Here is a 95,338-nt window from a genome sequence, read left to right on the forward strand (position 1 = left end):
GTTCGCCTTGGGCCGATTGCTCGGCGTGCAGGCTTTGCAGCTCGGCGACTTTGGCCTGTAATTGTGTCAATCCCTGCGGTGTGACGTAATTGGGCTGCGCACTGACCTGCCGTTCGACGGGTTGATCGGCTTGCGCGGCGGCGTTGTCTTCGTTGACGAAAGCGCGGCTCATGGTGTCCTCCTGTTATAGGAATTGGGCCATGGTCGCCGGCATTTGGTTTCACTGGATGTCTGGAAACGACCTATTGCGAGCGATAAGCCCGCCCGGCGTCCTGGTCTTTCTGCTGCTGCCAGGCGCGCTCGCGTTCGTCCCAGTGCTCGTTGCGATACTCTTCGCGGTCCTTGTTTTCCAGCATCGCCTGACATTGGCGAAAGCCGTCGGTCCAGCCTTCGGCGTATTGCTTGTCCTTGAGATAGCGCGGCACGTTCTTGCGAAACTCGCCACTGATCGAACCGGCGGCTTGCCGGCCACTGACGCAGCCATCGTCAAAACCGTCGGCGAAGGCCGGTGGATAACCTTTGGCGATCAAATCTTCGTGGGTGGTCTGGCAACCGCCCAGTAACAGCACAACACCCAACAGCCCCGCACACCGCCACATCGCACTCTCCCGCGCCGATTTTCGGCTTATGGGGAAAGTCTAGAAGCGGATTCGTCGGACGTTGGTGAAAGGCATGTGAGTAATTCGTTAAACACCGGAGAACCCTGTGGGAGCGGGCTTGCTCGCGAAAGCGCTGGGTCAGTCGAGATTTGAATCGCCTGACACGACGCCTTCGCGAGCAAGCCCGCTCCCACAGGGGTTATGGATTAGGCTTTAGGTCAGTAGTGATACCACTTCACCTCAAGCATGACTTCGGTCTCCGGTGTGGCAACGTGGCTGAACTCACGCTGTGCCGTCAGGCGCAAACCGAGGTTGCGCGACAGTTCCCACTGCTGGTTCAGGCTCAGGCTGCGGCGTACCTCGCCGTTGGTGAAGTAATCGCCCTTGGCCTCGACGCTCAGATTGCCCAACGGGTTTTTCCACAGCACGCCGCTGTTGAAACCGGCGGCCGGCGTGACGAACCCGGCGAAGTCATTGTTGTGTTCGATCCGCACCGTACCGAGGGCAAAGCCGAGCGTGTCTTCGCCCAGTTGCCAGGTGCCGCCACCACCGCCGTTGACGTGGCTGACCAGGTTTTCGTCATCATGCTTGCCGGGTACGCGCTCGAGGCCGCCGGTCACCTGCCACGACAGTGGCTGCAGCAACTCATTGCGCGGGGTCAGCGAGCGGATGGTTGCGAGATCCAGTTGCTGGAACTGCCATTGATTACCTTCGTATTGACGCAGCTTCATCTGCAGGATTTCGATCTGCGCGCCAAGGGGGAAGCTTTCGGCGTTGTCGTTGAGATCGTGATAGGCCATGCGCAAGCCGTATTCGCCGAAGGCACGATCGCCCCGGGTGCCGATGCCGGCCTGCCAGGTACGCGATTCATGGCCGTCTTCGGGCAGGCCCGGTTGTGGAATCTGCAAGTCCGGCGGCGGGTTCTTGTTGATCGCCCGCAGCAGTTCGAAGCTGCGCTGCGCCCGTTGCGGATCACGTTCCTGACCGTTGGCGCGGTAGCGTTCCAGACGATACGCGGCGTCGATGATCAGCGCCTGACGATCCCTGGGCAGGGCCTTGAACGTCGGGTCCTGCAACACCTGTTGATCGGCGCTGACTTTCAGCACCCATTGCTGTTCTTCCTTGTTCAACGGCTCGGCGCGGCTGAGCAGTTCACGCTCGCGTGACGGGCGATATTCGATACTTTCCACCAGCCCGGCCTCTTTCACCGCTTTGACCGTGTCGGTAGGGATGGCGGTCAGCGGGAATTGCTCGGTCAGGCGCAGGCTTGGGCGCGCCACCTGCAGCAGTTCGAGCAGGCGATAGGAGCAGTTTTCGTCGAAGAAGAAATAGTCGAACTGGATCTGCTTCAGCTCCCACACGTGCTCGACCATGCGTGCGGTTTCTTCTTGTGTCAGGTTCAGCCGGTATTCCCACAGGTCGCGGTTTTCCAGGCTGCGGTACTCGGAGAGTTTTTCCTGATACGGCACCAGCGCGAACAGCCCCGGGTAGCCACCCATCAAGCCTTTCCAGGCGTAGAGGATGCTGTTGTCCGAGCCTTCGATGTAGGCGCCGAAGTTGATTGCGTAACTCAGCAGCGACGTCTTGTCGGCCTGCACGTCTGCCTGGTCGATGCGCAACAGGGTATGGCCGAACATCGACGAAGGGCTGTTGAGGTAGGCCGCTGGAAAAATCATCACCGCGCTGTGCGGCGAGACGTCCTTGAACCACTTCTTGAATTCGGCGCAATCGGGGGCGGGCAGGTCGGTCAGATTGAGCTGTGCTTTCAGCCAGCGCGTACGCGCCGGGTAGACGCATTGGGCATGTTGCTCGCCGAGACTGGCCGGGGCGTATAGCGCTTGCACGGTAGCGGCCAGTTCATGGTCGGGGTGTTCGTTGCCATCGGGCGCGAGAAAGAACTTCTTGTCGCTGACATAGCTGCGCCAGCCGCCGAGCTTGGCGGTTTCGTAGTGACCGAGGGAAATCCAGAAGCGGTCGTTGGCCAGTTGCTGCAAACGTTGAGGGTCGACGTGAGGCGCGGCGGACAGCGGGGCGCAGACACAGAGCGCCAGCCAGGCAAGGCGTTTGAGCATAGGTGGCAACTTAAGTCGAAAGAAAAACAAAGACCCCGGGCGTTAATACAGACAATTCAAACTGCACCAACCCTGTGGCGAGGGAGCTTGCTCCCGCTGGAGTGCGCAGCGCTCCCTCTTCTTGAAGATTGGGGCCGCTTCGCGCCCCAGCGGGAGCAAGCTCCCTCGCCACAGGGTTCAGCGCATGTCACAACTGACCTGCATCGCTCAAAAAGGGCGGGCCATAAAAAACAAAACCCGCTTCCCGAAAGAAGCGGGTGGGGTCGAGCTTAAGCTTGAGTCGCGTACTTGGCCAGACGAGGGTCGTTTTTCAGTACGGCCAGAGTGTTGGTATGCACGTCTTCTGCGGTCACGTCAGCTTTGCTGAAGATCTGCTGGAAGTGCTCGTGAGTGACAGCCGCGAAGTGCGCACGGTCTTCCGGCGCCACGCCCAGTACCACGGCGTAGGTCGTCAGCGCTTCGCCGTTGCCCTTGGCCATGTCTTCGGACAGCTCGTTCATCATGCCATTCATGGCGAACCAGGATTTACCGCCGTAGGTCAGCGACGCGTTGGTCGAGCAACCGTTGGTGCCGGAAGTCATACCGAACGTTGCGTTACCGGAGGTGCCGTTGGTGGTGGATGCCAGGAAGTGTGCCGGGGTGCCACGCTGACCTTCGAACAGCATGTTGCCCCAACCGCAATCCGGACCGCCTGGCGCCTGAGCCATGGCGTTGAGGGAAACAACGGTGAAGAGAGTACCGAGAAGAATCCGTTTCATAGCTTTGTTCTCTTTGTGTGCATACCAATGGACAGGGTTCTGGCCCCCCAAGCGCTGTCTAGACAGACTCTTTTGAAGCCAGTGGGCCGGTTATTGTTCCAGCCGCGCAGTTTGGAGTTTAGGCACGTTCCTGTGGTTCCGTGATTTTTTGCTGATTATTCGTTGATGTCCCCGGTTTCACGGGGCCGGCTGCGGAGCAGGGCGCTTGTCTATGCTTTGTCGTGTGGCGCGCCTTGCCAGTGGGGTACGGGCAGCGCCAGAATGCCGCTATCTGCCCCGCCTGATTGTTAAGGAAGCCCGATGCCTGATCCTGTTGCTGCCAGCTTGCGTCTAGCGCCCGAAGCGCTGACCCGTCCGTTTTCCGCTGAACAGTTCAGCTTCACTACCACCAATGATCTGGAGCCCTTTCGCGGTGTGCTTGGCCAGGAACGTGCGGTCGAAGCCTTGCAGTTCGGTGTGGCCATGCCACGCCCCGGTTACAACGTCTTTGTCATGGGCGAACCCGGCACCGGCCGTTTCTCGTTCGTCAAACGCTACCTGAAGGCCGAAGGCAAACGCCTGCAGACCCCGGCGGACTGGGTCTACGTCAACAATTTCGATGAACCGCGTGAACCTCGTGCACTGGAATTGCCTTCGGGCACCGCCAGCGCATTCATCGGCGACATCAACGGTCTGATCGACAACCTGCTGGCGACTTTCCCGGCGGTGTTCGAACACCCGTCCTACCAGCAAAAGAAAAGCGCCATCGACCGCGCCTTCAACCAGCGCTACGACAAGGCGCTGGACGTCATCGAGCGTCTGGCCCTGGAAAAAGACGTCGCCCTGTATCGCGACAGCAGCAACATCGCGTTCACCCCGATGCTTGAAGGCAAGGCGCTGGACGAGGCCGAGTTTTCGCAACTGCCGGAAGCCGAGCGCGAACGCTTTCACGAGGACATTTCCGGTCTCGAAGAACGCCTGAACGAAGAACTCGCGAGCCTGCCGCAATGGAAGCGCGAGTCGAACAATCAGCTGCGTCAGCTCAATGAAGAAACCATCACCCTGGCCTTGCAGCCCTTGCTCTCGCCGTTGTCCGAGAAGTACGCGGAGAACGCCGCGGTCTGCGGTTACCTGCAAGCGATGCAGGTGTATCTGCTGAAAACCGTGGTCGAGCAACTGGTTGACGACAGCAAGACCGACGCTGTCGCGCGCAAGCTGCTGGAGGAGCAATACGCGCCGAGCCTGGTGGTGGGTCATCCGCACAGTGGCGGTGCGCCGGTGGTGTTCGAGCCGCATCCGACCTACGAAAACCTGTTTGGCCGTATCGAATACACCACCGATCAGGGCGCGCTCTACACCACTTATCGTCAGTTGCGCCCGGGTGCGTTGCATCGCGCCAACGGCGGCTTCCTGATCCTGGAAGCGGAAAAAATGCTCAGCGAGCCGTTCGTGTGGGACGCGCTGAAGCGCGCCCTGCAATCGCGCAAACTGAAGATGGAATCGCCGCTGGGCGAGATGGGCCGTTTCGCCACCGTGACCCTCAATCCGCAGCACATTCCGTTGCAGGTCAAAGTGGTGATCATCGGTGCGCGCCAGTTGTATTACACGTTGCAGGATCTGGATCCGGACTTCCAGGAGATGTTCCGGGTGCTGGTCGACTTCGACGAAGACATCCCGATGGTCGACGAAAGCCTGGAGCAATTCGCCCAGTTGCTGAAGACCCGTACCTCGGAAGAAGGCATGGCGCCGCTGACTGCCGATGCGGTCGCGCGTCTGGCGACCTACAGCGCACGGCTGGCCGAGCATCAGGGGCGGTTGTCGGCACGGATCGGCGACCTGTTCCAGTTGGTCAGCGAAGCGGACTTCATCCGCCATCTGGCCGGCGATGAAATGACCGACGCCGGGCACATCGAACGTGCGCTGAAAGCCAAGGCAACCCGCACCGGTCGTGTCTCGGCGCGGATTCTCGACGATATGCTCGCCGGTATCATCCTGATTGACACCGATGGTGCGGCGGTCGGCAAGTGCAACGGGCTGACCGTGCTGGAAGTCGGTGATTCGGCGTTCGGTGTGCCAGCGCGGATTTCCGCCACGGTGTATCCGGGCGGCAGCGGCATCGTCGACATCGAGCGTGAGGTCAATCTCGGCCAGCCGATTCACTCCAAGGGCGTGATGATCCTCACCGGGTATCTGGGCAGTCGTTACGCCCAGGAATTCCCGTTGGCGATTTCAGCGAGCATCGCGCTGGAACAATCCTACGGTTACGTCGATGGCGACAGCGCATCGCTGGGCGAGGCTTGCACGCTGATTTCGGCGCTGTCGAAAACCCCGCTCAAGCAGTGTTTTGCGATCACCGGTTCGATCAACCAGTTCGGCGAAGTGCAGGCGGTTGGCGGGGTCAACGAGAAGATCGAGGGCTTCTTCCGGCTCTGCGAGGCACGCGGGCTGACGGGCGAGCAGGGCGCGATCATTCCGCAGGCCAACGTCGCTACGCTGATGCTCGACGAGAAGGTGCTGGCGGCGGTGCGCGCCGGGCAGTTCCACGTGTACGCGGTGCGTCAGGCTGACGAAGCGCTGAGCCTGTTGGTCGGCGAGCCGGCCGGTGAGCCGGATGCCGAAGGCCAGTTCCCGGAGGGCAGCGTCAACGCCCGCGTGGTCGAGCGTCTGCGGGTGATTGCCGAGATGATCAGTGAAGATGACCTGAAAGAGGCCGAGAAGGAACTGGCGCAGGAGGCGTTGGCAGAGGCCAAACCAGCCTGAACGCTGACCTGGTAAACATTGTGGGAGGGGGCTTGCTCCCGAAGGCGGTGTATCAATCAACTAATGTGTCGATTGATACACCGCCTTCGGGAGCAAGCCCCCTCCCACAGTTGTTTTCAAATTGGATTTTGCGGTGATCATCGGGAAAAGTGCCACTACTCTGACGTCAGAATTCACACAATGACCATTCGGCGCCTTCTGGTTCTATCCGGCTTGCTGGGCGGACTTTTCTTCTATTCTCAGCTCAAGGACATCGACAGTATCACTGGATCGAAACAGCCTTCGCGTGAAGGCTGAATACAGGCTTTACCGAGGGTCGCCGCCATGTCGCGCAACCTCTGCCTCACCCGTCAATGCCTGGGTCTCGTGACCCGCATCGAATGCGTCATCAAGCCGTTGGCCGGCGATACCGGCATGTGGACGCTGCTCTTCGCTGCCGGCATGGCCGGCGAACAACCTTCCGCCATCAAGGCCCAAGGTCCGTTTCACGGGCCGGTCGCCGCCGAGTCGATTCTCGACACCATTGTTGAAAGCCTGACGATGCACGGCTATGAACTGGCCGACGATCCGCAGATCTGGAGCCTGCACCTGCAAGCACAGCTGCGCCAGATCAACGGTGGGCGTGGGCGTACGGTCGGCGTGTTCGACCATTAGGCGCCATCATGGCGCAGTGTCGGGCAACTGCGCCTTGTCGAGCTTGACCTCAAAGCCGTATTGCACGGTATTGAGTTCGGTTCGCTGGTAGGTCTCCACGTGCGTTGGACGGCCATAGAAGTAATGCACGCCGAACAGCGCCGGACCTTGTGCGCTCGCGTCGTGACTGACCGACAGAATCTGTTTCAGGTAGTTGCCACTGTCATCTTTGACGAAGAATCGCCAGGCGTTGGCCGGGAACAGTTTCAGGTCCACCACCAGCATGTTGTTCTTGATCTCCAGGCCTTTGGGCAAGGACTTGGCGTCGTAGGTTTTTTTGTCCACGCTGGCGAGAAACAATGGCATCGAGCCCACGGCAATCGCCGGGGTTTCCGGAAACAGATTCAAGTCGTAAGTAATGGTCGCTTGCAGCGGATCGACCTGGTACGCCTCGGGCGGCAGTTCGATCGGTTCATCGAGTTTGCCGCTGCGTTTCTCGGTGAAGAACGTCACCGGGCTGTCGCCCGGGCTGAAGTCATCGCCGAGCAATTCATCGTTAAAGGTGCGTCGGTGGGAGAACTCGATGCGTGCAGCGCTCGGGTCTTCCGTGGACTGATGGATGCGGATGCCGGCCTTCAGCGCTTCCTCGGTGAGGCTCGCGCCCTTGAGCCAGTTCGGCGCCAGATCGTCATACACCACCACCCCCGGGTCCAGCGGCTGGATGGCCTTTTCCGTGGTGTGCTGACTGAAGGTGCGCACCGGTAGATCCAGGGCTTTGCGAGTCACGGTCGCCGATGAGAAATCGAGCACGCTGATTTCCAGAGTGTCGATAGGGCCGTTGAAGTAGATCTTGTTGTAACGCCGTGGGTGTTGCTGCTCGAAGGCATGCTGTTCGTTCTCGAGCTGTTTTTCCAGACCTTCGCTCCAGGTTTTATGTTGTTGCAGGTACGCCAGTTGTTTTTCGTAGAAGGCTACCTGTGCCGGACTTTCATTGATTGAGCCGGCGCGCTCCAGGTATTGCCCGCTGGTGTCGCGAGCCTGAACGATTACTGGATTGAGCTGTGCCCCCTCAACCTCGGGAGCCAGTGGCAGGCTGTTGCTGACTTCGATTTCGGCGTAGTTCTTTTCCAGCTTCAGCAGGGTGACGCTGAGGTTGTCGTCGGTGCGGGTCTGGCCGACATCCTTCTGGTTCAGGTTGAAGCTGAACAAGCGTCGCGGCGCAATCACTTCCACTTTACCTTGCAGGCTCACCGGCTGCGGCTGGCTCTTCCTGTCCACGTCCAGACCCTCGATGAACGGGTAGGTCACGGTCAGGTCTTCGGGGTTGGTGACGTTGGAGCTGGACGGGCTCAGCTGAATGCCTGGATCGGTTTCCGACCACTCCTGCTGATAGGCAATCACGCGTTTGTTGCTCAGCGTGACTGACTGCCATTCCACACCATGCGGGAACAGGAAGCCGCCGGGAATGTTCAGGTTGAAGGGGAACACCGGTTGCAGGTCGGTGAGGTAGTCGGAGCTGGCGTCCTTGTGCAGCACGAACAGGCCATTGATGAAGGTGTCGACCAGCGCCTGCGGTGAAGGGTAATGCTTGAGGACGCCGAGAATGTCTTCGCCGTAGACGGTTTTCAGCGGTGCGCCGTCAAGTTTGAGCTGCGCGCGTTCGAGCAACAGCAACGATCCGCCGAGCTCGGTCACGGCCTCCTTGAGCTTCGGGTCGGCGATGGCGTCCAGTGAATGTTCGAACGTTGCCGTCTTTGCTTCGAGGCTGACCGATGGTTTTTTCTCATCACCCGGAGAGCAGCCTCCCAGCAGCAGAGCGAGGCAAATCCCGGCAGTCTTAAACGGCAATCGCACATCCATTTCCAGTCGTCCTGTCCACTTTCGCTAGGTGTTCAATGGTTTGGACAGTAGCAGAAAAAAAATCACATACACACGCAGGTGGCGGTGATTGGAGGTGCGAGCCGGGCGGTTTCTGGCTGTCACAGGGGGCTGGTATACTCGCCTCCGATTACAACCCCCCCCTTGTGTGAGATTCAATGGAACGCTTTTTCGAAAACGCAATGTACACCTCGCGCTGGCTGCTGGCGCCGATCTATTTCGGCCTGTCCCTCGGGCTGCTGGCGCTGGCACTGAAATTTTTCCAGGAAGTCTTCCACGTCATCCCCAACGTGTTCTCGATGGCCGAATCGGATCTGATCCTGGTGCTGCTGTCGCTGATCGACATGGCGCTGGTTGGCGGCCTGCTGGTGATGGTGATGATTTCCGGCTATGAAAACTTCGTCTCGCAGCTGGACATCGACGACAACAAGGAAAAGCTCAACTGGCTGGGCACCATGGACTCTTCGTCGCTGAAGATGAAAGTGGCGGCATCGATCGTGGCGATTTCTTCGATCCATCTGCTGCGCATCTTCATGGACGCCAAGAACGTCGATCCCGAGCACCTGATGTGGTACGTGATCATCCACATGACCTTCGTGATCTCGGCGTTCGCCATGGGTTACCTGGACAAGGTCACCAAGCACTGATCATTGATTGATCGCTGCAAAAACACCGCCCGTCTGTTGCGAAACAGACGGGCGGTGTCGTTTGTGGCTTGTGCTTTGGTGCGTGCGGGCATATCCCTGTAGAGGTCTTGGCTCGCCACCGTGTGAGGTGCGTTCATGAACCTGCAAGAGTTGAATGCGTTTGCCATCGCCAGGAAGGTCGATGAGCTGAACCTGATCTCCATGGAGGGCGGGCTTTATCTGCTCGAGGCGCGGATGCATGGGGCGGCGTATCCGCTGAGTGATCCCAAGGGCAACATGCTGATGCTGCGTTCGGTGGAGCATGCGCGGGATGTGTTGCACAACTTTCCGGTGCTGCCGTTCAACCTCGTACACACCTTGGTGCACGATGAAATGTGCGGACTGGTCGTCAGTGCCGATGAAAGCCTGAAAGTACCGCTGGCCTGGCGCTCGGCCCTGTAGGCCTTGCGCGCCATCGCTGGGCATCTGTGCTAGTCTGCTCGCCCTTTTGGTTCCGGGCGCGCCGGGACGCGCTGTGCACGCACGGCAAGTCTGATGGCCGTCCGCACAGCGGAGCAGTGTCATGTCCGAAGTAAATCTGTCCACCGACGAAACTCGCGTCAGCTACGGCATCGGCCGTCAACTGGGTGACCAGCTGCGCGACAACCCGCCACCGGGTGTCAGCCTGGACGCCATCCTGGCCGGTCTGACCGACGCATTCGCCGGCAAGCCAAGCCGTGTCGATCAGGAAGCCATGTCCGCCAGCTTCAAGGTGATCCGCGAGATCATGCAAGCCGAAGCCGCCGCCAAAGCTGAAGCCGCTGCCGGCGAAGGCCGTGCTTTCCTGGCTGAAAACGCCAAGAAAGAAGGCATCACCACGCTGGCTTCCGGTCTGCAATTCGAAGTGCTGACCCAGGGTGAAGGCGCCAAGCCATCCCGTGAAGACACCGTGCGTACTCACTACCACGGCATGCTGATCGACGGCACCGTGTTTGACAGCTCCTACGATCGTGGCCAGCCAGCAGAATTCCCGGTTGGCGGCGTGATCGCTGGCTGGACCGAAGCTCTGCAACTGATGAATGCCGGCAGCAAATGGCGCCTGTACGTGCCGAGCGAACTGGCTTACGGCGCTCAAGGCGTTGGCAGCATCCCGCCGCACAGCGTTCTGGTATTCGACGTCGAGCTGCTGGACGTTCTGTAAGACCTGCCCTGCCTTTATGGTGGGCTAATGTAGGAGTGAGCCTGCTCGCGATGGCGTCTGTTCAGTCGACTACTCAGTTGCCTGATATCCCGCTATCGCGAGCAGGCTCACTCCTACAGTTTTTTGGGGCTTCATATTTCGATCTTGTGATGCAGCTCATTGGTCGGGCGCAACGCCCGGGCATAGCAGAACAGGAACAGATTGCGCACCAGCTCCTTGAGCACCAGCGGTTCGCTGGAATTCAGGCTGCTGACGTCCAGATCACCCTGATCCTGCAGCTCATGCAGGGCTTCTTCTTCCAGTACCGCACAGACTTCTCCGGTTTCCCGATGCAGGATCCTGAGGTATGGGTGTGGGCGATCCAGCCAGGCGTCGATCAAATAAGTCATGGGTCTCATCTCCTTGAAAGGTTTCAATGAGAATAATTCTTATTCGTCAAATAGCAAGTGCCTATTGGCGGAATGCGATTTTTTCCGGGTAAAGATTGCGTAAGGTCAACACGGCTGGCGTCTGGCTATCACGCGAGAATGCAGGAGGGGAGAGCGGGGAGGGCGATTCACCATCCCGCGGCGGGCGCGGGATGGCTGACAGAAGGATCAGACCTTTCTGACGAACTCGGACTTGAGCTTCATCGGGCCGATGCCGTCGATCTTGCAGTCGATGTCATGGTCGCCATCGCACAGGCGGATGTTCTTGACCTTGGTGCCGACCTTGACCACCAGCGAAGTGCCTTTGACCTTGAGGTCCTTGATCACGGTGATGGTGTCGCCGTCCTGCAGCACGTTGCCCACCGAATCTTTCTTCACGGCATCATCGGACGCCACTTCGGCTTCGCCATTGGCCGACCACTCGTGGGCGCACTCGGGGCAGATCAGTTGGGCACCGTCTTCGTAGGTGTATTCGGAATTGCATTTCGGGCAGGGTGGCAACGTGCTCACTAAGGCTCCTTGATAGGGGATCGCTAAAAGTCGCACATTGTATAGGGTTTTATGCGCAGGAGGGCATAGCGCAGAAACAACTGTGGGAGCAGGCTTGCTCGCGAATGCGCTGTTTCATTGAACATTAATGTTGAATGACAGGTTGCTTTCGCGAGCGAGCCCGCTCCCACAGAAGGCAGATCAGTGCGTGCGGGCGACCGCGAACTCGCTCAGCTCTACCAGTGCATCGCGGTATTCGCTGGCTGGCAGCGCGTCGAGGCATTTGATCGCACGGGCCACGTAGTCGCGGGCCAGTTGCGCGGTGTATTCCAGCGAACCCGAGGCTTCCACGGCGATGCGGATGCTTTCGAGGTCTTCGATTCCGCCTTTCTGGATTGCCTGGCGTACCAGTGCAGCCTGCTCAGGTGTGCCTTCACGCATGGTGTAGATCAGCGGCAGGGTCGGCTTGCCTTCGGCCAGATCGTCACCGACGTTCTTGCCCAGGGTCTCGGCGTCGCCCTTGTAGTCCAGCAGGTCGTCGACCAGTTGGAACGCCACGCCCAGGTGATCACCGAAGGTGCGCAGGGCTTCGCTCTGTTCGGCGGTGGCACCGGCCAGTGCGGCAGCGCTGTGGGTCGAGGCTTCGAAGAGCATCGCGGTCTTGCCGCGGATGACTTCCATGTAGGTTTCTTCGGTGGTGCTGGCGTCGCGTACCTTGGACAGCTGCAACACTTCGCCTTCGGCGATGATGCGCGTGGCCTGGGACAGGATCTTCATCACCGGCATCGAACCCAGCTCGACCATCATTTCGAACGAGCGCGAGTACAGGAAGTCGCCGACCAGCACGCTTGGGGCGTTGCCCCACATGGCGTTGGCGGTCGAGCGGCCACGGCGCATGCCGGACATGTCGACCACGTCGTCATGCAGCAGGGTCGCGGTGTGCAGAAATTCGATGGTGGCGGCCAGCAGACGCATGTCGTCGCCTTCGCGACCCAGGGCCTTGCCACACAGCAGCACCAGTAACGGACGCAGGCGTTTGCCGCCGGCCGAGGTGATGTAATCGCCGATTTTCGATACCAGCGGCACTCGGGAAGTCAGCTGCTTCTTGATGATGCCGTCGACGGCGTTAAAATCGTCCGCCACCGCGCGGTAGAAAGCTTGGGGTTGCATCAGCGACAGTTGCTCCAGAAGGGTTGCGCGGCATGCTAGGACCCACACCGGGGCCTGTCAAGGCGCGATGGACGGCCACTTGCGTGACTCTCGCGGCTTGCGTACAATCGCGCACCCTGAACTTCCTGGGCAGCACCTGCCTTACGCAATTGCACTTGGGCCGTTCCAGCCCCATGCAGCCATGCCAGCCAATACCTCTTCTTATAAAGAGCTGGGTGAGCAGGATTATCGGAGAAATACCATGTACGCAGTAATCGTTACCGGCGGTAAGCAATACAAGGTCGCTGAAGGTGAATACCTGAAGATCGAAAAACTGGAAGTCGCTACTGGCGAATCCGTGACTTTTGACCGCGTTCTGCTGGTCGCCAATGGCGACGACGTGAACATCGGCGCACCTGTTGTTGCTGGCGCAACCGTCAAGGCTGAAGTGATCTCCCAAGGTCGTCACGATAAAGTCCGCATCATCAAGTTCCGTCGCCGTAAGCACCACATGAAGCGTATGGGCCACCGCCAGTGGTTCACCGAGATCAAAATCACCGGTATTCAGGCTTAATTACAGCCTAATTCCTCACTAGGAGAATTGAACTCATGGCACACAAAAAAGCTGGTGGTAGTACCCGTAACGGTCGCGACTCAGAAGCCAAACGCCTTGGCGTGAAGATGTATGGCGGCCAGGTCATCAAGGCCGGCAACATCATCGTGCGTCAGCGCGGCACCCAATTCCACGCTGGCTACGGCGTTGGCATGGGTAAAGATCACACCCTCTTCGCGAAAATCGAAGGCGTGATCAAGTTTGAAGTAAAAGGCGCCTTCGGTCGTCGTTACGTGAGCGTTGTCGCGGCTTAATCGCGAGATCGCTGGAAGAGCCCTGTCTTGCGACGGGGCTTTTTCGTTTGTGGGGTGAGTCTCTTGCAAAACTGTTTGTATGGGCTGTCGGCGTGCGATGCAGGTCGTGGTTTGGGGTCGCTGCGCTCATTTTTGCAAGAGTCTTATGTCTTGATTGTTTTTCGGCTCGTCCGTATGGCGAGAGGCGTTGAGTTATGAAGTTTGTAGACGAAGTATCGATCCGCGTAAAAGCTGGCGACGGCGGCAATGGCTGCATGAGTTTCCGTCGGGAAAAATTCATTGAAAACGGCGGCCCGAACGGCGGTGATGGCGGTGACGGCGGTTCCATCTACATGATGGCCGACGAAAACCTCAACACCCTGGTCGACTACCGTTACACCCGGCACTTCGATGCCGAGCGTGGCTCCAACGGCGGCAGCACCGATTGCACCGGCAAGAAGGGTGAAGACCTGATCCTGCGTGTGCCGGTCGGTACCACCGTGATCGACTCGGCCACCCAGGAAGTGATTGGTGACCTGACCAAGGCCGGCCAGAAACTGATGGTGGTGCAGGGCGGTTGGCACGGTCTGGGCAATACCCGTTTCAAATCCAGTACCAACCGTGCGCCGCGCCAGACCACTCCGGGTAAGCCGGGTGAGCAGCGCGACCTGAAACTGGAAATGAAAGTGCTGGCTGACGTCGGTCTGCTGGGCTTGCCGAATGCCGGTAAAAGTACCTTTATCCGTTCGGTGTCGGCGGCCAAGCCGAAAGTCGCCGACTACCCGTTCACCACGCTGGTGCCGAACCTGGGTGTGGTCAGCGTTGATCGCTGGAAAAGCTTCGTCATCGCCGACATTCCGGGGCTGATCGAAGGTGCTTCCGACGGTGCCGGCCTGGGCATTCGCTTCCTCAAGCACTTGGCGCGTACGCGTCTGTTGCTGCACCTCGTCGACATGGCGCCGCTGGATGACACCAGTGCACCGGACGCGGCTGAAGTGATCGTCAACGAACTGGTCAAATTCAGTCCGTCGCTGGCCGAGCGTGATCGCTGGCTGGTGCTGAACAAATGCGACCAGATCCTTGAAGAAGAGCACGAAGAGCGCGTCAAGGAAATCGTTGATCGCCTGCAGTGGGAAGGTCCGGTCTACGTGATCTCGGCCATCGCCAAAGAAGGTACCGAGCGCCTGACGCGCGACATCATGCGTTATTTGGAAGATCGTGCTGATCGTCTGGCCAACGACCCTGCGTACAAGGAAGAACTGGCCGATCTCGATCAGCGCATCGAAGACGAAGCCCGTGCGCAGTTGCAGGCCCTGGATGACAAGCGTGCCCTGCGTCGCAGCGGCGTGAAGTCGGTCCATGACATCGGCGACGATGACTGGGACGAAGAAGATGTGGATGATGAAGACGGTCCGGAAATCATTTACGTGCGCGACTGATTCGTTGCAGTAAACTTAAGCGCCGCTCAATCGAGCGGCGTTTTAGTATCTGGAAATCGATCGTTGGTCACCAATAGCCACGATTAACGTCACGGGCAGCGCTGGGTCGCGCGGCCCTCAAGCTAAGGTTGAAGATGATGCGGAGCAAAGTGACAGGTGCGCAGCGTTGGGTCGTGAAGATCGGCAGCGCTTTGCTGACGGCGGACGGCAAGGGGCTGGATCGCAAGGCAATGGGTGTCTGGGTCGAACAGATGGTCGCCCTGCATGAGGCGGGTGTCGAGCTGGTGCTGGTGTCCTCCGGCGCAGTGGCTGCCGGCATGAGCCGCCTGGGCTGGACCGCACGACCCAGTGCGATGCACGAGCTCCAGGCCGCTGCTGCAATCGGCCAGATGGGCTTGGTGCAGGCCTGGGAGTCGAGCTTTGCCGAGCATGGCCGGCACACCGCGCAGATTCTCCTGACTCACGACGATCTGTCCGACCGCAAGCGCTACCTGAACGCCCGCAGCACCTTGCGCGCACTGGTCGAGCTGAAAGTCATCCCGGTGATCAACGAAAACGACACGGTGGTCACCGACGAAATCCGTTTCGGCGACAACGATACGCTGGCGGCGCTGGTGGCTAATCTGGTCGAGGCCGATCTGCTGGTGATCCTCACCGATCGCGACGGCATGTTCGACGCCGATCCGCGCAACAACCCCGATGCGCAGCTGATTTACGAAGCGCGCGCCGATGATCCGACGCTTGATGCGGTGGCGGGCGGTACCGGCGGTGCGCTGGGGCGTGGCGGCATGCAGACCAAGCTGCGTGCGGCGCGGCTGGCGGCGCGTTCCGGGGCGCACACGATCATCGTCGGTGGGCGTCTGGAGCGAGTGCTCGATCGCCTGAAGGCTGGCGAGCGCATCGGTACGCTGCTGTCGCCTGAGCGCGGCATGCTGGCGGCGCGCAAGCAGTGGCTGGCCGGGCATTTGCAGACTCGCGGCACGCTGGTGCTGGACGAAGGTGCGGTGTCGGCCTTGTCGCAGGGTAACAAGAGTCTGCTGCCGGTCGGCGTGAAACTGGTTCAGGGTAGTTTCCGTCGCGGCGAGATGGTGGTTTGCGTGGCGCCGGACGGTCGTGAAATTGCCCGTGGTTTGGCCAACTATAGTGCTCTAGAGGCGCAAAAAATCATTGGTCAGTCGTCGGACGCGATTGTCGGCGTGCTGGGCTACATGGCTGAGCCGGAACTGGTTCACCGTGACAACCTGATTCTGGTCTGAGGAAAAGCGCGATGCGTATGGCAAAAGGATTGTTGGGTCTGCTGATGGCGTTGCCACTGCTGGCCTCGGCCGAGGAAATCGGTCAGGTGTCGACGGTATTCAAGTTTGTCGGTCCGAATGACCGGATTGTGGTCGAGGCTTTCGATGATCCGAAAGTCGATGGCGTGACCTGCTACCTGTCCCGCGCCAAGACGGGTGGGGTAAAGGGTGGTTTGGGCCTGGCCGAGGATCGTGCTGAGGCGTCGATTGCCTGTCGCCAGGTTGGCCCGATCAAGTTCAAGGGTGAGTTGAAGGATGGCGACGAGGTATTCAAGGAGCGCACGTCGCTGGTATTCAAAACCATGCAGGTGGTGCGTTTCCTCGACAAGAAGCGCAATACGCTGGTGTACCTGGTCTACAGCGATCGCGTGATCGAAGGTAGTCCGCAGAATGCGGTGACGGCGATTCCGATCGTGCCGTGGGTGCCCGTTCAGCAATAACACCGCAGAAACAACTGTAGGAGTGAGCCTGCTCGCGATGGCGTTGTATCAGTCAATATATGCATCGACTGATACAACGCCATCGCGAGCAGGCTCACTCCTACATTTTTTTGTGCTGCATTCGCTAAATCGCAGGCAATAAAAAACCGACCCTAAGGTCGGTTTTTTAATGACTACGTCGATTAAGCAGCTTCTTTCAGTGCCTTGACGTGGCCATTCAGACGGCTCTTATGACGAGCAGCCTTGTTCTTGTGGATGATGCCTTTATCGGCCATACGGTCGATAACTGGCACAGCCAGAACGTATGCAGCTTGAGCTTTTTCAGCGTCTTTTGCGTCGATGGCCTTAACTACATTCTTGATGTAGGTACGAACCATGGAACGCAGGCTGGCGTTGTGGCTGCGACGCTTCTCAGCCTGTTTTGCACGTTTTTTGGCGGAAGGTGAGTTGGCCACCGTCGAGCTCCTCGAAAGACTTTTTAGGAAATAGCAAACAAAATAGGCCGCGAATCATGCCGATGAGTTGAAGTCTTGTCAAGGGCGCTTGAAACGTTCCGCTAAGTGGTAGGTGTAAAGAGGCGGGATATTTATTTCCGGCGCTTGACCTGTAAACTCGCGAGCTTTGGCTCTGTGCTGTTGCGGCGCGGAGTATCGCACAAGTGGGCGCATTGTTCGCCTGCTGTTTATCGACAGGCACTAATTCCCTCAATGAATCTGCTCAAATCGTTGGCCGCTGTCAGCTCTATCACGATGCTTTCCCGGATTCTGGGGTTCGTCCGTGACACGCTCATCGCTCGCACATTCGGCGCCGGAATGGCGACGGACGCCTTCTTCATCGCCTTCAAATTGCCCAACCTGCTGCGGCGAATCTTCGCCGAGGGCGCGTTTTCCCAAGCCTTCGTGCCAATTCTGGCGGAATACAAAAGTCAGCAGGGCGAAGAGGCGACCCGCACCTTCATTGCTTATGTCTCGGGCCTGCTGACCCTGGTGCTGGCGCTGGTCACAGCGCTGGGCATGATTGCCGCGCCGTGGGTGATCTGGGCCACCGCGCCAGGGTTTGCCGATACGCCAGAAAAATTCCAGCTCACCTCCGATCTGCTGCGGGTGACGTTCCCTTATATATTGCTGATCTCCCTGTCCTCGCTGGCCGGGGCAATCCTCAATACCTGGAACCGCTTTTCGGTGCCGGCCTTCGTGCCGACCCTGCTCAACGTCAGCATGATCGTGTTTTCGCTGTTCCTGACGCCGTATTTCGATCCGCCGGTCATGGCTCTGGGCTGGGCGGTGCTGGTCGGTGGTCTCGCGCAGTTGCTCTATCAACTGCCGCACCTGAAGAAGATCGGCATGCTGGTGCTGCCGCGCTTGAATCTGCGTGATACCGGCGTCTGGCGCGTAATGAAGCAGATGCTACCGGCGATCATCGGTGTCTCGGTCAGCCAGATTTCGCTGATCATCAACACCATTTTCGCCTCGTTCCTGGTGGCCGGTTCGGTGTCGTGGATGTATTACGCCGACCGTTTGATGGAATTGCCGTCCGGCGTGCTCGGCGTGGCATTGGGCACCATTTTGCTGCCGACGCTGGCCAAGACCTATGCGAGCAAGGATCGTCACGAATACTCGCGGATCCTCGACTGGGGCCTGCGCCTGTGCTTCGTGCTGGTGCTGCCGTGTGCGCTGGCGCTGGGGATTCTTGCCGAGCCACTGACCGTGTCGCTGTTCCAGTACGGCCAGTTCAGTGCGTTTGATGCGTCCATGACCCAGCGTGCGCTGATTGCCTATTCTGTCGGTCTGCTCGGGATTATCGTGATCAAAGTGCTGGCGCCGGGCTTTTACGCGCAACAGAACATCCGCACGCCGGTAAAAATCGCAATCTTCACCCTGATCGTCACTCAACTGTTCAACCTGGTGTTGATCGGCCCGCTGGCTCACGCCGGTCTGGCGCTGGCGATCAGTGCCGGTGCCTGCCTCAATGCCGGGCTGCTGTTCTATCAACTGCGCAAGCAAAAGATGTATCAGCCGCAACCGGGCTGGTACCTGTTCGGCTTCAAACTGGTGGTGGCGGTGGCGGTGATGTCGGCGGTGTTGCTGCTCGGTATGCATTTCATGCCGGCCTGGGATCAGGGGCACATGCTGGAGCGCTTCCTGCGACTGGGTGCGCTGGTGATTGCCGGTGTGGTGGCGTATTTCGGTATGTTGCTGCTGCTCGGTTTCCGCCTGCGTGACTTCAATCGCAAGGCTTTGAGCTGAGGTTTCAGCCTTTATCAACGGGCGCGGGCCGGCAGTTTTGTCGGCTCGATCACTTTGCGTTACGGTGTTGCCTGTCGTCGACCGTCGGGTGTGGTTATAATCGACCACTTTATGAGCAAGAAGCGCGTTATGCAGCTGGTTCGAGGCCTCCACAACTTGCGCCCCCAGCATCGGGGCTGCGTCGCCACTATTGGCAACTTTGACGGTGTTCACCGTGGTCACCAGGCTATCCTGGCCCGTCTGCGTGAGCGTGCGCTGGAGTTGGGCGTACCCAGCTGCGTGGTGATTTTCGAGCCGCAGCCACGGGAATTCTTTGCCCCGGAGACCGCGCCGGCCCGTCTGGCCCGCTTGCGTGACAAGCTGCAACTGCTGGCCGCCGAAGGCGTCGACCGGGTGCTGTGCCTGGCGTTCAACCAGCGCCTGAGCAAGCTCAGCGCCAGTGAATTCGTCGATACCATCCTGGTGGACGGTCTCGGCGTGCAGCATCTGGAGGTCGGTGACGATTTCCGCTTCGGCTGCGACCGCCTCGGCGATTTCGATTTCCTGCTGCAGGCCGGGCAGGTTCACGGTTTTACCGTGGAAGCCGCGCAAACCGTCGAGCTGGACGGCATTCGCGTCAGCAGCACCCAAGTGCGCAACGCGTTGGCCGCCGCCGATTTTGCCTTGGCCGAGCGCTTGCTTGGCCGCCCGTACCGGATCGCCGGTCGCGTGCTGCACGGTCAGAAACTGGCCCGGCAACTGGGTACGCCCACTGCCAATATTCAACTCAAGCGTCGTCGCGTGCCATTCACCGGGGTTTATCTGGTGGATGTGGACATCGACGGCAAGACCTGGCCCGGCGTCGCCAACATCGGCGTACGGCCTACGGTCCAAGGTGATGGCAAAGCCCACCTTGAAGTTCATCTACTGGATTTTGCCGGCGATCTGTATGACCGGCGTCTGACGGTGGTTTTCCACCAAAAGCTGCGTGAAGAGCAGCGTTTTGCCTCTCTGGAGGCACTGAAAACGGCGATCAACGCGGATGTCGCCGCCGCCCGTGCACTAGCCGCACCTAGCGCCCATCGCTAATGAAGAGCCTTAAATGACCGACTATAAAGCCACGCTAAACCTTCCGGACACCGCCTTCCCAATGAAGGCCGGCCTGCCACAGCGCGAACCGCAGATCCTGCAGCGCTGGGACAGTATTGGCCTGTACGGAAAGTTGCGCGAGATTGGCAAGGATCGTCCGAAGTTCGTCCTGCACGACGGCCCTCCGTACGCCAACGGCACGATCCACATCGGTCATGCGCTGAACAAGATTCTCAAGGACATGATCATCCGCTCGAAAACCCTGTCGGGTTTCGACGCGCCGTATGTTCCGGGTTGGGACTGCCACGGCCTGCCGATCGAGCACAAGGTTGAAGTGACCCACGGCAAGAACCTGGGCGCGGACAAGACCCGCGAGCTGTGCCGTGCCTACGCCACCGAGCAGATCGAAGGGCAGAAGACCGAGTTCATCCGCCTCGGCGTGCTGGGCGACTTCGCCAACCCGTACAAGACCATGAACTTCAAGAACGAGGCCGGTGAAATCCGCGCCCTCGCCGAAATCGTCAAGGGCGGTTTCGTGTTCAAGGGCCTCAAGCCGGTGAACTGGTGCTTCGATTGCGGTTCGGCGCTGGCCGAAGCCGAGGTCGAGTACGAGAACAAAAAGTCCTCGACCATCGACGTGGCCTTCCCGATCGCCGACGAAGCCAAACTGGCTGCCGCGTTCGGTCTGCCGTCGCTGAGCAAGCCTGCCTCGATCGTGATCTGGACCACCACCCCGTGGACCATCCCGGCCAACCAGGCACTGAACGTGCACCCGGAATTCAACTACGCCCTGGTCGATATCGGCGACAAGCTGCTGGTCCTGGCTGAAGAGCTGGTTGAATCCTGCCTGTCGCGTTACGGCGTTGAAGGCACCGTACTGGCCACCGCGCCGGGTTCGGCGCTGGAACTGATCAACTTCCGTCACCCGTTCTACGACCGTCTGTCGCCGGTGTACCTGGCCGACTACGTTGAACTGGGCGCCGGCACCGGTGTGGTTCACTCCGCCCCGGCCTACGGCGTGGACGACTTCGTGACCTGTAAGAAATACGGCATGGTCAACGACGAGATCCTCAACCCGGTGCAAAGCAACGGCGTCTACGTGCCGTCGCTGGAGTTCTTCGGCGGCCAGTTCATCTGGAAGGCCAACCCGGCCATCGTCGAAAAACTGACCGAAGTCGGTGCGCTGATGCACACCACCGTCATCGAACACAGCTACATGCACTGCTGGCGCCACAAGACCCCGCTGATCTACCGCGCCACCGCGCAGTGGTTCATCGGCATGGACAAAGAGCCGGTCAGCGGCGACACCTTGCGCGTGCGCTCGCTCAAAGCCATCGAAGAGACCAAGTTCGTTCCGGCCTGGGGCCAGGCGCGCCTGCACTCGATGATCGCCAACCGTCCGGACTGGTGCATCTCCCGTCAGCGTAACTGGGGCGTGCCGATCCCGTTCTTCCTCAACAAGGAAAGCGGCGAGCTGCACCCACGCACCGTCGAACTGATGGAAGAAGTCGCCAAGCGCGTTGAAGTCGAAGGCATCGAAGCCTGGTTCAAACTCGACGCCGCCGAACTGCTGGGCGATGAAGCGCCGCTGTACGACAAGATCAGCGACACCCTCGACGTCTGGTTCGACTCGGGCACCACTCACTGGCACGTATTGCGTGGTTCGCACCCGATGGGTCACGAGACCGGCCCACGCGCCGACCTGTACCTGGAAGGTTCCGACCAGCACCGCGGCTGGTTCCATTCGTCGCTGTTGACCGGTTGCGCCATCGACAACCACGCGCCGTACCGCGAACTGCTGACCCACGGCTTCACCGTCGACGAGTCCGGCCGCAAGATGTCCAAGTCGCTGGGCAACGTGATCGCGCCGCAGAAGGTCAACGACACTCTGGGCGCCGACATCATGCGTCTGTGGGTCGCGTCGACCGACTACTCTGGCGAAATGGCCGTGTCCGAGCAGATCCTGCAACGCAGCGCGGACGCCTATCGTCGCATCCGTAACACCGCGCGTTTCCTGCTTTCCAACCTGACCGGTTTCAACCCGGCCACCGACCTGCTGCCGGCTGAAGACATGCTCGCACTGGATCGCTGGGCGGTGGACCGTACTTTGCTGCTGCAACGCGAACTGCAAGAGCACTACGGCGAATACCGTTTCTGGAACGTTTACTCGAAGATCCACAACTTCTGCGTGCAGGAGCTGGGTGGTTTCTACCTCGACATCATCAAGGACCGCCAGTACACCACCGGCGCCGACAGCAAGGCACGTCGCTCGTGCCAGACCGCGCTGTTCCACATCTCCGAAGCGCTGGTGCGCTGGATCGCACCGATCCTCGCGTTTACTGCCGACGAGCTGTGGCAGTACCTGCCGGGCGAGCGCAACGAATCCGTCATGCTCAACACCTGGTACGAAGGTCTGACCGAGCTGCCGGAAGGCTTCGAGCTGGGTCGCGCCTACTGGGATCGCATCATGGAAGTGAAGGTGGCGGTCAACAAAGAGATGGAAATCCAGCGCGCGGCCAAAGCCGTCGGTGGCAACCTGCAAGCCGAAGTGACGCTGTTCGCCGAAGACGCGCTGAGCGCCGACCTGGCCAAGCTGAGCAACGAGCTGCGCTTTGTCCTGATCACCTCGACTGCCAGCGTGGCGCCTTTTGTTCAGGCACCTGCGGACGCGGTAGCCACCGAAGTCAGCGGCCTGAAACTGAAGATCGTCAAATCGGCCTTCCCGAAGTGCGCCCGTTGCTGGCACTGCCGTGAAGACGTCGGCGTGAACCCGGAGCATCCGGAAATCTGCGGTCGTTGCGTCGACAACATCAGCGGCGCCGGCGAGGTTCGTCACTATGCCTAATGCCGTTGGCCGTTTCGGACGGTTGAGCTGGCTCTGGTTGAGTTTGCTGGTTCTGGTCATCGACCAGGCCAGCAAGTTCTACTTCGAAAACAAGCTCGAAATGTTCCAGCAGATCGTGATCATTCCCGATTACTTCAGCTGGACGCTGGCCTACAACACCGGCGCTGCCTTCAGCTTCCTGGCCGACAGCTCCGGCTGGCAGCGCTGGCTGTTCGCCCTGATCGCGATTGTGGTCAGTGCGGTGCTGGTGGTCTGGCTCAAACGCCTGGGTCGCAACGAAACCTGGCTCGCCGTCGCTTTGGCGCTGGTGCTGGGCGGCGCGCTGGGCAATCTGTATGACCGCATCGCCCTGGGCCATGTGATCGACTTCATTCTGGTGCACTGGCAGAACCGCTGGTACTTCCCGGCGTTCAACTTCGCCGACAGCGCCATCACCGTCGGTGCGGTGATGCTGGCACTGGACATGTTCAAAAGTAAGAAAACCGGAGAAGCCGTTCATGACTGAACAGGTATTGGCTGAGCAACGCATCGGCCAGAACACGGAAGTCACTTTGCACTTTGCATTGCGCCTGGAGAACGGCGATACGGTCGACAGCACGTTCGACAAGGCCCCGGCGACCTTCAAGGTCGGCGACGGCAACCTGCTGCCGGGTTTCGAAGCGGCATTGTTCGGCTTCAAGGCCGGCGACAAGCGTACGCTGACCGTCGAGCCGGAAAACGCTTTCGGCCAGCCGAACCCGCAAAACGTACAGATCATCCCGCGCGCGCAGTTTGCCGACATGGAACTGTCGCCGGGTCTGCTGGTGATCTTCAACGATGCGGCCAATACTGAGCTGCCGGGTGTGGTGAAAGAATTCGACGACGCGCAAGTGACCGTCGACTTCAACCACCCGCTGGCGGGCAAAACGCTGACCTTTGACGTAGAGATCATCAACGTCAAAGCGATCTGAGTAACACCTCAGAACATTGTGGGAGCGGGCTTGCTCGCGAATGCTGACTGACATTCAACATAGAAGTTGTCTGACACACTGCTTTCGCGAGCAAGCCCGCTCCCACATTGGATTTTTGCTGGATTTGAGCAATGTGCTCGATCAGCAGGACGTAAATTTATTTCGCGCGCAAGACACGAGGCACAGCATGCAAATCAAACTCGCCAACCCCCGTGGCTTCTGCGCCGGCGTGGACCGGGCGATCGAAATCGTCAACCGCGCCCTGGAAGTCTTCGGGCCGCCGATCTACGTGCGTCATGAAGTGGTGCACAACAAGTTCGTGGTCGAAGACCTGCGCAGTCGTGGCGCGATCTTCGTCGAGGAACTGGATCAGGTGCCGGACGACGTCATCGTGATCTTCAGTGCCCACGGCGTTTCTCAGGCCGTGCGTAGCGAAGCCGCCGGTCGTGGCCTGAAAGTATTCGACGCCACCTGTCCGCTGGTTACCAAGGTACACATCGAAGTCGCCAAATACAGCCGCGACGGCCGTGAGTGCATCCTGATCGGCCACGCCGGTCACCCGGAAGTCGAAGGCACCATGGGCCAGTACGACGGCAGCAATGGCGGCGCGATCTACCTCGTCGAAGACGAAAAAGACGTGGCCGAACTGCAGGTGCGTAATCCGGAAAAACTGGCGTTCGTGACCCAGACCACCCTGTCGATGGACGATACCAGCCGCGTGATCGATGCCCTGCGCACACGTTTCCCGGCCATCGGTGGCCCGCGCAAGGACGACATCTGCTACGCCACGCAAAACCGTCAGGATGCGGTCAAGCAACTGGCCGACGAGTGCGACGTAGTGTTGGTGGTGGGCAGCCCGAACAGCTCCAACTCCAACCGTCTGCGTGAACTGGCCGAACGCATGGCCACGCCGGCCTACCTGATCGACGGCGCCGAAGACCTGCAGAAGAGCTGGTTCGAGGGGGTCGAGCGCATCGGCATCACCGCTGGTGCCTCCGCACCGGAAGTGTTGGTTCGCGGCGTGATCCAGCAGTTGCAAGCCTGGGGCGCGACGGGTGCCGATGAACTGGCCGGTCGCGAAGAGAACATCACCTTCTCGATGCCGAAAGAGCTGCGCGTCCGTTCGATCTGACGCTCTTCGCCTTCAGGCACAGCGCCTGCTCAGCCTTTGCGCTGGTCAGGCGCACCCGACCGGTTGCCGCCAGCACCACCTGGAGCCGGCTGACCGGCTCCTGTGCCGAGCAGAGATGTAACGTCCCTGCCTGAAATGCCCGCCCGGGCATCAGCGGTTGTCCCAGACTGCTGAAGCGCACATAACGACTGACCAGCCAATTGCCGACGATCGGTATTCGCCCGTCACTCGCGTGCTCCAGCAGCAGTGGGTTGCTGCTGTCCAGCGGCCCCTTGCCACTGATATCCAGAATGATCCGCCAGCCCTGACTCCAGTCGCCATTGATGCCATGGATCACCACGCTCTGATTGCGGGTGATGGCCTGTGTGCGGGCGTTGCGAATGCCCTCGAGCAGCGACCGGGCCGCCAGGTCGCGATGAGTCGATTCAGTGAAGGCCGCGAAGGCCGGACTGACCAGCGACAGAACAATTGCGCCAATCGCCAGTCCCATAAGCAATTCAATCAAACTGAAACCCTGTTGCGGCATGACGACTCCCTCCGTGGAGCATGAAGCCCGACGTGATCCATTTCTCCGGGCAGGGCAAATCAACCGACGCGGGCCGGTTGAATGTTCTAGCTTGTAGAAGCAGGTATAGCCGACGGCAACGGAGGGCATCGATGGATCATCGTACAAAAGGTTTCACGCTGCCCGAACTGTTGGCCGCGGTCGCCGTGCTGGTGATCCTCATCACCCTGGCGGTGCCGGGCTTCACCCGCTCGATCCAGAGCAGCAAGGCCGACACCGAAATGGGTGATCTGCAGCGCGCCATCAACTATGCACGGCTGGAGGCGATTGATCGCGGCGTGACCACACGCTTGCGCCCGAGCGCCGGCGGCAGCGTGTGGACCGGCGAATTGTCGGTCTACGACAGTACTGGCACTCCGGCCAATGTATTACGGGTTGTTCCAGCGATGAGCAGCGGCGCGACTCTGACGCTACCCTCAGGAGTGACCGCACTGGATTTCAATAATCTGGGCGGCCTGGCGGCGCCGTCGACGGCGGTGGCCATCAGTTATGTGCTGGGAACACAAAGCAGGACGCTGAACGTGTGTCTGAACGGACGAATTCAACTGGGTGGAAGTTGCGGATGAGGGCAGGGAGCACACAGACACAGGAGGGCATGTCGCTGATCGAGGTACTGGTCGCGTTGCTGATTCTGACCGTCGGCATATTGGGCGCGGCCGCCGTTCAAGTGAATGCGCTGAAGTACACCGACAGTTCCCGGATGACCAGTCAGGCGAGCTTCATCGCCTACGACATGATGGACCGCATCCGCGCCAATTCCGCTGCCGATTACACGGTCACGCCGCCGACCGCAGGCAACCTCAGCGTCGCCCGCGATCAGGATCTCTACGATTTCACCACCAACATCGTCAATTTCGGCGGGCCGACCGCCACCGGTACGATCACCCTCAATCAGCGGGTGTACACCATCACCATCAACTGGAATGACTCACGGGCGGCGAATGCCACCGGTACCACCCGCAGCTTCGTCCTGACCAGCCGTGCCACGGTCGATCCGGTGGCCGGCCCATGAAGCACGCCAACCGGGGTTTCGGCCTGATCGAAATGCTCATCGCCCTGGCGCTCGGGCTGATCATCGTGCTGGGTGTGGTGCAGACGTTCCTCGCGGCCAAGAACACTTACGTCAGCCAGAACACCGCTGCCGCCATGCAGGAAGACGCACGTTTTGTCCTGAGCAAGATGATTCAGGAACTGCGTATGGTCGGCATGTTCGGCTGCCTGGGCACGATTACTGACGCGAGCTCGGCAGGGGATTTCAACGCGGCGCAGATCACCCCGATCAGTTGGGACAACAGCAACCTCAAGCTGACCCTGGTCACTGCCGATGTCGGTGGCAATGGTGGTACGCCAACCTGGACGGTGGTCTCCGATTGCCGCAACAGCGCCACGGCCTATACCGGGTTGCGGGCGGCGGCGAGCGGGCAGATCGCCTTTCCGATCCGCCGCTTGATCTACAGCTTCAGCAACAACCAGATTCTCATGGGCACCGGCAGCGGCACCCCGACCCAGCAGGTGCTGGTGAACAATGTCAGTGCGTTCAACGTCATGTTCGGTCTGGCGACGTCCGCCACCGATGTCGCGGCGTCCTCCTACAGCGCCAACCCCAGTGACCCGGCGCGCATCCGCAGTGTGCGTCTGAGTCTGACCCTCACCGACCCGAACAACCGGGTGGCCAATCAAACCTTCAACGTGGTTGCCGCTTTGCGCAACCGCTTGCAGTGAGGCCGGAATGATGAGGATCACGTTCAACCAGAGGCAAACCCAGCGCGGCATGGTGTTGCTGGTCAGTCTGGTGTTTCTGTTGCTGCTGACCTTGATCGGGCTGTCCTCGATGCAGAGTGCCAACCTGCAGGAGAAAATGGCCGGCAGTGTCAGCCTGCGCAATCAGTCGTTCCAGACCGCTGAGGCGGCGTTGCGCATCGGCGAGAGTGCGGTACAACTCGACAGTTATTCGCTGGCGGTGTGTGCCAGCGCCACGCAATGTGCGCCGCCAGCGGAGTCCTCGGTGGTCAGCGCGGCGGGGCTCAACTCGACCTCGGGGGTGACGTGGGTCGCCGCAGGTAACGGCTTCTATGGTGTGCAGAACATCGGTACCACGCTGACGGCGGTGAACGTGCCTAGCAACACCTCGGCGACCTTGTACCGAGTGACCGCAGTCGGCATCGCCGGTACTTCGCGCAGTGTGGTGGAGAGTGTCTATGCGAAGTATTGAGCGCTGCCGGACGTTGCTGGCCGGCATGCTGCTGAGCTTTTATCTGGCAGCGCCGGCTTATGCGTTCACGCCTTCCGACTCGCCGCTGCTGAGTGCCGCTGCGGTACCGCCCAACGTGATGTTGCTGATCGACGATTCCGGCAGCATGAACAGCATCATTTACGCGGCGGGATTCGATCCGACCGTCACGCGTACACCGGCGCGGCAATGCAATGCCTTTCTTGGGCTGTGCTCGGCACTGAATGCGCCAGCGATTACCGGTGATCCGGTGTTTTTATCGAGTCTGCCGACCTCTGGCTGTTCCGGCGGCGCCTTTGCCTTCTACAACAACAGCATTGCGCCGCTGTGCCTGAAGCTGCCTGACCCGGTGGGCGGTGGTAACACCCGCTACACGGGGGATTACATCGCCTACGTGGTCGGGCTGGCGATCAACAATGGCACGCGCGACTTCACCACCGGGGCGATTCCCAACGACTATCGGATCAACGTCGCGCGCAACGTGTCCACCGCACTGGTCACCAGCAACCGTAACTTGCGCATGGGCCTGTCGACCTTCAACCCGGTGACCAGCAACAACCCCGGGAACGGCGGATACATCGCTCGTTCCATCAGTGATCTGTCGCCGGTCTCCGGCAGCGTGACCCAGGCGCAGGCCGACGCCAACTACAATGCGTTGATTTCGGCGATCGGTGGTTTGGGGGCCGTGGCCAACACGCCATTGGCGGAAACCTATTACGAAATCACCCGGTACATGCGCGGCATGACGCCGTACTACAACAGCACACCCACCACTTACACCAGTCCGATCCAGTACCGCTGCCAGAAGAACTATGGCGTAGTGATCACCGACGGCCTTCCGACGTATGACCGCACGTTTCCCACCAATGACCCGTTGGGCGGAAGTCGCTTGCCGAACTGGGACGGCATCAACAATGACGGCAACAACCTCAATGGAGACAATGAAGGCGACACGCTGTATCTGGATGACATCGCCAAGTTCGCCTACGACATCGACATGCGTTCGACCGGCGTCGATGCGGCGGGCAAGAGCTGGAGTTCGGCGGATTTTCCCAAGCAGAACATGAACACCTACACCGTGGGGTTCACCGCGACCAACACGATGCTGTCGGACGCCGCCAGTTACGGGCAGGGCAAGTATTACCTGGCGAACGACAGTACCGGCCTCAACGCCGCACTGTCGTCGGCGTTGAGTGAAATCACGTCCAAGGCCGGCTCCGGCGGCAGCGGTGTCACCAGCGGCACCACGCTGGCCAGTGGCACCAGTTATTTCCAGACCAGTTACGACCCCAAGGACTGGCGCGGCACGATCAAATCCTTTGGCTTCACTTCGGCTGGCGCGGTGAACACCTCGGCAGTGTTGTGGACCACCGATACCACCATCGTGCCGGGCGCGACCGCACCGACCTATCAATCGTGGAACACCAGCAGCAATGCCGCCGTGGCTCTGGCCTACGGCAACTTTTCCGCGACCCAACAGACGACGCTCAGCCAGAGCCTGCCCACCGGCATCAGCGGCAGTGATCTGGTGGAGTGGAGCAAGGGCACCAACAAGACCGGGCTCAAGGTGCGCAGCGTGTTGCTCGGCGACATCATCAACTCGCCGCTGGTGCTGGCCTCGCCCAGCGACAAAACCGCCTCCGACCTGTCGGGCGACACCACCTACACCACTTACCTGACCACCAAAGCGGCGAACATGAATGCCAATCTGGTGGTGAACGCCAATGACGGTTTCGTCAACGTGATCAACTCGGCCAACGGCACTCGACGCTATGCCTACATGCCGTCCAGCGTGTTGCCGTCGCTGCGGCTGATTGCCGATCCGGCGTACATCAATGGCGTCAGCCACAAGTTTCTGGTGGACGGCCAGGTCGGGGTCTACGATCTTCAGTTCAACAGTGCCTGGAAAACCGTGGCCATCGGCGGCACCGGTGCCGGCGGCAAGACCTTCTACGCGCTGCAGCTGTTCGACGCGTCCGCGGGCAATGTGCTCAATGCCCTGTGGGAAGTCAGTGCACCTGCCACGGCGAACACTGCCAACGTATTCAATGATCTGGGTTACGCCTATGCCCGGCCGGAAGTGGCACGCTTGGCCGATGGTCGCTGGGCGGCGTTCATTGCCAATGGTTATGGCAGCAACTCCGGAGTGGCGGCTTTGTATGTGCTGGATGTGCGTGACGGTTCGTTGATCAAGAAGATCGTCATCGACAGCACTGAAACCACCAATGGTTTGTCGTCGGTGAAGCTCAAGGTCAATTCGTTGAACGTGGTGCAGGCCGCTTATGGCGGTGATCTGAAAGGGCGTCTGTGGAAATTCGATCTGAGCGCGACGTCGACCGACAGCTGGGGCGTGGCGTTTTCCGGCAAACCACTGTTCACTACGGCAGGCGGGGCGACTCAGCCGATCACCGCGCAGCCGCTGCTGGCGGACAATTCGCTGGGGGGCAAACAGATCTTCGTCGGCACCGGCAAATTCAACGAGACCGCCGACAAGACCAACAAGGATTTGCAGGCGTTCTACTCGGTGTGGGACGCCGATGGTGGTTCCGGTCAGTTGACCGTCAGCAGCTTGCAGGCGCAAGCAGTGACCGGGGTGTTCTCCGGCAGCGCCGGACAGTTCATCACCACCAGCCAGAACGACACGACCTATCCGGCGGAGAAAGGCTGGTATCTGCCGTTGGTGTACAACAACGTGCTGACCGGCGAGCGGGTGATCAATCAGGCCAGTCTGGTGCTCGGGCGCATCGTGTTTACCACCGCCAGTGTCGATACCACCGACCCGTGTGCCAGTTTCGGCACCGGCAAACTGGTCGAACTGGATGCGTTCAGCGGTAAGATGCTCAACTACGCGGTGCTCGACACCAACGCCGATGGCGTGGTCGACAGCAACGACACGATTTCCAGCGGCGTGGTGTTCACCGGCGGAATTCCGACCCTGAACGCCATCGTCAATGGCGCGACCCGCAAGATCGTCAACGATTCCAGTGGCACCGTGACCACGCTGGTGGAAAAACCCGGTGGCGGCAGCCGTCGTATCATGTGGCGACAAATACAGTAAGTGAGAGTTTGAGGCATGCGCAGATTCAACCGGGGCTTCACCCTGATCGAAATCATGATCGTGATTGCGATCATCGGGATCATCATCACCATCGCCGCACCCAGCTACACCGAATACCTGAAAAAGGGCCGCCGCGCCGAAGTGGTGTCGCTGCTCTCGGAACAGGCGCAGATCCTCGAGCGCTTTTACACCAAGAACAATGTTTATACCGGCATCACCGGTCTGAGCACGGGCAATGATTTCTACACCATCACCCCGACCATCGCTGACCAGACCTTCCTGCTGACGGCCACCCGTAATGCTGGCACGACCATGGCCACCGACAAGTGCGGGGATTTCACCCTGACCAACACTGGCGTCAGAAGTATGAACAACGCAACCACCGGGCTGACCACCAAGGATTGCTGGGGCCGCTGAGGTACCTTCTTAAGGGCGCCTTTTTGCGCCCACTGTCTTTTTTACGGTTGGATCAAACATGACCAGGCAACAGCAAGTGGTGATTGTCGGTGGCGGGGTGATTGGCCTGCTGACCGCCTACAACCTCGCCTCAGAAGTGCGCAGCGTGGTGCTGCTGGATCGTTCGAATGTCGGTCAGGAGTCGTCCTGGGCCGGCGGCGGTATCGTTTCGCCGCTGTACCCGTGGCGCTATAGCCCGGCAGTCACCGCGCTGGCGCATTGGTCGCAGGATTTTTATCCACAGCTCGGCGAGCGGCTGTTTGCCGATACCGGGGTTGATCCCGAAGTGCACACCACAGGCCTGTACTGGCTGGATCTGGATGATGAAGCCGAGGCACTGGCCTGGGCCGAGCGGGAAAACCGTCCGCTGCGGGCTGTGGATATTTCGGCGGCGCACCACGCGGTGCCGGTGCTGGGTGGCGGATTCTCCCGGGCGATCTACATGGCCGATGTGGCCAATGTGCGTAACCCGCGTCTGGTGAAATCGTTGAAAGCCGCTTTGCTGGAGCTGCCGAACGTGACCATCCACGAGCAATGCGAAGTCAGCGGGTTTGTTCGCGAAGGGGAGCGAGTGGTTGGCGTCGAGACGTCCAAAGGCCTGATCCGCGGTGAGCAGATCGTGCTGACGGCCGGAGCATGGAGCGGTGATCTGCTCAAAACATTGGATCTGACGCTGCCGGTCGAGCCGGTCAAGGGCCAGATGATTCTCTACAAGTGTGCAGCGGATTTCCTGCCGAGCATGGTGCTGGCCAAGGGGCGTTATGCGATTCCGCGTCGCGACGGGCACATTCTGATCGGCAGTACGCTGGAGCACGAAGGCTACGACAAGACGCCGACCGATGTCGCGCTGGAGAGCCTCAAGGCTTCGGCGGTCGAGCTGCTGCCGGCGCTGGCGGATGCCGAAGTGGTGGGGCACTGGGCCGGTTTGCGTCCGGGCTCGCCTGAGGGGATTCCGTATATTGGCCGGGTGCCGGGGTTTGAGGGTTTGTGGCTGAACTGCGGGCATTACCGCAACGGGCTGGTGCTGGCGCCGGCGTCATGTCAGTTGTTTGCCGATGTGATGCTGGGGCGTGCGCCGATTATTGATCCGGCGCCGTATGCGCCTGAAGGTCGCATTTAGTCAGATTTTTCTCTGCTGGCTGGCAGACCGCTTTCGCGGGCAAGCCCGCTCCCACATTGGATCTGCGGTGAACACAAATTGTGTGAACAACCGAGATCTATTGTGGGAGCGGGCTTGCTCGCGAAGGGGCCCTCAATCCAGGCCCAGTTTCTTCAGCCGATAACGCATCGACCTGAACGACAGACTCAACCGCTGCGCCGCCGCCGTACGATTCCAGCGCGTTTCCTCCAGCGCCTGCAGGATCAGCTTGCGCTCGACGTTCTCCAGATAATCCTCAAGGTTATCGACCTGCGTCAGGTCGGCAACACCGCCCTCGACCGTGCAATTACCTTCACTGAGACGCAGATCTGCGGCCTCGATCAACTGGTTTTCACACAGCGTGTGCGCCCGTTCAAGGACGTTTTCCAGCTCCCGCACATTCCCCGGAAAACGGTAACTCTTCAGCGCCTCAAGCGCCTGCGGGTGCAAACGAGCCGCTGCGCGGCCGCTGCCTGCCGCCAGACGCTGGAGCATGTGCGCCGCCAGCACTTCGATGTCATCGCGCCGTTCGCGCAGGGATGGCACGCGCAGTTCGATCACGTTCAAGCGGTAATACAGGTCCTGGCGAAAACGCCCGGCGGCGACCTCGGCGTCGAGATCCTTGTGGGTGGCGCAAAGAATGCGCACATCGACCACCGTTTCCTGCTGGCCGCCGACGCTGCGCACGGCTTTCTCCTGAATCGCCCGCAGCAATTTCACTTGCATCGACAGCGGCAGGTCCGCCACTTCGTCGAGAAACAGGGTGCCGCCGTGTGCGGCCTGAAACAGCCCAGGTTTGTCCTCCACTGCGCCGGTGAAGCTGCCTTTGCGATGACCGAAAAATTCGCTTTCCATTAGCTCCGACGGAATCGCCCCGCAATTGACCGGCACGAACGGCTTGCCGGCGCGTGGCCCCTGTTCGTGGATCAGCCGCGCGACCAGTTCTTTGCCGCTGCCCGATTCTCCACTGATGTAGACCGGTGCCTGACTGCGCGCCAGTTTGTCGATCTGTTTGCGCAGATTGCGCATCGGTGGTGAGTCACCGAGCAGGCGCCGGTCGATCGAGGTGACGCTGCCTCCGGCTGCCGGCATGCGCAACGCAGTGCTGACCAGTTCGCGCAGGCGCGTCAGATCAACCGGCTTGGTCAGGAAGTCGAAGGCCCCGGCCTTCAAGGCGTTGATCGCCGTTTCCAGACTGCCGTACGCGGTGATCATCGCCACCGGCAGTTGTGGATAACGTTGCTGGATGTGCTGCACCAGGTCCAGTCCCGTGCCGTCGGGCAGGCGCATGTCGGTCAGGCACAGGTCGAAGGTGTTGTTGTGCAACAGCGCCTGGGCTTCGCCGAGGTTGCGTGCACTTAGAGTGTCGAGTTTCATCCGACCCAGGGTGATTTCCAGGAGTTCGCGGATATCCGGCTCGTCATCGACGATAAGGATTTTTTGCCGTGGGCTCGTGTTCAACTTTGTTTCCGTCCGTGAGCAAAGGTGATGCGAAAGCAGCCGCCGCCTTGGCGTGGTTTGAAGTCTAGGCGCGCCTGGTTGCTTTCGCACAGCTCACGGGACAGATAAAGCCCAAGGCCGGTGCCCTGGCTACTGGTGGTGAAGAACGGCTCGAACAGATCGGCCTGCTGATCGGGTGGTACACCGGGGCCGTTGTCCTGTACTTCGAGCACCGCCAGCTGGCTGTCGGGGTCGATGAACAGTGCCAGCCAGACCTCGGCCTGCTCGTGCAGCAGGGCGCTGTGCCGCCAGCCGTTGCGTAACAGATTGTCGAGAATTTGCGTGAGCTGGTCGGGGTCCATCAATGTGATGAAGTCCCCGGAGTTGATCCGCAAATGAATCGACTGGCGCTCAGTCGCCTGTTCGCGGCTCTCGCAGACGAAGCGTTCCAGCCACGGTTTGAGATCCAGGCGTTGCGGAGCGCTCTGCTGGCGGCGCGACAGTTGCAGGACGTTTTCGATGACTCGGTTCATGCGCTGGGAGTGGTCTTGGATGATCTGCGTCAGACGCCGATCCGCGCCATCGAGTTCCTCGGACTCACCCAATAGCTGCGCGGCGTGACTGATGGCGCCCAGCGGGTTACGGATTTCATGGGCGATGCCGGCGGTCAGGCGCCCGAGCGCGGCGAGCTTGAGTTGCTGGGCTTGCTGGGCGACTTGTGCAAGGTCTTCGAGAAACACCAGGGTTTGCTGGTTCGGACTCTGTGCGAGGGCGATGAAGTTCGGTTGCAGTTCCAGGCCGTTGCCGGGAATCTTCAGGCTCTGCGGGCGCAGGGTCGGGTTGCTCAGCCACAGTTGCAGACGCTCGACCAGTGCCGGCGAGTAGTCATCGATCAAATGCCCCTCAAGGTGCGACTGCGCCAGCAGGCTTTTCGCGCTGTGATTGGCCAGTTGCACCCGGCGCTGGTCATCGAGCACCAGGATGCCGGTGCGCATGCGCTGCAGAATCAGGGCGTTGAGGGCTTCGAGGCCGACCACTTCGCTGGCGCGCTGTTCGGCGAGGTTTTCGCTGACTTCCAGGCGCCGGACCAGACCCTGCACCAGCAGCGATGCGGCAAAACACAGGGCACCGAGGGTCCCGGCTTGCAGGTAATTGTTGGCGCTCAGGGGGTGGTTGAAACTCAGCAGGAAACTTGAACCAATGATACCGAGAGCGCTGATGGCGGCTATCAGCAAGCCGATGCGTCGGCGCAGCAGGGTGTTGGCGATCGCCACCGAGACAATCAGCAAGTTACCGATGGCGCTGGCCACGCCGCCCGCCGCGTAGAACAGGCCGCACAGCAAGAGCACATCGACCAGCGCCAGGGTGAACAGCTGCGCCGGGCGGCGGGTGTTTTCCAGAAACACCACCAGCAGAATGTTCAGCACCAGATACAACCAGCTGCCGCTGCGCAGCAGTTCGTCGTCGGCCGACGTCAGCAGGCGGTTGTCCATGTTGCTGGAGATCAGCAGCACCAGGGTGATGCCGACGCTTAAACGGTAGAGATGATAGAGGCGCAGCAGGCGCTGCGCCTGTTTACTGTCGGCGTTGGCGGCCTCAGCGATCACTGGTGCCTGGGCCTTGCTCAAGGTGAGCCTGGCTGCAATACCACTGTTGCTGAAGGTTCAGCGCGCGATCGCGCGGCAGGTGCACGCCGCAATGAGCGCAACGCACCATCGGCGCGGCGTCTTGCTCGCGGGGCGATTGGGCAGACGCGGAGGGCGCCTTGAATTTTCGCCACAGCCATACCGCAGCGAAAATCAGGACAATCCAGAACAGTAAACGAAGCATGATGGGCGGCTTTTCGGCTAATGATTCGGCAGTTTAGCCAAGGAGTCGCCAGGCGCACAGACTATTAACGCCCGGCAATGAAAAAGGGAGATCCGCAGATCTCCCTTTTTTGTGTACCCGGTGTGATCAGTCGAAGATGCCGAAAGTCATGTAGCTGAACCACGAGCGGTCGTCGTTGTTGCCGGCGGCTTCGTGAGTTTCTTCGATCACTTCGCCGTTTTCGTCTTTTGGCTTGAGCTCGTTCGGGATTGCGTCTTTTGCATCCTGGAACTGCTTCTGCACGTCCTGGTTGGCGCGGGTTTCTCCCGGCGGCAGCGGCGGACGCGACTCGATCAGGCCCAAAGTCGCCTTGCTCAGGAACGAACGGTTGTCGGCTTCGGCGACCGATGGCACGAACTGACCGTCCTTCAGGCTCGGGTGGTTCGGGTAGTTGAGCTTCAGGGTTTCCAGGCTGGTGGCGGCCAGCTCGTCCAGGTGCAGACGCTGGTAAGCCTCGGTCATCACCGCCAGGCCGTCGCCGACCGATGGGGTTTCCTGGAAGTTTTCCACTACATAACGACCACGGTTGGCGGCGGCGACGTAGGCCTGACGGGTCAGGTAGTAGTCGGCTACGTGGATTTCGTAGGCCGCCAGCAGGTTGCGCAGGTAGATCATGCGCTGCTTGGCGTCCGGCGCGTAGCGGCTGTTCGGGTAGCGGCTGGTCAGCTGCGCGAACTCGTTGTACGAGTCGCGGGCAGCGCCCGGGTCACGCTTGGTCATGTCCAGCGGCAGGAAGCGCGCCAGCAGGCCGACGTCCTGGTCGAAAGAGGTCAGACCCTTGAGGTAATACGCGTAATCCACGTTCGGATGCTGCGGATGCAAACGAATGAAACGCTCGGCGGCGGACTTTGCAGCTTCCGGCTCGGCGTTCTTGTAGTTGGCGTAGATCAACTCCAGCTGTGCCTGATCGGCGTAGCGACCGAACGGATAACGCGACTCCAGGGCCTTCAGCTTGGCTGTGGCGCTGGTGTAGCTGTTGTTGTCCAGGTCAGTCTGAGCCTGCTGATACAGCTCGGCTTCGCTGAGGTTTTCGTCTACGACTTCCTTCGATGAGCAAGCAGCGGTCAATGCGAGGATGGCGATCAGCAGCAGGTGTTTCACTTGCATGGCGGCTTGCGTCCCTATGACGGCCGCTGTCTTGGGCGGGGCCGTCCTGTTATGATGAGCGCCCCGTTGAAAAGCCTCGGGGCAAAAGACGCCGTATTTAACCACAAGCGCGCAGCCGAAACCAAAGGCTGTGCCGACGCCCAGTCAGAGCATGTCCGATAAAATTGAACTTCGCGCAGAGGTGCCGTCCGATTTGGGCGGCCAACGCCTCGATCAAGTCGCCGCCCAACTCTTCGCTGAGCACTCACGCTCGCGCCTTTCCGCCTGGATCAAAGAAGGTCGCCTGACTGTGGACGGGGCGGTCATCCGCCCGCGCGACATCGTTCATGGCGGTGCCATCCTTGAGCTGACTGCCGAGCAGGAAGCCCAGGGCGAGTGGATCGCCCAGGACATCGAACTCGACATCGTCTATGAAGATGACGACATCCTGGTGATCAACAAGCCTGCGGGCCTGGTGGTGCACCCGGCTGCCGGCCACGCCGATGGCACCTTGCTCAACGCCTTGCTGCACCACGTGCCGGACATCATCAATGTCCCGCGCGCCGGTATCGTGCATCGCCTGGACAAGGACACCACCGGTCTGATGGTGGTGGCCAAGACCATTCAGGCGCAGACCAAGCTCGTTGCCCAGCTGCAAAGCCGCAGCGTCAGCCGGATCTACGAGTGCATCGTGATCGGTGTCGTGACCGCCGGGGGCAAGATCAACGCCCCGATCGGCCGTCACGGCCAGCAGCGCCAACGCATGGCAGTGATGGAAGGCGGCAAGCCGGCCGTCAGTCACTACCGCGTGCTGGAGCGTTTCCGTTCGCACACGCACGTGCGGGTCAAACTGGAAACCGGCCGGACTCACCAGATCCGTGTGCACATGTCGCACATCAACTTCCCGTTGGTCGGCGACCCGGCGTACGGCGGGCGTTTCCGTATTCCGCCGGCCGCGAACCCGACCATGGTCGAATCGCTCAAGCACTTCCCGCGTCAGGCATTGCACGCGCGCTTCCTTGAACTGGATCATCCGACCAGCGGTGAGCGCATGAGCTGGGAATCGCCGCTGCCGGAAGATTTCGTCTGGCTGCTGACCCTGCTCAAGCAGGATCGCGAGGCATTCGTCGGATGAACTGGCTGACGCCGGACTGGCCTGCGCCGGCCAGCGTCAGGGCCTGTGTCACCACCCGCGAGGGGGGTGTCAGCGAGGCGCCGTTCGACAGCCTCAATCTGGGCGATCACGTCGATGATCGCCCGGAAGCAGTAGCCGAGAATCGTCGGCGTCTGACCGAACACTTCTCGATCATGCCTGCCTGGTTGCAGCAAGTGCACGGAATTGACGTGGCTCATGCTGATCCGGGCGTGGTTGCCACCGCCGACGCCAGTTGGACGTCAACTCCCGGGGTTGCCTGCACGGCGATGACCGCGGATTGCCTGCCGGCATTGTTCTGCAACCGTGCCGGCACTCGCGTCGCGGCGGCCCATGCCGGCTGGCGCGGGTTGGCGGCGGGCGTACTTGAAGCCACCCTCGATCATCTCGACACCGCTGCGGCGGACGTGCTGGTCTGGCTCGGCCCGGCCATCGGGCCGAAAGCCTTCGAAGTCGGCCCGGAAGTACGCGAAGTTTTCGTCAATCAATTGCCCGGAGCGGCAGCCGCCTTCGTGCCCAGCCACAATGCTGGCAAGTTCATGGCTGACATTTATCTGCTGGCGCGCCTGCGTCTGGCTGAACGCGGTGTCACCGCGGTTTATGGCGGCGGTTTCTGCACCGTGACCGACCCGCGCTTCTTTTCTTACCGCCGTGCGTCGCGCACAGGTCGGTTCGCCTCCTTAATCTGGCTCACCCGCTAGACTGACTGATCTGCATCAACTGTCCGCCGCTTGAATCTCCCAGAATCGACCACATCTACAGTGGTATCTGGCAGGTTTCTTTATTCAGGATGGTTTTTAGGTCCGGCCTGCTCAAAAGGAAGGTGACCCCATGCGTATAGACCGTTTAACCAGCAAACTTCAGTTGGCGTTGTCCGACGCCCAATCCCTGGCTGTCGGCCACGATCATCCGGCCATCGAGCCGGCGCACTTGATGCAAGCCATGCTTGAACAACAGGGTGGTTCGATCAAACCCCTGTTGATGCAAGTCGGCTTCGACGTCAACAGCTTGCGCAAAGAGCTGACCAAAGAGCTCGACCAATTACCGAAAATCCAGAACCCGACCGGCGACGTGAACATGTCGCAGGATCTGGCGCGTCTGCTCAATCAGGCGGATCGTCTGGCCCAGCAGAAGGGCGACCAGTTCATTTCCAGCGAACTGGTGCTGCTCGCCGCGATGGACGAGAACAGCAAGCTCGGCAAATTGCTGCTCGGCCAGGGCGTGAGCAAGAAAGCCCTGGAAAACGCGATCAACAACCTGCGCGGCGGTGAGGCGGTGAATGACGCCAACCACGAAGAGTCGCGTCAGGCGCTGGATAAATACACCGTCGACCTGACCAAGCGTGCCGAAGAAGGCAAGCTCGATCCGGTGATCGGCCGTGACGACGAAATTCGCCGCACCATTCAGGTTCTGCAGCGTCGCACCAAGAACAACCCGGTGCTGATCGGTGAACCTGGCGTGGGTAAAACCGCGATTGCCGAAGGTCTGGCCCAGCGCATCATCAACGGCGAAGTGCCGGACGGCCTCAAGGGCAAACGTCTGCTGTCGCTGGACATGGGCGCGCTGATTGCCGGTGCCAAGTATCGCGGTGAGTTCGAAGAGCGCCTGAAAGCCCTGCTCAATGAGCTGTCGAAGCAGGAAGGGCAGATCATTCTGTTCATCGACGAATTGCACACCATGGTCGGCGCCGGTAAGGGCGAAGGCTCGATGGATGCCGGCAACATGCTCAAACCGGCACTGGCGCGCGGTGAGCTGCACTGCGTCGGCGCAACCACGCTCAACGAGTACCGCCAATATATAGAGAAGGATGCGGCGCTTGAGCGGCGTTTCCAGAAAGTCCTGGTGGACGAGCCGAGTGAAGAAGACACCATCGCCATCCTGCGTGGCCTCAAGGAGCGTTATGAGGTTCACCATAAAGTGGCGATCACCGACGGCGCGATTATCGCCGCGGCCAAGCTCAGCCATCGCTACATCACGGATCGGCAGTTGCCGGACAAGGCCATCGACCTGATCGACGAGGCCGCCAGCCGTATTCGCATGGAGATCGACTCCAAGCCGGAAGTGCTCGATCGTCTGGAGCGTCGCCTGATTCAGCTCAAGGTTGAATCTCAGGCACTGAAGAAAGAAAGCGATGAAGCGGCGATGAAACGCCTGGAAAAACTCCAGGAAGAAATCGTCCGCCTCGAGCGTGAGTACTCGGATCTGGAAGAAATCTGGAACTCGGAAAAAGCCGAGGTACAGGGTTCGGCGCAGATTCAGCAAAAGATCGAGCAGTCGCGTCAGGAGCTGGAAGCGGCGCGCCGTAAAGGCGACCTCAATCGCATGGCCGAATTGCAGTACGGGGTGATCCCGGATCTGGAGCGCAGCCTGCAAATGGTCGACCAGCACGGCAAGAGCGAAAACCAGTTGCTGCGCAGCAAGGTGACCGAAGAGGAAATCGCCGAAGTCGTTTCGAAGTGGACCGGTATTCCGGTGTCGAAAATGCTCGAAGGCGAGCGCGACAAGCTGATGAAGATGGAAAGCCTGTTGCACCAGCGTGTGATCGGTCAGGACGAAGCGGTGGTTGCGGTCGCCAACGCGGTACGCCGTTCGCGTGCCGGGCTGGCGGATCCGAATCGTCCAAGCGGCTCGTTCATGTTCCTCGGCCCGACCGGTGTCGGTAAAACCGAGCTGTGCAAGGCGCTGGCCGAATTCCTCTTTGATACTGAAGAGGCGATGGTGCGGATCGACATGTCCGAGTTCATGGAGAAACATTCCGTGGCACGGCTGATCGGTGCACCACCGGGCTATGTTGGCTACGAGGAGGGTGGTTACCTGACCGAAGCGGTGCGTCGCAAGCCTTACTCGGTGATCCTGCTGGACGAAGTCGAGAAGGCGCACCCGGACGTGTTCAACATCCTGCTGCAAGTGCTGGAGGACGGCCGTCTGACCGACAGTCACGGGCGCACGGTGGATTTCCGCAATACCGTGATCGTCATGACGTCGAACCTCGGTTCGTCGCAGATCCAGGAACTGGTCGGTGACCGTGAGGCCCAGCGTGCAGCGGTGATGGACGCGCTGACGTCGCACTTCCGTCCGGAGTTCATCAACCGGGTCGACGAAGTGGTGATTTTCGAGCCGCTGGCGCGGGATCAGATCGCGGGCATTACCGAGATCCAGCTGGGCCGTCTGCGCAGTCGTCTGGCCGAGCGCGAGCTGAAGCTGGAACTGAGTCCGGAAGCCATGGACAAGTTGATTGCCGTGGGTTACGACCCGGTGTATGGCGCACGTCCGCTCAAACGTGCGATCCAGCGCTGGATCGAAAACCCGTTGGCGCAGTTGATCCTGTCAGGGCATTTCCTGCCGGGCGATACGGCGACCGGCAAGGTCGTGAACGACGAAATCGTTTTCGACTGAGCGGCAAAGCCAATGAAATAAGGAAGGCCTCGCTTTGCGAGGCCTTTTTTTCGTTAGGCTGTTGAACTCTAAGGAAAAGGCTTGTAAAGTGCGCCCCGCAGTCAGTCACCCGCAGCATCTCAGCTCACTGAGCTGAAATCTGAAATAAGTTGCAAATCATTAACTTGAAAGCGATTTAGGGGGTTGACAGAGGTGTTCTAGGTTGTAGAATAGCGCGCCTCAGACACACGAACGCAGCGATGCGAACGACGTCTAAGAGCTGTAAGATTCACCGTTGTAAATTGAAATATGTAGTTCCGTGATAGCTCAGTCGGTAGAGCAAATGACTGTTAATCATTGGGTCCCAGGTTCGAGTCCTGGTCACGGAGCCAATTTCAAACCGGGGTATAGCGCAGTCCGGTAGCGCGCCTGCTTTGGGAGCAGGATGTCAGGAGTTCGAATCCCCTTACCCCGACCATTTTTGGGTCGTTAGCTCAGTTGGTAGAGCAGTTGGCTTTTAACCAATTGGTCGTAGGTTCGAATCCCACACGACCCACCATTTTTGAAACCAGGTAACACTGGGATCGAATCTTAAGATCAGAGGCCAAAAGCGCTGATCGAAGAAGGCGATCTTTGAAAGGTCGCCTTTTTTTTACCGGGGTATAGCGCAGTCCGGTAGCGCGCCTGCTTTGGGAGCAGGATGTCAGGAGTTCGAATCCCCTTACCCCGACCATATTGAAAATCCTCGTATCGAAAGATACGAGGATTTTTTTTGTCCTCGCGAAAGACAATTCCCTTCAAGTCATCGTACAACTTGCCGATAGCCCGCTAACGAGAGGGGACTGCCGCTGTTCGCCCCTTCAATCTGGCCAATACAAGAATAAGGGCGTCCCTCATGTTGCTTCGTCAGTTGAATATTGCTCCACGTGCCGCGCTGGGTTTTGCCCTGATCGCGGTACTGGTGGCGTTGCTTGGCGTATTTGCCTTGGGGCAGATGTCGAGCATCCGTGACAGTGAGGTCGCGGTAGAGAGCCAGTGGCTGCCGAGCATTCGCGGCGGCGACGAGATTCGTGAGTTGATGCTGCGGATCCGCACGATTTCCCTGCGCATGGCGCTTGATCAGGATCCGAAGAACATTGCGACTTACCGCAGCCAGATGGACACCCGCGACAAAGAGCTGAGCGAGAAGATTGCCGCCTACGACAAACTGGTCACCACGCCGGAAGGCCAGCAGCTCTATGACCAGTTCAAAAAAACCTTTGCCGCATATCGCACCGGCATCGCGCAATCCTTCACCCTGGCCGATCAAGGCCAGCGTGACGCACTGACCAAACTGCTGCTGATTGATATGAAAACCGTGGTCGACGGCTCCGGCAAGCAGCTCAATGACCTGGCGGATCTGTTCGCCAGACAGGTGGCCGCTGAAAGCCAGAAATCCGCTGACCACTATCAGACCTCGCGCACCATCGTCAGTCTGTTCATCGCGCTGGCGGCGCTGGCCACGGTGGCCCTGGCCATGTTGCTCACCCGCAGCATCGTCCGTCCGCTGAGCAGCGCTGTCAGCGCTGCCGAAAGCGTGGCCCGGGGCGATCTGACCCGACCGATCGAAACCCACGGCAACGATGAGGTCAGTCGTTTGCTCAAGGCGCTGGCGACCATGCAGCAGAACCTGCGGGAAACGCTGCAAGGCATCAGCGGTTCGGCCACGCAACTGGCGACCGCTGCCGATGAACTCAATGCGGTGACGCTCGACAGCACACAAGGCCTGCAGCAGCAGAACAACGAAATCGAACAGGCCGCCACGGCGGTCAATGAAATGACCACGGCCGTTGAAGAAGTCGCTCGCAACGCCGTATCGACGTCCGATGCCACTCGTCAATCCAGTGAGTCGGCGCAACTGGGACAGGCGCGGGTCAGCGACACCGCATCGGCCATCAATGCGCTGGCCAGCGACGTGCAGCACACCGGCGAGTTGGTGCAATCGCTGGCCAACCAGTCACAGGACATCGGCAAAGTGCTGGATGTGATCCGTGCCATTGCCGAGCAGACCAACCTGCTAGCGCTCAACGCCGCCATCGAGGCGGCCCGCGCAGGGGAGAGCGGACGAGGTTTTGCGGTGGTCGCCGATGAAGTGCGGGCGCTGGCCTATCGCACCCAGCAATCGACGCAGGAGATCGAGCAGATGGTGCAGGGCATGCGCAGTGGTTCAAGCCTGGCGCTGGATTCGATGCAGGCCAGCGCCGCACGGGCCACGACCACGCTGGCGTTGGCCGAGCGTGCCGGGGAGGCGCTGGAAACCATCACCGCGTCAGTGCATGAGATTCATGAGCGCAATCTGGTGATCGCCAGTGCCGCCGAAGAGCAGGCGCAAGTTGCGCGGGAAGTGGATCGTAACCTGGTGAACATTCGCGACCTGTCGGTCCGTTCGGCAGCGGGCGCCGATCAGACCAGCGCGTCGAGTCACGAACTGTCGCAACTGGCCAACGCGCTGCAAGGCATGGTGCGGCGCTTCCAGCTCTGATGAACAGAGATCGATTGCAGGAGTGAGCTGGATTTGTGAGCTGCGCAAAACAATGTGGGAGCGGGCTTGCTCGCGAAAGCGGTGTATCAGTCGACAGGAATGTTGAATGACACGACCTCTTCGCGAGCAAGCCCGCTCCCACAGTTTTTGGTTTTAGTGCAGCTTCAGACGTGGCTCGGTGCCGCGACCGATCTTGCTGCCCAGCATCAGCATCGCCGTGCGAAACGGCCCGTACAGCGCCATCTGGTGCATGCGGTACAGCGACACGTAGAACATCCGCGCCAGCCAGCCCTCGAGCATCACGCTGCCGGTCAGGTTGCCCATCAAGTTACCCACAGCCGAGAAGCGCGACAGCGAAATCAGCGAGCCGTAGTCGGTGTATTTGTACTCCGGCAGGGTCTTGCCTTCGATGCGCAGCTTGAGCGACTTGGCCAGCAACGAAGCTTGTTGGTGCGCGGCTTGCGCACGCGGTGGCACGTTGCGATCCGAACCCGGTTGCGGGCACGCGGCGCAGTCACCGAAGGCGAAAATGTTTTCGTCGCGGGTGGTCTGCAACGTCGGCAGCACTTGCAGCTGATTGATACGGTTGGTTTCCAGACCGTCGATGTCCTTGAGGAAACCCGGCGCGCGAATCCCGGCAGCCCAGACTTTCAGGCTGGCCTTGATCACGTTGCCATCGGCGGTAATCAGGCTGTCGGCGGTCACTTCGCTGACCGAAGCATTGGTCATCACATTGACCCCGAGTTTTTCCAGAGTCTTGTGCACCGGGCCGCTGATGCGCTCCGGCAGGGCTGGCAGCACTCGTGGGCCGGCTTCGATCAGGGTGATGTGCATGTTTTCCGGTTTGATCCGGTCCAGGCCGTAGGCCGCCAGCTCATGCGCCGCGTTGTGCAGTTCTGCCGCCAGCTCGACGCCCGTGGCGCCGGCCCCGACGATCGCCACACTGATCTGCTCGATCACATCGGTCTGCCCGGCATGCGCGCGCAGATAGTGGTTGAGCAGTTGCTGGTGAAAACGCTCGGCCTGTTTACGAGTGTCGAGGAACAGACAGTGTTGCGCCGCGCCCTGGGTACCGAAGTCGTTGGTGGTGCTGCCGACACTGATCACCAGCGAGTCGTAGGCCACTTCACGAGCCGGTACCAGTTCCACGCCATTCTCGTCGTAGGTGGCTGCCAGCTGGATTTTCTTCTGCGCGCGATCAAGCCCGCTCATACGCCCAAGCTGGAACTCGAAGTGGTTCCATTTCGCCTGGGCAACATAGTTGAGTTCGTCTTCGGAAGAGTTCAGCGATCCAGCGGCCACTTCGTGCAGCAGTGGTTTCCAGATGTGCGTGAGGTTCGCGTCGACCAGCATCACACTGGCCGTGCCGCGCTTGCCCAGAGTCTTACCCAGACGGGTAGCCAGCTCCAGACCGCCGGCGCCGCCGCCGACAATAACAATACGATGGGACATAGGGATAACTCGCAAGGTTTTTAAAGGAAATCGGTGCGGTTACCCGAGCGAGCGCGAGGCAGCTCATAGCGTCAGGTAACTGATTAATCGGCTCAGCAAGCCCAGACCAATGGTCACTGCCAGCACCAGCACCAGGAGCATCCACGGCCGGAAAGGCCGGCGCTCGACACGGTGTTGGGACAACTGCAGGTACTCTTCGACATGCTTCTGGTCTTCGGGGTTCAGGCGGCTGGTCATAAAGGCCTCGTCAGGTAGACGTTGCTGAAGGTGGGGAAGCTACAGCGGTTTTTAACCCGGGTTGAATGCAGCATAGCCACTGGCCGGAACCGGTTCGACAGAAACACCGTCGTCGAGGCGAATGATCCCGCTTTGTAACACCCGCGCGGTAATTCCGCCATGCCCGCGCACCGCTTGAAAGGTGCCGGGGCCAAGGTTGTTTTGCAGGCGCGCGCAGGGCTGACACCAGCCGGTAGTCTCGAATATTGCCTGACCGATGCGAAAGCGCCGACCCTTGAGACTAAACAGATTGATACCGCTGATGACCAGATTGCGCCGCAGGTCTTCAGGCCTCACGGGTTGATCTTCAGGCCGGCCCATCAACGCGCTGATGACCGCCAGGTGTTCGAACTGAATCAACGTCACTTGCCGCGCATTGCGCACGCCGGGGCGGGCGTGGTCACCGGTCAATCCGGCTTCGAGCCGTGCCTCGACGGCGTCGAGCTCGATCATCGGGCCGCGAGACTCGGGGCGCACGCCGATCCAGCGTACGCGGCCAGTCTGCGGGACGTCGGCAATCAACTGCTGCAGCGGCGTCACAGGCTGATCCCGACATCGAAGACGATGCTGCGACCGAGGTTGCTGCGCAGAAAGTCCGGCGCATCGGGATGGGCGAACAGCACCCGGGCGAAGGTCGGGCCGACCAGCGACAGCGAGCGCCAACCCTGGCGCAGATACTCGGTCGGCGGTGGAAAATGGCTGTTCAGGTCCAGCACCTCGCGCTTGAGGCTGGCGAAGGCAATGATGTCCAGTTCACCCAGATCCATACCGCGTTCTTTGTAGTTGTGCGCTTTTTTGCGCAAGGTCGGCGCCAGTCGCAGCAAGAACTCATTGGCCGGGATCCGCCGTGGCTTGGCTTCACGGCGCACCAGTTGGCTGAGGGAAAACGCACTGCGGCGACGTTGCAGTTCATCGCGCCATTCGTCGTTGAGTCGGCGGCCTTCATCGAGAACGAAGAACACTTCGAAATTGGCATCGCGAAACAGCACGTCCGGCGGCTCGCCGGCGGGGGCGAACTCATCGGCGCGGTAAGGGATGTTCAAGCCTTGCAGCAGGCGCTGGCAGACCCAACGCTCACGCTCCCATTTGCGGGCATTGGACAGGAACGCGTTGGCTTGCTCGGCCGCAATGGTCAGCAGGCGTAAGTAATCTGAGTCATCCATAGGCCCAAGCTTAGCGTTCAAATGCGACAAGCAGAAAGCTTTGCATCGGCTGATGCCTGGAAGAGGGCGGTGTAGACTCCGATAAGGGAATCAAACCCATGGAGAAGGTAAGGGATTCATGATCGGTGCAGAACTGCTGTCTTCGACAAGCCTGACACTTGGCTGGCTGATTTACCTGCCGGTGCTGGTCTGGGCGATCTGTCGTGCGCCGTGGGTCGAGTTGTTCACTGACAGTCGCCGCCAGCATCTGCTGTTCGGCACGGTGTTCGCCTTGTTTCTGCTGTGGATGGTGCGCAGGGATTTCGACACCGGGGTTTCTTATCACTTTATCGGCATGACCGCCGTGACGTTGCTGCTCGACTGGCCGCTGGCGATCATCGGCGGGCTGGTGGCGCAGCTCGGGCTGGTGTTGCTCGGGCGTCAGGATCTGGCGGCGGTCGGGGTCAACGGTACGTTGCTGATCCTGTTGCCGGTGTTGATCACCGAGTGCGTGGCGATCATCGTCGAGCGTGCCCAGCCGCGTAATCCGTTTGTGTACATCTTCTGTTCCGGGTTCTTTGCGGCGGCGTTGTCGGCGTTGCTGTGCCTGACATTGAGCCTGGGCCTGCTCTGGTACGACGGTCTGTTCGCCATGCCGGAATGGCTGGAAGACTTCATCGGCTATCTGTGGCTGCTGATTTTCCCCGAAGCCTTTATCAACGGCATGGTGATCAGTGCGCTGGTGGTGTTCAGTCCCGAGTGGCTGGAAACCTTCAACCGCACCCGATACCTTTCGGCGCCCTGGAAGGACGACGATCCCAAGTCTTGATCCACATCAAACCCGCCACCCGCATGGCATTTCATGCTCGGCCAAATTCCTTCAGGAGCAGCGGCATGAGTGTTTACGAGTGGGCGAGGCAGGAGACACGGCAGAGTCTGGACATGGCGCTGGAGGTGGGCTTCGATCCGGGCCTGAGTTTGCGCGCCTTGCTCAGCGCGGTGGTGCAACAGAGCAAGACGGTGCGCAACGCCGAAGACCTGGCCGACGAGTTGCGCTTTCTCGCGGAAAACCTCGACGACGATCAGGACTACGGCTTCATGCGGCCCTGATCTCAGTGACGCGGGTCGAAATCGCCGGAGAACATTTCGTCTTCGGCATCCGGGGCGACCGGAATCTTGTGCTCTTCGGACGCCCAGGCGCCGAGGTCGATCAGCTTGCAGCGATCGGAGCAGAACGGGCGGAATTTGTTCTCGGGGGTGAATTCCACGGGGGCGCCGCAGGTTGGGCATTCGACGGTTGTAGGGCTCATGACTGGCCTCCGGATAAAGTCAGGTAAAAGTGATGCAGACGCTCGACTTCGCTGTGCAGCCAGGCGAGGTCGCGGTCGTTGACCACTACATCGTCGGCGTGGCTCACGCGATCTTCGCGGCTCGACTGGGCCTTGAGGATCGCCTGGACCTGCTGTTCGCTGGTCTGGTCGCGCTGCAAGGTGCGTTCGATCTGCAGTTGTTGCGGGGCGTCGATCACCAGAATCCGCTGGGTCATCGCGTGTTGCCCGGATTCGATCAACAGCGGCGACACCAGAATCGCGTACGGCGATTTTGCCAGCGCCAGATGATGGGCGATTTCCTCGGCGATCAACGGATGCAGCAAGGCTTCGAGCCAGCGGCGTTCCTCCGGCACTTCAAAGATCAGCTGGCGCAGGGCGGCGCGGTTCAGCGTGCCATCAGCCTGCAACACATCCGCGCCGAAGTGCTCGGCAATCTTTGCCAGTGCCGGACGTCCCGGCTCGACCACCCAGCGCGCCGCATGGTCGGCGTCGACCACATGGATTCCGAGATCGATGAAGTGCTGGGCCGCGGCGCTTTTACCGCTGCCGATGCCGCCGGTCAGGCCGAGAATCCAGGGTTTTTCCACAGGGGTATTCATTTCAAACCGACAAACTGCCAATAGAAGTCGGTTATTTGACCACCCCAGAGCAAGGCAATCCAGCCGGCAATTGCCAGATACGGGCCGAAGGGGATCGGCGTCGAGGTTTTCTGCTCGCGCAGACGCAACAGAATCACCCCGACAATCGCCCCCACCAGCGATGACAGCAGGATCGTCAGCGGCAGAATCTGCCAGCCACCCCAGGCCCCGAGCAGCGCCAGCAGCTTGAAATCCCCGTGGCCGATGCCGTCCTTGCCGGTCAGCAGCTTGAACAGCCAGAACACCGACCACAGCGCCATGTAACCGGCCACCGCGCCCCACAGCGCCGCGTTTAGCGAGACGAACAGGCCGAAACTGTTGACGATCAGCCCCAGCCACAACAACGGCAACACCAGCACATCGGGCAGCAGTTGATGTTCGGTGTCGATCAGGCTCATCGCCAGCAGCCCCCAGGTGAGGACGATCAACAGACCGGCCGGCCAGCCGAACCCCAGATGCCAGGCGACGAATGCCGAGAGCAGGCCGCAGGCCAGTTCGGTCAGGGGATAACGTTTGCTGATGGGGGCGGTGCACGCCGAACAGCGTCCGCGCAACAGCAGGTAGCTGAGCAGTGGAATGTTCTCCCACGCCCGAATCCGGTGGCCGCAGTGCGGGCACTGGGAGTGCGGCAGCATCAGGTTGTAGGTTGGCAGCGGCGTTTCGCTCGGCAGGCCAAGGACGTCCTGCGCCTGCTGGCGCCAATCGCGCTCGAGCATTTTCGGCAGACGCCAGACCAGCACGTTGAGAAAACTGCCGACCACCAGCCCCAGCAGCAGGGCGGCGAGTACGAAGGCCAGCGGATACAGACTGAAGAGTTCGTCGATAGGCATGTCAGATCGCTGAGCCGAGTTGGAAAATCGGCAGGTACATGGCCACGACCAGCCCGCCGACGATGACCCCGAGCACCACCATGATGAACGGCTCCATCAGGCTGGTGAGGTTGTCGACCATGTTATCCACTTCGTCCTCATAAAAACCGGCGACCTTGTCGAGCATGTCATCCAGTGCGCCCGACTCCTCACCGATGGCGGTCATCTGCACCGCCATGTTGGGGAAGACCCCGGTGCTGCGCATGGAAAAATTCAGCTGCATGCCAGTGGCGACGTCCTGGCGGATGCGCAGCACGGCACGTTTGAACACCACGTTGCCAGTAGCGCCGGCCACCGAATCCAGTGCCTCCACCAGCGGTACCCCAGCGGCGAAGGTGGTCGAAAGGGTGCGGGCGAATCGCGCCACCGCCGATTTGTACATCAGCGTGCCCACCAGCGGCAGCTTCAGCAGCCAGGTGTCTTTGCGGTCGCGCAAGGCCTGGGATTTCTTCAGCGCATGACGGATGCCGAACACCGCCGCAATCAGCGCGCCGAGCACTATCCACCACCATTGCTGCATGAACTCCGAGATGCTGATCACCATCAGGGTAAAGGCCGGCAGTTCAGCACCGAAACCGGAGAATACCGCCTGGAATTGCGGCACCACTTTCACCAGCAAAATCCCCGTGACCACCATCGCCACCAGTACCACGGCGGCGGGATAGGTCATGGCTTTCTTGATCTTGGCCTTGAGCGCTTCGCTTTTTTCCTTATAGGTCGCGACCCGTTCCAGCAACGTATCGAGGGCGCCGGATTGCTCGCCGGCATCCACCAGGTTGCAATACAACTCATCGAAATACTGCGGCTTCTTGCGCAGGGCCGCAGCAAAGCTGTTGCCGGCGGCCACCTCTTGCTTAACCTCGTCCACCAGTTTGCGCATCGCCGGGTTGTCGAAGCCTTCGCCAATGATGTCGAACGACTGCAACAGCGGTACGCCGGCCTTCATCATGGTTGCCATCTGCCGCGTGAACAGGGCGATGTCCTGGGCCTTGATGCGTTTGCCGAGGCTGAGCAAGGAGGTGGATTTCTTGCGTACCTTGCCTGGATTGATCCCTTGTTTGCGCAGCTGGGCCTTGATCAGCGCGGGGTTTTGCCCGCTCAACTCGCCCGTGACTTTGCTGCCTTTGCGATCCGTGCCTTCCCAGGCGTAGATGCTGATTTTCGCTGCCTTGACCGCCATGTTCAGTCCTTGGTGACCCGGTTGATTTCTTCCAGGCTGGTGATGCCTTGCATGGCCTTGTGCAGGCCCGAGGTGCGCAGGTCGTCGAAGCCGTCGCGACGCATCTGGCTGTCGATTTCCAGCGAATTGCCTTCGGCCATGATCAGCCGTTGCAGGTCAGGGGTGTTTTTCACCACTTCGTAAATCCCCACGCGTCCTTTGTAGCCGCCGTTGCAGAGGTCGCAACCGACCGGCTCATAGATCGTGAAACTGCCGATCTGTTCCGGCGGGAAACCTTCCTTGATCAGCGTTTCGCGGGGGATCTCGATCGGTTTCTTGCAGTGGCTGCACAGCTTGCGCGCCAGACGCTGGGCGATGATCAGGCTCACCGAGGTGGCGATGTTGAACCCGGGAATGCCCATGTTGTGCAGGCGGGTCAGGGTTTCGGCGGCGCTGTTGGTGTGCAGCGTGGACAGCACCAGGTGGCCGGTCTGCGCGGCCTTGATCGCGATTTCGGCGGTTTCCAGGTCGCGGATCTCGCCGACCATGATCACGTCCGGGTCCTGCCGCAGAAACGAACGCAGGGCCTGGGCAAAATCCAGCCCCTGTTTCGGGTTGACGTTGACCTGGTTGATGCCTTCCATGTTGATTTCCACCGGGTCTTCGGCGGTCGAAATGTTGATGTCGACGGTGTTGAGGATATTCAGGCCGGTGTACAGCGATACGGTTTTCCCCGACCCGGTAGGCCCGGTCACCAGAATCATGCCCTGCGGTTGCTTCAGCGCTGCCATGTACAGGTCTTTCTGCGCCGGTTCGTAACCCAGCGCATCGATGCCGATCTGTGCGCTGGAGGGATCGAGAATCCGGATCACCACTTTTTCGCCCCACAGGGTCGGCAGGGTGTTGACCCGGAAGTCGATGGACTTGGTCTTCGACAGGCGCATCTTGATCCGCCCGTCCTGGGGTTTGCGTCGCTCCGAGATATCCAGGCTGGCCATGACTTTCAGGCGTGCGGCGATTCGCCCGGCCAACTGGATCGGCGGTTTGGCCACCTCGCGCAGGATGCCGTCGGTACGCACCCGCACCCGGAAGTTTTTTTCGTAGGGTTCGAAGTGCAGGTCCGACGAGCCACTTTTGATCGCGTCGAGCAGCATCTTGTGCACGAAACGCACGACCGGCGCGTCATCGGCGTCGAGTCCGCCGATGGCGTCCTGGCGGCTGTCGTCGACGGACTCGACATCCACGCCGTCGAGATCGACGTCGGCCATTTCTTCGAGGCCGCTGGTATGGGTGTCGAAGAATTTCTCGATGGCCTCGGTGAGCTTGTCGTCCTCCACCAGAATGGCTTCGGTGCTCAGTCCGGTGCTGAACTGAATGTCATTGATCGCCTGATGATTGCTCGGGTCGGAAATGCCCACGAACAGCTTGTTGCCACGGCGCCACAAGGGCAGGGCGTGGTGCTGGCGCACCAGTTTTTCACTGACCAGGCCTTTGGGCTGGGTTTCCTTGTCCAGGCAGTTGAGGTCCATGAAGGCCATGCCGAAATGCTCGGAAGCGATCTCGGCGACCTGTGAGCTCTTCACCAGTTTGTTCTGCACCAGGTAACTGACCAGCGACAGCCGATTGCGCTGCGCCTGTTGCCAGGCCTGCTGGGCGCTTTTTTCCGTAAGCAGTTCGGCCTGTACCAATTGCTTGGCCAGACCGCTCAGAGCGATGTCATTCATGGGGATTCCGGATGCTGACAGTTCATGACTTATAGCCTAGTCAAGTGACAGCGCCAAACACGCCCGGTACAGGTGACAAAAAGTGTCAGATAGTGCGGTTACGGGTTGTAGGAAAGCGCGACACGGCCCCTTTATGCCGAGCGCACGGGGTCTGCAAGCGGTTGGCACGGCCTATGCTGAGCCCTTTGCAGATCATGAGATTCCGACTCATGCATGGAGAGCCTGTCTATGAACAACCAAAAAGGTTTCACTCTGATCGAGCTGCTGATCGTGGTGGCGATCATCGGCATTCTGGCGACCATCGCCCTGCCGCAATACTCCAAGTATCAGGCGCGTTCGAAGGTGACGGCAGGTCTGGCCGAAATCAGCGCGCTGAAGGTGCCGTTCGAGGACACCATTAATCAAGGTACCGATCCAACCCTGTTACTTGTGGCCGGTAGTGCCACAGCGACCACCTCCAACTGCACACTGGCGGCTTCGGGAACAGCTGCGACAGGTGCCGGCACCATTACCTGCACACTGGTGAACGCCCCGGGCCCGGTGCTGGGTAAAACCATCACCCTTACCCGCACGGGGGCTGCAACCGGCAACACCTCCGGCGTCTGGAGCTGTGCGTCGACCGTCAACCCGGACTACGCGCCTAAAGGTTGCGCGGGTACCGGTGCCTGATCTAGTCAGCAAACGGCCTAAGATGCCCCGCGATGCGGGGCATTTTTTTGCCTTTTTGCGCTGGAAAAAGCTTCAATAATTTCAGCGTGTTAGGAACTTTCCGAAAAGCCGCAACTTGCATGTCGATAATGCATGCGTCATGCAAATTGCATGATTCCAAAAATTTGTCTAATTCATAAATAATTGATTTATAACGATTTATTGTCTTTCGAAAAGTTGGCACAGCCTTCGCAATATACCCAGTAACCCTGCTGACAAGACAACCAGCAGACTTTCCAGAAAAACAGGAGTTACTCGTATGAAGAAGTTCGCTATCACTGCCGCTGCTGCTACCGCGCTGACCCTGACCATGGCTTCCGGTGCTTTCGCACAAACCACCCAGGCTACTCAGGCTCCAATGACTCTGGCTGCTGGTGAAATGACCAAGGCTAAAGAAGCTACTTCCGATACCTGGATCACTACCAAAGTCAAAAGCGACCTGGTAACCGAAAAAGGCATTCCAGGCACTGACATCAAAGTTGAAACCAACAAAGGTGTTGTATCGCTGTCGTCGACTGTAGCCATCACCGAGGCTCAGAAAACCACCGCAGTGGCTATCGCCAAGAAAATCAAAGGCGTTAAAGCGGTCTCCGCTGACGGCCTGAAAGCCGAGTAAGGCATGACTTCTCGCCTGGACCGGGAGAAGGCGCGACAGACGGGCCGAGCAATACGTCTGCCGCAACTTTAGAGTTCATGCGAACGGTCACACGGACGTGACCATTACGGGCCCCGGCACTTGTGTCGGGGCCTGTTCTATTTCAGGTCAGCAAAAGCTAAATGTGGGAGCGGGCTTGCTCGCGAATGCGGTGTGTCAGCAGGCATATTCATCAGATGACACACTGCATTCGCGAGCAAGCCCGCTCCCACAGGGATATAGGTTGTGGTTCAGTTACCGCGCTTGCTGTTGATCTGCCGCAGGCGATTGCCTTCAAAGCGCAGGTACTGGTAAATGCCGTTGCTCGGGCCGTAGGTCCATTCCTCGACCTGAAACTCTTCGCGGCGATTGGCGCTGCGCTTGTAGCCGAGGACATCGCGGCTGACCGGTTCGCCACACTTTTGCAGCACTTCGCTGGTGCGGTCGCCGAGACTGACCAACTGACTGCCACAACGCAGCGTGTCGGAGGCCAGCGCCGGGCTGGCGGCGAGCATCAGCGCTATTGCAACCAGCCAGTTGTGGTTCATCACTCGGCGTCCAGGTGCATTTGCGTCACGACCCGACCATCGCTTTCGGCTTCGCCAAGGTTGGCGTCGATGAAGTACACCCGGTCATCCGCCAGTTGGCCTTTGTCGACCAGATAATCCTTGATGCTGCTGGCGCGTTCCTGACCCAATTGGCGCAGCAGCACATCGCTGGAACTCCAGAACTTGATTACGCCGTCACGCATTTTCGCCGTGCGTTCTTCCTTGCCCAGATCCTTCCATTCGGCCGGTGGCTGGGTTTTCAGGCGAGTACGGTAGATGCCTTCGAGCAGCGGGCCTTTTTCGCTGTCCGGCACCTGCAGCAGGGAAGCCTGAGCCGGGACCTTGTCGCCACGACGCTGGAGCATTTTGTAGTAGTTGTACTGGTATTCACGTTCCAGACGCTGTTCGGCGATCAACGGACCGTCGCTGCTCTGCGCGGCGGTGCCTTCGATTTCCAGGCGCAGGGCCGGACGTTCCTTGAGGGCTTGGGACAGTTTGTCCAGCGCCGACTGGGCGTCCTTGCTCAGGTCGCTGGACCCGGGAGCAAAGGACACGGTGCCGAGGTCTTCGGAACCGCCGCCGTTGATCAGCCCGCCAATCAGCTTGAACGGTGCCGCGGCAGCTTTGACGATGAGATTACGCAGGGTCTGCCAGACAATCGGCATCACGCTGAACTGTGGGTTATTCAGATCGCCAGTTACCGGCAGCTCGATGGAAATCTTGCCATCGACGTCCTTGAGCAGGGCAATCGCCAGTTTCAGCGGCAGGCTCACGGCATCCGGGCTGTCGACTTTCTCGCCGAGTTGCAGTTGCTCGACCACCACTTTGTTTTCGGCCTTCAACTGGCCCTTGGTGATCAGGTAGTGCAGGTCGAGGTTGAGCCGGCCCTTGCGGATACGGTAACCGGCGAACTTGCCGGAGTACGGCGTCAGTGTCGTCAGCTCGACGCGTTTGAAACTGGTGGCGATGTCGAGACTGGCCATCGGGTCGAACGGATTGACCGCGCCTTTGATGGTCACCGGGGCATAGCGATCGACCTTGCCCTTGACGTCGACGCTGGCCGGTTTCGCCTGACGGCTGTCGATGGTACCGATCTGGCCGTTGAGCTGTTGCACCGCCGTAGCGAAATTCGGCGTCAGGCTGAAGTCGGCGAAATTGGCCGAGCCGTCGTTGATCGCAATCGCGCCGATGTGAATGCCCAGTGGTTTATCTTTGCTGGGCGGTTTCGCCGCGGCGGTTTTCGCACCGCTGTTGGCGGGCTGCGGGATCAGCAGGTCGTCAATGTTGGTGGTGCGGTCATCGTTGATCATGAACCGCACATACGGCTGGAACAGGTTGACCTTGTCGATCGACAGGCTGTCACCGTGCTGATAATTCAGACCTTCGACCACCACTTGCTGCCACTTGAGGAAGTCGCGGGTTTTCAGGGTGTCGAGGGTGTGCAATTGATCGATCTGCGCACGCCCGGTCACGCCGAGTGCCAGGGGGGCGGTGCTCTTGAGGTTGACCTTGAGGTCGCTGCCGAGCATGCCGCTGCGCAGCTCCAGGCGAATGAACGGATTGATGTAGGACTGCGCGACACGCAGGTCGATGTCCTGGGTTTTCACGTTGAGCTGGGCGGTGACCGGGGCCAGGTTGACTACACCATCGGCGTTGATCTTGCCCTGTTTGCCCAGACCGCTGTCGAGCCTGACCTTGAAAGGCGAGCCGTTGAGGCTGTCGAAATCCTGCAGGTCGATGTTCAGCGGGGTGATGTCCAGCGCCACCGGCGGGTTGGCCGAACGGTCGGCGAGATGCACGGTGTAGTTGCGTAGCTGTACGTCTTTGAGCAGCACTTGCCAAGGCTTGCTCGGCGCGGCCGGCGCTTTCGGCGAGTCGGCGGCGGCCGGAGTGGACTTGGGTTCGGCTGCGGCCTTGGCGGCCGGTTTCGATGGCTGGCTGGCGAACAGTTTCTGCCAGTCGAGCTGGCCGTCGGCTTCGAGCGCGGCCCAGGTTTCCAGTTTGTTGCTGCGGATCTTGCCGACCACCACTTGCTGTTTGGCCAGGTCCAGCGAAGTCTCGCTGACGTCCAGGCGTTCAAGTTTTGCCAGCGGGCGGCCATCCGGCGCCTTGATCGAGAACGGCGCAATGCTCACTGCGATGTTGTTCAGCAGCAGTTCGGTTTCTTTCGACAGATTCAGTTTGTATTCGGTGCTGAGGTTGATCACGCCGTCTTCGAGCACCAAGGGCAGCGCATCGCGCACGTAGGGCCAGAAGGATTTCATCTTGCCGTCGGTGACTTTCAAAGTGCCTTCGGAGGTGAACGGGATCAGGCTGAAGTTGCCTTTCCAGTCGATCTGCCCACCGGCCGGGCCGGCAGCCACCAGGGTCATGTCGGCATTGTCTTCGGGCAGGGTGCTGAGGTTTTTCAGTTCGAAGTCGAGTTTGTCGTAGAGGAACTCGATCGGCTCGCTCGGCCGGGCGTCCTGGAAATGCACGTTGCCCCCAGCCAGTTGAATGCGGTCGATGCGCAGCGGGAACGGCTTGGCATTCGGGTCGGCCGGGGTCGGCTCGCTGGCGGGAATTTTGAACAGGCCCAGCAGATTGAGCTGGCCGTCCTTGGCGAAGAGGACTTCAGTCTTGGGCTTGTCCAGCTCGATATCGGCCAGATGCAGCGCCTTGGTCCACAGGCTGTCGAGTTGCAGGTTGGCGTACAGCCGCTCGAAACCGACCTGCTCCTTGCCCGGCTCACCGATGACCAGCCCCCACAGGGTGACTTCAAGGCTGAACGGATTGAGTTCGATGCGCTGGATATGCGCCGGCACCGTGGCGTAGTTGGCCAACTGCTGGTTGGCGATGCGCAGGGCGATGCCCGGCAAAATCAGAAACCCCAGCAGGCTGTAGAGGGCCAGAGCAGTCAACAAGGCGCCAATCGCGCGAATCAATCCTTTGGGCATGTGCGGCTTCATCTCTGAATCGGAGTGCCTTGGAGTATGGCACGCGATTCTGGTTCCGAAGTACATCGTGGGGTGCAGGATTGTTCAGATTGTTCTGTAGGACCACATCCCGTGTGGGAGCGAGCCTGCTCGCGAAGGCGTTCTATCAGTCACCCTATCTGGTGGCTGATACACCGCTTTCGCGAGCAGGCTCGCTCCCACCTTGGATAGGTGTCCGCCGCGCGAGCGGTTCAGAGCTGCAGAATCAGGGTTTTCAGCGGTGGCTGTTGATCCCGTGACGGGAAGTCCGCGCCCGGGGTCATCACGCTCCATTCGCGCACCGGGCGCCCGGCCTTTTCGGCGCAGCGCAGGACCTGTTCACGCCAGTCATCCATGCTGACTTTTGCCAGGTTGTTGCAGCAGATCAGTACGCCGTTGTCGGCGGTGGTCAGCAGTGCCGGTTTGAGCAGGCTCTGATAGTCGCGCAGCAGGTCGACGGTGCCGAACGCGCTCTTGGCCCAGGCCGGTGGATCAAGCAGCACCAGATCGTATTGACGCTGGTCGAGACGCTGATAGCTCGGCAGTTTCTGCCCGCGCCGCTGGTTGATGGGCAGCCCGGCAAGTTGACGGATCGCCGGAAAGTAATCGGACTGGATAAATTGCATCTCGGGCAACTGCGGATTGAGCAGACCGTTTTCGCGGCCGACGGCCAGATTGCCTTCGGCGAAGTCGAGGTTGCACACCTCGCGCGCGCCACCGGCGGCGGCACTGAGGCCGACGCCGCAGGTGTAGGCGAACAGGTTGAGCACGCTTTTGCCTTTGGCGTGATCCTTGACCCGGCCGCGGGTGTTGCGCAGGTCGAGGAACAGCAGCGGGTCCTGCCCGGCATGGCGCCCACGCACGCGATAGTTCAGGCCCCATTCGTGCCCGACCAGATCCGCCAGGGCGGCCTCGTCGGCGCGGTAGACGCTGTCTTCGCGATCGATCCGCGAGTTGCCGCGGGAGCGGTCGTTGTAGACCAGCAGCGTTTCAAAGCCCAGGGTCTGGTTGACCATGGCGTGCAGTTGCAGCAGGTCGTCACGCTCCAGCGTCTGATGAAAGCTTTGCACCAGCAACTGCGGGCCGTAGCGGTCGACGGTCAGACCACCGGCGCCTTCCTGGCTGCCGTGGAACAGGCGATAGCAATCGGTGCCCTGGCTGTGCAGCTCAGCGAGCAGATCCTGGCGTTGATCGAGGGCGGCGCGCAGCGCCTGATTCAAGGAAGACATGCGTGCGCCTTGCTGGTGAGAATTGAGGCGCGGGAGTTTAGCAGTTTGGCGGGCAACCGAGTTGCGCCCTTCGCGAGCAGGCTCGCTCCCACACAGGATCTATGCTGCAAATCAAATCTCCTGTGGGAGCGAGCCTGCTCGCGAAGCTTTTAGGTGAGCAGTCCCATTCGGCGTTTGGCCCGCTGCACCGAACCATTGCGCATCGCCCAGCGCAGCATCGGCGCACTGCGCTTGACGCTGGCGCGGATCAACTGGCGTTGCAGCGGGTTCTGCCGTATGCCGAACAGGTCACTGGCCCAGTCCGGCAGCAGATCGATGCCGGCCTTCATCATCAGGTCGCCAAACGGTCGAGCGAGCACGCTCGGGGCTGGCGCGTCGAGCAGCAGGCGCAGGACTTCGCGACTGCGCTCATCACAGAGCAATTGCGGACGCATGCGTTGCAGATAGTCGGCCACGGCTTGCCGCGATTTCGGCACATCCCGCGCACCCAGGCGCTCGGCGACCACGGCGATTTCCGCGTAATAACGATCCTGATCCGCCCCCGACAATTGCGGATTGCGGTAACGCAAATGTGCCGCAAGAAAATGGCTGACCTCGGCCACATGCACCCAGGTCAACAGGTCCGGATCGCTGGCCGCATACGGCCGGCCATCCGGCGCGGTACCGACCACTTGCAGGTGAATGGTGCGCACCTTTTCGATCAGCCATTCGGCGTCGCGGCGTGAGCCGAACGTGGTGCCGGAGACAAACTGACTGGTGCGGCGCAGACGTCCGAGCATGTCCTGACGAAAGTTCGAATGATCCCAGACCCCGGCCAGCGCCAGCGGATGCAGGGCTTGCAGCAACAACGCGCTGATGCCGCCGATCAGCATGCTGCTGAAGTCGCCATGCACTTGCCAACTGACCGAGTCCGGCCCGAACAGCCCGGGATCGCCCTTGGGATTTTCCAGATCGAGCTGACCGAGGGACAGACCGGTCAGGCTCATGAGTTGGTTTTCGATACGGCTGCGGATGAATTCCATGACAACTCATTGGTGGTGGAGGGCGCGGGCGGTTGGCCCGCGCCGGAGATGTTACTGATTCAGGCGCTTGTCGATCAGGCCCTGGACCACGCTCGGATCGGCCAGGGTCGACGTGTCGCCGAGGCTGTCGAGTTCGTTGCAGGCGATCTTGCGCAGGATCCGCCGCATGATCTTGCCTGAGCGGGTTTTCGGCAAGGCCGGCGCCCACTGGATCAGGTCCGGTTTGGCGAAGCTGCCGATTTCCTTGCTCACGTGGGCGAGCAGTTCTTTCTTCAGCTCATCGCTCGGCTCGAAGCCGTTCATGGGCGTGACGAAGGCGTAGATGCCCTGGCCTTTGACGTCGTGCGGGTAACCGACCACGGCGGCCTCGGCGATGCTGTCGTGCAGGACCAGCGCGCTTTCCACTTCGGCGGTGCCGATGCGGTGGCCGGAGACGTTGATCACATCATCGATGCGCCCGGTGATCCAGTAATCGCCGTCTTCGTCGCGGCGTGCGCCATCACCAGTGAAGTAGTAGCCGGGGTAGGGCTTGAAGTAGGTGTCGACCATGCGTTGCGGATCGCCGTAGACGCTGCGGATCTGCGCCGGCCAGCTGGACTTGATCGCCAGCACGCCACTGCCGGCGCCTTTGATTTCCTTGCCGTGCTCGTCGAGCAGCACTGGTTGCACACCGAACATCGGCTGCGTGGCGCAACCCGGCTTGATGCGTTGCGCACTGACCAGCGGGCTGAGCATGATCCCGCCGGTTTCGGTCTGCCACCAGGTATCGACAATCGGGCAGCGCTGTTCGCCGACCACGTTGAAATACCATTCCCACGCTTCCGGGTTGATTGGCTCACCGACACTGCCGAGCAATCTGAGGCTTTGGCGCGACGTTTCCTGCAACGGCCCGGCACCTTCGCGCATCAACGCGCGCAGGGCGGTCGGCGCGGTGTAGAAAATGTTGACGTGGTGTTTGTCGATCACCTGCCAGAAGCGCGAAGTGCTTGGATAACTTGGCACGCCTTCGAAGATCAGCGTGGTTGCGCCGTTGGCCAGCGGGCCGTAGACGATGTAACTGTGGCCGGTCACCCAGCCGACGTCGGCGGTGCACCAGAACACTTCGCCATCGCGGTAATCGAGCACGTACTTGAAGGTCATCGCCGCTTGCAGCAGGTAGCCGCCGGTGGTGTGCAGCACGCCTTTGGGTTTGCCGGTGCTGCCGGAGGTGTAGAGGATGAACAGCGGATCTTCGGCGTCCATCGGTTCTGGCGGGCAATCGTCGCTGACCTCACGCACGGCCTGGTGATACCAGAGATCACGGCCCTCGACCCAATCGACCTGGCCTTGGCTGCGTTCGACTACGACGACGGTGCTGACGTCCGGGCAACTTTGCAGGGCCTTGTCGACGTTGTGCTTGAGCGGGACGAACTTGCCGCCGCGTACGCCTTCATCGGCGGTGATCACGGTGCGGCAGTCGGCATCGAGGATGCGGTCACGCAGTGAGTCCGGGGAGAAGCCGCCGAACACCACCGAATGAATCGCGCCGATCCGCGCGCAGGCGAGCATGGCGTAGGCCGCCTCGGGGATCATCGGCATGTAGATGCACACCCGATCACCTTTTTTGACCCCACGGCTTTTCAGCACATTGGCCAGTCGGCAGACGTGATGGTGGAGTTTTTTGTAGGTGATCTGCGCCGATTCGGCAGGGTCGTCGCCTTCCCAGAGAATCGCGGTCTGCTCGCCGCGCTGGGCGAGGTGGCGGTCGATGCAGTTGTAGCTGACGTTCAGTTGGCCGCCGGCAAACCAGGACGCTTCACCGGTTTTCAGATCGTAACGCTGAACGGTCTGCCACGGTGTGCTCCAGTCGAGGAAGCGGGTGGCCTGTTCGGCCCAGAAGGCGCTGGGGTGTTCAATGGATTCGCGGTACAGACGCTTATAGTCGTCCTGACTCAACTGCGCAGCCCGGCGGACGGCATCGGCTTTGGGGAACGTGCTGATATCGAACATGACGGTTCCTTATTCTTGTTGTGCGACAGGAATAAAGATGCGCCGAGCGGCCCGGAGGTTCAAGTGATCGCTAAAACAACTGTGGGAGCGAGCCTGCTCGCGAATGCGGTGTATCAGTCACAAAGATGCTGAATGACACACTGCATTCGCGAGCAGGCTCGCTCCCACATTGGAAATGGGTTGCCCACAGGATTTGTGGGCAACCCATTCACATCACCCGCGGTGACGACCGCGGAAGTAGTTGATCAGGCCCTGGGTAGAAGCATCGTCAGCGGTGGTTTCATCGCTGCCGACCAGACGGTTGTAAACGCCTTTGCCCAGTTCCTTGCCCAGTTCCACGCCCCACTGGTCGAAGGCGTTGATGCCCCAGACCACGCTCTGCACGAACACTTTGTGTTCATACATGGCGACCAGCGCACCCAGACGACGCGGGCTGATGCGCTCGACCACGATGGTGTTGCTCGGACGGTTGCCCGGGATCACCTTGTGCGGTGCGAGTTTGTGCACCTGTTCTTCGCTCATGCCTTTGTCGCGCAGCTCAGCCTCGGCTTCCGGCAGGGTCTTGCCGAGCATCAGCGCCTGGCTTTGCGACAGGCAGTTGGCGTACAGCCACTGATGGTGATCGGAGACCGGGTTGAAGCTGACGATCGGCACGATGAAATCGGCCGGGATCAGTTGGGTGCCCTGATGCAGCAACTGGTGATAGGCGTGCTGACCGTTGCAGCCGACGCCGCCCCAGATCACCGGACCGGTATCGGTCGACACCGAGGTGCCGTCCTGACGCACGCTCTTGCCGTTGGATTCCATGTCCAGCTGTTGCAAGTGCTTGGTGATGTTACGCAGGTAGTGGTCGTACGGCAGGATTGCGTGGCTTTGCGCGCCCCAGAAGTTGCCGTACCACACGCCGAGCAGGGCCAGCAGCACTGGCATGTTCTGCTCGAACGGTGCGCTCTGGAAATGCTGGTCCATGGTGTAGGCACCGGACAGCAGTTCCTTGAAGTTGGACATGCCGATGGCCAGGGCAATCGGCAGACCGATGGCCGACCACAGCGAGTAACGACCGCCGACCCAGTCCCACATCGGGAAGATGTTTTCTTCACGGATACCGAACGCGACTGCCGCAGCGTTGTTGCTCGACACCGCGATGAAGTGCCGATACAGCTCGGCTTCCGAACCACCCTGAGCCAGATACCAGGCGCGGGCGGCCTGAGCGTTCTTCAGGGTTTCGAGGGTGTTGAAGGATTTCGACGAAACGATGAACAGCGTGGTTTCGGCGCGCAGCTTTTGTGTCAGTTCGTGGAACTCACTGCCGTCGATGTTCGCCAGGTAGTGGCAACGCACGCCTTTCTGCGCGTAGGACAACAGCGCTTCGGAGACCAGCTCCGGGCCGAGGAACGAGCCACCGATGCCGATGTTGACCACGTCAGTGATCGGCTTCTCGGTGTAACCACGCCACAGGCCGTCGTGGATGCGGCCGACCAGATCCGTGATCTGGTTCAGCACCTTGTGCACTTCCGGCATCACGTTGACGCCGTTGACCGACAGCTTGTCGCCGACCGGACGGCGCAGGGCGGTGTGCAGCGCCGGGCGGCCTTCGGAGGCGTTGACGATTTCGCCGTCGAACAGCGCTTTGATCGCGCCTTTCAGATCGACTTCATTGGCCAGACCCACCAGCAGGTTGCGGGTCTCGGCGTTGATCAGGTTCTTCGAATAATCGAGAAACAGTCCGCAGCTGCTGAGAGTGAACTGATTGAAGCGCTGCGGATCGGCGTTGAAGGCTTCGCGCATGCTGAAATCCTGCATGGCTTGGCGGTGATCTTTCAACGCCTGCCAGGCAGGCAGAGCGGTAACGTCATGAGGAGTGCGGTAGTACGCCATCGCTGCGGTTTTCCTTTTTACTTGAACGGCCTTTTGAACACAGAACAGACCGATACGCCATGTTTGGGCGAGGGTCAAATGCGTCGACACGATTTTTCAACGCAGGGCGAATACAGTAAACCTCACGCTGCGATCTGTCTTGACTTCTTCTGACCTGTTCCCTGTACTTTTTTAACATCAATACCGGGAACAAGCCGACCAACGGAAGGGGAGTGGCGCGTCGAAGCGGCTCAGGCCACCTGAACCGGAATGGCGTTGCTGGTGTGGCTGAGCTCATTGCCCGGCGCCATGTACAGCATGCGCGGCTTGAAATTCAGCAGTTCCGCTTCGCTGTAATGGGCGTAGGCGCAAATGATCACGCGGTCGCCGACCTTGGCTTTATGCGCGGCTGCGCCATTGACCGAAATCATCCGCGAACCTTCTTCGCCACGAATCGCGTAGGTGGTGAAGCGCTCGCCATTGTCGACGTTATAGATCTGGATCTGCTCGTACTCACGGATGCCGGACAAGTCCAGCCACTCGCCATCAATGGCGCAGGAACCTTCGTAATCGAGTACCGCATGAGTGACTTCGGCGCGGTGCAACTTGGCCTTGAGCATGATGGCGTGCATGAGGGATTTCCCGGGTTGGAAGCAAACGGCGGGCAGTGTGCCCGAAGGCTTTGGGGGCGGCAATATGGTCTGTGTGGACACCAGAAACCAATGTGGGAGCGGGCTTGCTCGCGAAGGCGGTGTGTCAGTCAACCTATCTGCTGAATGACACACCGCATTCGCGAGCAAGCCCGCTCCTACAGGGGTATTGCGCTGTTTTTTAAGTCGGGGTATCGAGGTTCAGGTGCAGGTTGTCGATCAACCGCGTGGTGCCAAGGAACGCGGCCACCAGAATCACCAGATCGCGGTCCTCTGCCGTTGCCGGACGCAAGGTCAGGGCGTGGCGGATTTCCAGGTAATCCGGACGCAGGCCGGCGGCCTCCAGCTGTTGCACCTGCTTAGCGATCAGCGCCGGGTAGTCACGCTCACCGTGCTTGATCGACTCGGCAATCGCGCTCAGGGTGCGATAGACCACCGGGGCCACGGCACGTTGATCTTCGCTGAGGAAACCGTTGCGCGACGACAGCGCCAGGCCGTCGGCCGCACGCACGGTCGGTTCACCGATGATCTGGATCGGCATGTTCAGGTCATGCACCAGCGCGCGGATCACCGCCAGCTGCTGGAAGTCCTTCTGGCCGAAGATCGCCAGATCCGGCTGAACCATGTTGAACAGCTTGCTGACCACCGTCGCCACGCCCTCGAAGTGCCCCGGACGGCTGGCGCCGCACAGGCCTTCGGACAGTTGCGGCACGCTGACCCGGGTCTGCCCGGCCATGCCGTCGGGGTACATCTCTTCGACGGTCGGGGCGAACAGCAAGTGGCAGCCGGCTTGCAGCAGCTTTTCCTGATCCGCCGCCAGGGTGCGCGGGTACTTGTCGAGGTCTTCGCCGGCGCCGAACTGCAGCGGGTTGACGAAAATGCTCGCGACCACGAAGTCCACGCGCTGGGTGGCTTTGGTGATCAGCGCGACATGGCCGCTGTGCAGGTTGCCCATGGTCGGCACGAAGCCGATGCGCTTGCCTTCACTGCGGGCGCGGGCCACGGCGGCGCGCAGTTCGCGTACGGTTTTAACGGTGTTCATGCAGAGAATCCGTGTTCGATGCCAGGGAACGTGACGGCTTTGACTTCATTGACATAAGCCTTCAATGCTGACTGGATGCTGTCTTGGCCGTTCATGAAGTTCTTCACGAATTTCGGCACGCGGCCGGTGATCGACAGGCCGAGCATGTCGTGCAGCACCAGTACCTGGCCGTCGGTATCGCTACCGGCGCCGATGCCGATGACCGGAATCTTCACAGCCTGGCTGATTTCCGCAGCCAGTTCGCTCGGCACGCATTCGAGCAGCAGCATGGCTGCGCCAGCCTGCTCCAGCGAGATCGCGTCGGCACGCATCTGCCGCGCCTGGTTCTCGTTGCGGCCCTGCACTTTATAGCCGCCAAGAATGTTCACGGCCTGTGGGGTCAGGCCCATGTGCGCGCAGACCGGCACACCGCGTTCGGCCAGCAGGCGGATCGACTCCGCCAGCCACAGCGCACCTTCGACCTTGATCATGTGCGCGCCGGCCTGCATCAGCATGGCGCTGTTGGTCAGGGTTTGCTCAATAGTGGCGTTGGCCATGAATGGCAGGTCGGCCAGGATCAGGGCGTCGGTGTTGCCGCGTTTGACGCAGGCGGTGTGGTAGGCCATTTCTGCGATGGTCACCGGCAGGGTGCTGTCGTGACCTTGCAGAACCATGCCGAGGGAGTCGCCCACCAGCAGCACTTCGACACCGGCCTCGTTGCAGGCGTGGGCGAAGGTCGCGTCATAGCAGGTCAGCATGGTGATCTTTTCACCTTTCTGCTTGAGGCTCTGGAGCGTGGTCAGGGTGATGGCTGGCATGTAAAAAATCCTCGTTCAGGCGCTCTGGAAACTACTGCGAGTAACGCGCGTGATTCTTCGTCTACTCAGGCGCACGGTCTTTTGTCGTGCTTATAAGGCCTGGATTGCGCCCGTATGTGCCGGGTTGGCGGCAGCGGGACGCCTATAGTCGTGAGGAGCCAAGCGGAAGTCAATTGCGTGTGTTACCGCATTGTTACGAGGGGAGTGTTACCGGCGTTACTGATGCGATTCAGCGGTGCGGCGGGCCTGATTGACGGGTTTTTTGTCCGACAAAATCCAGCGTATGCAATAAACCAATGTGGGAGCGAGCCTGCTCGCGAAGGCGGCGGATCAGTCAACGCAGTGTTGAATGACACACCGCTTTCGCGAGCAGGCTCGCTCCCACAGGGGATTGTAATCAATCTGTCGGGAGGCGTTCGAGGCCGACGAACGGGCAGGCGGCGAGCAGATTGGCGAGGGTGCGGCCATCGGCCAGACGCAGATCTGCGGGGGCCAGTTCGGCCAGGGGATACAGAGCGAACGCCCGTTCCTGAATTTGATAATGCGGGACTTTCAGCCGTGGCTCGTCGATCAGGCGATCGCCGAACAACAGGATATCCAGATCCAGCGTGCGCGGCCCCCAGCGTTCCAGTCGCTCGCGGCCCTGATCATTCTCGATGGCTTGCAGCGCATCGAGCAGGTCCAGCGGCGCGAGGTCACTGTCGAGGGCAGCGACAGCGTTGGTGTAACGCGGTTGCCCTGGCAGCAGTGAATCGCTCTGATAGAACGCCGAGACGCCGGCGAGGGCGGTCTGCGGCAATTGGCCCAGCGCGTTGAGCGCGCTGCGCAATTGTTCGGCCGGGTCAGCGAGGTTGCTGCCCAGGCCGATATAGATGCGTTCCATGCCTTATTCGCCCGATGCGCTCGGGGCCCCGGCGCGCTTGCGCTTGGAACCGCTGCTGCGACGACGTTTGCGCGGCGCGCCGCTGGCGTCATCACCCTTGCCGCTGAGGTCGCGGATCATGTCGCGACGTTCGCTGTCGTTGGCGTCCTGATAATCCGTCCACCATTCGCCGAGACCGTCAGTCTGCTCGCCAGCGCTTTCACGCAGCAGCAGGAAGTCGTAACCGGCGCGGAAGCGTGGATTGTCCAGCAGCAGGTCGGCGCGTTTGCCGCTGCGCCGTGGCAGGCGTTCCTGCATGTCCCAGATCTCGCGGATCGGCATGGTGAAGCGCTTCGGAATGGCGATGCGCTGGCACTGTTCGGCGATCAGTTCGTGCGCACCTTCCTGCATCGCCGGAATCGGCGGCATGCCACGTTCCTGCAGACGCAACACGCGGGCCGGCAGGGCAGGCCACAGCAGGGCGGCAAACAGGAACGCCGGGGTCACCGGTTTGTTCTGCTTGATGCGCAGGTCGGTGTTGGTCAGCGCTTCGCTGATCAGCGTGTGGGTGTATTCCGGGTTGTGCTCGAGTGCGTCGGCACTGGCCGGGAACAGCGGGGCGAACAGTTGCAGATCGACTAGCATCTCGAAAGTGATCGCGCCATGGCCGGAGAGGAACAGCTTGAGCACTTCCTCGAACAGACGGGCCGACGGGATCTCGCGCAGCATCGGCGCCAGTTCGCGGATCGGCTGCACGGTGTGCTTCTCGATGCCGAAATTGAGCTTGGCGGCGAAACGTACGGCTCGCAGCATGCGCACCGGGTCTTCCTGGTAACGCTGCTTCGGATCGCCGATCAGTCGGATCAGGTGATTGCGGATGTCGTGTACGCCGTTGGCGTAATCGAGAATGCGCTCGCTGACCGGATCGTAATACAGGGCGTTGATGGTGAAGTCGCGGCGTTGCGCGTCTTCTTCCAGGGTGCCGTAAACGTTGTCGCGCAGAATCCGCCCGCTCTCGTTGCGCGAAGACTGGTTGCTGTCTTCGTCATCTTCATTGACCGGGTGATTGGCGCGGAAGGTCGCGACTTCGATGATTTCGCGACCGAAATGGATATGCACCAGTTTGAAGCGGCGACCGATGATCCGCGCATTGCGGAATTCGGCACGGACTTGCTCGGGGGTGGCGCTGGTGGCGACGTCGAAGTCCTTGGGCGTGATGCCCAACAGCATGTCACGCACGCAACCACCGACCAGATAGGCCTGGTAGCCGGCGCCCTGCAAGCGTTCGACGATATTGACCGCATAGCGGCTGAATTGCCCTTTTTGCAGCGAGTGTTGGCCGCTGTTGAGCACTTCAGGGGTGCTGCGGATGTGTTGCGTACGACGCACGGGTGTTCGGAATGACTGGAACAACTTCTTCAGCATGGGATGCACTGTTTGAAGGAATGTTCGGCCATACCAAAGAATGACCGCATGATGGGCGCAGATTCTAGCATTTAGTCGGGGGATGGTGTAGGACGCAGAAGATTTGCGCTGCAAGCCGCAGGCTACAGGCATCGAGCAGGGTAGAAACAGGGGGGATTTGCCGGAAGACAGAAACTACAAGGGGAGCCGAAGCTCCCCCAGAAGTAGTTGCGTGCTCTTTTTATTATTGATTCGGGCTTCTTGTTTTTGTTGAGTGCCCTCGCCATGAAGCTGTTCCTTCATGACCCTCCCAATCGGGAGCCAAGAGCAAACGGATTGCTTTGGTCGCTGTGTTGCAGTGATCTTGCGATCCAACCAGTACAGGCTCTGTCTTAGGACAGTTTTTGTTGTTCTCGGCCTGGTCGTGGGGCTAGCCCCAAATACAACGCCTCTCCAAAAGAATCAGTTAGCTGCGCCTCTCGCCGTCTTGTTTTTATTGTGCGTGAGTCGATTCGTCTTATTTTTATTGTCTTGTGCATTGCTTGTTATTGTTCTTGTACCAAACATATAGCAGGTGCCGTGCCAACTATTGCGAAGCCCAATAAAACAAGGGGTTAGGTCGATATAACGGTTTTCTCGGGGCGAAAAAAAGCCGGGGTTTCGTTACCGATAACCCCGGCTTCTGTTACGTGAAAGGACTGAGGTAACAGTTTTTTCACATCCTCAAGCGTTACCCGCACACTCGACAGGTAACGTTCAGCTCTCGCTGGTGACCCCGGTCTTGCGCCGTGGAATACCCAGGCGCTGGCGGCGTTCCCACAGGCACTTGCGGCTGACGCCCAGTTTGCGCGCCAGTTCGGTCTCGGTCATGTGGTCCTGATGCTCGAGAACGAAGTGCTGGAAGTAGTCTTCCAGTGACAGGTCTTCCGTCGGCTCATGGCTGCTGTTGCTGGTGTTACCCGCGGTTTGTGCGGGCAAGCCGATGAATTCGTCGTCTTCCAGGTCGCTCAGCTCGATGTCGATGCCCAGTAAATCGGCAGAGATTTCCGGGCTTTCGCTCAGAATCACCGCGCGCTCCACCGCGTTTTCCAGCTCGCGCACGTTACCTGGCCAGGAATAATGCCGGATGGCCTGTTCGGCATCGGCGGCAAATTTCAGGTCGGTACGGTTGATGCGCGCACTCTGGCGAGCGAGGAACGCCGTGGCGATTTCGTTGACGTCGGCGCCACGTTCGCGCAGGGCCGGCAATTTCAGAGCAATCACGTGCAGGCGGTAATACAGGTCTTCACGGAACTGGCCGATTTTCGCCAGGCTCTTGAGGTCGCGGTGGGTCGCGGCGATCAAACGCACATCGACTTTTTGCGACTGCACCGAACCCACACGGCGAATCTCGCCTTCCTGCAGCACGCGCAGCAGGCGGGCCTGGGCTTCCAGCGGCAGTTCGCCGATCTCGTCGAGGAACAGCGTGCCGCCGTCCGCCGCTTCCACCAGACCGGCGCGACCGGCGCTGGCGCCAGTGAACGCGCCTTTTTCGTGGCCAAACAGTTCCGACTCGATCAGGCTTTCCGGGATGGCTGCGCAGTTCACCGAAATCATCGGTGCCTTGGCGCGCTTGGACAGATTGTGCAGGGCCCGGGCCACCAGTTCCTTACCGGTACCGGACTCGCCCTGAATCAATACATTGGAATCAGTTGGCGCGACCTTGCGGATCTTGCTGTACAGATCCTGCATCGGCGGGCACGAACCGATGATGCCGATTTCACCGTTGCTGTTATCGACGGCGGACTTGCTGCTGCCATTGGCCGGTTTGCCGACAACGGCTTCGCCAGCCGCAGGCGCCGACTGGTGATCACGCAGGATCCGCGCGACGGCCTGGAGCATTTCATCGTGATCGAAAGGCTTGGCGATGTAGTCCACCGCGCCCATCTTCATCGAGTCGACCGCCGAGCGCAGGCTGGCGTAGCTGGTCATGATCAGCACCGGTTTGCCCTGGCCAAGCTTGATCAGCTCGGTACCGGGGGCGCCAGGCAGGCGCAGGTCGCTGACGATCAGATCGAATGTGGGAATACTGAAGCGTTCTTGTGCTTCCTGCACAGAACCGGCTTCGCTGACCTGATACTGGTTGCGTTCCAGCAGGCGGCGCAAGGCGGAGCGGATAATGGTTTCGTCTTCGACGATCAAAATGTGCGGCATTGATTCGATACTCTCGACGGTCTCAGTTCACAGCGGACGTCGCTTCGACATGACGCGGTAAGGTCACCCGGATACGGGTGCCGCGCTGGCTTTGTACATCAGCCGGGCTGTCGATGGTGATTTGTCCATAATGCTCTTCAACGATGGAATAGACCAGTGCAAGGCCCAGACCGGTGCCTTCGCCAGGATCCTTGGTGGTGAAGAAAGGTTCGAACAATCGGTCCATGATGTTCTGCGGAATACCACTGCCTTCGTCCTCGACGATCAGATCGACCGTGTGTTCGCCGGCTTCACTCTTGACCCGCACCGCGCTGCCCGCAGGCGAAGCGTCACGGGCGTTGGAGAGCAGATTGATCAGTACCTGGGCGAGGCGCTGCGGATCGCCTTCGACCCAGTGATCGGGGTCGCACAGGTTGTAGAACTGCATTTCGAAGTTGCGCCGGTTCAGCGCCAGCAAGCCGATTGCGTCCTGCGCGACTTCGGCCAGACAAACCGGTTCGTCGCTGTGCTGGTGGCTGCCGGCGTGGGCGAAGCTCATCAGCGACTGCACGATGCGCGACACACGCTTGGTCTGTTCGAGGATCTGCCCGCTGATTTCCGTCAGCTCGCCGTCTTCTTCACGCTCTTCGCGCAGGTTCTGCGCCAGACAGGCGATGCCGGTGATCGGGTTGCCGATTTCATGGGCCACACCTGCCGCCAGTCGGCCAATGCTCGCCAGTCGTTCGGAGTGCACCAGTTTGTCTTCGAGCATCTGCGTTTCGGTCAGGTCTTCCACCAACAGCACCAGGCCGCTGTTGCCCGGGGCCAACGGTTCATCGATCGCGGCTTTGTGCAGATTGAGCCAGCGGGTCTGGCCGTCGAGGGCCAGGTGCTGTTTGTGCAAGTGTTCGTCGGGCAGGTTGATGAAGCCTTGCAGCAGTTGCTTCCACGGATCGGCGATAGTGCTCAGGCGCGAGCCGACCACCCGTTGCGCGGCGATGCCGGTGAGTTCTTCCATGGCCTTGTTCCACATCAGGATCTCTTGATCCTTGGCCAGCGAGCAGACGCCCATCGGCAGCTCTTGCAGGGTCTGGCGGTGGTAGCGGCGCAGGGCGTCGAGTTCGGCGGCCAGCCCGGTGAGGCGCGAGTGGTAGTCCTCGAGGCGGCTTTCGATGAAGTGGATGTCTTCGGTTACATAGTTTTCGCCGCCAGCCTTGTATGGCAGGAAGGTTTCGACCATGTCCTGCGCCACGCTCGGCCCCATCAGGCCGGAGAGGTTGGCTTCGATACGGTCGCGCAAGCGGCGCAAGGCATAAGGACGGCGTTCGTCGAACGGCAGATAGAGGTCGCGCAGGGCTTGCTCGACTTCTTTCTGCGCCGCCTTGGCGCCCAGCGGTTTCGCCAGTTGCGTGGCGAACTCCTGGGGCGAGGCGGCGTGCAGTTCGCGACGTTGCGGGCGACGCACGTTATCCACCGCGCAGGCTTCGGCGGCGCTGGCTTCTTCCGGGCTGGCGTTGGTGAACAGCGAGATCAGCGTGAACATCAGCACGTTGGCCGCCAGCGAGGCGATGGCCGCCATGTGCCAACTGGTGTCGTCCAGCACGTAGATCATATTCAGCAGCGGAATGTAGAAACCCTGCAGATTGCCGACCAGCGGCAACAGCATGGTCACCACCCACACCAGAATCCCCGCCATCAGACCGGCGATAAAACCGCGCCGGTTGGCGGTCGGCCAGTACAGCACCGAGAGCACGCCGGGCAGGAATTGCAGGGTCGCGACGAAGGCGACGATGCCGAGGTTGGCCAGATCCTGCCCGGCGCCGAGCATCAGATAAAAGCAGAAACCGGCCATGATGATCGCCACGATCAGCGCCCGGCGGGTCCACTTCAGCCAGCGATAGATATTGCCTTCGGCCGGCGGCTGGTACAGCGGCAGCACCAGGTGGTTCAGCGCCATACCCGACAGCGCCAGCGTGGTGACGATGATCAGGCCACTGGCGGCGGACAATCCGCCGACGTACGCCAGCAGGGCCAGCGGTTTGCTGTTGGCGGCAATGCCGATGCCGAGGGTGAAATATTCCGGATCGGTGGTGGCGCCGAGTTTCAGGCCGGCCCAGAGAATCAGCGGCACCGCCAGGCTCATCAGCAACAGGAACAGCGGCAGGCCCCAGCTGGCACTGACCAGCGAGCGCGGGTTGAGGTTTTCGGTGAAAGTCATGTGATACATGTGTGGCATCACGATCGCCGAGGCGAAGAACACCAGCAACAGCGTGCGCCACGGCCCTTCCTGCAGCGGCGTGTGCAACGCGGCGAGGGCGGTCTGGTTTTGCAGCAGCCACAGCTCAAGCTGTTGCGGGCCGTCGAACACGCCGTACAACGCATACAGGCCGACGCCGCCGAGGGCGATCAGTTTGATCACTGATTCGAAGGCAATCGCGAACACCAGCCCTTCGTGTTTCTCGCGGGTGGCGATATGCCGGGAGCCGAAGAAAATCGTGAACAGAATGATCAGCGCACAGAACGCCAGCGCGACGCGGCTCTGGATCGGCTCGCCGGTGAGGATGCCGATGGAGTCGGCCACCGCCTGAATCTGCAACGCCAGCAACGGCAGTACGCCGATCAGCATGAAGATCGTGGTCAGCGCGCCGGCCCAGGTGCTGCGAAAGCGGAAAGCGAACAGGTCCGCCAGCGACGACAGTTGATAGGTGCGGGTGATTTTCAGGATTGGATACAGCAGCACCGGTGCCAGCAGAAACGCGCCGGAGACCCCGAGATAACTGGAGAGAAAGCCGTAGCCGTACTGATAGGCCAGCCCCACCGTGCCATAAAACGCCCAGGCACTGGCATAGACCCCCAGCGACAGGGTGTAGGTCAGCGGGTGGCGAATGATCGCCCGCGGGATCATGCCCCGTTCACTGATCCAGGCAACGCCGAACAGCACCGCCAGGTACGCGGCACTGATCAGGATCATCTGGGTCAGGCTAAAGCTCATCGGCATCTTTTTGGCTCTGCAGGATGAAGGTCACGACAATCAGGATCAACCAGAGCAGATACGGCCGATACCAGGCGCCTGTGGCGTCGATCCACCAATCCATGATGGCTGGCGAAAACAGATAGATTCCCACGACCAGAAGCAGGACCAAGCGATAGATGTACATCCCGGCCTCTCTTTTTTATGCGCGTGCCCGAAAACGTGCGGCGATGGTAACGGATGGCGGCGCGACTGCAAGTGTCGTCATTGCAGTTGCGCTTCGGGCAGGGTCAGTGTGCGCGGGATCTTCGATGCATCCCAGTGGGCTGCGCCCCAGTTGAGCAATTCCTGCGGTGAGGCGTATTCAAGCTCGGCACTTGGGTTTTGCCCCAGTGCTCGCAGGGCCCGCAGCAGCAGCGGGGTGGCTTGATCGGCCTCAAGCGGCGGCGAACGGTAGGATTTTCCGAGCTTGTTGCCGTCCGGCTGCGTAATCAGTGGCAGGTGCAGATAGCGCGGCTGGCGCAGGCCCAGCAGTTCTTGCAGGTAGAGCTGGCGCGGCGTGGAGTCGAGCAGGTCGGCGCCGCGCACGATGTCGGTGATGCCTTGCCAGGCGTCATCCAGCACCACGGCCAGTTGATAGGCGTAGAGGCCATCGCGGCGGCGAATCACGAAATCGCCGACTTCGCGCCCCAGATGCTGGCGAAACTCGCCCTGCACGCGGTCGATGAAGTGGTATTCCAGCTCCGGCACGCGCAGGCGGATCGCCGCCTCTTGCTGCTCATGGCCGGCGTTGCGGCACAAGCCCGGGTAAATGCCGTGGTACGGCTCCAGCTGTTTGCGCGAACAGGTGCAGGCGTAGGCCAGGCCATGGTTGAACAGATTGTTGAGAACTTCGGCGTAGGCGTCGTGCCGATCACTCTGGCGCACCATCTCGCCGTCCCATTCGAAACCGTAGCTTTCCAGCGCCTTGAGAATCGCCGCCTGCGCGCCGGGTTCCTCCCGGGGCGGATCGAGATCCTCCATGCGCACCAGCCAGCGCCCGCCGACCGCGCGTGCGTCGAGATAAGAAGCGAGGGCGGCGACCAGCGAGCCGAAGTGCAGGTGGCCACTGGGGGTCGGGGCGAAGCGGCCGATGTAGGCGGGGGCGGTTTTGGCAGTCATGGAAACGAAACTACTTTTCAGGCTGTACGCAGGTCAACTTGTGGGAGCGAGCCTGCTCGCGAAAGCTTAGTGTCAGACGATTAAATGTTGAATGACACACCGCTTTCGCGAGCAGGCTCGCTCCCACAAAGGCAAAAGGGCAAAGGCAAAAGGCAGAAACAAAAACGGAGCGTTCGCACGCTCCGTTTTTCGTTCAGGTCGAGATTACTTGCCGACCTGCTTTTCCTTGATTTCCGCCAGGGTCTTGCAGTCGATGCACAGATCGGCGGTAGGACGGGCTTCAAGGCGCTTGACGCCGATCTCGATGCCGCAGGATTCGCACCAGCCGTACTCTTCGTCCTGGATCAGTTCGAGGGTCTTGTCGATCTTCTTGATCAACTTGCGCTCGCGGTCGCGGGCGCGCAGCTCGAGGGCGAATTCTTCTTCCTGGCTGGCACGGTCGGCCGGGTCAGGGAAGTTGGCCGCTTCGTCTTTCATGTGATCAACAGTACGGTCGACTTCCTGCATCAAGTCCTGTTTCCACTTGTTCAGGATCTTGGTGAAGTGCGCGCGCATGGGGGCGCCCATGTACTCTTCGCCGGCCTTCGGAACGTAAGGTTCGAAGCCGCTGATCGTCGCTTGCTGCTGTTGCTTTGCTTGGGTGGGCATGAAATGGACCGCCTCTACTCTTGTAATCCATTGCGCAGGATTGCTCCATCACCGACACCTGCCGGCCCTGCGGCTGCAAGCGGGCGAACTTACCAGATCAATTCGGCCCGCGCTACTCCCGGATGTCGAGGCCCCGGCGGGTGGCGCTTGCAGATGTTTGGCAAGCCGTGTCTGGCGCTGTTGAAAGCCTGTTCAATCACTGATTTTAGTCAATCCTGGAGCGTACGCTCATATCGTTACAGTCCAGCGTTCTTGAGGCTGTGACCGCGATGGGTTCTCGCTCGTTCCGGCAGATGGTTAGAATCGTTTCTTTTTCCCCGTCGAAGGAAGGCCAATGGCTCAGCCCTACAGTGCGCGCAGTCGTGCGATCGAACCGTTCCATGTGATGGCGCTGCTGGCGCGGGCCAACGAACTGCAGGCCGAAGGTCACGACGTGATCCACCTGGAAATCGGCGAGCCGGACTTCACCACGGCCGAGCCGATCATCCGTGCCGGGCAAGCGGCGCTGACGGCGGGCAAGACGCGCTACACCGCCGCGCGCGGCATTCCCGAGCTGCGCGAGGCGATTTCCGGGTTCTATCAATCGCGTTACGGCCTGAATATTGATCCGCGGCGGATCCTGATCACCCCGGGTGGCTCCGGTGCGCTGTTGCTGGCCAGTGCCTTGCTGGTCGATCCGGGCAAACACTGGCTGCTGGCGGATCCGGGCTACCCGTGCAACCGGCACTTCCTGCGTCTGGTCGAAGGCGCGGCGCAACTGGTTCCGGTCGGACCGGAGGTGCGTTACCAACTGACCCCGGATCTGGTGGCGCGGCATTGGGATCACGACAGCGTCGGTGCGTTGGTGGCGTCGCCGGCCAACCCGACCGGTACCATTCTGACCCGCGATGAACTGGCCGGGTTATCCACAGCGATCAAGGCGCGCCACGGGCATCTGGTGGTGGACGAGATCTACCACGGCCTGACTTACGGCACCGATGCCGCCAGCGTGCTGGAAGTCGATGACAGCGCCTTTGTCCTCAACAGTTTTTCCAAGTATTTCGGCATGACCGGCTGGCGTCTCGGCTGGCTGGTGGCGCCGGACGCGGCGGTCAGTGAGCTGGAAAAGCTCGCACAGAACCTCTACATCAGTGCCCCGAGCATGGCGCAGTACGCCGCACTGGCCTGTTTCGAGCCGGACACTATCGCCATCCTCGAAGAGCGCCGCGCTGAATTTGGCCGCCGCCGCGACTTCCTGCTGCCGGCGTTGCGCGAGTTGGGGTTCAACATCGCCGTCGAGCCTGAAGGTGCGTTCTACTTGTACGCCGATATCAGCCAGTTCGGCGGTGATGCCTTCGCGTTCTGCCGACATTTCCTCGAAACCGAGCACGTTGCCTTCACCCCGGGGCTGGATTTCGGCCGTTATCAGGCCAGCCACCATGTGCGTTTTGCTTACACGCAAAACCTCCCTCGCTTACAGGAAGCGGTGGAGCGCATCGCTCGCGGCCTGAAGAGCTGGCAAGGCTGATGCGCTTTTATCCGGCTCTGGAAGAGGCGCGGTTGATTCGCCGCTACAAACGTTTTCTGGCGGATGTTGAAACGGTCAATGGCGAGTTGTTGACCCTGCACTGCCCGAACACCGGTTCGATGCTTAATTGTCAGGTCGAGGGCGGGCAGGTGTGGTTCAGTCGCTCAAACGACCCGAAGCGCAAGCTGCCCGGTACCTGGGAAATTGGGGAAACGCCTCAGGGCCGGCTGTTCTGCGTGAACACCGGCCGCGCCAACGCGCTTGTTGAAGAGGCGCTGCAGGCCGGTGTCATCAGCGAGTTGAACGGCTTTACGGCGCTTAAACGCGAAGTGCCGTACGGCCAGGAAAAGAGCCGCATCGACTTTCGCCTCGAATATCCGAGCGGTCCGGCCTACGTGGAAGTAAAAAGCGTCACGTTAGGCTTCGATGGAACCAACGTGGCGGCGTTTCCTGACGCGGTCACCCAGCGCGGCGCCAAGCATCTGCGTGAACTCGCGCATCTGGCTCGTGACGGTATTCGTGCGGTGCAGTTGTATTGCGTCAATCTCAGCGGGATTGAAGCGGTGCGGCCGGCCGAGGAAATCGATTCGGCCTACGCCGATGCCCTGCGTGAAGCGGTGGCGTGCGGGGTCGAGGTGTTGGCCTACGGCGTGCGTTTGAACCACGAAGAGATGGTGATCGACCGGCGGCTGGACGTTTTGCTCAACGGTTAAACATCTATCCACAACCCTTGGGCATCTTCGCGGCAGGGGATGGCGGTCAGGGATTGCCCGGCGCAGGGCCCGGCGACGCATTCGCCGTCCTCGATCAGAAACAGTGCGCCGTGGGTGGCGCACTGGATCAGGCTGTTGCTCGGGTCGAGAAACTGGTCGGGATGCCATTCCAGGCCCACACCACGATGCGGGCAACGGTTGAGATAAACATAGGCCTGACCATTGCGGCGTACGGCAAACAGTTTGTTGCCGTCGATGTCGAAACCGCGGCTGCCGGCCTCAGCGAGATCGGTGCCGGCGCACAAGAACTTCATGGCTATCCTCAAGTGTCGGCTCGTTTCAGGAAATGTCCGAGCTTGACGTTTAAATGCAAACAATTATCAAATGGCCGCCTTCGCCCACTGTGCGCAGCCGCCGCCAAGGATACTTGGCCTGCCGGTTCGCTGCCCGGGAAAACTGTTCAAGGAAAGCTGCGTATGCGCCTGATTACCCGCGTTGCTGTGCTGTGTGTCGGACTGCTCGCCAGCCTTCAGGCGACAGCTGCCGATTTGCCACAGCGTTGGGTCAGCGCCGGTGGGGCGCTTTCGGAGTGGGTGAGTGCATTGGGTGGCGAATCCAAACTGGTCGGGGTCGACACCACCAGCCAGCATCCGCAGTCGCTGAAGCAGCTGCCAAGCATCGGTTATCAACGCAGCCTCTCGGCTGAAGGCATTCTCAGCCTGCGCCCGGACATTCTCATCGGTACCGAAGAAATGGGCCCGCCGCCGGTTATTGCTCAGGTGAAGAGCGCCAAGGTACAGGTCGAACTGTTCTCGGCGCAGCCGGATCTGCTGACCCTGGAAAAAAACGTTACGCATCTCGGACAGTTGCTGGGCGCGCAAGCGCAGGCGACTCGGTTGCTGGAAAGTTATCGACAGCAGCTCACCGCGCAGAAAGCGCGAGTCGCCGAGTTGCAGGCCAGGCATAAAGCGCCCGGTGTGCTGGTACTGATCGGGCATGCCGGCGGCAAACCGTTGATTGCCGGCAAGGACACTGCCGCCGACTGGCTGCTGCAACGGGCCGGCGGACATAACCTGGCGACGCATACCGGTTACAAGCCGTTCTCCGTGGAATCGCTGGCCGGGCTCGATCCTGAGGTGCTGGTGTTTGCTGATCGCGCGTTGAGCGGTGAGGCGGCAAAAGCGGCGTTGTTCAAGGAAAACCCGATTCTTCAATCAAGCCGTGCGGCCAAGGCCGGACGGGTGCTGGAGCTGGATCCGACGCTTCTGGTCGGCGGGCTTGGGCCACGTTTGCCGACGGCACTGAAGAGTTTGTCTGACGGTTTATACCCGACCGCGAGCGGCCAATGACCACGCTGGTCAAACCACGAAGCCTGTTTATCGGCCTGACGCTCCTGTGTTTGCTGGCCATCTGGCTGTCATTGGCGTTGGGGCCGGTGAGCCTGCCGCTGTTCGATACGTTGCGCGCGGCCTTGCGCATGCTCGGCGTACCTTTGGCGCCGGACGGTCTGGAGCAGGCTGAGCTGATTCTCGGGCAGATCCGTCTGCCGCGTACCTTGCTCGGCCTGGCCGTCGGCGGTGTGCTGGCGCTGTCGGGTGTGGCGATGCAGGGCTTGTTTCGCAATCCGTTGGCCGATCCCGGGCTGGTCGGGGTGTCCAGCGGCGCGGCACTTGGCGCAGCGATTGCGATTGTCGGCGGTTCGTTTTTTGGCGGTTTGCCAGAGTGGTTCGGGCCGTATCTGTTGTCGGCGTGCGCGTTTCTCGGTGGGCTGGGCGTGACGGCGCTGGTCTATCGGCTCGGACGGCGCAACGGCCAGACCAACGTCGCGACCATGCTGCTGGCCGGGATCGCGCTGACGGCGTTGGCAAGCTCGGCGGTGGGTCTGTTCACCTATCTGGCGGATGATGCGACCTTGCGCACGCTGACTTTCTGGAATCTGGGCAGCCTCAATGGCGCCAGTTATGCGCGATTGTGGCCGTTGCTGATCATCAGCACCGGCGTTGCGTTGTGGCTGCCGCGTCGTGCCAAAGCGCTGAATGCGCTGTTGCTCGGGGAGTCCGAAGCCGGGCATCTGGGGATTGATGTCGAACGGCTCAAGCGTGAACTGGTGTTCTGCACGGCGTTGGGTGTTGGCGCAGCGGTGGCAGCAGCGGGGATGATTGGCTTCGTCGGGCTGGTGGTGCCGCATCTGGTGCGTTTATTGGCCGGGCCCGATCATCGGGTGCTGTTGCCAGCATCAGTGTTGGCGGGGGCGAGCCTGTTGTTGCTGGCTGATCTGGTGGCGCGGCTGGCGCTGGCGCCGGCGGAGTTGCCGATTGGTATTGTCACCGCGTTTATCGGTGCGCCGTTCTTCCTCTATTTGCTGCTGCGAGGACGTGCCTGATGCTGCGTGCGCACAATCTGCATATCCGTCGCGGGCGCAAGACAGTCCTCCGCGACGTCACCCTGCAACTTGAACCCGGTGAGGTGCTGGGTGTGCTCGGGCCGAACGGTGCCGGCAAAAGTACCTTGCTCGGTGCGTTGTGCGGTGAACTGGCTGCGGGTGAGGGCGAGGTGTTGCTCGATGACAAGGCGCTGAGTCACTGGACAGGTACGCAGCGCGCCCAGCGTCTGGCGGTGTTGCCGCAGGTGTCGACGCTGGATTTTGCCTTCCGCGTGGAAGAAGTGGTCGGTATGGGCCGCCTGCCATATCAAAGCGGTCGGGCGCGCGACGACGAGATAGTTGCGGCAGCGCTGGCCGCTGCGGATGCCGGGCATCTGAGCGGGCGCAGTTATCTGGCGCTGTCGGGCGGCGAGCGCCAGCGTGTACATCTGGCGCGGGTGCTGGCGCAGCTATGGCCTGGGCAGGCCGGACAAACCCTGTTGCTGGATGAACCGACCTCGATGCTCGATCCCTTGCATCAACACACCACGTTGCAGGCGGTGCGCGAGTTTGCCGATCGTGGCGCGGCGGTGCTGGTCATCCTGCATGATTTGAATCTGGCGGCGCGCTATTGTGATCGGGTGTTGCTGCTCGAAGGCGGGCGCCCGGTGGCGCTGGATACGCCGCAGCAAGTCTTGCGACCGGACTCGCTCAAAGCTGTGTTCGGTCTCGAAGTATTGGTGCAGCCGCACCCGGAGCGTGGGCATCCGCTGATCATCGCCCGCTGATTTCTCATCGAGGTGATGGTATGCGCGGGATGTGGTTGTTAGCGGTGTTGCTGCTTGCAGGGTGTCAGCATGTTGCCCCGCCCCCGCCAATCAGTGGCGAAATTCGTGATCTGCACAGCGGCCAGATACTGACGGCACAGGAACTGCTGACGCGTCTGTCAGGGCCGCAATTGCTCATCATCGGCGAGCAGCATGACAACGCCGATCACCACGCCGCGCAGTTGTGGCTGTTGCAGGCGCTTGGGGAGCAGCGTCCTCAGGGCATTCTGCTGCTGGAAATGCTCACGCCGAAGCAACAGCCGAACGTTGACCAGGTTCGCCATGCAGCAGCGCCCCCTACTGATCTTCCCGCCGCGTTGGCCTGGCAGGATGGCTGGGACTGGACTCTCTATGGACCGATCGTTCGGTTTGCCCTCACGCAACCCTATCCGCTGTTGGCGGCCAATCTGGATGACGGCGAAATCCGCGCTGTCTACCGCCAGTCGCCAGCCCTCAGCGGTGTTCGCAGCAATGCGGCATTGGTGAAAGCCACGCTGCTCGAACAGATCAGCGACTCACATTGCGGCTTACTGCCCAAATCACAGATGCCGGCGATGCTTGCTGTTCAACAACAGCGGGATCGGCGTATGGCCGAACGCTTGATGGCGGCGCCGACGCCAGCGTTACTGTTGGCGGGGGGCTGGCATGCGCGCAAGGATGTTGGCGTGCCGCTGCATGTGCTGGATCTGGGCGCAGCCCGGGCGCCAACGGTGCTGATGCTGGCCGAGCAGGGCGCTGAAGTGACTGCGGCGATGGCTGATTTCGTCTGGTACACCTCGGCCACGCCCGCGCAGGATTACTGCGCGCAGATGCGCAAACAATTTGGCCAATGACTTTTCCACAGGCAAAAAAAAGACCCGGTAAAAACCGGGTCAAATAACCGTGATTAGCCTGATGAGGAGATAATCTGAGAGTCCGAACCAAGGGCTTTTCAGAATATCGACTGATCTCGCGACCAGTTGTGATAATCATAGCGATTCTCATTACCGAGTCAACCACTGTTTTTCCGTTTGCTTGATTTAGTCGTGCAAATGGCTGGAATGCCCCGGAAACAAGGGACTCAACGTGGAGCTTTGATCGCACTCAGTTGCGTGATCTGCTGATTGAGCTGGCCGATGCGCCGGGCCATGCTCTCAATCAGGCTGTGCGCGATCTTCGGATTGGTGCGGGTCATGCTCAGAAACTGCTCGCCGGGAATCAGCATCACCGTGCTCGGCTCGCGAGCGATGACCGTCGCATTGCGTGGCTCACCGGTGAACACCGCCATGGCGCCGAAAATCTCGTCCTTGGGCACTTCGCCAACCTTGTGTCCATCCACGAACGCTTCGGCATGCCCATCGATGATCACGAAGACGTGATCGGCGGCATCGCCCTGCTGGATCAGCACCTCACCGCTCTCGACCCGTTTAAAACCATTGGTGCTGCGGAACTCCCGCGGTTTCAGTTCGGCCACCGCGTGAGCCAGCAGCGCCATCTGCCCCAGCAGATACTCAAGCCACTGTTCGGCCCGGCCCGGCTCGGCATATAAATGCTGGAACAGTTCGGTTCGCCGATAGGGCAGCAAGCGCAATGGCCCGTCGCTGCGCAGACGGCAATCGGCCCAGGCGTCACCTTGCTGCAGACCGATCAGATCGCCTTCCTGCCAGTAAAACAGCGCACGGCCGCCGATGTAGCCGTTGATGACGCCTTCTGTCAGTAGAAACAGCTGATCATGTGGGAGTTGCGCCATCAGGTCGTCAGATATTTCTGGCTCAAAGGCTGGCCCGCACGGCGAAAGACCCTCGAGCCAGCTTGCAGGCAAACTCTGCAAACGATTGATCAGTGCATCGACAGGTGCTGATTGTTCCCCGAGCAGATACATGGCTTTCAGCGCCTGTTCAGTTCTTGTGACGCGAGGAGATGGCTTCGAGCTGCTTGTTCAAGGCGTCTTTGCGTTCGGCCGGGATGTCGTTCCAGTGCACATCCATCAGCGCCCCTTCGATCGCGTACAACAACACCTTTGATGCGCGAAACCCGCGGGTACGCACGGCCCGATAGGCGTCCACCGCCCCCAGGCGACGCAAGTCCGAGGCGCTGTGGATGCCCACGGCATGCAGCCATTGCGCCGACGTCTTGCCAAGATTCTTCAGGTGTTGCAGTTCATCATTCATCAAGCCTCCTTGCGACGGCCGAATGGTGCGTGGGCGATCTTCTCAGGAGTGTAGCCATCAGTAGGAAAAGCGTGGTTGTTTGGTCGGATTCGACGCAAACGCTTCTAAGAAAGGGGCTGCGAACGCAGACAGGAGGGAAGAAACGCGGAAACATGTAGGAGCGGGGCTTGCTCGCGAAGGCGTCCTGTCAGCCACCAGATGTATCGACTGACACTACGCCTTCGCGAGCAAGCCCGCTCCCACACGGGAAAGGCGTCGGGTCAGAGAAAGATAAAAATTATCAGCGAGTGCGATAGCGCAGGCGGGTGCCGAAATTCATCGACATCAGGATCTCGTCCGCACTCAGTTCCGGCGGGAAGTACGCGCCGGAAATCTGCGCATGGGCCAGGCTCGCGCCTTCGAGTGATGCATTACGGAAATCGATGCCACGCAAATCGGCAGAGCGGAAGTAGGCGTCCCGGAAATCCACGCCATCGGCGTTCAGTTCACGCAAGTCGAGACCACGGAAGTCGCCACCGACCATGTCGATCGGGCCGTCGTTCGGGCGTTCCTTGTTGAAGCCTGCGATGTCGTCTTTGTGCAGCAAGGCATAAAGCGGGGTGTCGAGAAGTTTCGGCTGGCTCATGTCACATCACCTGTTGGTTTTATGACGCCAGTATAGTGCCACTATTTGACGGCCGTGAAGCAAGCGAGGGCTTCACGGCCGAAATAGTTTCTTACAGGCCTGGCAGGCGCTGGCGGATCTGCGCCACTACGGTGTCGAGGGTCCCGCTTTCATTGGTCTGTACGCGTTTGCTGCGCAGAATTTCTTCTGGCGTCAGCGCTTCGCGGCTGGCCTGCTGGGCCTCGATTACCGCCAGCGTGGCGTCGGAAGGATCCTTCTTGTCTGCCTGACGAATCGCCAGCCAGCTCTCGATCACGGCTTGCGGTGCGTTGCAGTCGAGAATCAGGAACGGCGTGCCGGTGGCTTCGGCGACTTGAGCGGCGTTGTCGCGTTGCTCGCGCTTGAGGTAGGTCGCATCGATCACTACCGGGAAACCGGCGTGCAGGATCACTCCGGCAATCTCATGCAGGCGGGCATAGGTGGCAACGCTGGCGTCGGCGCTGTAAATCCCGGCCTGCACGTCGTTGGCTACGGTTTGCTCGCCGAACAGGCGCTTGCGCTCGACGTCGGAACGCAGGCGAATCGCGCCCAGTGCTTCGACCAGACGCATCGCCACGTGGCTCTTGCCGACAGCCGATACGCCGTGGGTGATGGCCATGAAGCGCGAAGGAATGGTGCTGTAGCTTTCCGCCAGGTTGGCGTAGTTGCGGTACTGGCGCAGGGTGGTTGCGCGCTGCACTGGTGTGGCATCCGCCGGCATGCTGAACAGCGCGACTTTGGCACGAACCAGTGCGCGGTAGGCTTTATAGAAGTTCAGCACTTCCAGGCCTTGATAGTCGCCGGTCAGCTCCAGGTATTGGCTGATGAAGCGGCGGGCCAGGGATTTCAGACCACGGTCTTCCAGGTCCATCGCCAGGAAACCGGTGTCGGCCCAGACGTCGGTGAAGCGGAACGGTTCGTTGAACTCGATGCAGTCGAAGATCACCACTTTGCCATTGATGACGGTGGCGTTACCCAAGTGGATGTCGCCGTGGCATTCGCGAGTGAAACCCTCGGCCTTGCGCTGGCTGAACAGTGCCTTGAGACGATCGAAGCTGCTTTCGGCCCAGGCTTTCAGTGCCTCGAGTTGCAACAGATCATTTTTGTCGCTGAGGAACGGCAGGATCTGTTCGAAGTTCTGGCGCACCGGGGCCATCACGCTGTCCGGCGTGCCGGCGTCGTGTTCGGCCGGGACTTTTGGCGCGCTGAGGTGGAATCTGGCGATCTGCTCGGCCATTTCGTCGATGTGCTGAGTGGTCAGCTCGCCGTTGGCTTGCAAGGTGCTGAGCAGGCCGGTCTGTGGGAATTGACGCATTTTCAGCACATATTCGATCACCGGGCCGTCGCCGCCCAGTTGTGGCGCTTCGACACTGCCGGTCACCGGCAACACGTCCAGATACAAATCGTCGGTCAGACGCTGGTTCAGGCGCAGCTCTTCAGCACAGAAATGTGCGCGGGATTCGAGGCCGGTGAAGTCAAGGAAGCCGAAATTCACTGGCTTCTTCACTTTATAAGCAAACGGGCCGGTGAGGATCACCCACGAGATATGGGTTTCGATGACCTGGAACCCTTCGACGGGGTGCGGGTAGAGGGCCGGGTTTTGCAGGGCAGCGATCAGTGACTGGCTCACGGGCGATCCTTCAGAGACTGGGAAATTCGAGGTCGCCATTATGGCCGCTCGCCAGCCTGACGCAAACCTCGGAGCGCTCCTGTTGAGTATGAATAAAGTGCGTATAATCCGCCGCCATGACTCGAACTCGATCCCCCCGTACCAAGAAAAAACCACCTTCCCAGGGCCTGCGCCCATGGCTGGGTTGGGCCATTAAACTCAGTCTGGTCGGCCTTGTGGTGCTGGCTGGCTTCGCCGTTTACCTCGATGCCGTGGTGCAGGAGAAGTTCTCCGGCAAGCGCTGGACCATCCCGGCCAAGGTATACGCGCGTCCGCTTGAGCTGTTCGTCGGACAAAAGCTGAGCAAGGAAGATTTCCTCACCGAGCTCGATGCCTTGGGCTATCGCCGCGAAGCCGTGAGCAATGGCCCTGGCGCTGCTGCCGTCAACGGCAATACCGTTGATCTGAATACCCGTGGCTTCCAGTTCTATGAAGGCCTGGAAAAAGCCCAGCCGGTGCGCGTGCGCTTCTCCGGCGACTATGTGGCCGAACTCTCGGGGCTCAACGGTGCGAAATTGTCCGTGGTGCGGCTGGAGCCGCTGTTGATCGGCGGCATTTATCCGAAAAACCTTGAAGACCGCATCCTGATCAAGATCGATCAGGTGCCGCCGTACCTGCTCGATACTCTGATCGCGGTGGAAGACCGGGACTACTACAGTCACTGGGGCGTGTCGCCGAAGTCGATTGCCCGGGCGATCTGGGTCAACACCTCTGGCGGCAAGATGACCCAGGGTGGCAGTACGCTGACCCAGCAGTTGGTGAAAAACTTCTACCTCACCAACGAGCGCAGCCTCAGCCGCAAGCTCACCGAAGCGATGATGGCGATGCTGCTGGAGCTGCACTACGACAAGAAGGAAATTCTTGAGGCCTACCTCAACGAAGTCTTCGTCGGGCAGGACGGTCAGCGTGCGGTGCACGGCTTTGGTCTGGCCAGTCAGTTCTTCTTCGGTCAGCCATTGTCCGAGCTGAAGCTGCATCAGGTAGCGTTGCTGGTCGGCATGGTCAAAGGGCCGTCCTACTACAACCCGCGTCGCAACCCGGAACGCGCGCTGGAGCGGCGTAACCTGGTGCTCGACGTGCTTGAGCAGCAAGGCGTGGCGACTGCCGAACAGGTCGAAGCGGCGAAGAAAATGCCACTGGGTGTGACCACGCGCGGCAAGCTCGCCGACAGCTCGTTCCCGGGCTTTATCGATCTGGTCAAACGCCAGTTGCGTGAAGACTACCGCGACGAAGACTTGACCGAAGAAGGCCTGCGGATCTTCACCAGTTTCGACCCGATTCTGCAGATGAAGGCCGAGGCGTCGGTCAATGACACCTTTAAACGCCTGGCCGGACGCAAGGGCTCCGATGACGTGGAAGCGGCGATGGTCGTGACCAACCCGGAGACCGGCGAAGTCCAGGCCATGATCGGCAGCCGGCAGGCCAGTTTTGCCGGTTTCAACCGGGCGCTGGATGCGGTGCGGCCGGTGGGCTCGCTGATCAAGCCGGCGGTCTATCTGACCGCGCTGGAGAAACCGAGCCAGTACACGCTGACCAGTTGGCTGTCGGACGAACCGCTGGCCGTCAAGGGTGCGGACGGTCAGGTGTGGAAACCACAGAACTATGACCGTCGCTCCCACGGCACCGTGTTCCTCTATCAGGGGCTGGCGCATTCCTACAACCTGTCGACCTCGCGTCTGGGTCTGGAAGTAGGCGTGCCGAACGTGCTGAAGACCTTGGGACGCCTGGGCGTTACGCGGGAATTCCCGGCATTCCCGTCGATGTTGCTGGGTGCTGGCGGCATGACCCCGATCGAAGTGGCGACCATGTACCAGACCCTGGCCAACGGCGGTTTCAATACGCCGATGCGCGGGATTCGCAGCGTACTGACCGCCGATGGCGAACCGCTCAAGCGTTATCCGTTCCAGATTCAACAGCGTTTCGATCCGGCCTCTATCTACCTGATCCAGAACGCCATGCAGCGGGTAATGCGTGAAGGTACCGGCAGCTCGGTTTACAACGTGCTGCCCAAGACCCTGACGCTGGCCGGCAAGACCGGTACCAGTAACGATTCGCGCGACAGCTGGTTCGCCGGTTTCAGTCAGGATCTGTTGGCGGTGGTCTGGCTGGGTCGTGACGACAACGGCAAGACCCCGTTCACCGGTGCGACTGGTGCGTTGCAGGTCTGGACCAGTTTCATGCGCAAGGCCGATCCGCTGCCGCTGGACATGCCGCAGCCGGACAACATCGTCCAGGCGTGGGTCGATTCGCGTACCGGGCAAGGCTCCGATGCCAACTGTCCGGGGGCGGTGCAGATGCCGTATATTCGCGGCAGCGAACCGCCACCCGGCGCCTCGTGTGCAAGCGAAACGCCTGCTTCGCCAGAGTCGGTGATGGATTGGGTCAAGGGCTGGATGAATTAAGCAAAGAGGGTTTCAAGTGAACAAGTGGTTGATTCCAGCGGTGACTGCCGTGGCTTTGCTCAGCGGCTGCTCTACCGTACAGCGTGGTTCGATCCCGGTGGTGGATGCCGGCACGACTGTGTCCAACAGCGAACGCCTGTCAGCCAATGGCGGCTTCCGTAAGACGACAGTCAAACGCCCGGTGCAGGATCAGGCGCAATCCCAGGCCATCCCGCAAGGCGACACCGGTGTGGTAGTGATGGTGCCGGGCGGTGGCGCGACAACTTCGACGCCGATCAGCTCGTCGCCGATCGTTCCGGGGCCAGCGTCCGGCGGTATCACCGCGGGGCCGTACAACCCGTCGCCGGTCGAGTCGGCGCCGATCAACTCCGGCAGCTACAGCATGCCTTCGACCCCAAGCGGCATTCCTTCGGCCAGCAGTGGCGGCGGTCTGTCGGCTGACGAACAGCTTGATGGCCCGGTGCTCGCCTTGCTGACCACCGCGCAACAGCAGCAGGCGGGTGGTGACCTCAACGGTGCGTCTTCCAGCCTGGAACGCGCTCAACGCGTTGCCCCGCGTGAGCCGCAAGTGCTTTACCGCTTGGCGCAAGTACGCATGGCTCAAGGTGATGCGCCACAGGCCGAGCAGTTCGCCCGTCGGGCGCTGACCATGGCCAACGGTCGTCCGGACTTGCAGGCCAACCTGTGGGAAATCATCGCTCAGTCCCGTGAGAAACAAGGCGATTCCGCCGGCGCCGCTCAGGCCCGTCAGAAGGCCAAGGTTTCACTGTGATGGATCGCCGTTTCCCGAAAATCGCCGATCAGTTGCTGTTGATCGAGCGCGAACTGCGCGCACAGGGTTGGTGGGATGAGGTTCAGCCATCGGTCGAAGCCTTGAGCAGTGTCGAGCCGTTTTCGGTCGACACGCTGGATTTCGAGCAGTGGCTGCAATGGATCTTCCTGCCTCGGATGAAGATGATTCTTGAGCAGGATCTGCCGTTACCCAATGCCTCGGGCATTCAGGAAATGGCCGAAATGGTCTTTGCCCAGCGCAATCTGCAGGGCAAGGATCGGCAATTGCAGGTGTTGCTCAAAGAGTTTGACCTGCTGATCACCGCTTCCCGCTAGAACCGATCCCCTGTAGGAGCTGCCGCAGGCTGCGATCTTTCGATCTGCTCTTGGAAACAAGGTCAAAAGATCGCAGCTCCTACAGGTGTCTATTCGCAGTTCTGCGCAATCTGCTTCTGCGCTTCGACAATGCGCTCCTGCCGTTGTGCATCGTCGAGACGCCTCAGTTCTCCCTCCACTTCCTCCCTCAAACGCGGATTGTTCTGCAATTGCGCCAGGTTCGTCCGTGCCTGCTCGCAAAACGCCTTGAGCTGCGCCTGCTGCTCGGTTACCTGCTTCTTCACCTTGTCGTCGATGGCTTTCTGATCGCCCAGTGCACTGCTGCCAGGGATGGCGGCAGGTTTCGGCGGGGGCGAGGAGGGCGTCTGCATGGTCGTCGCCGGCTGACCTTGCGGCGGCTGCGCATCGAAGTGAGTGACGCCTTGGGCATCGACCCATTTGTAAATCTGACCGGCCATGCACCACGGGCTGAGACCGATCAGCAGTGTGACGAGGAGCGTTCGCATGCTGATTCCTTGGCAAAATTGCGCAATTGACACTAACAGAGTAGCGGTTTTCAGGTTTTTTCTTGCGTTCTCATGTGCTTACCCACAATTAAGCACATTGACGGCTTGACTTGGAGAGGGCGAAACAGAAGAATCCAAAGTCCGCTGTAGAGGGACTGCCAGAAGCAGACCCACTCGGTAGATCATGAGGCGCATATCCGCGTCGACCTGTTACACCCGCAACGCGTTACCTCGCGCTGGGTGGGAAAGGCCCGCAACACTTGGGACGATCCCAATACTTGCTCAGTCAGTGCTGACGTAGTCGGCGACCACCGTCGCTCATGCTCTGCCGAGAAGTAAACCTATTAAGACCCGCCCCTTTTGTGTGGACGGTATTCTGGCGTTTTAGAGGTGAACAACGTGGAGCTTTTATCTGGCGGTGAGATGCTCGTCCGCTTCTTGCGTGACGAAGGCGTCAAATATATCTACGGGTACCCTGGTGGTGCTCTCCTTCATGTTTACGATGCCCTGTTCAAAGAACCGGAAGTGACCCACATCCTGGTTCGTCACGAGCAAGCGGCTACCCATATGGCTGACGGCTACGCCCGTGCCACCGGTAAAGCCGGCGTGGTATTGGTGACTTCCGGTCCAGGCGCCACAAACGCCATCACCGGTATTGCCACCGCCTATATGGATTCGATTCCAATGGTGATCATTTCCGGTCAGGTGCCAAGCACCATGGTCGGCACCGACGCGTTCCAGGAAACCGACATGATCGGTATCTCCCGGCCGATCGTGAAGCACAGCTTCATGATCAAGCACGCCTCGGAAATCCCGGAAGTCATGAAGAAGGCCTTCTACCTTGCACAATCCGGTCGTCCAGGTCCGGTCGTGGTCGATATCCCGAAAGACATGACCAACCCGGCCGAGAAGTTCGAATACGTCTTCCCGAAAAAAGCCAAGCTGCGTTCCTACAGCCCGGCCGTTCGCGGCCACTCCGGGCAGATCCGCAAAGCGGCAGAAATGCTCCTGGCGGCCAAGCGCCCAGTGCTTTATTCCGGTGGCGGCGTGATCCTGGGCAACGGTTCCGCACCGCTGACCGAACTGGCCAAAATGCTCAACCTGCCAGTGACCAACACCTTGATGGGCCTGGGTGGTTTCCCAGGCACCGACCGTCAGTTCATCGGCATGCTCGGCATGCACGGCAGCTACACCGCCAACCTGGCGATGCACCATGCCGACGTGATCCTGGCTGTCGGCGCACGTTTCGATGACCGTGTAATCAACGGCGCGGCGAAGTTCTGCCCGAACGCCAAGATCATCCACATCGACATCGACCCGGCTTCGATCTCCAAGACCATCAAGGCCGACGTGCCAATCGTTGGCCCGGTGGAGAGCGTCCTGACCGAAATGGTCGCGATCCTCAAGGAAATCGGCGAGACCCCGAACAAGGAGTCCGTTGCCAGTTGGTGGAAGCAGGTCGATGAATGGCGCGGCGATCGCGGCCTGTTCCCTTATGACAAGGGCGACGGCAGCCTGATCAAGCCACAGACCGTGATCGAGACCCTGTGCGAAGTGACCAAGGGCGATGCCTTCATCACTTCCGACGTGGGCCAGCACCAGATGTTCGCTGCGCAGTACTACAAGTTCAACAAGCCGAACCGCTGGATCAACTCCGGTGGTCTGGGCACCATGGGCTTCGGTTTCCCGGCGGCCATGGGCATCAAGTTGAGCTTCCCGGATGACGACGTTGCCTGCGTCACCGGCGAAGGCAGCATCCAGATGAACATCCAGGAACTGTCGACCTGCCTGCAATACGGCTTGCCGGTGAAAATCGTCATCCTGAACAACGGCGTTCTGGGGATGGTTCGTCAGTGGCAGGACATGAGCTATGGCAGCCGCCACTCGCACTCTTATATGGAGTCGCTGCCTGACTTCGTCAAACTGGCTGAAGCCTACGGTCACGTCGGCGTGCGCATCACCGATTCGAAAGATTTGAAGTCGAAGATGGAAGAGGCGTTCGCCATGAAAGATCGTCTGGTGGTGATCGATATTTCGGTCGATACCAGCGAGCACGTCTACCCGATGCAGATCAAAGACGGCTCCATGCGCGATATGTGGCTGAGCAAGACGGAGCGTACTTAATCATGCGGCACATTATTTCCTTGCTTCTGGAAAACGAACCCGGCGCTTTGTCTCGCGTAGTCGGCCTGTTCTCGCAGCGCAACTACAACATTGAAAGCCTGACGGTGGCCCCAACCGAAGACCCGACGCTGTCGCGTCTGACGCTGACCACTGTCGGTCACGATGAAATCATCGAGCAGATCACCAAAAACCTGAACAAGCTGATCGAAGTGGTCAAGCTGGTGGACCTGTCGGAAAGCGCTCACATCGAGCGCGAGCTGATGTTGGTCAAGGTCAAGGCCACTGGTGCCCAGCGCGCCGAGATCAAACGCACCACCGATATTTACCGTGGACAGATCGTCGATGTCAGCGCCAGCGTGTATACCGTTCAATTGACCGGTACCAGCGACAAGCTCGACAGCTTCATTCAGTCCATCGGCACCGCATCGATTCTGGAAACCGTCCGTAGCGGCGTGACCGGCATTGCCCGCGGCGACAAAGTACTCAGCATCTAAACCAAATTAGCGAATGGCCTGAACGGCCTGGATATATAGGGGAAATTCATGAAAGTTTTCTACGATAAAGACTGCGACCTGTCGATCATCCAGGGCAAGAAAGTTGCCATCATCGGTTACGGCTCCCAAGGCCACGCTCAAGCGTGCAACCTGAAAGATTCCGGTGTCGACGTTACCGTCGGTCTGCGTAAAGGTTCGGCCACTGTTGCCAAAGCCGAAGCCCACGGCCTGAAAGTGACCGACGTTGCTTCCGCTGTAGCTGCTGCCGATCTGGTCATGATCCTGACCCCGGACGAGTTCCAGTCCTCGCTGTACAAGAACGAAATCGAGCCGAACATCAAGAAAGGCGCCACCCTGGCCTTCTCCCACGGCTTCGCGATCCACTACAACCAAGTTGTTCCGCGTGCCGACCTCGACGTGATCATGATCGCGCCGAAAGCTCCGGGTCACACCGTACGTTCCGAGTTCGTGAAGGGCGGCGGTATCCCTGACCTGATCGCGATCTACCAGGACGCCTCGGGTAACGCCAAAAACGTTGCGCTGTCCTACGCAGCTGGTGTGGGTGGCGGTCGTACCGGCATCATCGAAACCACCTTCAAGGACGAGACCGAAACCGACCTGTTCGGCGAACAAGCCGTACTGTGCGGCGGTACCGTTGAACTGGTCAAAGCCGGTTTCGAAACTCTGGTTGAAGCTGGCTACGCGCCGGAAATGGCCTACTTCGAGTGCCTGCACGAACTGAAACTGATCGTTGACCTCATGTACGAAGGCGGTATCGCCAACATGAACTACTCGATCTCCAACAACGCTGAGTACGGCGAGTACGTGACCGGTCCGGAAGTGATCAACGCCGAATCCCGTCAGGCCATGCGCAATGCCCTGAAACGTATTCAGGACGGCGAATACGCCAAAATGTTCATCAGCGAAGGCGCAACCGGCTACCCTTCGATGACCGCCAAGCGTCGTAACAACGCCGCTCACGGTATCGAAATCATCGGCGAGCAACTGCGCTCCATGATGCCGTGGATCGGTGCCAACAAGATCGTCGACAAAGCCAAAAACTAAGTCGTCATCCTTGTACGAAAAACGCGGCTTCGGCCGCGTTTTTTCGTTTGAAACCGATGGTTCTGGTATAAAGCTGCATCGTTTGTGGCCGAACCGTCGTCACAGGCACCTGTCGAAACTTTCCAAACCGTTGCAAGGTAATGTCCATGAGCGAACGTCCCGAAGAGCCGAACCAGGCTTCTGACGCCGAAAGCCTGCTGCCCATCGATGAACATGTCGAGGAAGGGCACGACGCAGAAGGTCGTAAAGTCCGGCATCGTGGTATCTATCTGCTGCCGAATCTGTTCACCACTGCGAACCTGTTCGCAGGGTTTTATTCCATCATCAACTCGATGAGTGCCCAGGCTGCCTTGAGCGCCGGGGACTCTGCGAACGCGAGCAAGTATTTCGCCTTCGCCGCGATCGCAATCTTTGTGGCCATGGTGCTCGATGGTCTTGATGGGCGTGTCGCGCGCATGACCAATACGCAAAGTGCCTTCGGCGCCGAGTATGACTCGCTGTCGGACATGGTCGCTTTCGGTGTCGCGCCGGCGTTGCTGGCCTTTGGCTGGGCATTGGGCGACATGGGCAAGGTCGGCTGGATGGTTGCCTTCATCTATGTAGCCGGTGCCGCTTTGCGTCTGGCGCGTTTCAACACCCAGGTCGGTACGGCGGACAAGCGCTACTTCATCGGTCTGGCCAGTCCGGCAGCTGCCGGCGTGGTCGCTGGGATCGTCTGGGCGTTCAGCGATTACGGCATTCAGGGTTCGAAGATGTCGTTCCTGGTCGCGCTGATGGTGGCGGCTGCCGGCATGCTGATGGTCAGCAACATCAAGTACAACAGCTTCAAGGAGCTGGATTTGAAGGGCCGTGTGCCGTTCGTGGCGATTCTTGCCGTGGTGCTGGTGTTCGCCGTGGTGTTCAGCGATCCACCGCGCATTTTGCTGCTGGTGTTCCTCGCTTACGCCGCTTCCGGCCCGGTGCAATATCTGTTGCATCTTCGTCGTCACAAAAACGCCGAGTGATGTAATTTCCCGCATACTCCGCAGTCTATGGGTGCATCTGTCCTCCAAAGCTGCGGAGTTGCCATGCTGATCAAAATCCCCAAAGCGTCCGACTGCCATGAGTCGGATGTCACGCCTGAAGCCATTTATCTTTCTCGTCGCCAATTGCTCGGAGCTACCGCTGCCGGTATCGCCGTGAGCAGCCTGCCGCGTTGGGCCAGCGCTGAAGACGCGGCGCGTTATGCCGATGTCGAGCCGGGCAAGGCGCCTGCCTGGTTTGCCGAGAAGCTCCCCTCTACTAAATGGGGCGCAGTCAACGTCAAGGATGAGGCGATCACGCCTTATAAAGACGCGACCCACTACAACAACTTCTATGAGTTCGGCACTGACAAGGGCGATCCGGCTGCCAATGCCGGTTCGCTGAAAACCGAGCCGTGGAGCGTTGTCGTCGATGGGGAAGTGGGTAAGCCCGGGCGTTACGCGCTGGAAGACTTCATGAAGCCGTACCAGTTGGAGGAGCGTATCTATCGCCTTCGCTGTGTTGAAGCGTGGTCGATGGTCATCCCGTGGATTGGCTTTCCGATTTCTGCGTTGCTCAAGCAGGTCGAGCCGACCTCTAAGGCCAAATACATTCGCTTCGAAACCCTGCAGGATCCCAAGAGCATGCCAGGGCAGCGCTCGGGTTTTGCCCTGATCGACTGGCCTTATGTAGAAGGCTTGCGCCTTGATGAGGCGATGAATCCCTTGGCGATTCTGGCGGTAGGCATGTATGGCCGCGAGTTGCCTAATCAGAATGGTGCGCCGCTGCGTCTGGTGGTGCCGTGGAAGTACGGCTTCAAAAGTGTGAAGTCGATTGTGCGGATAAGTCTGGTCAGCGAACAGCCCAAGACCACCTGGCAGAGCATCGCGGCTGATGAATACGGGTTTTATGCCAACGTGAATCCCACGGTCGATCATCCGCGCTGGACTCAGGCGCGGGAACGGCGTCTGCCGAACAGTCTGTTCAAGCCGAATGTGCGTGATACACAGATGTTCAACGGCTATGCGGATGAAGTTGCTTCTTTATATACAGGGCTCGATCTGCGGAAGAACTACTGATGCGATATCCGTTCTGGCGTGTAGGCGTGTTCATTGCGGCGGCGATCTGGCCATTGCTTTGGTTTTATCAGGCGTTTGCCAATGTGCTCGGTCCGGATCCTGGCAAGGTGCTGGTTGATCGATTGGGGCTGGGGACGCTGGTATTGCTGTTGATCACGTTGAGCATGACGCCGCTGCAGAAATTGACGGGGTGGGCAGGGTGGATTGCTGTGCGACGTCAATTGGGACTCTGGTGTTTTGCTTATGTGGTTCTGCACCTGTTCAGCTATATGGCGTTTATTCTCGGTTTCGACTGGTCGCAGTTGGGCGTGGAGTTGCGTAAGCGGCCGTACATTATTGTGGGGACGTTGGGTTTCCTTGGTCTGTTGGCGTTGGCGGTGACTTCCAATCGCTACAGTCAGCGCCGTTTGGGTGTGCGCTGGAAGAAATTGCATCGGTTGGTGTATGTGATTCTCGGGCTGGGATTGCTGCATATGCTGTGGATCGTGCGTGCTGATCTCAAGGAGTGGGCGATCTATGCCTTTATAGGTGCGGTGCTTTTACTGATGCGTGTACCTGCGGTTGCGCGGCGAATCCCGCGTTTGCTGACCAAAAAGCAGGTTTTGCAATAAAACTGAAATTAACGGTTGACGGCAGATTCTGGAGGTCTATAATTCGCCCCACTTCCGGCGCAGTCGAAACGGAAAACTCCTTGAGATTCAATGAGTTACGCGGTTTTCGGCAGC

At 60.2% G+C, this 95,338-nt stretch carries 91 protein-coding genes and 4 tRNA genes (1 of these 95 running past the window's edge); 50 read left to right on the forward strand and 45 right to left on the reverse strand.

What is annotated here, in order from left to right; genetic code table 11:
- The 4 genes from M0814_RS24950 to M0814_RS24965 form a co-directional block, all read right to left on the reverse strand.
- Positions 1-172: the start of a GreA/GreB family elongation factor gene (locus tag M0814_RS24950; RefSeq protein ID WP_103485418.1), read on the reverse strand. It extends 323 nt beyond the left edge of the window; only the first 172 of its 495 coding nucleotides appear in the window; its start codon is at positions 170-172; its stop codon lies off the left edge, out of view.
- 70 nt (positions 173-242) lie between these two features.
- Positions 243-599: a hypothetical protein gene (locus tag M0814_RS24955; RefSeq protein WP_003228385.1), complete on the reverse strand. Its 357-nt coding sequence runs from the start codon at positions 597-599 to the stop codon at positions 243-245.
- Positions 600-817: 218 nt separating this feature from the next.
- Positions 818-2,671, reverse strand: coding sequence for a DUF4105 domain-containing protein (locus M0814_RS24960; protein ID WP_103485417.1), 1,854 nt, complete (start codon positions 2,669-2,671; stop codon positions 818-820).
- A gap of 269 nt (positions 2,672-2,940) precedes the next feature.
- A complete protein-coding gene (locus M0814_RS24965) occupies positions 2,941-3,429 on the reverse strand; it encodes a DUF3015 domain-containing protein (protein ID WP_003228382.1) in 489 nt (162 codons plus the stop codon).
- A 300-nt stretch (positions 3,430-3,729) separates the two neighbouring features.
- Here M0814_RS24965 and M0814_RS24970 point away from each other — a divergent pair, with 300 nt between their 5' ends.
- Positions 3,730-6,168: an ATP-binding protein gene (locus M0814_RS24970; protein ID WP_003228380.1), complete on the forward strand. Its 2,439-nt coding sequence runs from the start codon at positions 3,730-3,732 to the stop codon at positions 6,166-6,168.
- Positions 6,169-6,492: 324 nt separating this feature from the next.
- Positions 6,493-6,822: a hypothetical protein gene (locus tag M0814_RS24975; protein ID WP_003228378.1), complete on the forward strand. Its 330-nt coding sequence runs from the start codon at positions 6,493-6,495 to the stop codon at positions 6,820-6,822.
- Between the two features lie 6 nt (positions 6,823-6,828).
- Here the strand turns inward: M0814_RS24975 and M0814_RS24980 are convergent, their stop codons facing one another.
- Positions 6,829-8,661 carry a hypothetical protein gene (locus M0814_RS24980; protein WP_103485415.1) on the reverse strand — a complete coding sequence of 611 codons (1,833 nt, stop codon included), beginning with the start codon at positions 8,659-8,661 and terminating at the stop codon, positions 6,829-6,831.
- A 176-nt stretch (positions 8,662-8,837) separates the two neighbouring features.
- On the opposite strand from M0814_RS24980, the gene M0814_RS24985 reads away from it, so the two are divergent.
- The 3 genes from M0814_RS24985 to M0814_RS24995 all read left to right on the forward strand — a co-directional run bounded on the left by M0814_RS24985 (position 8,838) and on the right by M0814_RS24995 (position 10,506).
- Positions 8,838-9,326 (forward strand): TIGR00645 family protein, encoded by a 489-nt coding sequence (locus M0814_RS24985; RefSeq protein ID WP_103485414.1) that lies wholly within the window; start codon positions 8,838-8,840, stop codon positions 9,324-9,326.
- Positions 9,327-9,461: 135 nt separating this feature from the next.
- Positions 9,462-9,767, forward strand: a complete 306-nt coding sequence (locus tag M0814_RS24990) for a DUF6482 family protein (protein WP_003228369.1) — start codon at positions 9,462-9,464, stop codon at positions 9,765-9,767.
- 121 nt (positions 9,768-9,888) lie between these two features.
- The gene (locus tag M0814_RS24995; RefSeq protein WP_003228367.1) at positions 9,889-10,506 is read left to right on the forward strand and encodes an FKBP-type peptidyl-prolyl cis-trans isomerase; all 618 of its coding nucleotides are present in this window, start codon (positions 9,889-9,891) and stop codon (positions 10,504-10,506) included.
- A 131-nt stretch (positions 10,507-10,637) separates the two neighbouring features.
- Here M0814_RS24995 and M0814_RS25000 read toward each other — a convergent pair whose 3' ends face one another.
- The 3 genes from M0814_RS25000 to M0814_RS25010 all read right to left on the reverse strand — a co-directional run bounded on the left by M0814_RS25000 (position 10,638) and on the right by M0814_RS25010 (position 12,593).
- A complete protein-coding gene (locus M0814_RS25000; protein ID WP_003228365.1) occupies positions 10,638-10,895 on the reverse strand; it encodes a hypothetical protein in 258 nt (85 codons plus the stop codon).
- Between the two features lie 207 nt (positions 10,896-11,102).
- Positions 11,103-11,444, reverse strand: coding sequence for a zinc ribbon domain-containing protein YjdM (locus M0814_RS25005; RefSeq protein WP_003228364.1), 342 nt, complete (start codon positions 11,442-11,444; stop codon positions 11,103-11,105).
- A gap of 180 nt (positions 11,445-11,624) precedes the next feature.
- Positions 11,625-12,593 carry a polyprenyl synthetase family protein gene (locus tag M0814_RS25010; RefSeq protein ID WP_003228362.1) on the reverse strand — a complete coding sequence of 323 codons (969 nt, stop codon included), beginning with the start codon at positions 12,591-12,593 and terminating at the stop codon, positions 11,625-11,627.
- Positions 12,594-12,834: 241 nt separating this feature from the next.
- On the opposite strand from M0814_RS25010, the gene rplU reads away from it, so the two are divergent.
- From rplU to M0814_RS25035, 5 genes are all read left to right on the forward strand, one after another.
- Positions 12,835-13,146 carry a 50S ribosomal protein L21 gene (gene rplU, locus M0814_RS25015; RefSeq protein ID WP_003228361.1) on the forward strand — a complete coding sequence of 104 codons (312 nt, stop codon included), beginning with the start codon at positions 12,835-12,837 and terminating at the stop codon, positions 13,144-13,146.
- A gap of 35 nt (positions 13,147-13,181) precedes the next feature.
- Complete coding sequence (gene rpmA, locus M0814_RS25020) at positions 13,182-13,439, forward strand: 50S ribosomal protein L27 (protein WP_003228360.1); 258 nt, start codon at positions 13,182-13,184, stop codon at positions 13,437-13,439.
- A gap of 194 nt (positions 13,440-13,633) precedes the next feature.
- Positions 13,634-14,857, forward strand: coding sequence for an Obg family GTPase CgtA (gene cgtA, locus M0814_RS25025; RefSeq protein ID WP_003228358.1), 1,224 nt, complete (start codon positions 13,634-13,636; stop codon positions 14,855-14,857).
- Between the two features lie 137 nt (positions 14,858-14,994).
- Positions 14,995-16,113, forward strand: coding sequence for a glutamate 5-kinase (proB, locus tag M0814_RS25030; RefSeq protein WP_064589259.1), 1,119 nt, complete (start codon positions 14,995-14,997; stop codon positions 16,111-16,113).
- An 11-nt stretch (positions 16,114-16,124) separates the two neighbouring features.
- Entirely contained in the window at positions 16,125-16,592 is a 468-nt protein-coding gene (locus tag M0814_RS25035; protein ID WP_003228353.1) for a CreA family protein, read from the forward strand.
- A gap of 182 nt (positions 16,593-16,774) precedes the next feature.
- On the opposite strand, the gene rpsT is transcribed toward M0814_RS25035, so the two are convergent.
- Positions 16,775-17,047, reverse strand: coding sequence for a 30S ribosomal protein S20 (gene rpsT, locus M0814_RS25040; protein ID WP_003228351.1), 273 nt, complete (start codon positions 17,045-17,047; stop codon positions 16,775-16,777).
- A 252-nt stretch (positions 17,048-17,299) separates the two neighbouring features.
- Between rpsT and murJ the strand changes: the two genes are divergently transcribed.
- The 6 genes from murJ (at position 17,300) to ispH (ending at position 24,833) form a co-directional block, all read left to right on the forward strand.
- Positions 17,300-18,838, forward strand: coding sequence for a murein biosynthesis integral membrane protein MurJ (gene murJ, locus M0814_RS25045; RefSeq protein WP_103485413.1), 1,539 nt, complete (start codon positions 17,300-17,302; stop codon positions 18,836-18,838).
- A 129-nt stretch (positions 18,839-18,967) separates the two neighbouring features.
- Positions 18,968-19,906: a bifunctional riboflavin kinase/FAD synthetase gene (gene ribF, locus M0814_RS25050; protein ID WP_003228347.1), complete on the forward strand. Its 939-nt coding sequence runs from the start codon at positions 18,968-18,970 to the stop codon at positions 19,904-19,906.
- Positions 19,907-19,919: 13 nt separating this feature from the next.
- Positions 19,920-22,751 carry an isoleucine--tRNA ligase gene (gene ileS / locus M0814_RS25055; RefSeq protein WP_103485412.1) on the forward strand — a complete coding sequence of 944 codons (2,832 nt, stop codon included), beginning with the start codon at positions 19,920-19,922 and terminating at the stop codon, positions 22,749-22,751.
- On the forward strand, positions 22,744-23,256 hold the full coding sequence (lspA, locus tag M0814_RS25060) for a signal peptidase II (RefSeq protein ID WP_003228341.1): 513 nt from the start codon (positions 22,744-22,746) through the stop codon (positions 23,254-23,256). Before ileS ends, lspA begins: the two co-directional genes overlap by 8 nt.
- Positions 23,257-23,263: 7 nt before the next feature.
- On the forward strand, positions 23,264-23,701 hold the full coding sequence (gene fkpB, locus M0814_RS25065; RefSeq protein WP_177416217.1) for an FKBP-type peptidyl-prolyl cis-trans isomerase: 438 nt from the start codon (positions 23,264-23,266) through the stop codon (positions 23,699-23,701).
- 187 nt (positions 23,702-23,888) lie between these two features.
- Positions 23,889-24,833 (forward strand): 4-hydroxy-3-methylbut-2-enyl diphosphate reductase, encoded by a 945-nt coding sequence (gene ispH, locus M0814_RS25070; RefSeq protein WP_003228337.1) that lies wholly within the window; start codon positions 23,889-23,891, stop codon positions 24,831-24,833.
- Here the strand turns inward: ispH and M0814_RS25075 are convergent.
- Complete coding sequence (locus tag M0814_RS25075; protein ID WP_103485410.1) at positions 24,790-25,359, reverse strand: GspH/FimT family protein; 570 nt, start codon at positions 25,357-25,359, stop codon at positions 24,790-24,792. The genes ispH and M0814_RS25075 overlap by 44 nt on opposite strands.
- A 131-nt stretch (positions 25,360-25,490) precedes the next feature.
- On the opposite strand from M0814_RS25075, the gene M0814_RS25080 reads away from it, so the two are divergent.
- The 7 genes from M0814_RS25080 to thiO are packed head-to-tail and all read left to right on the forward strand — an operon-like array spanning position 25,491 to position 32,262.
- On the forward strand, positions 25,491-25,964 hold the full coding sequence (locus M0814_RS25080) for a GspH/FimT family pseudopilin (RefSeq protein WP_103485409.1): 474 nt from the start codon (positions 25,491-25,493) through the stop codon (positions 25,962-25,964).
- Positions 25,961-26,410, forward strand: coding sequence for a type IV pilus modification protein PilV (gene pilV, locus M0814_RS25085; RefSeq protein WP_103485408.1), 450 nt, complete (start codon positions 25,961-25,963; stop codon positions 26,408-26,410). Before M0814_RS25080 ends, pilV begins: the two co-directional genes overlap by 4 nt.
- Positions 26,407-27,120: a prepilin-type N-terminal cleavage/methylation domain-containing protein gene (locus M0814_RS25090; RefSeq protein ID WP_103485407.1), complete on the forward strand. Its 714-nt coding sequence runs from the start codon at positions 26,407-26,409 to the stop codon at positions 27,118-27,120. The genes pilV and M0814_RS25090 overlap by 4 nt, the downstream gene beginning before the upstream one ends.
- Before the next feature lie 10 nt (positions 27,121-27,130).
- Positions 27,131-27,610, forward strand: a complete 480-nt coding sequence (locus tag M0814_RS25095) for a PilX N-terminal domain-containing pilus assembly protein (RefSeq protein ID WP_045122842.1) — start codon at positions 27,131-27,133, stop codon at positions 27,608-27,610.
- A complete protein-coding gene (locus tag M0814_RS25100; RefSeq protein ID WP_103485406.1) occupies positions 27,597-30,686 on the forward strand; it encodes a PilC/PilY family type IV pilus protein in 3,090 nt (1,029 codons plus the stop codon). The genes M0814_RS25095 and M0814_RS25100 overlap by 14 nt, the downstream gene beginning before the upstream one ends.
- A 15-nt stretch (positions 30,687-30,701) precedes the next feature.
- A complete protein-coding gene (locus M0814_RS25105; protein WP_103485405.1) occupies positions 30,702-31,103 on the forward strand; it encodes a type IV pilin protein in 402 nt (133 codons plus the stop codon).
- A gap of 58 nt (positions 31,104-31,161) precedes the next feature.
- Positions 31,162-32,262 (forward strand): glycine oxidase ThiO, encoded by a 1,101-nt coding sequence (gene thiO / locus M0814_RS25110; protein WP_103485404.1) that lies wholly within the window; start codon positions 31,162-31,164, stop codon positions 32,260-32,262.
- A gap of 132 nt (positions 32,263-32,394) precedes the next feature.
- On the opposite strand, the gene M0814_RS25115 is transcribed toward thiO, so the two are convergent.
- The 4 genes from M0814_RS25115 to M0814_RS25130 form a co-directional block, all read right to left on the reverse strand.
- Complete coding sequence (locus M0814_RS25115; protein WP_103485402.1) at positions 32,395-33,741, reverse strand: sigma-54 dependent transcriptional regulator; 1,347 nt, start codon at positions 33,739-33,741, stop codon at positions 32,395-32,397.
- Positions 33,738-35,327, reverse strand: a complete 1,590-nt coding sequence (locus tag M0814_RS25120) for an ATP-binding protein (protein ID WP_103485401.1) — start codon at positions 35,325-35,327, stop codon at positions 33,738-33,740. Before M0814_RS25120 ends, M0814_RS25115 begins: the two co-directional genes overlap by 4 nt.
- On the reverse strand, positions 35,317-35,550 hold the full coding sequence (locus tag M0814_RS25125; RefSeq protein ID WP_045122641.1) for a PP0621 family protein: 234 nt from the start codon (positions 35,548-35,550) through the stop codon (positions 35,317-35,319). Before M0814_RS25125 ends, M0814_RS25120 begins: the two co-directional genes overlap by 11 nt.
- A 126-nt stretch (positions 35,551-35,676) precedes the next feature.
- Positions 35,677-36,696, reverse strand: coding sequence for an outer membrane protein assembly factor BamD (locus tag M0814_RS25130; protein WP_003228317.1), 1,020 nt, complete (start codon positions 36,694-36,696; stop codon positions 35,677-35,679).
- Positions 36,697-36,847: 151 nt separating this feature from the next.
- Between M0814_RS25130 and rluD the strand changes: the two genes are divergently transcribed.
- The 8 genes from rluD to M0814_RS25170 all read left to right on the forward strand — a co-directional run bounded on the left by rluD (position 36,848) and on the right by M0814_RS25170 (position 43,724).
- Positions 36,848-37,810: a 23S rRNA pseudouridine(1911/1915/1917) synthase RluD gene (gene rluD / locus M0814_RS25135; RefSeq protein WP_003228314.1), complete on the forward strand. Its 963-nt coding sequence runs from the start codon at positions 36,848-36,850 to the stop codon at positions 37,808-37,810.
- On the forward strand, positions 37,807-38,529 hold the full coding sequence (gene pgeF, locus M0814_RS25140; RefSeq protein WP_103485400.1) for a peptidoglycan editing factor PgeF: 723 nt from the start codon (positions 37,807-37,809) through the stop codon (positions 38,527-38,529). Before rluD ends, pgeF begins: the two co-directional genes overlap by 4 nt.
- A gap of 130 nt (positions 38,530-38,659) precedes the next feature.
- Positions 38,660-41,224: an ATP-dependent chaperone ClpB gene (clpB, locus tag M0814_RS25145; protein WP_027612807.1), complete on the forward strand. Its 2,565-nt coding sequence runs from the start codon at positions 38,660-38,662 to the stop codon at positions 41,222-41,224.
- 295 nt (positions 41,225-41,519) lie between these two features.
- Positions 41,520-41,595 (forward strand) — tRNA-Asn (locus M0814_RS25150).
- Positions 41,596-41,604: 9 nt separating this feature from the next.
- Positions 41,605-41,681, forward strand: a tRNA-Pro gene (locus tag M0814_RS25155).
- 5 nt (positions 41,682-41,686) lie between these two features.
- Positions 41,687-41,762: transfer RNA gene (locus tag M0814_RS25160), tRNA-Lys, on the forward strand.
- A 97-nt stretch (positions 41,763-41,859) separates the two neighbouring features.
- Positions 41,860-41,936 (forward strand) — tRNA-Pro (locus tag M0814_RS25165).
- 162 nt (positions 41,937-42,098) lie between these two features.
- Positions 42,099-43,724, forward strand: a complete 1,626-nt coding sequence (locus M0814_RS25170) for a methyl-accepting chemotaxis protein (RefSeq protein WP_103484971.1) — start codon at positions 42,099-42,101, stop codon at positions 43,722-43,724.
- Positions 43,725-43,877: 153 nt separating this feature from the next.
- Here the strand turns inward: M0814_RS25170 and M0814_RS25175 are convergent, their stop codons facing one another.
- The 4 genes from M0814_RS25175 to M0814_RS25190 form a co-directional block, all read right to left on the reverse strand.
- A complete protein-coding gene (locus tag M0814_RS25175; RefSeq protein ID WP_003228306.1) occupies positions 43,878-45,176 on the reverse strand; it encodes an NAD(P)/FAD-dependent oxidoreductase in 1,299 nt (432 codons plus the stop codon).
- 63 nt (positions 45,177-45,239) lie between these two features.
- On the reverse strand, positions 45,240-45,413 hold the full coding sequence (locus M0814_RS25180; protein WP_003228304.1) for a DUF3094 family protein: 174 nt from the start codon (positions 45,411-45,413) through the stop codon (positions 45,240-45,242).
- A gap of 51 nt (positions 45,414-45,464) precedes the next feature.
- A complete protein-coding gene (locus M0814_RS25185; RefSeq protein ID WP_003228303.1) occupies positions 45,465-45,992 on the reverse strand; it encodes an MOSC domain-containing protein in 528 nt (175 codons plus the stop codon).
- Positions 45,989-46,615, reverse strand: a complete 627-nt coding sequence (locus tag M0814_RS25190; RefSeq protein WP_003228301.1) for a DUF1780 domain-containing protein — start codon at positions 46,613-46,615, stop codon at positions 45,989-45,991. The genes M0814_RS25185 and M0814_RS25190 overlap by 4 nt, the downstream gene beginning before the upstream one ends.
- Before the next feature lie 118 nt (positions 46,616-46,733).
- Between M0814_RS25190 and M0814_RS25195 the strand changes: the two genes are divergently transcribed.
- Together M0814_RS25195 and M0814_RS25200 are read left to right on the forward strand one after the other, a co-directional pair.
- On the forward strand, positions 46,734-47,423 hold the full coding sequence (locus tag M0814_RS25195; protein ID WP_103484970.1) for an energy-coupling factor ABC transporter permease: 690 nt from the start codon (positions 46,734-46,736) through the stop codon (positions 47,421-47,423).
- Between the two features lie 65 nt (positions 47,424-47,488).
- On the forward strand, positions 47,489-47,704 hold the full coding sequence (locus tag M0814_RS25200) for a hypothetical protein (protein WP_003228298.1): 216 nt from the start codon (positions 47,489-47,491) through the stop codon (positions 47,702-47,704).
- 2 nt (positions 47,705-47,706) lie between these two features.
- Here the strand turns inward: M0814_RS25200 and yacG are convergent, their stop codons facing one another.
- From yacG to pilB, 5 genes are read right to left on the reverse strand one after another with little or no spacing between them, the layout of a single operon-like run.
- Entirely contained in the window at positions 47,707-47,904 is a 198-nt protein-coding gene (yacG, locus tag M0814_RS25205) for a DNA gyrase inhibitor YacG (RefSeq protein WP_003228296.1), read from the reverse strand.
- Positions 47,901-48,524 carry a dephospho-CoA kinase gene (gene coaE / locus M0814_RS25210; protein ID WP_003228293.1) on the reverse strand — a complete coding sequence of 208 codons (624 nt, stop codon included), beginning with the start codon at positions 48,522-48,524 and terminating at the stop codon, positions 47,901-47,903. The genes yacG and coaE overlap by 4 nt, the downstream gene beginning before the upstream one ends.
- Positions 48,521-49,393: an A24 family peptidase gene (locus M0814_RS25215; protein WP_003228291.1), complete on the reverse strand. Its 873-nt coding sequence runs from the start codon at positions 49,391-49,393 to the stop codon at positions 48,521-48,523. The genes coaE and M0814_RS25215 overlap by 4 nt, the downstream gene beginning before the upstream one ends.
- A gap of 1 nt (position 49,394) precedes the next feature.
- A complete protein-coding gene (locus M0814_RS25220) occupies positions 49,395-50,612 on the reverse strand; it encodes a type II secretion system F family protein (RefSeq protein ID WP_003228289.1) in 1,218 nt (405 codons plus the stop codon).
- Between the two features lie 2 nt (positions 50,613-50,614).
- A complete protein-coding gene (gene pilB, locus M0814_RS25225; RefSeq protein ID WP_103484969.1) occupies positions 50,615-52,315 on the reverse strand; it encodes a type IV-A pilus assembly ATPase PilB in 1,701 nt (566 codons plus the stop codon).
- A 228-nt stretch (positions 52,316-52,543) separates the two neighbouring features.
- Here pilB and M0814_RS25230 point away from each other — a divergent pair, with 228 nt between their 5' ends.
- Positions 52,544-52,984 (forward strand): pilin, encoded by a 441-nt coding sequence (locus tag M0814_RS25230; protein ID WP_003228285.1) that lies wholly within the window; start codon positions 52,544-52,546, stop codon positions 52,982-52,984.
- Between the two features lie 298 nt (positions 52,985-53,282).
- Positions 53,283-53,639 (forward strand): BON domain-containing protein, encoded by a 357-nt coding sequence (locus M0814_RS25235; protein WP_103484968.1) that lies wholly within the window; start codon positions 53,283-53,285, stop codon positions 53,637-53,639.
- A gap of 269 nt (positions 53,640-53,908) precedes the next feature.
- On the opposite strand, the gene M0814_RS25240 is transcribed toward M0814_RS25235, so the two are convergent.
- The 16 genes from M0814_RS25240 to dksA all read right to left on the reverse strand — a co-directional run bounded on the left by M0814_RS25240 (position 53,909) and on the right by dksA (position 74,963).
- Entirely contained in the window at positions 53,909-54,205 is a 297-nt protein-coding gene (locus tag M0814_RS25240; protein WP_103484967.1) for a DUF2845 domain-containing protein, read from the reverse strand.
- On the reverse strand, positions 54,205-57,153 hold the full coding sequence (locus M0814_RS25245; protein WP_103484966.1) for a DUF748 domain-containing protein: 2,949 nt from the start codon (positions 57,151-57,153) through the stop codon (positions 54,205-54,207). Before M0814_RS25245 ends, M0814_RS25240 begins: the two co-directional genes overlap by 1 nt.
- Positions 57,154-57,371: 218 nt before the next feature.
- Entirely contained in the window at positions 57,372-58,388 is a 1,017-nt protein-coding gene (locus M0814_RS25250) for a class I SAM-dependent methyltransferase (RefSeq protein ID WP_103484965.1), read from the reverse strand.
- Positions 58,389-58,537: 149 nt separating this feature from the next.
- Entirely contained in the window at positions 58,538-59,410 is an 873-nt protein-coding gene (locus tag M0814_RS25255; RefSeq protein ID WP_103484964.1) for an oxygenase MpaB family protein, read from the reverse strand.
- Positions 59,411-59,461: 51 nt separating this feature from the next.
- Positions 59,462-61,399: an acetate--CoA ligase gene (gene acs, locus M0814_RS25260; RefSeq protein ID WP_045122639.1), complete on the reverse strand. Its 1,938-nt coding sequence runs from the start codon at positions 61,397-61,399 to the stop codon at positions 59,462-59,464.
- 213 nt (positions 61,400-61,612) lie between these two features.
- Positions 61,613-63,277, reverse strand: a complete 1,665-nt coding sequence (gene pgi / locus M0814_RS25265) for a glucose-6-phosphate isomerase (protein ID WP_003228272.1) — start codon at positions 63,275-63,277, stop codon at positions 61,613-61,615.
- Between the two features lie 230 nt (positions 63,278-63,507).
- Positions 63,508-63,888 (reverse strand): aspartate 1-decarboxylase, encoded by a 381-nt coding sequence (gene panD, locus M0814_RS25270; protein WP_003228271.1) that lies wholly within the window; start codon positions 63,886-63,888, stop codon positions 63,508-63,510.
- A gap of 199 nt (positions 63,889-64,087) precedes the next feature.
- Complete coding sequence (gene panC, locus M0814_RS25275; protein ID WP_103484963.1) at positions 64,088-64,948, reverse strand: pantoate--beta-alanine ligase; 861 nt, start codon at positions 64,946-64,948, stop codon at positions 64,088-64,090.
- Positions 64,945-65,745: a 3-methyl-2-oxobutanoate hydroxymethyltransferase gene (panB, locus tag M0814_RS25280; protein ID WP_003228263.1), complete on the reverse strand. Its 801-nt coding sequence runs from the start codon at positions 65,743-65,745 to the stop codon at positions 64,945-64,947. The genes panC and panB overlap by 4 nt, the downstream gene beginning before the upstream one ends.
- A 397-nt stretch (positions 65,746-66,142) precedes the next feature.
- Positions 66,143-66,628, reverse strand: coding sequence for a 2-amino-4-hydroxy-6-hydroxymethyldihydropteridine diphosphokinase (folK, locus tag M0814_RS25285; RefSeq protein WP_103484961.1), 486 nt, complete (start codon positions 66,626-66,628; stop codon positions 66,143-66,145).
- Between the two features lie 3 nt (positions 66,629-66,631).
- Positions 66,632-68,032: a polynucleotide adenylyltransferase PcnB gene (locus M0814_RS25290; RefSeq protein ID WP_047600294.1), complete on the reverse strand. Its 1,401-nt coding sequence runs from the start codon at positions 68,030-68,032 to the stop codon at positions 66,632-66,634.
- Between the two features lie 735 nt (positions 68,033-68,767).
- Positions 68,768-70,204, reverse strand: coding sequence for a sigma-54 dependent transcriptional regulator (locus M0814_RS25295; protein WP_103484960.1), 1,437 nt, complete (start codon positions 70,202-70,204; stop codon positions 68,768-68,770).
- A gap of 22 nt (positions 70,205-70,226) precedes the next feature.
- Entirely contained in the window at positions 70,227-73,181 is a 2,955-nt protein-coding gene (locus M0814_RS25300; protein ID WP_177434773.1) for a sensor histidine kinase, read from the reverse strand.
- Positions 73,165-73,341, reverse strand: a complete 177-nt coding sequence (locus M0814_RS25305) for a hypothetical protein (protein ID WP_003176118.1) — start codon at positions 73,339-73,341, stop codon at positions 73,165-73,167. Before M0814_RS25305 ends, M0814_RS25300 begins: the two co-directional genes overlap by 17 nt.
- A 77-nt stretch (positions 73,342-73,418) precedes the next feature.
- A complete protein-coding gene (gluQRS, locus tag M0814_RS25310; RefSeq protein ID WP_103484958.1) occupies positions 73,419-74,315 on the reverse strand; it encodes a tRNA glutamyl-Q(34) synthetase GluQRS in 897 nt (298 codons plus the stop codon).
- A gap of 204 nt (positions 74,316-74,519) precedes the next feature.
- On the reverse strand, positions 74,520-74,963 hold the full coding sequence (gene dksA / locus M0814_RS25315; protein WP_003228250.1) for an RNA polymerase-binding protein DksA: 444 nt from the start codon (positions 74,961-74,963) through the stop codon (positions 74,520-74,522).
- A 334-nt stretch (positions 74,964-75,297) separates the two neighbouring features.
- Between dksA and M0814_RS25320 the strand changes: the two genes are divergently transcribed.
- Both M0814_RS25320 and sfsA read left to right on the forward strand, forming a co-directional pair.
- On the forward strand, positions 75,298-76,470 hold the full coding sequence (locus tag M0814_RS25320; protein ID WP_003228248.1) for a pyridoxal phosphate-dependent aminotransferase: 1,173 nt from the start codon (positions 75,298-75,300) through the stop codon (positions 76,468-76,470).
- Complete coding sequence (gene sfsA, locus M0814_RS25325) at positions 76,470-77,183, forward strand: DNA/RNA nuclease SfsA (protein WP_003228246.1); 714 nt, start codon at positions 76,470-76,472, stop codon at positions 77,181-77,183. Before M0814_RS25320 ends, sfsA begins: the two co-directional genes overlap by 1 nt.
- Here the strand turns inward: sfsA and M0814_RS25330 are convergent.
- Positions 77,180-77,497, reverse strand: a complete 318-nt coding sequence (locus M0814_RS25330; protein WP_103484957.1) for a Rieske (2Fe-2S) protein — start codon at positions 77,495-77,497, stop codon at positions 77,180-77,182. The genes sfsA and M0814_RS25330 overlap by 4 nt on opposite strands.
- A 162-nt stretch (positions 77,498-77,659) precedes the next feature.
- On the opposite strand from M0814_RS25330, the gene M0814_RS25335 reads away from it, so the two are divergent.
- Genes M0814_RS25335 through M0814_RS25350 form a run of 4 tightly spaced genes read left to right on the forward strand, consistent with a single transcriptional unit; the run spans position 77,660 to position 81,205 of the window.
- Complete coding sequence (locus M0814_RS25335) at positions 77,660-78,532, forward strand: ABC transporter substrate-binding protein (protein ID WP_103484956.1); 873 nt, start codon at positions 77,660-77,662, stop codon at positions 78,530-78,532.
- Positions 78,533-78,582: 50 nt separating this feature from the next.
- On the forward strand, positions 78,583-79,566 hold the full coding sequence (locus M0814_RS25340; protein WP_177325717.1) for an iron ABC transporter permease: 984 nt from the start codon (positions 78,583-78,585) through the stop codon (positions 79,564-79,566).
- Entirely contained in the window at positions 79,566-80,333 is a 768-nt protein-coding gene (locus M0814_RS25345; protein ID WP_103484955.1) for a heme ABC transporter ATP-binding protein, read from the forward strand. The genes M0814_RS25340 and M0814_RS25345 overlap by 1 nt, the downstream gene beginning before the upstream one ends.
- Positions 80,334-80,353: 20 nt before the next feature.
- The gene (locus M0814_RS25350; protein ID WP_103484954.1) at positions 80,354-81,205 is read left to right on the forward strand and encodes a ChaN family lipoprotein; all 852 of its coding nucleotides are present in this window, start codon (positions 80,354-80,356) and stop codon (positions 81,203-81,205) included.
- A 227-nt stretch (positions 81,206-81,432) separates the two neighbouring features.
- Here the strand turns inward: M0814_RS25350 and M0814_RS25355 are convergent, their stop codons facing one another.
- From M0814_RS25355 to M0814_RS25370, 4 genes are all read right to left on the reverse strand, one after another.
- Positions 81,433-82,233, reverse strand: coding sequence for a Crp/Fnr family transcriptional regulator (locus tag M0814_RS25355; protein ID WP_103484953.1), 801 nt, complete (start codon positions 82,231-82,233; stop codon positions 81,433-81,435).
- A gap of 16 nt (positions 82,234-82,249) precedes the next feature.
- The gene (locus tag M0814_RS25360) at positions 82,250-82,522 is read right to left on the reverse strand and encodes a TfoX/Sxy family protein (RefSeq protein WP_003228231.1); all 273 of its coding nucleotides are present in this window, start codon (positions 82,520-82,522) and stop codon (positions 82,250-82,252) included.
- Between the two features lie 280 nt (positions 82,523-82,802).
- A complete protein-coding gene (locus M0814_RS25365) occupies positions 82,803-83,147 on the reverse strand; it encodes a pentapeptide repeat-containing protein (RefSeq protein WP_003228227.1) in 345 nt (114 codons plus the stop codon).
- Positions 83,148-83,238: 91 nt separating this feature from the next.
- Entirely contained in the window at positions 83,239-84,795 is a 1,557-nt protein-coding gene (locus M0814_RS25370; RefSeq protein WP_103484952.1) for a bifunctional aminoglycoside phosphotransferase/ATP-binding protein, read from the reverse strand.
- A 116-nt stretch (positions 84,796-84,911) separates the two neighbouring features.
- On the opposite strand from M0814_RS25370, the gene mrcB reads away from it, so the two are divergent.
- The 3 genes from mrcB to M0814_RS25385 are packed head-to-tail and all read left to right on the forward strand — an operon-like array spanning position 84,912 to position 88,343.
- The gene (gene mrcB, locus M0814_RS25375; RefSeq protein WP_103484951.1) at positions 84,912-87,236 is read left to right on the forward strand and encodes a penicillin-binding protein 1B; all 2,325 of its coding nucleotides are present in this window, start codon (positions 84,912-84,914) and stop codon (positions 87,234-87,236) included.
- Positions 87,237-87,252: 16 nt separating this feature from the next.
- Positions 87,253-88,008, forward strand: a complete 756-nt coding sequence (locus tag M0814_RS25380; RefSeq protein WP_103484950.1) for a hypothetical protein — start codon at positions 87,253-87,255, stop codon at positions 88,006-88,008.
- Entirely contained in the window at positions 88,008-88,343 is a 336-nt protein-coding gene (locus M0814_RS25385) for a YqcC family protein (protein ID WP_003228220.1), read from the forward strand. The genes M0814_RS25380 and M0814_RS25385 overlap by 1 nt, the downstream gene beginning before the upstream one ends.
- Positions 88,344-88,432: 89 nt before the next feature.
- Here M0814_RS25385 and M0814_RS25390 read toward each other — a convergent pair whose 3' ends face one another.
- Positions 88,433-88,849, reverse strand: coding sequence for a DUF4124 domain-containing protein (locus M0814_RS25390; RefSeq protein WP_103484949.1), 417 nt, complete (start codon positions 88,847-88,849; stop codon positions 88,433-88,435).
- 399 nt (positions 88,850-89,248) lie between these two features.
- Here M0814_RS25390 and M0814_RS25395 point away from each other — a divergent pair, with 399 nt between their 5' ends.
- From M0814_RS25395 to msrQ, 6 genes are all read left to right on the forward strand, one after another.
- Complete coding sequence (locus M0814_RS25395; protein WP_045122841.1) at positions 89,249-90,973, forward strand: acetolactate synthase 3 large subunit; 1,725 nt, start codon at positions 89,249-89,251, stop codon at positions 90,971-90,973.
- A 2-nt stretch (positions 90,974-90,975) separates the two neighbouring features.
- Positions 90,976-91,467: an acetolactate synthase small subunit gene (gene ilvN / locus M0814_RS25400; protein WP_003205610.1), complete on the forward strand. Its 492-nt coding sequence runs from the start codon at positions 90,976-90,978 to the stop codon at positions 91,465-91,467.
- A gap of 48 nt (positions 91,468-91,515) precedes the next feature.
- Complete coding sequence (ilvC, locus tag M0814_RS25405; RefSeq protein WP_003228216.1) at positions 91,516-92,532, forward strand: ketol-acid reductoisomerase; 1,017 nt, start codon at positions 91,516-91,518, stop codon at positions 92,530-92,532.
- Positions 92,533-92,678: 146 nt separating this feature from the next.
- Positions 92,679-93,536, forward strand: a complete 858-nt coding sequence (pssA, locus tag M0814_RS25410) for a CDP-diacylglycerol--serine O-phosphatidyltransferase (RefSeq protein ID WP_003228213.1) — start codon at positions 92,679-92,681, stop codon at positions 93,534-93,536.
- Positions 93,537-93,599: 63 nt separating this feature from the next.
- Positions 93,600-94,613, forward strand: coding sequence for a protein-methionine-sulfoxide reductase catalytic subunit MsrP (msrP, locus tag M0814_RS25415; protein WP_103484948.1), 1,014 nt, complete (start codon positions 93,600-93,602; stop codon positions 94,611-94,613).
- The gene (gene msrQ / locus M0814_RS25420; protein WP_103484947.1) at positions 94,613-95,224 is read left to right on the forward strand and encodes a protein-methionine-sulfoxide reductase heme-binding subunit MsrQ; all 612 of its coding nucleotides are present in this window, start codon (positions 94,613-94,615) and stop codon (positions 95,222-95,224) included. The genes msrP and msrQ overlap by 1 nt, the downstream gene beginning before the upstream one ends.
- Positions 95,225-95,338 lie beyond the last annotated feature (114 nt).

It is taken from the genome of Pseudomonas sp. MWU12-2020, assembly GCF_023100605.1.
Lineage (GTDB): Bacteria > Pseudomonadota > Gammaproteobacteria > Pseudomonadales > Pseudomonadaceae > Aquipseudomonas > Aquipseudomonas fluorescens_H.

Bases quoted from the DNA above. Each gene is read 5' to 3' on its own strand.
- sfsA (WP_003228246.1), top strand. From the start codon at position 76,470: ATGCGCTTTTATCCGGCTCTGGAAGAGGCGCGGTTGATTCGCCGCTAC.
- M0814_RS25355 (WP_103484953.1), bottom strand. From the start codon at position 82,233: ATGTATCTGCTCGGGGAACAATCAGCACCTGTCGATGCACTGATCAAT.
- M0814_RS24995 (WP_003228367.1), top strand. From the start codon at position 9,889: ATGTCCGAAGTAAATCTGTCCACCGACGAAACTCGCGTCAGCTACGGC.
- M0814_RS25320 (WP_003228248.1), top strand. From the start codon at position 75,298: ATGGCTCAGCCCTACAGTGCGCGCAGTCGTGCGATCGAACCGTTCCAT.
- M0814_RS25305 (WP_003176118.1), bottom strand. From the start codon at position 73,341: ATGTACATCTATCGCTTGGTCCTGCTTCTGGTCGTGGGAATCTATCTG.
- pssA (WP_003228213.1), top strand. From the start codon at position 92,679: ATGAGCGAACGTCCCGAAGAGCCGAACCAGGCTTCTGACGCCGAAAGC.
- cgtA (WP_003228358.1), top strand. From the start codon at position 13,634: ATGAAGTTTGTAGACGAAGTATCGATCCGCGTAAAAGCTGGCGACGGC.
- M0814_RS25010 (WP_003228362.1), bottom strand. From the start codon at position 12,593: ATGCAACCCCAAGCTTTCTACCGCGCGGTGGCGGACGATTTTAACGCC.
- panB (WP_003228263.1), bottom strand. From the start codon at position 65,745: ATGCCAGCCATCACCCTGACCACGCTCCAGAGCCTCAAGCAGAAAGGT.
- M0814_RS24955 (WP_003228385.1), bottom strand. From the start codon at position 599: ATGTGGCGGTGTGCGGGGCTGTTGGGTGTTGTGCTGTTACTGGGCGGT.
- panD (WP_003228271.1), bottom strand. From the start codon at position 63,888: ATGCACGCCATCATGCTCAAGGCCAAGTTGCACCGCGCCGAAGTCACT.
- M0814_RS25100 (WP_103485406.1), top strand. From the start codon at position 27,597: ATGCGAAGTATTGAGCGCTGCCGGACGTTGCTGGCCGGCATGCTGCTG.
- M0814_RS25300 (WP_177434773.1), bottom strand. From the start codon at position 73,181: ATGCCGATGAGCTTTAGCCTGACCCAGATGATCCTGATCAGTGCCGCG.
- M0814_RS24965 (WP_003228382.1), bottom strand. From the start codon at position 3,429: ATGAAACGGATTCTTCTCGGTACTCTCTTCACCGTTGTTTCCCTCAAC.
- M0814_RS24990 (WP_003228369.1), top strand. From the start codon at position 9,462: ATGAACCTGCAAGAGTTGAATGCGTTTGCCATCGCCAGGAAGGTCGAT.
- M0814_RS25330 (WP_103484957.1), bottom strand. From the start codon at position 77,497: ATGAAGTTCTTGTGCGCCGGCACCGATCTCGCTGAGGCCGGCAGCCGC.
- M0814_RS25350 (WP_103484954.1), top strand. From the start codon at position 80,354: ATGCGCGGGATGTGGTTGTTAGCGGTGTTGCTGCTTGCAGGGTGTCAG.
- M0814_RS25360 (WP_003228231.1), bottom strand. From the start codon at position 82,522: ATGAATGATGAACTGCAACACCTGAAGAATCTTGGCAAGACGTCGGCG.
- M0814_RS25000 (WP_003228365.1), bottom strand. From the start codon at position 10,895: ATGACTTATTTGATCGACGCCTGGCTGGATCGCCCACACCCATACCTC.
- ileS (WP_103485412.1), top strand. From the start codon at position 19,920: ATGACCGACTATAAAGCCACGCTAAACCTTCCGGACACCGCCTTCCCA.
- M0814_RS25365 (WP_003228227.1), bottom strand. From the start codon at position 83,147: ATGAGCCAGCCGAAACTTCTCGACACCCCGCTTTATGCCTTGCTGCAC.
- M0814_RS25035 (WP_003228353.1), top strand. From the start codon at position 16,125: ATGCGTATGGCAAAAGGATTGTTGGGTCTGCTGATGGCGTTGCCACTG.
- pilV (WP_103485408.1), top strand. From the start codon at position 25,961: ATGAGGGCAGGGAGCACACAGACACAGGAGGGCATGTCGCTGATCGAG.
- pgeF (WP_103485400.1), top strand. From the start codon at position 37,807: ATGAACTGGCTGACGCCGGACTGGCCTGCGCCGGCCAGCGTCAGGGCC.
- M0814_RS25200 (WP_003228298.1), top strand. From the start codon at position 47,489: ATGAGTGTTTACGAGTGGGCGAGGCAGGAGACACGGCAGAGTCTGGAC.
- M0814_RS25240 (WP_103484967.1), bottom strand. From the start codon at position 54,205: ATGAACCACAACTGGCTGGTTGCAATAGCGCTGATGCTCGCCGCCAGC.
- M0814_RS25190 (WP_003228301.1), bottom strand. From the start codon at position 46,615: ATGGATGACTCAGATTACTTACGCCTGCTGACCATTGCGGCCGAGCAA.
- M0814_RS25245 (WP_103484966.1), bottom strand. From the start codon at position 57,153: ATGAAGCCGCACATGCCCAAAGGATTGATTCGCGCGATTGGCGCCTTG.
- ribF (WP_003228347.1), top strand. From the start codon at position 18,968: ATGCAGCTGGTTCGAGGCCTCCACAACTTGCGCCCCCAGCATCGGGGC.
- acs (WP_045122639.1), bottom strand. From the start codon at position 61,399: ATGTTCGATATCAGCACGTTCCCCAAAGCCGATGCCGTCCGCCGGGCT.
- rpmA (WP_003228360.1), top strand. From the start codon at position 13,182: ATGGCACACAAAAAAGCTGGTGGTAGTACCCGTAACGGTCGCGACTCA.
- pgi (WP_003228272.1), bottom strand. From the start codon at position 63,277: ATGGCGTACTACCGCACTCCTCATGACGTTACCGCTCTGCCTGCCTGG.
- M0814_RS25075 (WP_103485410.1), bottom strand. From the start codon at position 25,359: ATGCCGCAACAGGGTTTCAGTTTGATTGAATTGCTTATGGGACTGGCG.
- M0814_RS25215 (WP_003228291.1), bottom strand. From the start codon at position 49,393: ATGCCTATCGACGAACTCTTCAGTCTGTATCCGCTGGCCTTCGTACTC.
- gluQRS (WP_103484958.1), bottom strand. From the start codon at position 74,315: ATGACTGCCAAAACCGCCCCCGCCTACATCGGCCGCTTCGCCCCGACC.
- M0814_RS24970 (WP_003228380.1), top strand. From the start codon at position 3,730: ATGCCTGATCCTGTTGCTGCCAGCTTGCGTCTAGCGCCCGAAGCGCTG.
- msrP (WP_103484948.1), top strand. From the start codon at position 93,600: ATGCTGATCAAAATCCCCAAAGCGTCCGACTGCCATGAGTCGGATGTC.
- M0814_RS25290 (WP_047600294.1), bottom strand. From the start codon at position 68,032: ATGCTGAAGAAGTTGTTCCAGTCATTCCGAACACCCGTGCGTCGTACG.
- M0814_RS25175 (WP_003228306.1), bottom strand. From the start codon at position 45,176: ATGTCCCATCGTATTGTTATTGTCGGCGGCGGCGCCGGCGGTCTGGAG.
- folK (WP_103484961.1), bottom strand. From the start codon at position 66,628: ATGGAACGCATCTATATCGGCCTGGGCAGCAACCTCGCTGACCCGGCC.
- ilvN (WP_003205610.1), top strand. From the start codon at position 90,976: ATGCGGCACATTATTTCCTTGCTTCTGGAAAACGAACCCGGCGCTTTG.
- M0814_RS24975 (WP_003228378.1), top strand. From the start codon at position 6,493: ATGTCGCGCAACCTCTGCCTCACCCGTCAATGCCTGGGTCTCGTGACC.
- M0814_RS25180 (WP_003228304.1), bottom strand. From the start codon at position 45,413: ATGACCAGCCGCCTGAACCCCGAAGACCAGAAGCATGTCGAAGAGTAC.
- M0814_RS25095 (WP_045122842.1), top strand. From the start codon at position 27,131: ATGAGGATCACGTTCAACCAGAGGCAAACCCAGCGCGGCATGGTGTTG.
- ilvC (WP_003228216.1), top strand. From the start codon at position 91,516: ATGAAAGTTTTCTACGATAAAGACTGCGACCTGTCGATCATCCAGGGC.
- msrQ (WP_103484947.1), top strand. From the start codon at position 94,613: ATGCGATATCCGTTCTGGCGTGTAGGCGTGTTCATTGCGGCGGCGATC.
- M0814_RS25195 (WP_103484970.1), top strand. From the start codon at position 46,734: ATGATCGGTGCAGAACTGCTGTCTTCGACAAGCCTGACACTTGGCTGG.
- clpB (WP_027612807.1), top strand. From the start codon at position 38,660: ATGCGTATAGACCGTTTAACCAGCAAACTTCAGTTGGCGTTGTCCGAC.
- M0814_RS24980 (WP_103485415.1), bottom strand. From the start codon at position 8,661: ATGGATGTGCGATTGCCGTTTAAGACTGCCGGGATTTGCCTCGCTCTG.
- M0814_RS25250 (WP_103484965.1), bottom strand. From the start codon at position 58,388: ATGTCTTCCTTGAATCAGGCGCTGCGCGCCGCCCTCGATCAACGCCAG.
- M0814_RS25090 (WP_103485407.1), top strand. From the start codon at position 26,407: ATGAAGCACGCCAACCGGGGTTTCGGCCTGATCGAAATGCTCATCGCC.
- M0814_RS25130 (WP_003228317.1), bottom strand. From the start codon at position 36,696: ATGCAAGTGAAACACCTGCTGCTGATCGCCATCCTCGCATTGACCGCT.
- M0814_RS24960 (WP_103485417.1), bottom strand. From the start codon at position 2,671: ATGCTCAAACGCCTTGCCTGGCTGGCGCTCTGTGTCTGCGCCCCGCTG.
- rluD (WP_003228314.1), top strand. From the start codon at position 36,848: ATGTCCGATAAAATTGAACTTCGCGCAGAGGTGCCGTCCGATTTGGGC.
- M0814_RS24985 (WP_103485414.1), top strand. From the start codon at position 8,838: ATGGAACGCTTTTTCGAAAACGCAATGTACACCTCGCGCTGGCTGCTG.
- M0814_RS25080 (WP_103485409.1), top strand. From the start codon at position 25,491: ATGGATCATCGTACAAAAGGTTTCACGCTGCCCGAACTGTTGGCCGCG.
- lspA (WP_003228341.1), top strand. From the start codon at position 22,744: ATGCCTAATGCCGTTGGCCGTTTCGGACGGTTGAGCTGGCTCTGGTTG.
- M0814_RS25335 (WP_103484956.1), top strand. From the start codon at position 77,660: ATGCGCCTGATTACCCGCGTTGCTGTGCTGTGTGTCGGACTGCTCGCC.
- M0814_RS25170 (WP_103484971.1), top strand. From the start codon at position 42,099: ATGTTGCTTCGTCAGTTGAATATTGCTCCACGTGCCGCGCTGGGTTTT.
- pilB (WP_103484969.1), bottom strand. From the start codon at position 52,315: ATGAATGACATCGCTCTGAGCGGTCTGGCCAAGCAATTGGTACAGGCC.
- thiO (WP_103485404.1), top strand. From the start codon at position 31,162: ATGACCAGGCAACAGCAAGTGGTGATTGTCGGTGGCGGGGTGATTGGC.
- mrcB (WP_103484951.1), top strand. From the start codon at position 84,912: ATGACTCGAACTCGATCCCCCCGTACCAAGAAAAAACCACCTTCCCAG.
- M0814_RS25220 (WP_003228289.1), bottom strand. From the start codon at position 50,612: ATGGCGGTCAAGGCAGCGAAAATCAGCATCTACGCCTGGGAAGGCACG.
- M0814_RS25230 (WP_003228285.1), top strand. From the start codon at position 52,544: ATGAACAACCAAAAAGGTTTCACTCTGATCGAGCTGCTGATCGTGGTG.
- yacG (WP_003228296.1), bottom strand. From the start codon at position 47,904: ATGAGCCCTACAACCGTCGAATGCCCAACCTGCGGCGCCCCCGTGGAA.
- M0814_RS25345 (WP_103484955.1), top strand. From the start codon at position 79,566: ATGCTGCGTGCGCACAATCTGCATATCCGTCGCGGGCGCAAGACAGTC.
- coaE (WP_003228293.1), bottom strand. From the start codon at position 48,524: ATGAATACCCCTGTGGAAAAACCCTGGATTCTCGGCCTGACCGGCGGC.
- M0814_RS25295 (WP_103484960.1), bottom strand. From the start codon at position 70,204: ATGCCGCACATTTTGATCGTCGAAGACGAAACCATTATCCGCTCCGCC.
- panC (WP_103484963.1), bottom strand. From the start codon at position 64,948: ATGAACACCGTTAAAACCGTACGCGAACTGCGCGCCGCCGTGGCCCGC.
- M0814_RS25385 (WP_003228220.1), top strand. From the start codon at position 88,008: ATGGATCGCCGTTTCCCGAAAATCGCCGATCAGTTGCTGTTGATCGAG.
- dksA (WP_003228250.1), bottom strand. From the start codon at position 74,963: ATGCCCACCCAAGCAAAGCAACAGCAGCAAGCGACGATCAGCGGCTTC.
- ispH (WP_003228337.1), top strand. From the start codon at position 23,889: ATGCAAATCAAACTCGCCAACCCCCGTGGCTTCTGCGCCGGCGTGGAC.
- M0814_RS25105 (WP_103485405.1), top strand. From the start codon at position 30,702: ATGCGCAGATTCAACCGGGGCTTCACCCTGATCGAAATCATGATCGTG.
- M0814_RS25125 (WP_045122641.1), bottom strand. From the start codon at position 35,550: ATGCTTCGTTTACTGTTCTGGATTGTCCTGATTTTCGCTGCGGTATGG.
- M0814_RS25390 (WP_103484949.1), bottom strand. From the start codon at position 88,849: ATGCGAACGCTCCTCGTCACACTGCTGATCGGTCTCAGCCCGTGGTGC.
- murJ (WP_103485413.1), top strand. From the start codon at position 17,300: ATGAATCTGCTCAAATCGTTGGCCGCTGTCAGCTCTATCACGATGCTT.
- proB (WP_064589259.1), top strand. From the start codon at position 14,995: ATGCGGAGCAAAGTGACAGGTGCGCAGCGTTGGGTCGTGAAGATCGGC.
- M0814_RS25235 (WP_103484968.1), top strand. From the start codon at position 53,283: ATGAAGAAGTTCGCTATCACTGCCGCTGCTGCTACCGCGCTGACCCTG.
- rplU (WP_003228361.1), top strand. From the start codon at position 12,835: ATGTACGCAGTAATCGTTACCGGCGGTAAGCAATACAAGGTCGCTGAA.
- M0814_RS25255 (WP_103484964.1), bottom strand. From the start codon at position 59,410: ATGGAATTCATCCGCAGCCGTATCGAAAACCAACTCATGAGCCTGACC.